Annotated in this window: 103 protein-coding genes and 4 tRNA genes (1 of these 107 running past the window's edge); 51 read left to right on the top strand and 56 right to left on the bottom strand. The window is 66.8% G+C overall.

The annotated features are described in order from the left end of the window. Positions 1–582, top strand: the 3' portion of a protein-coding gene (locus A5724_RS07555) for a hypothetical protein (protein WP_067798861.1). Its footprint begins 33 nt before the window's first position; only the last 582 of its 615 coding nucleotides appear in the window; the start codon falls outside the window, past its left edge; the stop codon is at positions 580–582. Here A5724_RS07555 and A5724_RS07550 read toward each other — a convergent pair. After that, positions 579–1,907 carry a DUF349 domain-containing protein gene (locus tag A5724_RS07550; RefSeq protein ID WP_067798643.1) on the bottom strand — a complete coding sequence of 443 codons (1,329 nt, stop codon included), beginning with the start codon at positions 1,905–1,907 and terminating at the stop codon, positions 579–581. The two genes, A5724_RS07555 and A5724_RS07550, sit on opposite strands and share 4 nt — an antisense overlap. 159 nt (positions 1,908–2,066) lie before the next feature. Here A5724_RS07550 and A5724_RS07545 point away from each other — a divergent pair, with 159 nt between their 5' ends. From A5724_RS07545 to A5724_RS07515, 7 genes are all read left to right on the top strand, one after another. Further along, positions 2,067–2,936, top strand: coding sequence for a DMT family transporter (locus tag A5724_RS07545; RefSeq protein WP_067798640.1), 870 nt, complete (start codon positions 2,067–2,069; stop codon positions 2,934–2,936). Between the two features lie 16 nt (positions 2,937–2,952). Continuing rightward, positions 2,953–3,630, top strand: a complete 678-nt coding sequence (locus tag A5724_RS07540) for a hypothetical protein (protein WP_067798637.1) — start codon at positions 2,953–2,955, stop codon at positions 3,628–3,630. Beyond that, complete coding sequence (miaA, locus tag A5724_RS07535; RefSeq protein ID WP_067798634.1) at positions 3,627–4,532, top strand: tRNA (adenosine(37)-N6)-dimethylallyltransferase MiaA; 906 nt, start codon at positions 3,627–3,629, stop codon at positions 4,530–4,532. Before A5724_RS07540 ends, miaA begins: the two co-directional genes overlap by 4 nt. Positions 4,533–4,536: 4 nt before the next feature. After that, complete coding sequence (gene dapF / locus A5724_RS07530; RefSeq protein WP_067798631.1) at positions 4,537–5,397, top strand: diaminopimelate epimerase; 861 nt, start codon at positions 4,537–4,539, stop codon at positions 5,395–5,397. 45 nt (positions 5,398–5,442) lie between these two features. Further along, positions 5,443–6,858, top strand: coding sequence for a GTPase HflX (gene hflX / locus A5724_RS07525; protein WP_067798628.1), 1,416 nt, complete (start codon positions 5,443–5,445; stop codon positions 6,856–6,858). Further along, complete coding sequence (locus A5724_RS07520; protein WP_067798625.1) at positions 6,859–8,565, top strand: amidase; 1,707 nt, start codon at positions 6,859–6,861, stop codon at positions 8,563–8,565. A 309-nt stretch (positions 8,566–8,874) separates the two neighbouring features. Continuing rightward, the gene (locus tag A5724_RS07515; RefSeq protein WP_067798622.1) at positions 8,875–9,681 is read left to right on the top strand and encodes a GvpL/GvpF family gas vesicle protein; all 807 of its coding nucleotides are present in this window, start codon (positions 8,875–8,877) and stop codon (positions 9,679–9,681) included. A gap of 61 nt (positions 9,682–9,742) precedes the next feature. Here A5724_RS07515 and A5724_RS07510 read toward each other — a convergent pair whose 3' ends face one another. The 3 genes from A5724_RS07510 to A5724_RS07500 form a co-directional block, all read right to left on the bottom strand. Beyond that, positions 9,743–9,985 carry a general stress protein CsbD gene (locus tag A5724_RS07510; protein ID WP_067798619.1) on the bottom strand — a complete coding sequence of 81 codons (243 nt, stop codon included), beginning with the start codon at positions 9,983–9,985 and terminating at the stop codon, positions 9,743–9,745. An 81-nt stretch (positions 9,986–10,066) separates the two neighbouring features. Continuing rightward, positions 10,067–10,570 carry a hypothetical protein gene (locus A5724_RS07505; protein WP_067798616.1) on the bottom strand — a complete coding sequence of 168 codons (504 nt, stop codon included), beginning with the start codon at positions 10,568–10,570 and terminating at the stop codon, positions 10,067–10,069. Further along, positions 10,567–12,855, bottom strand: coding sequence for a molybdopterin guanine dinucleotide-containing S/N-oxide reductase (locus tag A5724_RS07500; protein WP_067798612.1), 2,289 nt, complete (start codon positions 12,853–12,855; stop codon positions 10,567–10,569). Before A5724_RS07500 ends, A5724_RS07505 begins: the two co-directional genes overlap by 4 nt. 83 nt (positions 12,856–12,938) lie before the next feature. Here A5724_RS07500 and A5724_RS07495 point away from each other — a divergent pair, with 83 nt between their 5' ends. Continuing rightward, complete coding sequence (locus tag A5724_RS07495) at positions 12,939–13,541, top strand: ABATE domain-containing protein (RefSeq protein ID WP_067798609.1); 603 nt, start codon at positions 12,939–12,941, stop codon at positions 13,539–13,541. Here A5724_RS07495 and A5724_RS07490 read toward each other — a convergent pair. Further along, positions 13,538–14,119: a GNAT family N-acetyltransferase gene (locus A5724_RS07490; RefSeq protein WP_067798607.1), complete on the bottom strand. Its 582-nt coding sequence runs from the start codon at positions 14,117–14,119 to the stop codon at positions 13,538–13,540. The genes A5724_RS07495 and A5724_RS07490 overlap by 4 nt on opposite strands. 204 nt (positions 14,120–14,323) lie before the next feature. On the opposite strand from A5724_RS07490, the gene A5724_RS07485 reads away from it, so the two are divergent. Beyond that, the gene (locus A5724_RS07485; RefSeq protein ID WP_067798604.1) at positions 14,324–15,484 is read left to right on the top strand and encodes an acyl-CoA dehydrogenase family protein; all 1,161 of its coding nucleotides are present in this window, start codon (positions 14,324–14,326) and stop codon (positions 15,482–15,484) included. A gap of 179 nt (positions 15,485–15,663) precedes the next feature. Further along, on the top strand, positions 15,664–17,547 hold the full coding sequence (locus tag A5724_RS07480) for an LGFP repeat-containing protein (RefSeq protein ID WP_067798857.1): 1,884 nt from the start codon (positions 15,664–15,666) through the stop codon (positions 17,545–17,547). Between the two features lie 4 nt (positions 17,548–17,551). On the opposite strand, the gene lexA is transcribed toward A5724_RS07480, so the two are convergent. Next, the gene (gene lexA / locus A5724_RS07475; protein ID WP_067798601.1) at positions 17,552–18,256 is read right to left on the bottom strand and encodes a transcriptional repressor LexA; all 705 of its coding nucleotides are present in this window, start codon (positions 18,254–18,256) and stop codon (positions 17,552–17,554) included. A gap of 209 nt (positions 18,257–18,465) precedes the next feature. Between lexA and A5724_RS07470 the strand changes: the two genes are divergently transcribed. Together A5724_RS07470 and nrdR are read left to right on the top strand one after the other, a co-directional pair. Further along, positions 18,466–18,927: a LysM peptidoglycan-binding domain-containing protein gene (locus tag A5724_RS07470; protein WP_067798854.1), complete on the top strand. Its 462-nt coding sequence runs from the start codon at positions 18,466–18,468 to the stop codon at positions 18,925–18,927. A gap of 161 nt (positions 18,928–19,088) precedes the next feature. Then, complete coding sequence (gene nrdR, locus A5724_RS07465; protein WP_067798851.1) at positions 19,089–19,553, top strand: transcriptional regulator NrdR; 465 nt, start codon at positions 19,089–19,091, stop codon at positions 19,551–19,553. A 3-nt stretch (positions 19,554–19,556) separates the two neighbouring features. Here the strand turns inward: nrdR and A5724_RS07460 are convergent, their stop codons facing one another. From A5724_RS07460 to A5724_RS07450, 3 genes are read right to left on the bottom strand one after another with little or no spacing between them, the layout of a single operon-like run. Beyond that, on the bottom strand, positions 19,557–20,243 hold the full coding sequence (locus tag A5724_RS07460) for a PhzF family phenazine biosynthesis protein (RefSeq protein ID WP_067798598.1): 687 nt from the start codon (positions 20,241–20,243) through the stop codon (positions 19,557–19,559). Positions 20,244–20,266: 23 nt separating this feature from the next. Continuing rightward, positions 20,267–21,289, bottom strand: coding sequence for an alpha/beta fold hydrolase (locus A5724_RS07455; protein ID WP_067798595.1), 1,023 nt, complete (start codon positions 21,287–21,289; stop codon positions 20,267–20,269). 32 nt (positions 21,290–21,321) lie between these two features. Beyond that, positions 21,322–22,293, bottom strand: a complete 972-nt coding sequence (locus A5724_RS07450) for a proteasome assembly chaperone family protein (RefSeq protein WP_067798592.1) — start codon at positions 22,291–22,293, stop codon at positions 21,322–21,324. Between the two features lie 215 nt (positions 22,294–22,508). Here A5724_RS07450 and A5724_RS07445 point away from each other — a divergent pair, with 215 nt between their 5' ends. Next, positions 22,509–23,321 carry a serine protease gene (locus A5724_RS07445; RefSeq protein ID WP_067798589.1) on the top strand — a complete coding sequence of 271 codons (813 nt, stop codon included), beginning with the start codon at positions 22,509–22,511 and terminating at the stop codon, positions 23,319–23,321. On the opposite strand, the gene sthA is transcribed toward A5724_RS07445, so the two are convergent. Beyond that, positions 23,318–24,724, bottom strand: coding sequence for a Si-specific NAD(P)(+) transhydrogenase (sthA, locus tag A5724_RS07440; RefSeq protein WP_156752180.1), 1,407 nt, complete (start codon positions 24,722–24,724; stop codon positions 23,318–23,320). The genes A5724_RS07445 and sthA overlap by 4 nt on opposite strands. A gap of 188 nt (positions 24,725–24,912) precedes the next feature. Here sthA and A5724_RS07435 point away from each other — a divergent pair, with 188 nt between their 5' ends. Further along, positions 24,913–25,959 carry a DUF4192 domain-containing protein gene (locus tag A5724_RS07435; RefSeq protein ID WP_067798583.1) on the top strand — a complete coding sequence of 349 codons (1,047 nt, stop codon included), beginning with the start codon at positions 24,913–24,915 and terminating at the stop codon, positions 25,957–25,959. 9 nt (positions 25,960–25,968) lie between these two features. Here A5724_RS07435 and A5724_RS07430 read toward each other — a convergent pair whose 3' ends face one another. From A5724_RS07430 to A5724_RS07420, 3 genes are all read right to left on the bottom strand, one after another. Then, positions 25,969–26,658 carry a metal-dependent transcriptional regulator gene (locus A5724_RS07430; RefSeq protein ID WP_067798580.1) on the bottom strand — a complete coding sequence of 230 codons (690 nt, stop codon included), beginning with the start codon at positions 26,656–26,658 and terminating at the stop codon, positions 25,969–25,971. A 108-nt stretch (positions 26,659–26,766) separates the two neighbouring features. Then, on the bottom strand, positions 26,767–27,726 hold the full coding sequence (sigB, locus tag A5724_RS07425) for a sigma-70 family RNA polymerase sigma factor SigB (protein WP_067798578.1): 960 nt from the start codon (positions 27,724–27,726) through the stop codon (positions 26,767–26,769). Positions 27,727–27,873: 147 nt separating this feature from the next. Beyond that, positions 27,874–28,275, bottom strand: coding sequence for a DUF3099 domain-containing protein (locus A5724_RS07420; RefSeq protein ID WP_067798575.1), 402 nt, complete (start codon positions 28,273–28,275; stop codon positions 27,874–27,876). A gap of 92 nt (positions 28,276–28,367) precedes the next feature. Here A5724_RS07420 and A5724_RS07415 point away from each other — a divergent pair, with 92 nt between their 5' ends. The 5 genes from A5724_RS07415 to A5724_RS07395 all read left to right on the top strand — a co-directional run bounded on the left by A5724_RS07415 (position 28,368) and on the right by A5724_RS07395 (position 40,358). After that, positions 28,368–28,604, top strand: coding sequence for a DUF3039 domain-containing protein (locus A5724_RS07415; RefSeq protein ID WP_041313890.1), 237 nt, complete (start codon positions 28,368–28,370; stop codon positions 28,602–28,604). A gap of 609 nt (positions 28,605–29,213) precedes the next feature. Then, the gene (locus A5724_RS07410) at positions 29,214–35,579 is read left to right on the top strand and encodes a type I polyketide synthase (RefSeq protein ID WP_067798572.1); all 6,366 of its coding nucleotides are present in this window, start codon (positions 29,214–29,216) and stop codon (positions 35,577–35,579) included. Next, positions 35,576–36,907: an aminotransferase class I/II-fold pyridoxal phosphate-dependent enzyme gene (locus tag A5724_RS07405; RefSeq protein ID WP_067798568.1), complete on the top strand. Its 1,332-nt coding sequence runs from the start codon at positions 35,576–35,578 to the stop codon at positions 36,905–36,907. Before A5724_RS07410 ends, A5724_RS07405 begins: the two co-directional genes overlap by 4 nt. After that, positions 36,904–37,545, top strand: a complete 642-nt coding sequence (locus A5724_RS07400) for a GNAT family N-acetyltransferase (RefSeq protein WP_082964912.1) — start codon at positions 36,904–36,906, stop codon at positions 37,543–37,545. The genes A5724_RS07405 and A5724_RS07400 overlap by 4 nt, the downstream gene beginning before the upstream one ends. A 41-nt stretch (positions 37,546–37,586) precedes the next feature. After that, complete coding sequence (locus A5724_RS07395) at positions 37,587–40,358, top strand: RND family transporter (RefSeq protein ID WP_197518582.1); 2,772 nt, start codon at positions 37,587–37,589, stop codon at positions 40,356–40,358. Here A5724_RS07395 and A5724_RS07390 read toward each other — a convergent pair. After that, positions 40,355–41,350: a YihY/virulence factor BrkB family protein gene (locus tag A5724_RS07390; protein ID WP_067798562.1), complete on the bottom strand. Its 996-nt coding sequence runs from the start codon at positions 41,348–41,350 to the stop codon at positions 40,355–40,357. The genes A5724_RS07395 and A5724_RS07390 overlap by 4 nt on opposite strands. A 27-nt stretch (positions 41,351–41,377) precedes the next feature. Beyond that, positions 41,378–41,569 carry a hypothetical protein gene (locus A5724_RS07385; RefSeq protein ID WP_067798560.1) on the bottom strand — a complete coding sequence of 64 codons (192 nt, stop codon included), beginning with the start codon at positions 41,567–41,569 and terminating at the stop codon, positions 41,378–41,380. Between the two features lie 131 nt (positions 41,570–41,700). On the opposite strand from A5724_RS07385, the gene A5724_RS07380 reads away from it, so the two are divergent. Beyond that, positions 41,701–42,060 carry a DUF952 domain-containing protein gene (locus A5724_RS07380; protein ID WP_067798557.1) on the top strand — a complete coding sequence of 120 codons (360 nt, stop codon included), beginning with the start codon at positions 41,701–41,703 and terminating at the stop codon, positions 42,058–42,060. Here the strand turns inward: A5724_RS07380 and A5724_RS07375 are convergent. Next, on the bottom strand, positions 42,057–42,425 hold the full coding sequence (locus tag A5724_RS07375) for a RidA family protein (RefSeq protein ID WP_067798554.1): 369 nt from the start codon (positions 42,423–42,425) through the stop codon (positions 42,057–42,059). The genes A5724_RS07380 and A5724_RS07375 overlap by 4 nt on opposite strands. Before the next feature lie 80 nt (positions 42,426–42,505). On the opposite strand from A5724_RS07375, the gene A5724_RS07370 reads away from it, so the two are divergent. Then, positions 42,506–43,288, top strand: a complete 783-nt coding sequence (locus tag A5724_RS07370; RefSeq protein ID WP_067798551.1) for a hypothetical protein — start codon at positions 42,506–42,508, stop codon at positions 43,286–43,288. Positions 43,289–43,353: 65 nt separating this feature from the next. Continuing rightward, on the top strand, positions 43,354–44,172 hold the full coding sequence (locus A5724_RS07365; RefSeq protein ID WP_067798549.1) for an LLM class F420-dependent oxidoreductase: 819 nt from the start codon (positions 43,354–43,356) through the stop codon (positions 44,170–44,172). Here the strand turns inward: A5724_RS07365 and A5724_RS07360 are convergent, their stop codons facing one another. The 4 genes from A5724_RS07360 to ppgK all read right to left on the bottom strand — a co-directional run bounded on the left by A5724_RS07360 (position 44,173) and on the right by ppgK (position 48,274). Beyond that, the gene (locus A5724_RS07360; protein WP_067798546.1) at positions 44,173–45,249 is read right to left on the bottom strand and encodes a methyltransferase; all 1,077 of its coding nucleotides are present in this window, start codon (positions 45,247–45,249) and stop codon (positions 44,173–44,175) included. It lies immediately after the preceding gene. 71 nt (positions 45,250–45,320) lie between these two features. Then, positions 45,321–45,671, bottom strand: a complete 351-nt coding sequence (locus A5724_RS07355) for a hypothetical protein (RefSeq protein ID WP_067798543.1) — start codon at positions 45,669–45,671, stop codon at positions 45,321–45,323. Between the two features lie 104 nt (positions 45,672–45,775). Continuing rightward, on the bottom strand, positions 45,776–47,281 hold the full coding sequence (locus A5724_RS07350; protein WP_067798845.1) for an RNA polymerase sigma factor: 1,506 nt from the start codon (positions 47,279–47,281) through the stop codon (positions 45,776–45,778). Positions 47,282–47,464: 183 nt separating this feature from the next. After that, a complete protein-coding gene (ppgK, locus tag A5724_RS07345) occupies positions 47,465–48,274 on the bottom strand; it encodes a polyphosphate--glucose phosphotransferase (protein ID WP_067798539.1) in 810 nt (269 codons plus the stop codon). Between the two features lie 54 nt (positions 48,275–48,328). Here ppgK and A5724_RS07340 point away from each other — a divergent pair, with 54 nt between their 5' ends. After that, on the top strand, positions 48,329–49,177 hold the full coding sequence (locus A5724_RS07340) for an inositol monophosphatase family protein (RefSeq protein WP_156752173.1): 849 nt from the start codon (positions 48,329–48,331) through the stop codon (positions 49,175–49,177). A gap of 27 nt (positions 49,178–49,204) precedes the next feature. Here the strand turns inward: A5724_RS07340 and cei are convergent, their stop codons facing one another. Continuing rightward, on the bottom strand, positions 49,205–49,858 hold the full coding sequence (gene cei / locus A5724_RS07335; protein ID WP_067798531.1) for an envelope integrity protein Cei: 654 nt from the start codon (positions 49,856–49,858) through the stop codon (positions 49,205–49,207). 164 nt (positions 49,859–50,022) lie between these two features. On the opposite strand from cei, the gene A5724_RS07330 reads away from it, so the two are divergent. Then, positions 50,023–50,325, top strand: a complete 303-nt coding sequence (locus A5724_RS07330; RefSeq protein WP_024445904.1) for a DUF4193 domain-containing protein — start codon at positions 50,023–50,025, stop codon at positions 50,323–50,325. Positions 50,326–50,332: 7 nt separating this feature from the next. On the opposite strand, the gene A5724_RS07325 is transcribed toward A5724_RS07330, so the two are convergent. Next, positions 50,333–50,809, bottom strand: coding sequence for a DUF3093 domain-containing protein (locus A5724_RS07325; protein ID WP_067798528.1), 477 nt, complete (start codon positions 50,807–50,809; stop codon positions 50,333–50,335). A 25-nt stretch (positions 50,810–50,834) separates the two neighbouring features. Between A5724_RS07325 and dut the strand changes: the two genes are divergently transcribed. Next, a complete protein-coding gene (dut, locus tag A5724_RS07320) occupies positions 50,835–51,299 on the top strand; it encodes a dUTP diphosphatase (protein WP_067798525.1) in 465 nt (154 codons plus the stop codon). Beyond that, a complete protein-coding gene (locus tag A5724_RS07315) occupies positions 51,299–52,066 on the top strand; it encodes a DUF3710 domain-containing protein (protein ID WP_067798521.1) in 768 nt (255 codons plus the stop codon). The genes dut and A5724_RS07315 overlap by 1 nt, the downstream gene beginning before the upstream one ends. Before the next feature lie 10 nt (positions 52,067–52,076). Here A5724_RS07315 and A5724_RS07310 read toward each other — a convergent pair whose 3' ends face one another. Then, entirely contained in the window at positions 52,077–52,778 is a 702-nt protein-coding gene (locus A5724_RS07310) for a hypothetical protein (protein WP_067798517.1), read from the bottom strand. Positions 52,779–52,911: 133 nt separating this feature from the next. Here A5724_RS07310 and A5724_RS07305 point away from each other — a divergent pair, with 133 nt between their 5' ends. Genes A5724_RS07305 through A5724_RS07295 form a run of 3 tightly spaced genes read left to right on the top strand, consistent with a single transcriptional unit; the run spans position 52,912 to position 55,365 of the window. Next, positions 52,912–53,283 carry an OB-fold nucleic acid binding domain-containing protein gene (locus tag A5724_RS07305; protein ID WP_067798842.1) on the top strand — a complete coding sequence of 124 codons (372 nt, stop codon included), beginning with the start codon at positions 52,912–52,914 and terminating at the stop codon, positions 53,281–53,283. Then, complete coding sequence (locus A5724_RS07300) at positions 53,280–53,984, top strand: DUF3159 domain-containing protein (RefSeq protein ID WP_067798514.1); 705 nt, start codon at positions 53,280–53,282, stop codon at positions 53,982–53,984. The genes A5724_RS07305 and A5724_RS07300 overlap by 4 nt, the downstream gene beginning before the upstream one ends. After that, entirely contained in the window at positions 53,965–55,365 is a 1,401-nt protein-coding gene (locus A5724_RS07295; protein WP_067798511.1) for an MFS transporter, read from the top strand. The genes A5724_RS07300 and A5724_RS07295 overlap by 20 nt, the downstream gene beginning before the upstream one ends. Positions 55,366–55,368: 3 nt before the next feature. Here A5724_RS07295 and A5724_RS07290 read toward each other — a convergent pair whose 3' ends face one another. Together A5724_RS07290 and A5724_RS07285 are read right to left on the bottom strand one after the other, a co-directional pair. Then, positions 55,369–56,037: a TrkA family potassium uptake protein gene (locus tag A5724_RS07290; protein ID WP_067798508.1), complete on the bottom strand. Its 669-nt coding sequence runs from the start codon at positions 56,035–56,037 to the stop codon at positions 55,369–55,371. A 34-nt stretch (positions 56,038–56,071) separates the two neighbouring features. Beyond that, positions 56,072–56,746 (bottom strand): TrkA family potassium uptake protein, encoded by a 675-nt coding sequence (locus A5724_RS07285; protein ID WP_067798505.1) that lies wholly within the window; start codon positions 56,744–56,746, stop codon positions 56,072–56,074. Positions 56,747–56,843: 97 nt separating this feature from the next. On the opposite strand from A5724_RS07285, the gene A5724_RS07280 reads away from it, so the two are divergent. From A5724_RS07280 to A5724_RS07265, 4 genes are read left to right on the top strand one after another with little or no spacing between them, the layout of a single operon-like run. Beyond that, a complete protein-coding gene (locus tag A5724_RS07280) occupies positions 56,844–58,838 on the top strand; it encodes an APC family permease (RefSeq protein WP_067798502.1) in 1,995 nt (664 codons plus the stop codon). Continuing rightward, positions 58,835–60,070, top strand: coding sequence for a class I SAM-dependent RNA methyltransferase (locus A5724_RS07275; protein WP_067798499.1), 1,236 nt, complete (start codon positions 58,835–58,837; stop codon positions 60,068–60,070). Before A5724_RS07280 ends, A5724_RS07275 begins: the two co-directional genes overlap by 4 nt. 19 nt (positions 60,071–60,089) lie before the next feature. Then, on the top strand, positions 60,090–62,198 hold the full coding sequence (locus A5724_RS07270) for a catalase (protein ID WP_067798839.1): 2,109 nt from the start codon (positions 60,090–60,092) through the stop codon (positions 62,196–62,198). Positions 62,199–62,202: 4 nt separating this feature from the next. Next, the gene (locus A5724_RS07265; RefSeq protein WP_067798496.1) at positions 62,203–62,682 is read left to right on the top strand and encodes an MSMEG_6728 family protein; all 480 of its coding nucleotides are present in this window, start codon (positions 62,203–62,205) and stop codon (positions 62,680–62,682) included. Between the two features lies 1 nt (position 62,683). On the opposite strand, the gene A5724_RS07260 is transcribed toward A5724_RS07265, so the two are convergent. After that, positions 62,684–62,974: a DUF4242 domain-containing protein gene (locus tag A5724_RS07260; RefSeq protein WP_067798493.1), complete on the bottom strand. Its 291-nt coding sequence runs from the start codon at positions 62,972–62,974 to the stop codon at positions 62,684–62,686. Between the two features lie 161 nt (positions 62,975–63,135). On the opposite strand from A5724_RS07260, the gene A5724_RS07255 reads away from it, so the two are divergent. Next, on the top strand, positions 63,136–65,718 hold the full coding sequence (locus tag A5724_RS07255; protein WP_067798490.1) for a helix-turn-helix transcriptional regulator: 2,583 nt from the start codon (positions 63,136–63,138) through the stop codon (positions 65,716–65,718). On the opposite strand, the gene A5724_RS07250 is transcribed toward A5724_RS07255, so the two are convergent. Genes A5724_RS07250 through A5724_RS07225 form a run of 6 tightly spaced genes read right to left on the bottom strand, consistent with a single transcriptional unit; the run spans position 65,715 to position 71,053 of the window. Then, on the bottom strand, positions 65,715–66,191 hold the full coding sequence (locus tag A5724_RS07250; protein ID WP_067798487.1) for an Lrp/AsnC family transcriptional regulator: 477 nt from the start codon (positions 66,189–66,191) through the stop codon (positions 65,715–65,717). The genes A5724_RS07255 and A5724_RS07250 overlap by 4 nt on opposite strands. Positions 66,192–66,250: 59 nt before the next feature. After that, positions 66,251–66,715, bottom strand: coding sequence for a hypothetical protein (locus A5724_RS07245; RefSeq protein ID WP_067798484.1), 465 nt, complete (start codon positions 66,713–66,715; stop codon positions 66,251–66,253). A 56-nt stretch (positions 66,716–66,771) separates the two neighbouring features. Beyond that, complete coding sequence (locus A5724_RS07240; RefSeq protein ID WP_067798481.1) at positions 66,772–68,064, bottom strand: SLC13 family permease; 1,293 nt, start codon at positions 68,062–68,064, stop codon at positions 66,772–66,774. A gap of 4 nt (positions 68,065–68,068) precedes the next feature. After that, positions 68,069–68,512 carry a CBS domain-containing protein gene (locus tag A5724_RS07235; RefSeq protein ID WP_067798478.1) on the bottom strand — a complete coding sequence of 148 codons (444 nt, stop codon included), beginning with the start codon at positions 68,510–68,512 and terminating at the stop codon, positions 68,069–68,071. A gap of 55 nt (positions 68,513–68,567) precedes the next feature. After that, positions 68,568–70,193 (bottom strand): ABC transporter permease, encoded by a 1,626-nt coding sequence (locus tag A5724_RS07230; RefSeq protein WP_067798475.1) that lies wholly within the window; start codon positions 70,191–70,193, stop codon positions 68,568–68,570. Continuing rightward, complete coding sequence (locus A5724_RS07225) at positions 70,190–71,053, bottom strand: ABC transporter ATP-binding protein (RefSeq protein WP_067798836.1); 864 nt, start codon at positions 71,051–71,053, stop codon at positions 70,190–70,192. The genes A5724_RS07230 and A5724_RS07225 overlap by 4 nt, the downstream gene beginning before the upstream one ends. 303 nt (positions 71,054–71,356) lie before the next feature. On the opposite strand from A5724_RS07225, the gene nhaA reads away from it, so the two are divergent. From nhaA to A5724_RS07210, 3 genes are all read left to right on the top strand, one after another. Then, on the top strand, positions 71,357–72,634 hold the full coding sequence (gene nhaA, locus A5724_RS07220) for a Na+/H+ antiporter NhaA (protein ID WP_067798472.1): 1,278 nt from the start codon (positions 71,357–71,359) through the stop codon (positions 72,632–72,634). A 28-nt stretch (positions 72,635–72,662) separates the two neighbouring features. Continuing rightward, complete coding sequence (dxs, locus tag A5724_RS07215; RefSeq protein WP_067798469.1) at positions 72,663–74,579, top strand: 1-deoxy-D-xylulose-5-phosphate synthase; 1,917 nt, start codon at positions 72,663–72,665, stop codon at positions 74,577–74,579. Positions 74,580–74,648: 69 nt separating this feature from the next. Then, entirely contained in the window at positions 74,649–75,548 is a 900-nt protein-coding gene (locus A5724_RS07210) for an alpha/beta fold hydrolase (protein WP_067798465.1), read from the top strand. Here the strand turns inward: A5724_RS07210 and A5724_RS07205 are convergent. From A5724_RS07205 to A5724_RS07195, 3 genes are read right to left on the bottom strand one after another with little or no spacing between them, the layout of a single operon-like run. Continuing rightward, a complete protein-coding gene (locus A5724_RS07205; protein WP_067798462.1) occupies positions 75,538–77,199 on the bottom strand; it encodes an alkaline phosphatase D family protein in 1,662 nt (553 codons plus the stop codon). The genes A5724_RS07210 and A5724_RS07205 overlap by 11 nt on opposite strands. 38 nt (positions 77,200–77,237) lie before the next feature. Beyond that, positions 77,238–78,497, bottom strand: coding sequence for a ribonuclease D (locus tag A5724_RS07200; protein ID WP_067798459.1), 1,260 nt, complete (start codon positions 78,495–78,497; stop codon positions 77,238–77,240). 2 nt (positions 78,498–78,499) lie between these two features. Then, positions 78,500–79,081: a DUF3000 domain-containing protein gene (locus A5724_RS07195; protein ID WP_067798456.1), complete on the bottom strand. Its 582-nt coding sequence runs from the start codon at positions 79,079–79,081 to the stop codon at positions 78,500–78,502. A 135-nt stretch (positions 79,082–79,216) separates the two neighbouring features. On the opposite strand from A5724_RS07195, the gene hemE reads away from it, so the two are divergent. From hemE to A5724_RS07175, 4 genes are read left to right on the top strand one after another with little or no spacing between them, the layout of a single operon-like run. Next, positions 79,217–80,266: a uroporphyrinogen decarboxylase gene (hemE, locus tag A5724_RS07190; RefSeq protein WP_067798453.1), complete on the top strand. Its 1,050-nt coding sequence runs from the start codon at positions 79,217–79,219 to the stop codon at positions 80,264–80,266. Beyond that, positions 80,263–81,615 carry a protoporphyrinogen oxidase gene (locus A5724_RS07185; protein ID WP_067798450.1) on the top strand — a complete coding sequence of 451 codons (1,353 nt, stop codon included), beginning with the start codon at positions 80,263–80,265 and terminating at the stop codon, positions 81,613–81,615. The genes hemE and A5724_RS07185 overlap by 4 nt, the downstream gene beginning before the upstream one ends. 5 nt (positions 81,616–81,620) lie before the next feature. After that, a complete protein-coding gene (hemQ, locus tag A5724_RS07180; protein ID WP_067798447.1) occupies positions 81,621–82,316 on the top strand; it encodes a hydrogen peroxide-dependent heme synthase in 696 nt (231 codons plus the stop codon). Between the two features lie 23 nt (positions 82,317–82,339). Continuing rightward, a complete protein-coding gene (locus A5724_RS07175) occupies positions 82,340–83,986 on the top strand; it encodes an NAD-dependent malic enzyme (RefSeq protein WP_067798444.1) in 1,647 nt (548 codons plus the stop codon). A gap of 336 nt (positions 83,987–84,322) precedes the next feature. Here A5724_RS07175 and A5724_RS07170 read toward each other — a convergent pair whose 3' ends face one another. Beyond that, positions 84,323–87,253, bottom strand: coding sequence for an RND family transporter (locus tag A5724_RS07170; protein WP_082964917.1), 2,931 nt, complete (start codon positions 87,251–87,253; stop codon positions 84,323–84,325). Positions 87,254–87,399: 146 nt separating this feature from the next. Between A5724_RS07170 and A5724_RS07165 the strand changes: the two genes are divergently transcribed. Further along, positions 87,400–88,143: a class I SAM-dependent methyltransferase gene (locus A5724_RS07165; RefSeq protein WP_067798441.1), complete on the top strand. Its 744-nt coding sequence runs from the start codon at positions 87,400–87,402 to the stop codon at positions 88,141–88,143. A 111-nt stretch (positions 88,144–88,254) separates the two neighbouring features. Here A5724_RS07165 and msrB read toward each other — a convergent pair whose 3' ends face one another. The 4 genes from msrB to A5724_RS07145 are packed head-to-tail and all read right to left on the bottom strand — an operon-like array spanning position 88,255 to position 95,891. After that, entirely contained in the window at positions 88,255–88,668 is a 414-nt protein-coding gene (gene msrB, locus A5724_RS07160; protein ID WP_067798438.1) for a peptide-methionine (R)-S-oxide reductase MsrB, read from the bottom strand. Next, entirely contained in the window at positions 88,665–89,165 is a 501-nt protein-coding gene (locus tag A5724_RS34430) for a hypothetical protein (protein WP_067798435.1), read from the bottom strand. The genes msrB and A5724_RS34430 overlap by 4 nt, the downstream gene beginning before the upstream one ends. Continuing rightward, the gene (locus tag A5724_RS07150; protein WP_232004737.1) at positions 89,116–94,851 is read right to left on the bottom strand and encodes an AAA family ATPase; all 5,736 of its coding nucleotides are present in this window, start codon (positions 94,849–94,851) and stop codon (positions 89,116–89,118) included. Before A5724_RS07150 ends, A5724_RS34430 begins: the two co-directional genes overlap by 50 nt. 2 nt (positions 94,852–94,853) lie before the next feature. Next, on the bottom strand, positions 94,854–95,891 hold the full coding sequence (locus tag A5724_RS07145; protein WP_232004736.1) for an ecdysteroid 22-kinase family protein: 1,038 nt from the start codon (positions 95,889–95,891) through the stop codon (positions 94,854–94,856). 218 nt (positions 95,892–96,109) lie between these two features. On the opposite strand from A5724_RS07145, the gene A5724_RS07140 reads away from it, so the two are divergent. Next, on the top strand, positions 96,110–99,370 hold the full coding sequence (locus A5724_RS07140; protein ID WP_067798426.1) for a LuxR family transcriptional regulator: 3,261 nt from the start codon (positions 96,110–96,112) through the stop codon (positions 99,368–99,370). Here A5724_RS07140 and aftC read toward each other — a convergent pair. From aftC to A5724_RS07125, 3 genes are read right to left on the bottom strand one after another with little or no spacing between them, the layout of a single operon-like run. Continuing rightward, positions 99,367–100,656, bottom strand: coding sequence for an arabinofuranan 3-O-arabinosyltransferase (gene aftC / locus A5724_RS07135; RefSeq protein WP_067798423.1), 1,290 nt, complete (start codon positions 100,654–100,656; stop codon positions 99,367–99,369). The genes A5724_RS07140 and aftC overlap by 4 nt on opposite strands. A gap of 21 nt (positions 100,657–100,677) precedes the next feature. Then, on the bottom strand, positions 100,678–102,243 hold the full coding sequence (locus A5724_RS07130) for an alpha/beta hydrolase (RefSeq protein ID WP_067798421.1): 1,566 nt from the start codon (positions 102,241–102,243) through the stop codon (positions 100,678–100,680). 25 nt (positions 102,244–102,268) lie between these two features. Then, a complete protein-coding gene (locus tag A5724_RS07125; protein ID WP_067798418.1) occupies positions 102,269–103,042 on the bottom strand; it encodes a pyrimidine reductase family protein in 774 nt (257 codons plus the stop codon). 34 nt (positions 103,043–103,076) lie between these two features. Here A5724_RS07125 and zapE point away from each other — a divergent pair, with 34 nt between their 5' ends. Then, a complete protein-coding gene (gene zapE, locus A5724_RS07120; protein ID WP_067798415.1) occupies positions 103,077–104,135 on the top strand; it encodes a cell division protein ZapE in 1,059 nt (352 codons plus the stop codon). On the opposite strand, the gene A5724_RS07115 is transcribed toward zapE, so the two are convergent. Genes A5724_RS07115 through A5724_RS07090 form a run of 6 tightly spaced genes read right to left on the bottom strand, consistent with a single transcriptional unit; the run spans position 104,132 to position 107,529 of the window. Beyond that, on the bottom strand, positions 104,132–104,665 hold the full coding sequence (locus tag A5724_RS07115; RefSeq protein WP_067798412.1) for a GNAT family N-acetyltransferase: 534 nt from the start codon (positions 104,663–104,665) through the stop codon (positions 104,132–104,134). The two genes, zapE and A5724_RS07115, sit on opposite strands and share 4 nt — an antisense overlap. 4 nt (positions 104,666–104,669) lie before the next feature. Beyond that, the gene (locus A5724_RS07110; RefSeq protein ID WP_067798408.1) at positions 104,670–105,197 is read right to left on the bottom strand and encodes a hypothetical protein; all 528 of its coding nucleotides are present in this window, start codon (positions 105,195–105,197) and stop codon (positions 104,670–104,672) included. 46 nt (positions 105,198–105,243) lie between these two features. After that, positions 105,244–105,666, bottom strand: a complete 423-nt coding sequence (locus A5724_RS07105; protein WP_067798405.1) for a PPOX class F420-dependent oxidoreductase — start codon at positions 105,664–105,666, stop codon at positions 105,244–105,246. A 41-nt stretch (positions 105,667–105,707) separates the two neighbouring features. Continuing rightward, a complete protein-coding gene (locus A5724_RS07100) occupies positions 105,708–106,301 on the bottom strand; it encodes a methylated-DNA--[protein]-cysteine S-methyltransferase (protein ID WP_067798402.1) in 594 nt (197 codons plus the stop codon). After that, a complete protein-coding gene (locus A5724_RS07095; protein WP_369830613.1) occupies positions 106,298–106,780 on the bottom strand; it encodes an RNA polymerase sigma factor in 483 nt (160 codons plus the stop codon). The genes A5724_RS07100 and A5724_RS07095 overlap by 4 nt, the downstream gene beginning before the upstream one ends. Positions 106,781–106,815: 35 nt before the next feature. Beyond that, positions 106,816–107,529 carry a Clp protease N-terminal domain-containing protein gene (locus tag A5724_RS07090; protein WP_067798398.1) on the bottom strand — a complete coding sequence of 238 codons (714 nt, stop codon included), beginning with the start codon at positions 107,527–107,529 and terminating at the stop codon, positions 106,816–106,818. 103 nt (positions 107,530–107,632) lie between these two features. Here A5724_RS07090 and A5724_RS07085 point away from each other — a divergent pair, with 103 nt between their 5' ends. After that, positions 107,633–107,989 (top strand): helix-turn-helix domain-containing protein, encoded by a 357-nt coding sequence (locus tag A5724_RS07085; RefSeq protein WP_067798395.1) that lies wholly within the window; start codon positions 107,633–107,635, stop codon positions 107,987–107,989. Positions 107,990–107,995: 6 nt separating this feature from the next. Here A5724_RS07085 and A5724_RS07080 read toward each other — a convergent pair whose 3' ends face one another. Beyond that, on the bottom strand, positions 107,996–108,421 hold the full coding sequence (locus A5724_RS07080; RefSeq protein ID WP_067798392.1) for a hypothetical protein: 426 nt from the start codon (positions 108,419–108,421) through the stop codon (positions 107,996–107,998). Between the two features lie 83 nt (positions 108,422–108,504). Then, positions 108,505–108,885 (bottom strand): hypothetical protein, encoded by a 381-nt coding sequence (locus A5724_RS07075; protein WP_067798389.1) that lies wholly within the window; start codon positions 108,883–108,885, stop codon positions 108,505–108,507. A 182-nt stretch (positions 108,886–109,067) separates the two neighbouring features. Here A5724_RS07075 and A5724_RS34895 point away from each other — a divergent pair, with 182 nt between their 5' ends. Together A5724_RS34895 and A5724_RS07065 are read left to right on the top strand one after the other, a co-directional pair. Then, the gene (locus A5724_RS34895) at positions 109,068–109,193 is read left to right on the top strand and encodes a hypothetical protein (protein ID WP_255397203.1); all 126 of its coding nucleotides are present in this window, start codon (positions 109,068–109,070) and stop codon (positions 109,191–109,193) included. A gap of 1,106 nt (positions 109,194–110,299) precedes the next feature. Beyond that, complete coding sequence (locus A5724_RS07065) at positions 110,300–110,812, top strand: universal stress protein (RefSeq protein ID WP_067798385.1); 513 nt, start codon at positions 110,300–110,302, stop codon at positions 110,810–110,812. A gap of 669 nt (positions 110,813–111,481) precedes the next feature. On the opposite strand, the gene A5724_RS07060 is transcribed toward A5724_RS07065, so the two are convergent. From A5724_RS07060 to A5724_RS07050, 3 genes are all read right to left on the bottom strand, one after another. Further along, positions 111,482–111,556 (bottom strand) — tRNA-Val (locus A5724_RS07060). Between the two features lie 10 nt (positions 111,557–111,566). Continuing rightward, positions 111,567–111,640 (bottom strand) — tRNA-Cys (locus A5724_RS07055). A gap of 26 nt (positions 111,641–111,666) precedes the next feature. Further along, positions 111,667–111,739 (bottom strand) — tRNA-Gly (locus A5724_RS07050). A gap of 123 nt (positions 111,740–111,862) precedes the next feature. On the opposite strand from A5724_RS07050, the gene A5724_RS33640 reads away from it, so the two are divergent. Both A5724_RS33640 and A5724_RS07045 read left to right on the top strand, forming a co-directional pair. After that, on the top strand, positions 111,863–112,030 hold the full coding sequence (locus A5724_RS33640) for a hypothetical protein (protein WP_156752172.1): 168 nt from the start codon (positions 111,863–111,865) through the stop codon (positions 112,028–112,030). A gap of 364 nt (positions 112,031–112,394) precedes the next feature. Further along, a tRNA-Val gene (locus tag A5724_RS07045) sits at positions 112,395–112,469 on the top strand. An 85-nt stretch (positions 112,470–112,554) separates the two neighbouring features. On the opposite strand, the gene A5724_RS34425 is transcribed toward A5724_RS07045, so the two are convergent. Both A5724_RS34425 and A5724_RS34890 read right to left on the bottom strand, forming a co-directional pair. After that, complete coding sequence (locus A5724_RS34425; RefSeq protein ID WP_067798382.1) at positions 112,555–112,941, bottom strand: tyrosine-type recombinase/integrase; 387 nt, start codon at positions 112,939–112,941, stop codon at positions 112,555–112,557. A 233-nt stretch (positions 112,942–113,174) separates the two neighbouring features. Next, complete coding sequence (locus tag A5724_RS34890) at positions 113,175–113,297, bottom strand: hypothetical protein (RefSeq protein WP_255397201.1); 123 nt, start codon at positions 113,295–113,297, stop codon at positions 113,175–113,177. A 168-nt stretch (positions 113,298–113,465) separates the two neighbouring features. Here A5724_RS34890 and A5724_RS07035 point away from each other — a divergent pair, with 168 nt between their 5' ends. Further along, positions 113,466–114,548, top strand: a complete 1,083-nt coding sequence (locus tag A5724_RS07035; RefSeq protein ID WP_067798379.1) for an IS110 family transposase — start codon at positions 113,466–113,468, stop codon at positions 114,546–114,548. Positions 114,549–114,935: the final 387 nt, after the last annotated feature.

The following is a 114,935-nucleotide window of genomic DNA, read 5'->3' as shown; positions in this document are numbered from 1 at the left end:
GACGAGTTCAAGGGTGACCTGGAGGCGGCCGAACGCCGGGTGGCGCGTGAAATCGACCCTGGCGGACGAGCTTTGGCGCTCGCCATCGCCGTGTTCGTGCTGCTGCTGACGTTCATCCTCCCGCACACCGGCAGCGCGAGAGGCTGGGACGTGCTGGTCGGCGACAATGCGGCGATCGCCAACGGCATCGCACTGCCGTCAAGGGTGTTCGTCTGGCTTGCCCTGGTGTTCGGCGTCGGCTTCTCCATGCTGGCGCTGCTCACCCGGCGCTGGGGGTTGGCGTGGATCGCGCTCGCCGGATCGACGGTGGCCTCGTTCACCGGCCTGCTGGCGGTGTGGTCACGGCAGACCGCCCCCGCAGACGGCCCCGGCCCCGGCATCGGCCTGATCATCGCGTGGCTCGCGGTGATCACACTGGCGTTCAACTGGGCACGGGCGGTGTGGGCGCGCACCGCGCTGCAACTCGCGGCCGAGGAGCAGCGCCGTCAGGACGCCGCCAAACGTCAGAACAAGAACTTGATGGACACCATCAACAATGACGACACCGACAACGACACCGACGACGGGCCGCCGAAGACTTAGCCCCGCTTGCCCAACGCCTGGGCCGCCGCGTCAGCCCACTGCCGCCACTGTTCGGCGTTGGCCCGCGCCTCCTCGGCGTCCTTCGTCCGTCCGGCCGCTTGCGCTTTCTCCGCCTGCCGCTCGTATTGCTCTGCGCGGGCACGGAATTGGTCCGCCCTGGCCTGTGCCTCCGGATCGACGCCGCCGGTAGGCGCGTCGCGGACCTTCTTCTCGATGGCACGCAGTCGGCGTTCCAACTCGGCGCCCCGCTCGCGGGGTACCTTGCCGATCGCGTCCCACTTCTCGCCGATGACGCGCAGCGCCGCGCGCGCGGCTTCCAGATCCGAGGTGTCGACCTTCTCGGCCTCGGCCAGCAGCGCCTCCTTGGCTTCGGCGTTCGCGCGCAACTCCGCGTCACGTTCGGAACTCGCCGCGTTGCGGGCCGAGAAGAAGATGTCCTGCGCGGCCTTGAACCGCTGCCACAGCGCGTCGTCGACGTCCTTGGCTGCGCGGCCCGCGGCCTTCCACTCGGTCAACAGGTCGCGGAACGCGGCGCTGGTCGGGCCCCAGTCCGTCGAGCCGGACAGTTCCTCGGCGCGTTCACATAGCACCTCTTTGGCCTGCCGCGCGCCCGCGCGTTCACGGTCCAGTTCGGCGAAATGCGAACCGCGGCGGCGGTTGAACGTCTCGCGCGCCGTCGAATACCGCTTCCACAACGCATCGTCGGTCTTGCGGTCCAGCCCGCTGATGGTCCGCCATTCCTCGAGGATCTCGCGCAACCGGTCGCCCGCGGCCTTCCACTGCGTCGAATTCGCCGCGATGTCCTCCGCCTCGACGGCCAACGCCTCCTTGCGGGCCGTCTGCGCGGCACGGAACTCGTCGCGCTTGGCCCGCTCGGCCTGCGCCGCTTCGTCGGCGTGTTCGACGATCGCGCTCAACCGGGCCGCCAACGCGTCGACGTCACCGAGCACATGGGCCTCCGGCAGCGTCTCGGCGAGCGCCGCCGCGGCGGCCTTGATCTTGCGCGCGTCGCCCGTCCCCGACTCCAACCGGCGCTCCATCAGCGCCACCTCGGTGTGCAGATCGTCGAAGCGACGGCCGAAGTGCTCGAACGCCGCCTCGGGGTCACCGGCCTGCCACGAGCCGATCACCCGTTCACCGGCGGCGGTGATCAGCCAGACGGTGCCGTCGGCGTCGACGCGGCCGAACCGGTGCGGATCGCTCGCCGCGGGCACGGCGACCGTCGGCGTCGGATGCGGCCCCGGGCGGGGCGTCGGCCGCGGCGGTCCTGGCCGGGGTGCGGGTTTGGGGACGGCGGACTGACCGCCCTGCTCGCTGGTCGTCATCTGGCGTTACCTCGACCCTCCGCGCGGGTACCCGCGCACCTGCCGCGCGACGCGGCGCCTGATACTCGACCGCTATTCAAACAGTTCGGAGCGGCACGTGCCCACGGCTTTCGCGATGCTTTTGCCTACGCTCGTGCCAACACGGACGGGAGGCCACCGATGCACAAGGCGGATATCGCCGCCCTGCTCGCCCTCGGCGCCGCGCTCTTCATCGCGATCGGCGACGTCGTCCACCAGCGTTCGGCGCACGAGGTCACCGACGAACCGGTCAGCCACCTCGACCTGTTCCTGCGCCTGCTGCGCGACCGGCAGTGGTGGATGGGCAGCATCGTCGCGGCCGTCGGGTTCGCGCTGCAAGCCGCGGCGCTGGGTTTCGGATCGGTGCTGTTGGTGCAGGCGCTGCTGGTCACCGCGCTGCTGTTCGCGCTGCCGATCAACGCCAGGCTGTCGCAGCGGCGGGTGACGCGCTGGGAGTGGATGTGGGCGGCGCTGTTGGCGATCGCGGTCGCGGTGATCGTGACCGTCGGCAATCCGACCGAAGGCCACTCCAGGGCGTCGCTCGAGACGTGGACGGCCGTGATCGCAGTGCTCGGCCCCGCGCTGGTGCTCTGCGTGGTGGGCGCGCGAATCTGCTCGGGACCGACCAGCGCGGTGCTGCTGGCCGTCGTGTCCGGCGCGCTGTGGGGGGTGTTCGCGGTGCTGACCAAGGGGGTGGTGGACCGCCTCGACCACGGCGTGGGGGTGCTGCTGCGGACCCCGGAGTTGTACGTCTGGGCGCTGGTCGGCATCGCAGGCACGGCGTGGCAGCAGTCGTCGTTCCGTGCCGGCGCGCTGACTGCGTCGCTGCCGACGATGACCGTCGCCGAACCGCTGGTCGGCTCCGTGCTGGGCATCGTGGTGCTCGGCGAGACGCTGCGACCGGGAGAGGCCGGGTGGTTGACGCTGATCGTCGCGGTGGTGGTGATGGTGGTGGCGACGGCCGCGCTGGCCCGCGGCGAGGCGGCCGGTGCCACCAAGCAACCAGTGTGAGCACTACCTTGGTGGCGTGCTGAGCGCCATCGCGATCGTCCCGTCAGCACCCGTATTGGTTCCCGAACTCGGCGCAGGCACCGCCGACGAACTCGCCGACCTGCGTCGGGCGGTGCTGGCCGCCGCGAGGGCGCTGCCGCCGACCTGGATCGCGGTCGGCGCCGACGCCGCCGACACGCTGCTGGGTCCGGACAGCGCGGGCACGTTCGCGGGATACGGCGTCGACCGGCGCGTCGCGCTGTCGCCGGACGCCGGGACCCCGACCGCTCTGCCGTTGTCCGCGTTGATCACCGGCTGGGTCCGCGACCAGGCGGCGCCCGACGCCCGCGCGCAGATGCGGGTCTACGACGCGGGACACGACGTCGACACCGCGCTGGCTCACGGTCGGGCGTTGCGCGCCGAGATCGACGAAAACCCGGACCCGGTCGGGGTTCTCGTCGTCGCCGACGGTGCGCATACGCTCACCCCGCCCGCGCCCGGCGGATACGACCCCGCGTCGGTCGCGGTGCAGGCCGCGCTCGACGACGCGCTCGCCGCCGGCGATGTCGACGCGCTGAGTCGGCTGCCCGACGCGATCGTCGGCCGCGTCGCCTACCAGGTGCTGGCCGGACTGGGGCGCCCCCGGTCAGCCGACGAGCTGTACCGCGGGGCGCCCTACGGCGTCGGATATTTCGTCGGCGTCTGGACACCATGAGGCCGATCGCGGTCATCGGCCCGACCGGAACCGGTAAGTCGGCGCTGGCGCTGGCCGTCGCCGACGAGGTCGGCGGGGAAATCGTGAATGCCGACGCCATGCAGCTCTACCGCGGCATGGACATCGGCACGGCGAAGCTGCCACCGTCGGAGCGCCGCGGCATCCCGCACCATCAGCTCGACGTCCTGGAGATCACCGAGACGGCCACCGTCGCCCGCTACCAGCAGGCCGCGACGGCCGATATCGAGGCCATCGCCGCCCGCGGCGCGGTCCCGGTGATCGTCGGGGGATCGATGATGTACATCCAGTCGCTGCTCGACGCGTGGTCGTTCCCCGCCACCGACGCCGCCGTGCGCGCGAAGTGGGAGGGCCGGCTGGCCGAGATCGGGGTGAGCGCCTTGCACCGGGAACTGGCCCGCGTCGACGCCGACGCTGCGGCCTCGATCCTGCCGACCGACGGACGTCGCATCGTGCGGGCCCTCGAGGTCGTCGAGTTGACGGGGCAGCCGTTCGCTGCGTCCGCGCCGGTGATCGGCGCTCCGCGCTGGGACACTGCGATCATCGGATTGGATTGGGACACAACGATTCTCGATGAACGACTGGCCCAGCGCACCGACAAGATGTTCGCCGACGGGCTGGTCGACGAGGTGCGTGGGCTACTGCAGCGAGGGCTGCGCGACGGGGTGACGGCGGCGCGTGCGCTCGGCTACGCCCAGGTGATCGCCGATCTCGACGCGGGTGGCGACGGCTCGGCGGCCCGCGAGCCGACGTTTTTCGGCACCCGCCGTTACGTCCGGCGTCAGCGCTCCTGGTTCCGCCGCGACCACCGCGTCACCTGGCTGGACGGCGGCGCACCCGACAACGTCGAGCGCACGCTGCGGATCTGGCGGCACGTATCCTGAACTCGTGGAATTCGCCAAAGGCCACGGCACGCAGAACGACTTCGTGCTGCTGCCGGACGCCGACGGCAGGCTGTCGCTGACGCCCGCCGGGGTGGCCGTGCTGTGCGACCGGCGTCAGGGCGTTGGCGCCGACGGGGTGCTGCGGGTGACCAGGGCCGGGGTCGCCGGACTCGACCGACTGCCGGAAGGGGTGGCGGCCGACGACTGGTACATGGACTACCGCAACGCCGACGGGTCGGTTGCGCAGATGTGCGGCAACGGGGTTCGGGTGTTCGCGCACTACCTGCGGGCCAGCGGCCTGGAGAGCCGCGACGAGTTCACCGTCGGCTCCCTCGCGGGTCCTCGTCCGGTGGTGCTGCACCGGTGGGACGACACCACCGCGGACGTCACAGTCGAAATGGGCAAGACCAACCAACTCGGCACCGGGGAGGCCATCGTCGGCGGACGGCCGTTCGCGGGCCTGGCGGTCGACGTGGGCAACCCGCATCTGGCGTGCGTTGATGCGGACCTGACCGTCGACGAACTCGCCGCGCTGGACGTCGCGGCGCCGGTGTCGTTCGACACCGAGCAGTTTCCCGAAGGCGTCAACGTCGAGGTGTCGACCGCCCCACACGGGTCAGCGGTGTCGATGCGGGTACACGAGCGAGGTGTCGGAGAAACCCGCTCGTGCGGCACCGGGACGGTCGCGGCGGCCGTCGCGGCGCTGGCGTACGAGGGTGCCACCACGGGCACGCTGCTGGTGCGGATACCCGGCGGCGAGGTCACCGTCACCGTCACCGACGCCAGCAGCTTCCTGCGTGGCCCGTCGGTGCTGGTGGCGAACGGCGAGGTGGCCGAGGAATGGTGGCGCATTGCGCAGCGTTAATTGGGGTGCACGCGCACAGTCGACCGTGCGAATCTGTAATCACTTATGACCCATCCCGATTCCTCATTCAACGACGCCCCGAGCGCGGGTGAGCTCGCTCTCGAAGACCGCACGGCACTGCGCCGCGTGGCCGGTTTGTCGACCGAACTGGCCGACGTCTCCGAGGTCGAGTACCGGCAGCTGCGGCTGGAACGCGTGGTGCTCGTCGGTGTCTGGACCGAAGGCAGCGCCAAGGACGCCGAAGCCAGCCTCGCCGAACTGGCCGCCCTCGCCGAAACCGCGGGCTCGGAGGTGCTCGAGGGGCTGATCCAGCGCCGCGACAAGCCCGACGCGTCGACCTACATCGGCTCCGGCAAGGCGCAGGAGTTGCGTGAGGTCGTGCTGGCCACCGGCGCCGACACCGTGATCTGCGACGGCGAGCTGAGCCCCGCGCAGCTGACCGCGCTGGAGAAAGCGGTCAAGGTCAAGGTCATCGACCGCACCGCGCTGATCCTCGACATCTTCGCCCAACACGCCACCAGCCGCGAAGGCAAGGCGCAGGTGGCCTACGCGCAGATGGAGTACATGCTGCCCCGGCTGCGCGGGTGGGGTGAATCGATGTCCCGGCAGGCCGGCGGTAGGGCGGGCGGCGCAAGCGGCGGCGTGGGTACGCGCGGTCCCGGTGAGACGAAGATCGAGACCGACCGCCGCCGCATTCGCGAGCGGATGTCCAAGCTGCGCCGCGAGATCAAGGACATGAAGCAGGTCCGCGACACCCAGCGCAGCAAGCGCCGCGCCAGCGACGTGCCGTCGATCGCGATCGTCGGGTACACCAACGCTGGCAAGTCCAGCCTGTTGAACGCGCTGACCGGCGCCGGTGTGCTCGTCGAGAACGCGTTGTTCGCCACACTCGAACCCACTACGCGGCGTGGGGAATTCGCGGACGGGCGGCCGTTTGTGCTGACCGACACGGTCGGGTTCGTGCGGCATCTGCCGACGCAGTTGGTCGAGGCGTTCCGCTCCACGCTGGAGGAAGTCGTCGACGCCGCGCTGCTGGTGCACGTGGTGGACGGTTCCGATGTGAATCCGCTGGCGCAGATCAACGCGGTGCGCCAAGTGGTCAATGAGGTGATAGCCGATCACAACGGCAAGCCGGCGCCAGAACTGTTGGTGGTCAACAAGATCGACGCCGCCGACGGACTCACGCTGGCCCAGCTGCGCAGCGCGCTGCCCGATGCGGTGTTCGTGTCGGCGCGCACCGGCGACGGCCTGGAGCGCCTGCAGCAGAAGATGGCCGGGTTGATCGAACCGACCGACAGGGTGGTCGACGTGACCATCCCGTACGACCGCGGCGACCTGGTCAACAAGGTGCACGCCGACGGCCGTGTGGACGCCACCGAGCACACCGCCGACGGCACCAGAATCAAGGCCCGCGTGCCGATTCCGTTGGCCGCGAGCCTGCAAGAGTTTGCGACGTTCTAGGTGGCGTTCGACGTTGTCGAAGCGTCCATCGCCGAATTGCGCGGCGCACTCGACTCGGGCCGCGTGACCGCCGTCGATCTGCTGGAAAGTTATCTGGACCGCATTGCGGCCTACGACCATGCCGGGATCCGGTTGAACGCCGTTGTCGTGCTGAACCCGCAGGCCCACGCCGATGCCGAGGCCTCCGACCAACGCCGGGCCCACGGCCAAACGCGCGGCCCGCTAGACGGCATTCCCTATACGGCCAAGGACAGTTATCTGGCCCGGGGTCTCACCGCAGCGGCGGGCAGTCCGGCCTTCGCGGACCTGGTGGCACAGAAGGACAGCTTCGTCGTCGAGCGGTTACGCCAGGCCGGCGCCGTGCTGATCGGGCTGACAAACATGCCGCCGATGGCGAACGGCGGCATGCAGCGCGGACTCTACGGACGAGCCGAAAGTCCGTACAACGCCGACTATCTGACCGCTGCCTTCGCGTCGGGTTCCTCCAACGGGTCGGGCACCGCTACGGCGGCGTCGTTGTGCGCGTTCGGCATCGGCGAGGAGACGTGGTCGTCCGGTCGCGCTCCGGCGTCCAACAACGCGTTGTGCGCGTACACGCCGTCGCGTGGCGTCATCTCGGTCCGCGGTGGCTGGCCGCTGGTGCCGACGATGGACGTCGTTGTGCCACATACCAGGACGATGGCCGACATGTTCGAGGTGCTCGACGTGATCGTGGCCGACGATCCGGTGACCCGCGGTGATTTCTGGCGCAGCCAGCCATGGGTGGCGTTGCCCCGGCCCAGCCAGGTGCGGCCTGCGTCGTATCGGCAGTTGACCCCAGCCGGCCTCGAGGGGCGGCGATTCGGTGTGCCGCGCATGTACATCAATGCCGACCCGGACGCCGGGACCGCCGAACGGCCCGGCATCGGCGGGCCGACGGGACAGCGCATCGACACGCGACCGTCGGTGCTGGCGTTGTTCGAAGCGGCGCGACGCGATCTGCAGGCGGCAGGCGCCGACGTCGTGGAGGTCGACTTCCCGGTGGTCAGCAACTACGAAGGCGACAGGCCGGGCGCACCAACGATTTTCACCCGCGGGCTGGTCAGTCCTGGCTATCTGGCCAGGGAATTGCTCGACCTGAGCGCATGGGCGTGGGACGACTTCCTCGACGACAACGGCGACCCGCGGTTGCACCGGTTGGCCGACGTGGACGGCGAGCGGATCTTCCCGCACCCGCAGGGCGCGCTGCCCGACCGCTACACCGGGTTCGACGACGACATCGCGAGCTATCCGGCGCATGTCAAGAACCACCCGGTCGAGTCCTTCCTCGACATCCCGGACCTAGAGGACGGTGTGCGCGGACTCGAGCAGACCCGGCGCCTCGATCTCGAGGAGTGGATGGACGGTCTGGGCCTCGACGCGGTGATCTTCCCCGCGGTCGCCGACGTCGGGCCGGCGAATATGGATGTCGACGAATCGTCGGCCGATCTGGGGTGGCGCAACGGCGTGTGGGTGGCCAACGGAAACCTGGCGATACGACACCTCGGCATCCCGACGGTGACCGTGCCGATGGGCACCATGGCCGATGTCGGCATGCCGGTGGGGCTCACGCTGGCCGGTCGCGGCTACGACGACGTCGCGCTGCTGCGGTTGGCCGCGGCGTTCGAGGCGACCGGAACGCGGCGGACGTCACCGCCTCGAACACCGCCGCTGAATTGTCAGCAGTGACAACTACCGCTGCTCCTGCGTCGACACGATCACGATTTCCCGCGTACATACCCTGCTGCCGAATGCCGGGCAAGTGCTGACGCTCGATGCCGTTGAGGTGGTGGTCGCCGAGAAAACCACCCCGCCGGTGCGAAGTAGCGCAGCGAACCGCTTTGCTGATATTTGCCATGTAAATAGACGGTTCCGTCAGTTAGCAGTTACTTAGTTGCGTTTGCATTGTTGACGCATCCGAAAAAAGTGGTTCTAGCTCGGCCTTTCATGGTTGGCGCGCCTTGCATCTGGGTAGTGATGGAGGGCGAGCGGAGGAGTATGTCAGAGCAATCAAACGTTGCCGAGGTCGACCGGGGAGTGTGGGTGTACGCGATCGGGCGCGCTGACCACGCTGCGGAGCGGGCGGCGAGCCTGTGCGGGGTGGCCGGCGAACAGGTGCGTGCGGTCGTGGCGGGCGACCTGGCCGCCGCCGTCGGGACGGTGGACCTCGAGGAGTTCAGAGGAGCGCGACTGCGGCGCACCTTCGAGGATGCCGACGCGTTCGCCCCCAAGGCGCGAGCGCACAACGCGATCGTCAGCGCCTTTCGCCGCGGCGGGCCGGTGATTCCAGTGCGACTGGGCACCATCTACCGCGACGACCGGCGGGTCAGCCAACTGCTGTTGAACGAGCACGACGACATGGTGGCCGCGCTGCGCCGCGTATCGGGCCGCGACGAACTCGGCGTCAAGGCGTACGCCGATCCGAGAAGCCTGGCGCTGCAGGGGGATCTGATCAATTCGGCAGCGACCGACACACTCTCGCGTGTTCCCCATCTGCTGCGCAGGAGACGGCAACTCGCCGCCCTGCAGGAGGGCTACCAGTTGGCGTCGGCCGAAGCGGATCGGGTACACGCGGTGCTGTTGCGTTGCGCCGTCGACGGAAAGCGCAAACCGCCATCAGAGGAGCACAGCACGAACAAGGGACCTTGGACGTTGCTCAACGGCTCGTATCTGGTGGAAAAAGACGGCATCGGATTGTTCAGGGAAACCCTGACAGCGCTCGAAAGGTCAACCGCCAGAATCAGACTCGAAGTAACCGGGCCGTGGCCACCGTACTCGTTCGCCGACGATCTGGTTGCGATCTGACCAGACACGAAAAGACGCAAGGCACCCCTCCGGTTAGCCTTGCGCCTTTCGCGGTCCGGTGTCAGCGCTGCTCGGCTTCCTGGCGCTTCTCAGCGGTCTTGGCTGCGGCGCGGGCACTTTCAGCCTCGGCCTCCTTCTTGGCGGCGTTGCGCTGCGCGTCGGCCTTGTCCTGCTGCGCCTGACCCTCGCGGTAGAGATCGTCGCGACCCGCGACCGCGCCGAGAACCTCTTTGGCCTTGCCTTTCACACCCTCGACAACGCCCTTGACGGCTTCCTCGGGTCCACTGTTGTTCTTGTCCGACATGGCAGGTTCCTCCCTGTCAATCCGATGGTGCCTGGGGGATTCCCAACCGAAGCGCTTTGCCAAACATCGGCGTGTGTTAGCTCACACGGTGTCGAGCAAATCTTCCGCGGCGGCGGCCAGCACTTTCTGCGCAAGTCGCGCCTTGAGCTCGTCGAGGCGCGTCTCCTGCGCATCGGTGCGGGCCTGATTGCGGGCGAGGTCGATGAACTCGTCGGTGACGTATCCGTCGCGCAGCAGCAGGGTGACGGCGCGGCCACCCACCTCGACTTCGAACACGAAGTCTTCCAGCAGTCGGCCCCGGTCCTCACGCACCAAGTTCCGGTCGATGAGATAGCGGCCGTCGGACACCGCGCGGGTGACTGCCTCAAAACCGTCGCGCGCACCGGGACCCCGAAACGCGGTGCGTACCTTGACCGATCGGCGATCGGGCACAGCGCCGGGGGAGAGCACGGCGAAGGCGCGCTGCAACACCTTGAACGCCATCGCGACGCCGGCGGGGGAGTGCGGTCCGTGGTAGCGAATCATGTCGTCGAACGTGAAAGTCAGTGTCCTGCCACGTTCCTCGACGATGATCGCCTCGGTCATCGATCGACGATCACCGGGGGTTCGTGGGCGCGCACCGGCGGGAGCGGGCCGGTGAACTTCTCCACCTGCACCAGCACGTGCGCACCGGTACAGCCCTGGGCGAGGGCCGATGTGCCGATGTCTTCGGTCAGCACGTTCGGGTTGCCGTGCACGCACATGGCGTCCGGGTCGGCGGGATCTTCTGGATCGAACCACGCCCCGGTCGACAGTTGCACCACGGCGCGGCGCAGCCGATCGTCGGTCACCACGCCGGCGAGGCAGGCGCCGCGATCGTTGAACACCCGCACCACATCCCCGTCGGCCAGGCCACGCTCGCTCGCGTCCGCGGGATGCATCCGAATCGGTTCGCGCCCTTGCACTTTCGAGGCGGTGCTGACCGCACCGATGTCGAGCTGACTGTGCAATCGAGTCGCGGGCTGGTTGGCCAGCAGATGCAGCGGATAGTGGGCTGCCCGGGTCCCGCCGAGCCATTCGGACGGCTCGAACCATGCCGGGTGGCCGGCGCAGTCGTCGTAGCCGAAGGAGTCGATGTCGGCGGAGAAGATCTCGATGCGCCCGCTCGGGGTGGTCAACCGGTGCGTTTCCGGGTCGGCGCGAAAGTCGGCCAACAGCGTCAGACCGTTCTGGGTGGGCAACCGCAGTCGCCCCATTGCCCAGAACTCGTCGAATGTCGGCACCCCGAAATCCAGTCCCGCCGCCCACTTGTCATACATGTGCGCGAGCCACTGCCGAGCGTTGCGGCCCTCGGTGAACTGCTCGCCGAAGCCGAGCGCGTCGGCCAGCGCGGCGAAAGTGGTGTAGTCGTCCCGGGACTGCGCATACGGTTCGACCAGTTTGGGCATCGCCATCAGGACCGGGTCGTTGCGGGACCCGGAGTAGTCGTCGCGTTCGTAGGGGGTGGTTGACGGCACAACGATGTCGGCGTGTTTGGCCATCGCCGTCCAGTACTGCTCGTGCACCACGATGGTGTCGACGCGGCCGAGCGCGCGCCGCAGCCGCGGAATGTTCTGGTGGTGGTGAAACGGGTTGCCGCCCGCCCAGTACACCAACTTGATGTCGGGATAGGTCAGCCTGCGGCCGTTGTAGTCGAACTGTTCACCGGGGCGCAGCAGCATGTCGCTGACCGCCGCGACCGGGATGAACGTCTGCACCGGATTGGGGCCCTGCGGTAAGGAGGGCAGCCTGAAACGCAGTGGCGGTAGGCCAGGTTCGTTCATCGAGCCGTAGCCATGCCCGAAACCGCCTCCCGGAAGGCCGATCTGGCCGAGCATCGCAGCCAGCGTCAGACCCATCCACGGCGCCTGTTCGCCGTGCCGGATCCGTTGCAGTGACCAACTGACGGTGACGATCGTGCGCTGCGCCGCCATCCGTCGCGCCAGCGCCGTCAGATCGTCGGCGGCCAACCCGCAGATCTGCGACGCCCACTGCGGCGACTTCGCGACGCCGTCGTCGAGGCCGAGCAGGTAGCGCTCGAAACGGTCGTAACCCGTGCAGTAGGTGTCCAGGAACTCGCGGTCGGCCAGCGACTCGGTGGCCAGCACGTAGCCGAGCGCGAGCATGACGGCGACATCGGTGCCAGGCACCGGCGCATGCCATTCACAGTCGCCCTCGACGTCATCGCGCAGCGGTGAGAACGAAACGATGCGCCCGCCGCGGTCACGGAACCGACGCAGCGCGTCGCGGGCCGGATGACCGGTGGTGCCGCCGTGATTGGTGCCGGTGTTCTTCAGCGCCAGGCCGCCGAAACAGACCAGCAGATCGGTGTTTTCGACGATCACGTCCCACGCGGTTGAGCGCTTGAACAGGTCGTCGTGGGTGCCGACCACCCGCGGCATGATGACACCGGTCGCGCCGAGGCTGTAGGAGTGTCGCGAAAACGTGTATCCACCAAAGAGTTTGAGGAATCTGTGCACTTGGCTCTGTGCGTGGTGGAAGCGGCCCGCGCTGGCCCAGCCGTAGGAGCTGCCGTAAATCGCCTCGTTGCCGTGGGTGTCGACGACCCGCCGCAATTCACCGGCTAGCAGGTCGGTGAGTTCGTCCCACGAGACGGCGACGAACTCGTCGGCACCGCGACGTGTCGTCGGACCGGGCCCGTGGCGCAGCCAGCCGCGCCGGACCGCAGGCGTGGCGACTCTGGCGCGATGCCGGATGGCGCCGGGTAGGTTGCCGAGCAGTGGGGACGGATCGGTGTCGCCGTCGATTGGGGTGACGGTAGCGATGTCGCCTGCGTCGATCCCCGCGGAAAAGCCGCCCCAGTGAGCAAGGCTCGTCCGGGCATGGGTCATGACGCAAATTCTAGGGCGCGGGCCGCGGTCGGGCTCACTTCAAGGTAACCAGTGAAACCGGTATCGAAGGTTACTGTCGAGATGTGGCTCTCCAACGACTCGTTGCTCCATGGCAGTCCGGTCACTTCGTCGGCGGCCACCTCGCGCTTGACCTGGCGAACACGGTCGTCCATCGCACGGCGCCGGCGGCGGACAACGAACTGCTCAAATCGGTCCGGGACGTGAGTTCCTGGTGCCAATCGGCGGGTCTCATCTCGTCGGCGGATGCGCGCACGCTCAACAGCCACGCCGGCCATGAACTCGTCAGCGCCGTACATCGAGTTCGCGATCACCTGTGGGCGGTCTTCGACGCGGTGTCGGCGGGAAAGCCGCCGCCGGCCGTCGCATTGGGACCGCTGCTGAGACAGGCCGGCCGTGGCGTGAGTTCGGAGCTCGTCTGGTACTCGGACGCCCAGATGTCCAGGGTGGCAGGGCGCTTCGGCGATCCGGCTGCCATTCCGTCGGCGCTGGCGTTGATGGCCATCGACGCGCTGTGCACACTGCCCACTGGCCGCATGCGGTCTTGTCCGCGGTGCGGATGGCTGTTCGTCGACGTCTCCAAGGGCGGACGTCGACGCTGGTGCAGCATGACCACGTGCGGAAACCGGGAAAAAGCGAACCGTCGTCGACACCTCGAACAGGGCTAGCCTGCCCGCAACTGCTTCCGCATGATCGGCCTGTCTGCTCGTGGCCGCGCCACCTCCTGAAAACCCGCGCCGCGAAATGCGCTGGCAATTCCCGTCATTGCGGTATCCGATCCGGCTTGCTTTCCGCGTCGCGGATCGATGGGGTAGCCCTCGATCAGCCGGTAACCGTTCTTCGCCGCATAGGCGCACGCTGCATCCAGCAGTGCTGCCTGCAGGCCGGTGCGGCGATGTGAACGTCGCACGAACACGCACGTGATCGCGCATGCGCCGGCGTCCTCGACCGCGTTCACCACCGGCGAGCGTTCGAGTCGCGGATAGGCCGCGCGCGGTCCCAGCGCGCACCACGCAATCGGGTCGTCTTTGAGATACCCGATCAGGCCGGGTGGGGGAGTCTTCTTCGCCAGTCGCCGCATCGCCCGCCGATTCCCCTCGCCCCTGTGCTCCATGAACGCCGCGATCGTCAGTCGCCAATGCATGCACCAGCAGCCGCGGGAGCCTCCGCTGTCTCCCATTACGGTCGCGAAGTCGTCCCAGGTGTCGGTGGTCAGCTCGCGGACGGTCAGCTTGTCTCGTTTCATGAGGCACGAGTACCCGCTTAAAACAGGTTTACCGGTTACCTGCTGGGAGATAACTGGAACGGACGTTTCTCAGCGACAGTGCGAGTCGACGGCGACAAAACGTCGGTCTCGGCGACGCACAACCGGAGCGGGCCCCGCCCAACCATCCGGTTGGGTGGGGTACGGTGGCCGGTAACAGCCCGTACCAACTCATGGAGGTCCGCCATGGGCAGCGTCGTGAAGTACGACCGCACCCTGTTCGAACCGGAGCACGATCTGTTCCGCGAGTCCTATCGCGCTTTCCTCGACCGGCACGTCGCGCCGCACCACGAGCAGTGGGAGAAGGACAAGATCGTCGACCGCGGCGTCTGGCTGGAGGCGGGTAAGCAGGGCTTCCTCGGCATGGCGGTGCCGGAGGAGTACGGCGGCGGCGGCAATCCGGACTTCCGATACAACGTGATCGTCACCGAGGAGACCGCGGCGGGCCGGTACAGCGGCATCGGTTTCGGCCTGCACAATGACGTCGTCGCGCCGTATCTGCTGCGACTGGCCACCGAGGAGCAGAAGGCGCGCTGGCTGCCCAAGTTCTGCACCGGCGAGATCATCACCGCGATCGCGATGACCGAACCCGGCACCGGAAGCGACCTGCAGGGCATCAAGACCCGCGCGGTCAAGGACGGTGATCACTACATCCTCAACGGCGCAAAGACGTTCATCACAAACGGCATCAACGCCGATCTGGTGATCGTGGTCGCCTGCACCGACCCTGACAAGGGCGCGATGGGGTTCTCGCTGCTCGTCGTCGAGCGCGGCATGGAGGGATTCGAGCGCGGCCGCAAACTCGACAAGATCGGTCTCGACGCGCAGGACACCGCGGAGTTGTCGTTCACCGACGTCAAGGTGCCTGCCGAGAATCTGCTCGGCGAGGAGGGCCAGGGCTTCATCTACCTGATGCAGAACCTGCCGCAGGAACGGATCGGCATCGCGGTGATGGCTGCCACGGCCATGGAGGCGGTGCTCGAGGACACGCTGCAATACACCAAGGAACGCAAGGCTTTCGGTCGCCCAATCGGCAGCCAGCAGAACAGCCGTTTCCTGCTCGCCGAACTCGCGACCGAGGCCACCGTCGTGCGAATCATGGTCGATGAATTCATCAAACTGCACCTCGAGGAAAAACTCACCGCGGAGCAGGCGGCGATGGCGAAGTGGTATTCCACCGAAAAGCAGGTCCATCTCATCGACCGCTGCCTGCAGTTGCACGGTGGCTACGGCTACATGCGTGAATATCCCGTCGCCAAGGCATATCTCGACTCGCGCGTGCAAACAATCTACGGCGGCACGACGGAGATCATGAAAGAGATCATCGGGCGCAGCATGGGCGTTTAGCGGCCCATGCCATGAGCCCAGCATGGGCGTTTAGCGGGACTAAATCGCGGGCATCTACCGCGCGCCAGGTATTTTCTCCTCCAACGTCGGCGATGTTCCTTGGTAATCGACGTCTGCTGACGCAGAGTTGACGGACGCGATGACCAACGAAGGACATCGCGCCGATGGCGGGAGGGTTGATGAAGGGGCTGCGGAGCGCTCGCCGCACAGGGTTGCGCCGGCTGGCCGTCGGGTTGCTCGCCGCCGCCGCGCTCGTCTTGGCGGCACCCAGCGCGTGGGCGACTCCTCAAGACGATGCCGACGCCGCGATCACCGCCGCCTGGCTGGCCGCGGGCGGAGACACCGGCCCCCTGGGGCCGAAGGACGGCGGGGTTTATCCGGCCGGTGACGGCTTCGGCCAGAACTTCCCCGGCGGCAAGATCTTCTTCACCCCCGCCACCGGCGCCCACGTCATGACGGGCGCGATCCTGGACAAGTACATGTCGCTGGGTGGGCCCGCCGACGGCGATCTCGGGTTCCCGACCATCGACGAGGGCGCCGGCAAGGCCGAGGGTAGCCGCAACACCACGTTCAGCGCACCGGACAATCCGGTCATCTTCTGGACGCCTGACACCGGCGCCCGGGTCGTCCGCGGACCGATCAACGCCGCATGGGACAAGCTCGGCGGCTCGGCAGGCCAGCTGGGGGTGCCCAGCGACGACGAGACGTACCGCGGCAATCTGGTGACGCAGAAGTTCACCGGTGGCGAAGTGACCTACGACAGAAAGATGAAGACCTTCACCACGGTGCCGCCCGAGCTGGCTGGCCAGCTCGCCGACCTTCAGATCCCCGACGACCCGACGTCGGCGATCAACGCGGCCCGCCGCGCGGCCGGGGGGCCGCTGGGCCCGCTGGGTGCCGCGCAGGGCGAGCCGTACAAGATCGGCGCCGACGGGCTCGGTCAGAATTTCGCGGGGGGCAAGATCTTCTACAGCCCGGCGACGGGCGCCAACGTCGTCACCGGTCAGGTGCTGGCGAAATACGAAAGCGTCGGCGGACCCCAGGGTGACCTGGGCCTGCCCACCTCCAGCGAGGAGGACGGCGGCCTGCCCAACAGCCGGATCAGCACGTTCTCCGCCAAGGACGAGCCGGTCATCTTCTGGACCCCCGACTACGGTGCCGTCATCGTCCGCGGGCCGATGAATGCCGCATGGCAGAAACTGGGCGGCGCCACGGGCCCGCTGGGTGCCCCCGTGGCCGACCAGACCGGCAGCGGCAACGCGACCACCCAGCGGTTCAGCGGCGGCGTGGTGTCGTGGGATCGCGCCAAGAGATCGTTCAGCACCGAGCCCGCCAACCTGGCCTCGCAGCTTGCCGGGCTGCAAGTGCCGGGCCTGGACGCGCCGCAGGTGCCGCCCGCGAACCCTCAGGCCTCGGACACCAAGGGCAGGAACTGGTTCACGTGGAGTTGGTGGTGGCTGCTGGCCATCATCCCGGTGCTGGTGTTGATCGGTCTGGTGGCCTTCGCGGTCATGCGCAACCGACGCGGGGGGCGCGACGACCACACCTTCGACGCCGAGGCCGACGAGTTCCGCGCGCCGCACGACGACCAGTCCGACGAGCTGTTCAGCGCGCACTACGCTCAGGCCCAGCCCACGCCGGGAAACCCGTGGGAACCCCCGCATGCGCCAAAGCCGGAGTCCGTCGACGAAGCCGACACCACGCGGGAACCGGCGACGACCCCGGAAGCCGTAAAAGCCCTTGCGGCGCAAGAGGATCAAGACGACACCGACGAGGTCGACACCACGCCGACGCAGGTTCCCACGTCGGCCCAACGCGATCCGCTGACCGATACCGGACGGCACGCCCGCATCGAGGTCGATGAGCCGTCGCCCAACGGCACCGCGCTGCACCTGCCGCTCGACGATCCCGGTGAGGCCCCCGACGGCTACCCGATCAAAGCCGACACCCGATCCGGGTTGTACTGGGTGCCGGGCAGCACGCTGTATGACGAGGCGCGGGCCGAAATCTGGTTCGTCAGCGAAGAACTCGCGCGCACCAACGGGTTCGTCCGCGCCAACTAGGCGGCTAGATCTTGCGGATCACCGTGACGACCTTGCCCAGCACGGCCGCATCGTTGCCGGGGATCGGGTCGAACGCCGGGTTGTGCGGCATCAGCCAAACCTGACCGCGGGTGCGCTTGAACGTCTTGACCGTCGCCTCGCCGTCGATCATCGCCGCGACGATGTCGCCGTTGTCGGCCACGTTCTGCTGACGCACGACCACCCAGTCGCCGTCGCAGATGGCCGCATCGACCATCGAATCACCGACCACCTTGAGCAGGAACAGCGACCCCTCGCCGACCAGTTCCCTCGGCAGCGGGAAGACGTCCTCGACGGCCTCCTCAGCCAGGATCGGCCCGCCCGCGGCGATGCGGCCGAGCACCGGCACGAAAGTCGGCTCCGGTAGCGCGTCCGATCCGGCGACATCGGTGGCGACGATCGATGTGACGCCGTCGTCGGCACCCCGCACATCGACGGCCCGTGGCCGATTCGGATCCCGTCGCAGGTAGCCCTTGCGTTCCAGGGTGCGCAGTTGGTGCGCCACCGAGGACGTGGACGTCAGGCCGACGGCATCACCGATCTCCCTGATGCTCGGCGGGTAGCCGCGACTGGTCACCGATGCGCGAATGACCTCGAGAATGGTGCGCTGACGCTCGGTCAGGCCCGTGTCGAGCCCCCGTCGCCCACCTGTGCTTTCCGTGCCGTCCGAAGTGCCCGTTTCGTCACCCATGGCGCCGAATGTAGTCCGTGCCGGACCAAGAATCAAACATGTGTTCGACGCGTGTCGTGGTTCCTGGCAGGTGTAACCGTTGGCCGCTGGATTTGTCGGACCCCTGTCCTATGGTTTGGCAACAGTTCGATCACACGTTCTATCAATCGAACACATGAGCGAGTATGTTCGAACACAAGAGCGAAGGACGCGGAGCGGAAGGCAGGCAGATGACCATCCTCGACACTCGAGAAATTCAGACGGATTCGGTGTACAGGCCGGTAGCGCGGCCCGGTTACCGGGCGGCCGATGCTCGGCGGCGGCCGCGGTCGAACCGGCCTGCCACAGCGCCGATGCGCTACCGCGGCACCGGTGTGATGATGTCGCGGGCGTCGCACCGCAGGCGCCCCATCACGCCGGCGACCACGGTGTTTCTCGCGCTCGTCGCGGCGGGCATCACCGTCTGGCTGGGTCTGGTCGCCCAATTCGGCGGCGTCTCGGGTGCCGATGCGCCGGTACCGGCCCGCCTGGCGGTGATTCAGGTGCAGACGGGGGAGACGCTCCAGCAGGTCGCGCATCGGGTCGCCCCCGACGCGCCGGTCGCCGAAGTGGTGGATCGCATCCGTGAACTCAACAAGTTGGACTCGGTGGCGCTCGACGCCGGCCAAACCCTCATCGCGCCGGTCGCGTGACCGCGGGTGCTACCGGTGAAAGGTTCTGCCGCTCAACGCCTTCGGTAGAGCCCTCGGCGGTGGCGGGCCGAAACGCGGCGGTGCTGGGTCGCGGCGGCGGCACGCAGGTACGCTCGAAGAGGTTCGAGGTAGCTGTTTGTCGTCGCGGCGAAGGAGCGGTGATGCACTGTCCGTTCTGCCGTCATCCCGATTCGCGGGTGGTGGATTCCCGCGAAACCGATGAGGGCCAGGCCATCCGACGGCGCAGGTCGTGTCCGGAGTGCGGTAGGCGATTCACCACCGTGGAGTCCGCGGTGCTGGCGGTCGTCAAGCGCAGCGGCGTCACCGAACCATTCAGCCGTGAGAAGGTTGTCCGCGGTGTGCGGCGCGCATGCCAGGGTCGGCAGGTCGACGACGACGCGCTGAACCTGCTCGCGCAGAAGGTGGAGGATGCGGTCCGGGCCACCGGTTCCCCCGAGGTGCAGAGCCACGAGGTGGGGCTGGCCATCCTCGGTCCGCTGCGCGAACTCGACGAGGTCGCCTATCTGCGGTTCGCCTCGGTGTACCGGTCTTTCGAGTCGGCAGAAGACTTCGAGCGGGAGATCGAGGCGCTGCGGGCGGCGCGCACCATCCCCGCCAAGAGCTGACCGTCAGTCGATCTGCTTGACGCCGTCGTTGACGACGCGGCCCGCGATGCGCACCCAACCCTCAGGGCTCCACTGGGTTTCGATGACCGAGCCGTTGCCCTGCAGGATGTACAGGTCGCGGCTGAGGTAGTCGGTGATCCGCACCGCCGCGGCCCCGGTGGCTTCGTCCTCGGGCACGCCCAGACTCGCGGCGAACATCCGCGACCGGATCGCGCCGCGGTCGCGGTCGATCCACGTCCACAGGTAGTTCTGGATGTCGTCGGGGTAGTCGTCCGGGTCGGCAGCGAACAGTTCGTCGGTCGACTCGAGGTCGTAGATCGCGAACTCCGGGGCCCATTCCGAGCGCGCGCTGACAGCGGTCACGTCGTCCTCGTAGGTGACCTGCACGATCCCGGCGGGCACCCGCAACGTGTGCACCGGCGTGCCGCGATCGCGCAGCCACCATGACGCGCCGACGGTCGGATGCCCTGCGAACGGCAACTCCGTGGTCGGTGTGTAGATGCGGGCGTATGCCGAGGTGGCGCCTTTGCTCGGCACATCGATGAAAATTGTTTCGCTGTAACCTAATTGGGTGGCTATCCGCTGCTGCTCGGTGGGCGGGGCCTGGCTGGCGTCCACGACGCCCAGCGGATTGCCGTAGTTGCCGTCCTGGTCGGTGAAAACGCGCAGCACTGTCACGTCGATGGCCATAGGCCGATGCTACGTGGCGACGATCAGGTGGCGCTGCGCTCGTCGGCGCCCATCGCGTCGAGGACGGCGACCCGGGTGTCGACGGGCCCGGAGAGGGTGTCTTCGCTGATGCCTGCGCGCAGTAGGCCGCGCAGGTAGTCCTGGTCGTACACCGCCGGATCGGTGGAATCGATGAACTTCTCGACGACCTCGACGAAGCGGTCGGGATCGTCATGGAAAGGGAAATGGCCGGAGCCCTCGAAGATCTCCAACTGCGAACCGGGCATCGCGGCATGCGCCATGTGCGCGTGGCTGACCGGGATCACTGAGTCGTGGCTGCCCCAAATGAGTTGCACGGGAACGGATTGAGTCAAATAACATCGGTCGAGCATGGTGACGACCTGACCGCGCCAGTCGACCACTGCGCGCAGTGTGCGCGCAAACGCCGACGAGGCGGTCGGTTCCGGCAGATCGGCCAGAATCCGCAGTACGTCGGGCAGATCCCGGCCAAGGCCGGTGGAGCCCAGCACACCACCGGCGATGCGGCCCGTCGCCTGCAACGCGGGCAGCACCAACGGCAGGCGCAGCAGCGCAAGCGCCTCGCTGGCCATCGGCAGCGACGCGAACCGCAACGCGATGTTGACGTCCTTGGTCACCCCGCCCGCGCCGACAAGAATCAGCCGATCGACCAATTGCGGGAACTGGTAAGCGAATTGCATTGCTACGCCGCCGCCCAGCGAATGGCCGATCACCGTGACGTTGTCGACGTCGAGAACCGACAGCAGGTCGCGCATGCCGTTGGCGTAGGCGGCCACCGAGTAGTCGGCGCGCGGTTTGTCGGACTGGCCGTGACCCAGCAGGTCGGGGGCGATGACGGTGAACCGCTGCGCCAACTTGGTCTGCACCGTGCTCCACGTGGTGGAGTTGTCGCCGATGCCGTGGATCAACAACAGCGCAGGCCCGGAACCGGCCACCCGGAACGCGCGCCGGTATCCGTGGATGGTGCGGAACTGCAATGACGGCGTCAGTTCCCGCACCGAACGCAGGTTCGCCTTACGCGCGGTCATTGCGACAACTTAGCCAACGTTCCTGGAGCTCGCTATTTGGAGTCGTCGTCGTGGCGTTTGTCGGCCTGTTGGGCGAGGAACCGTTCGAACTCGGCGCCGAGTTCGTCGCCGCTGGGCAGATCCTCGTCGCGCGCCAACAGTGACCGGTTCTCCTGGGCGGCGACGAATGCGTCGTATTGGCGCTCCAGTGCCTCCACCACCTGCGCGACTTCGCTGCTGGCCTCGACCTGTTCGTTGATCTTGTCGTGTACCTCGGCGGCGGCCTGTGCCAGGCCTGCCAGCGGGATTTGCAGCGAGGCGCTCCTGGCGACTTCGGCAAGCAGCGCCTCGGCGGCCGTCGGATAGTCCGTCTGCGCCAGATAGTGGGGCACGTGCACGGTGAACCCGACGACCTCGTGTCCGTGCTGGGCCATCCGGAACTCCAGCAGGTTCGACACGCTGCCCGGCACCTGCACCTCGCCGACCCACGGCGTGTGCTCGGAGATGAGCTCCTTGTCGTTGGAGTGCGCGGTCATCGTGATCGGGCGGGTGTGCGGCACGGCCATCGGGATGGTGCCCAGCCCGATCACCCGCCGCACCCCGAGCCGCTCGGCCAGCAGCCGGACGGCGGTGATGAACCGCTCCCAGCGCAGGTCCGGCTCCATCCCTGCGAGCAGCAGGAAGGGTGTCCCGACGCTGTCGCGCAGCGCGTACAGATTGAGTTCGGGCTCCTCGTATGCGGTGAAATGGTCGGTCTTGAACGTCATCAGCGGCCGGCGTGACCGGTAGTCGAGCAGTTCGTCGATGGCGAACGAGGCGACCAACTCGGTGTCGAGGTTGTTCTTCAGGTATTGCACAGCCAGCCGGATCGCATGTCCGGCATCGGAGAAGCCCTCGAGAGCGTGGATCATCACCGGCCCGCTGCCGTCCGGCGACGACAACTGCGGTGCCGGGAATTCCAGCTCGTACATCCCGGTCTGCTCGGGCTGGTAGTGCTGTTCTGGTCGATCGGCGTTCTCAGCCATTGCTCCTCCTGCCCACAAGTGTCGCGCATTTCGCCGCGAATGCGATTGCGGCCCTCGGAACTGTTCGAACACGACCGCACCGATCTGGCATTCCGGCAGGGATGCCCGCGCCGGGCGCGCATCAACCGGCTTGTGCGAAATGTGTGGCGCCCCCAGCGTGCCGCAGATCAGATCACCAGGATGCGCGCGGCCGCCGTCGGGCAAGATCGGTGCTCATGCACTTCTCCGCGGCAGGCCGGGCCACACTGGTGGCGGCGCTGCTGTTGTCCCTTGGCGCGGGATGTGCCGAGCAGCATGCGGTGGTTCCGTCGGTCCCGGCCGCCACCGAACCCGCGGGCGCGGCCGCGCAGGCACCGCCGACGGCGCAACCGGTGCTTCCGGATCCGAGGGTGGGCGCGGTGTTCCTGGGGGCCGGTACGTTGCACACCTGCACCGGCGGCGTGCTCGACTCCGCGGCCGGGGACTTGATCATCACCGCCGCGCACTGCCTGGCCGCAGGCACCGACACCACGTTCGTCGCCGGCCTGAAGGATTCCGCCGCCCCCGAGGACATCTGGCATGTCGACGCGTTCTACCTCGATCCGCGCTGGATGCAGAACCAGGACCCGATGGCCGATTTCGCGATCGCGCGGGTGAGCCGCGATGCGGGCGGGTCGGTGGAGGCGCAGGCCGGTGGCGGCCTGAAGGTAGCGCCGGCGCCGAAGCCGGGCACCGTCGTCAGCGTCAGCGGCTACGGGATGGGTGTCGGCGGCGGCCCGGTCGGTTGCCGCACGCCGACCGTGGCCGACAGGAAAGGGTTTCCGGCGGTCGACTGCGCCGAGTTGGTCGACGGCCTCTCGGGCGCGCCCTGGATCGAGGGCTCCTCGGTCGTTGGCGTGATCGGCGGGCTCAACGGCGGGGGTTGCGCGAACGAAAGCATCTCGTACTCACCGCCTTTCGGCGATGTGGTCAAGCAGTTACTTGTCCGCGCCGAGGCGGGCGGGCCTGCGGATGCCGCGCCGACGGCGTTCGACGACCAATGCGGTTAGCTCTTGAATTGGTTCAGTGCGCGCAGCTTGTTCATCACGTCGAGCGCGGCCACCTTGTACGCCTCCGAGAAGGTCGGGTAGTTGAACACCGCGTCGACCAGGTATTCGACCGTGCCGCCACAGCCCATCACGGCCTGGCCGATGTGCACCATTTCGGTGGCGCTCGTGCCAAAGATGTGCACGCCCAACAACTTCAAGTCCTCGGTGGACACCAGTAGCTTGAGCATGCCGTAGGAGTCGCCGGCGATCTGGCCGCGCGCGAGTTCGCGGTATCGGGACACACCGACCTCGTACGGGATCGCGTCCTTGGTCAGGTCGACCTCGGTGGCGCCGACGTAGGACACCTCAGGAATCGAGTAAATGCCGATCGGCTGCAGTTCGGGCATGCACGCGAACGGCTCGCCGAACGCGTGATAGGCGGCCAGCCGACCCTGATCCATCGATGTGGCGGCCAAAGCGGGGAAGCCGATCACGTCACCGACGGCGTAGATGTGGTCGACCTTGGTCTGGAAGTTGTCGTCGACGAAGATCCTGCCCCGGTTGTCGGCCTCGAGTCCGGCGTTGGCCAGGTCCAGGTGGTCGGTTTGGCCTTGGCGCCCAGCGGAATACATCACGGTTTCGGCCGGGATCTGTTTGCCGCTGGCGAGTGTGGTGACGGTGCCCGCCGCGCCGACGTCGACAGCGGTCACCTCTTCGCCGAACCGGAACGTGACGGCGAGGTCGCGCAGGTGGAACTTCAGCGCCTCCACGATCTCGGGATCGCAGAAGTCCAGCATGCTGTCGCGCTTTTCGACGACGGTGACCTTCGTGCCGAGCGCGGCGAACATCGACGCGTACTCGATGCCGATCACCCCGGCGCCGACCACCACCATCGTGGCGGGCAACGACTTCAGATCGAGGATCCCATCGGAGTCCAGCACCCGCTCCTCGTCGAATTCGACACCGGTCGGACGGGCCGGTTTGGTTCCGGTGGCGATGATGATGTGATCGCCGGTGACGGTGGTGCGCTCACCGCGAGTGGGCTCCTCGACCAGCACCGTGTGCGCATCGACGAACCGGCCGTGGCCCTGGATCAGATCGATGCGGTTGCGCATCAACTGCGAGCGCACGACGTCCTGTTCCTTGCCGATGACGTGCTGGGTGCGGGCCAACAGGTCGGCGGGGGTGATCTTCTCCTTCACCCGGTAGCTCGCGCCGTACAGCTCGCGCTGGCTCATGCCGGTGAGGTAGACGACGGCCTCGCGCAGGGTTTTGGACGGGATGGTCCCGGTGTTGACGCAAACCCCGCCGAGCATCCGTCCGCGTTCTACGACGGCGACCGACTTGCCGAGCTTCGCCGCCGCGATCGCGGCTTTCTGCCCGCCGGGGCCCGAACCGATCACGATGAGGTCGTACTCAACCATGGCACCCATAGCAACAAGGTCTACGCCGCTTGCGTCCCGTTCGCACGCCGACCGGTATCAACTTCCCGTGAATATTTGTCTGTCGCAGCGGCGCACAGGTTATCCCCAGACCCAAGTTCATCCCCAACCTCGGCTCAAACGCGGTCTTCGCCGGCCGTCGTGAGAGAACCGCCTGAGACCTTGTCGCCATGACGACATCGCAATCGCACGACTTTCACCTCAACCGGCCCGGTGTGTTGATCGCGGCCCTACCCGCTGTGCTCGGCTTCGTGCCGGAAAATTCCCTCGTGCTCGTGACGGTCGACCGCGGCGAGATGGGATGCGTTATGCGCGTCGACCTTTCCGAGGATCTGCCGGACGAGCTGACGCACCTCGCCGAGGTCGCCGCGGCGGCCAAACCCGACTCGGCGATCGCGGTGATCATCGACGAAAAGGGCGTGAGCTGCCGGTTGTGCAACGACGGGTACCGCGAGCTGGCCGACGGCCTGGCGAGCGCGCTGGCCGCCGAGGGCATCGACCTGCTGGCGGCCCATGTCGTCGGCCAGGTTGCCGCGGGTGCGCGCTGGCACTGCGCCGACGGCTGCGGCAACACCGGCACCGTCGAAGACCCGTCGTCGTCGCCGCTGGCGGCGGCCGCCGTGCTGGACGGGCGTCGGCTCTACGCCCGGCGGGCCGAACTGCAGGAGGTGATCGCGGTGGCCGACCCCGTCCGGGCGGAAGCGCTCGCCGACGCCATCGAACTCCGGGCATGCGCGTCGGGGGAGCGGCCGGAGGCGGCCGCACGAGCAGACGTCGAGGCGGCCATCGCGGCGGCGGCCGTGGCGAGCGATGCCGGTCTGGGCGACGACGAACTGGTCAGATTGGCGGTGGCGCTGACCGATCTGCGGGTGCGCGACACGCTGTACGCGCTGGCGATCGCCGCGAACGCCGGGCAGGCGGAGGAGTTGTGGGCACTGTTGTCGCGCACCCTGCCGGAGCCCTGGCGGGTCGAGGCTCTCGTGCTGCTGGCGTTCTCGGCTTATGCGCGCGGCGACGGGCCGCTGGCCGGGGTGTCGCTGGAGGCGGCGCTGCGCATCGACCCGGCGCATCGGATGGCGGGCATGCTCGACACCGCCCTGCAGTCGGGATTGCGGCCCGACAAGATCCGCGGTTTGGCGGTCACGGGATACCGGCTCGCAGATCGGTTGGGCGTGCAGTTGCCGCCGATGCGGGCACCCGGCAAGCGCGCCGGATGACGTTACGGGTCAGACCTTTTCGACCTTCACCGCATGCGCCATCTGGTGGGGGAGTTCGACCTGTTCGTGGCCGGGGATCACGATCATCACGCCACCGTGGTCTTTCGCCTCCACGGTCACCCTGGCATTCGGCACCACGCCGGCGTCCTTGAGCCGTGAGATCAACTCCGTGTCGCCCTGGACGTGTTCGGTGAGCTGACGCACGACGACCGCGACGGGCATCCCCGACGGCAGTTCGGTCAGCCGCACCAGATTGATCTGGTCGTTGGCCAAGTCGTCGACGCCGAGTTCGGACAGGCCGGGAATGGGGTTGCCGAACGGCGACGTGGTCGGATTGTTGAGCACCTGCACCAGCCGACGCTCGACGTCCTCGCTCATCACGTGCTCCCAGCGGCAGGCCTCGGCGTGCACGTCCTCCCACGGCAGCCCGATCACGTCGACCAGTAGCCGCTCGGCGAGGCGATGCTTTCGCATGACGGAGATGGCCAGGGCACGGCCTTTGTCGGTCAGCTCCAGGTGCCGGTCACCGGCGACATGCAGCAGCCCGTCGCGCTCCATCCGGGACACCGTCTGGCTGACGGTGGGACCGCTCTGCTCCAGACGCTCCGCGATGCGCGCGCGCAGCGGCACCACACCCTCTTCTTCGAGGTCGTAGATGGTCCGCAGGTACATCTCGGTGGTATCGACAAGATCGTTCATTAGGCAACCCTCCGTCACGCCAGAGTCTACCGGCCAAGCTGGGAAAACTGCGCCGCACACCGCAACGACCCCGCCGGTGGGGGGCCCGGCGGGGTCGTTAGTCGGTAGCTAGCTTGCGTACGAGCGAAGGCGGTCGGCACGTTCGCCGTTGCGCAGCTTGGCCATCACCTCGCGCTCGATCTGGCGGACCCGCTCGCGGGACAGCCCGAACAGCTTGCCGATCTGGTCGAGAGTCCGCGGCTGGCCATCGTCGAGGCCGAAGCGCAGTCGGATCACCTGCTGCTCACGCTCATCGAGGGTCGCCAGCACGTGGCGGATGTCGGTGTGCAGCAACTCCGAGATCACGGCGTTCTCGGCGGACATCGCCTCGGCGTCCTCGATGAAGTCGCCGAGCGGGGCCTCCTCGTCGCTGCCGACCGGCATGTCCAGGCTCACCGGGTCGCGGCTGTGCTCCAGCAGGTCGGCGATCTTCTCCGCCGGGATGCCCGACTCTGCGGCCAGTTCCTCGTCGGTGGCCTCGCGGCCGAGGTTCTGGTGCATCTCGCGCTTGATCCTGGCCAGCTTGTTGACCTGCTCGACGAGATGGACCGGCAACCGGATGGTCCGGCTCTGGTCGGCCATGCCGCGGGTGATCGCCTGACGAATCCACCAGGTGGCGTACGTCGAGAATTTGAATCCCTTGGTGTAGTCGAACTTCTCCATCGCGCGGATCAGACCCAGGTTGCCCTCCTGAATCAAGTCCAGCAACGGCATGCCGCGCCCCGTGTAGCGCTTCGCCAGCGACACCACGAGCCGGAGGTTGGCCTCCAGCAGGTGACGGCGAGCAGCCTCGCCGTCGCGGACGACCGCAGCAAGATCACGTTTGCGGTTCTCGCCCAAGCGCTTCCGCGTGTCGAGCAGATGCTGGGCGTAAAGGCCTGCCTCGATGCGCTTTGCGAGCTCGACCTCGTCGGCCGCGTTGAGCAAGGCCGTTTTGCCAATGCCGTTCAAGTACACGCGCACGAGGTCAGCGGCCGGGCTTTGGGCGTCCAGGTCGGAGTCGACGCGGGTGGTAGTGGCATTTGCCATGACGGCCTCCTGATCGGGTCGATCTGTCATGAGCTACAACGCCCACGTGCCGCTAAGAGTTCCCGCCCGACGCCAGGATCACACCTTCTGATCTGCGGTTTTTCGCACTCGACCTGAGAATGTCCTTAGAAAAGAGACAGAAGCGTCTCAGCTGGGGACATCGCGGGCCGGATCGCCGCCGTCCGGTTGCGGCGCCGGATGCACTCCGCGTTCCAGCGCGGGCCGCTCGGCCGTCGGGAACAGCGGGATGCGGCGCTGCGCGTCGTAGCGGCGCGGCTCCTCGGCCCGTCGGGGAGGTCTGTCGTTGGCGATCAGCACAGCCATCCACGGCAGCGGGATCGACAGCACCAGGATTCCGAGGGAGATGAGGCCGTTGTGCCAAATGCCGTACGCCACCGCGGCGAGGATCAGCGCGGGCACCCGCCAGAACATCAGCGTCAGGTACCTGCGCACCCGCGCGCGGTGTTCCTCCTCATAGGGGATCGCGGCGCGGGTGATCAGGACAGGCCTGCCGTCGTCGTCGAAACTCAGCTCAGGGCCGTGTTTCATACCTCCACTGTTTCATACTCGCCGTCCGGTGTACGTGGCGGATTCCCGACAGGCAGAATAAAGACCGCGGACGTGAGGAGCAGAATAAGACGATGCGAACCCAGACAATCGAGCGCACCGACACCGACGAACGCGTCGACGACGGGACCGACAGCGATACTCCCAAGTACTTCCACTACGTGAAGAAGGACAAGATCGCCGAGAGCGCCGTGATGGGTACCCACGTCGTCGCGCTGTGCGGTGAGGTGTTCCCCGTGACGCGGGCCGCCAAGCCCGGCTCGCCGGTCTGTCCCGAGTGCAAGCGGATCTACGAGAAGCTCAAGAAGTAGCTTCGTCAGCCGGACGACGCCCGGCCGCTATTGGCTTGTCCCCCTGCGGGTTACGCATCTCACCGCAGGCAACCCGTGACAGCCTCCTGCTTGGCATGGCCGGGTCGACGGCGTTCGCCGAAGTTCCAGCAACCTCGCGTCTAGAGACGCCATTCATTCAGCAAACTCATCTCCGCGTATAAATTTCGCGATGGACAACTTTGCTGAAATCACGTGGACGAGCTTCGGCCGCCAATTTGGTGAACGAATACTGCATATCGGCTGTGAACTCCCTGTTCAGCGCGCTGTAGCCGACTGAAGACCGGAACTTGTCTACCAACTTACTTTTGAGTAATGTCGCTCTGGCGGTTGATACGTTGGGCATCAATTCCGATGTCTAGCAAAGGAGTTGTCATCGGATTTGCTCTGCGCTGGTTAGGCGGTTTCGCGCCACAGGCCAGCACATCCCATCCGATGATCCGCCGTGACAGACGACTTTCTGCAGTACAGACCGCAATGAATCATGCCGTGTTGCATTCGGCTGCAGGCTTTTTGGGCCCTACGGCCAGAAAGAATCACGCGAGGACTCGTCGGCGAGGCCTCTAGTTCGACACAGTGAGGCGTTGACACGTGGTAGAAATCGCGATCGTCGGTATCGGATGCCGTTTTCCCGGTGGGACGGCCAGTCCGGAGCAGTTCTGGGAGTTCCTGGTCAACAAGGGCGACGGCGTCGTGCCGATTCCGCGCGACCGTTGGCGCGTCGAGGAGTACTACGACCCCGACCCGGAGGCTCCGGGCCGGATGTACACCAAACACGGTGCCTTCCTCCAGCATTCGCTGTGGGACTTCGATCCTGACTTCTTTGGCATCAGTGCGCGCGAAGCCTCCGTCATGGATCCGCAACAACGGTTACTCCTGGAAGTCGCCTGGGAAGCCTTGGACGATGCCGGTTTAGCAGGTCGTGTGGCGGGCCGCCCGATCGGCGTGTACGTCGGCGGTTTCACCAATGACAGTGTGATGTCACGCGTTTCGGATCAGGCCCGTCCTTTCATCGGTGCGCACACCCCGACGAGTGCGTCGTTCACCCTGCTGTCCAACCGGATCTCGTTCGCACTGGACTTACTCGGACCGAGCATGACGATCGACACCGCGTGCTCGTCGTCGCTGGTGGCGATGCACCAAGCGACGCAGGCGATCGCCCGTGGCGAATGCGAAATGGCACTCGTCGGTGGCGTCAGCGCGATGCTGCAGCCGGAGACCTTCATCTCAATGTGTAAGGGCCGCTTCCTGTCCCGAGACGGGCGCTCGAAGAGCTTCGACGCGTCGGCAGACGGCTACGGTCGCGGTGAAGGCGCGGGCGCGGTGCTGCTCCGTCCTCTCCACGAGGCGCGACGAAGTCGGGACCGCATCTACGCGGTGGTGCGTGGCACCGGGTCGAACCAAGACGGCCGGACCATCGCGATCACCGTGCCCAATCCGGTGTCGCAGGCCAACCTCGCCAAGCGCGTCGCCGACGAAGCCGGAATCGATCCGGCCGCCATCGGCTACGTGGAAGCCCACGGCACCGGGACCGCGGTCGGCGACCCGCTGGAACTCAAGGCGCTCGGGGAGGCGTACGGGAATGTCGGCAACCGCAGTACCGACCTCGTCGTCGGCTCGGTGAAGGCGTCCATCGGCCATACCGAGGCAGCCGCCGGAATCGCAGGCGTGATCAAGGCCGCGCTGACCGTCTACCACCGCACCATCGCCCCGCAAGCCTGGTTGGACAGACTCAACCCCGAGATCCCGTTCGCGGAGTTGCGGCTTCGCGTCCCCACCGAATGCGAACCGTTCCCCGCCGCCTACGACAAAGCGATCGTCGCGGTGAACTCCTTCGGATACGGCGGCACGAATGCGCATGTGATCCTCGAGGAGGCACCGGCCCCGGAGGGCACCGCTCAGCGCGACGTGGAACCGCTGCACCTGTTTCCGGTATCCGGCCGCAACGAATCGGCCGCCCGCGCGGTCGCAGGCGCGCTCGCAGATGTCGTGGCAACCTGCCCGGACGTCGATCTGCTCACCGAGGCGGCGTGGACGCGACGAGCCCACCACATGACCCGTAAGGCGTTCGCCTTCACCGACGGCGACGATCTGCAACAGCAGTTGCGTGAATTCGCCGGCGGGCAGGGCAGGGCAGAGGCCCGCGTCTCGAGTGCGGACTGCCGCCCCGTTTTCGTGTTCAGCGGAATGGGCCCGCAATGGTGGGCGATGGGCCGCGGCTTGCTGTCGGCCGATGGTGTGTTCGCCCGGACAGCACGGGAGATCGACGAGGCATTCCAACCGATCTCGGGCTGGTCCATCGTGGAGGAACTGCGCCGCGACGAGTCGGAGTCCCGGATCACCCAGACCGAGTTCGCGCAACCGGCGAACTTCCTGGTGCAGGTCGGTCTTGCCGCAGAACTGGCCGAGGCCGGAGTTCACCCGAGCGCAGTCGTCGGACACAGCGTCGGTGAAGTCTCCGCGGCCTATGTATCCGGCGCTCTGAGCCTGCGCGACGCGCTCACGGTGAGCTATCACCGGGCGCGCCTGCAAGCGACTACCGAAGGCACCGGCGGCATGCTCGCGGTGGGCCTTTCCGAAGACGCCGTCGCCGAATGGCTGCCCACCGACGGCAGTGTCTCGGTCGCCGCGGTCAACAGCCCGTCGGCCGCCACCCTCGCCGGTCCGCACACCGCCCTGGACAAACTTAACGAAAAACTCGAATCCGCAGGCATATTCGCACGCAAGCTGCGAGTTGGAGTGCCGTATCACTGCCACCTGATGGATCCGATTCTCAGCCAGATCACCACGGAACTGTCGGCGCTGCGCCCCGCCGTGCCGGCATTGCCGCTGTACTCCACGGTCACGTCGAGGCGGGTTGTCGACACGAGCTGGGGTGGAGACTACTGGCGCGACAACGTCCGGCAACCGGTCCGCTTCGCCGACACTGTCAACGCACTGGTCGCCGACGGCCATGCCGTCTTCCTCGAGGTCGGCCCGCACCCCGTGCTGTCCGGGAACATGCGCGAGATCTTCGTCCGGGCAGGCAAAGTCGCCGCCGCGATACCTACCCTGAGCCGCGACAAGGACGACGCCCGCAGCATGATGGACGCGCTGGCAGCCTTGTATGTCGCGGGCGGCCTGGACACCTCGAGGTGCCCCGGCGTCAGCAATGCGGGCGCCACACCCCACGTGGACCTGCCCCGGTATCCGTGGCAGCGGCAGCATCTCTGGGTCGAGCCGGACGGAGTTCGACGCCAGCGCCTCGGCCGTCCAGGGGAGTACCCACTGCTGGGCGCACGCACCACCGCGGCCGTCGACGAATGGCAGTTCGAGTTGTCAGTGGAGCGTCTGCCGTGGCTGAACGACCATGTCGTCGACGGTGTCGTAGTGTTGCCCGGCGCCGCGTACCTCGACGCGGCGCTGAGCGCGGCGGCGGCACGCACCGGGCGGGCGGATTTGGTGCTGGAGGACATCCGGTTTCGGTCGCCGCTGGTCGTCGCCAAACATTCGATACCGGTGGTCCAGTTCACCGTCGAGCCGACCACCCGCCGGTTCACGATCCGGTCCCGCAACGTCGACTCCGACCTGTGGACGGTCAACTGCACCGGGCGGCTGGTGGAAGCACCTCTCGACGGCGTGAAGGTGGACGTCGGCGTGCTGGGTGAGGCCGAATCGGTTGACGGCTCCGACCTTTACAACGCGCTGGCGTTGCGCGGCCTCGCATACGGGCCCGCGTTCCGTTGCATCGTGCGGGCGCGATTCGGCGACGACGCCGTGCGCGCCGACCTCGACCTGTCGACGCTGACGGACCTGGGCCACATCGCACACCCGGCGGCCGTCGACTCCGCCTTGCAATGCGTGGCCGTACTCGCGGCATCCAGCTCAACGGGCGGTGCCGTCATTCCCTCGGCGGTGGGCACCGTCCGCCGCTACGGGCCCATCCCGGACGACGCCGTCGTTTCGGTGCGCAGCCGCAACCGCGATCCGCTGCTGGTCGACATCGTCATCGCAGACCAATCCGGTTCGGTGGCAATGGAATTAGGGTCGGTCGAATTCAAGCCGGTCGCACCGCCCACCCCGGTCACCGACCAGCTGAACAGGCTGTTCTACGAGCCGGTGTGGGAACTGGCTGACGACCGGGACCTTATCGACGCCGCACGAGAATCGGCGCTGGGGACCTCGGTGGTGGTGTGCTTCGGCGACGAGGCGTCGCCGCGGATTCGGGCCCTGGCCACAGAATCCGGCAATGCCACCCTCGTCGTCGTCGACGACCCGACCGATGATGCCGCCACCGGACGCATTCGCGACGCACTCCTGGCGGCCATGTCGACCGCAGGCGCTGACGGGGTCCGCCTGCTCGCGATCGCCTCTGGCGCATGGACGCCGGAGCAGAACACGTTCGGCGCCATCGCTGTTGCGCGCGCCGCCGAGTTCGCCGCGGCGGCTCACAAAACCCTCGACGCTGACTCGGACGATCAGCCCGCAATGTTGCGCGGCGTGATGGTGACCGAGAACGCATTCTGTCTACCGGGCGAAGTCGAGGGCGCCGATGTCGCGGTCGCACCGCTGGTGGGTGCCCGGCGGTCGCTGGCCAACGAGCAACCCAGCCTGCAATGGCGTCTGGTGGACGTCGGAGCTGAGGTCAGCGACGAGCTCATCAGTGCAGAACTGGTCACCACGGGCGTTTTCGCCTCGGACACCGCGGATGAAGTCGCATTGCGCCACGGCGCGCGATGGCTGATCCGGTTGCGCGCGAACCTTTCCGACCACCTCGCCGCACACAACGAAGCGCGCCCGCTCACCGGACCCGACGTGTCCTACGCGGTGGAGACTCCGGCCACCAAGGCGCTGTCCGATCTTGCGCTGCGGGAAACCGACCGTGTCGATCCGGGACCGGGCCAGGTCGAGGTCCGCATGGAGGCGCTGAGCGTCAACTACAAGGACCCGCTCAAGGTGATCGGTGTGCTGACCGAAAAAGAGCTCGCCGGAACATATTTCGGTACGGCACTGGGGCTGGAGGGAGCCGGCACGGTGGTCCGGGTCGGGCCCGGGGTCACCGATGTCGCGGTCGGTGACAAACTCGCCGTCGGAGCGCTCAACATGATGCGCCGCTACCTCACCATCGATGCTGATGCCGGTAACACCTGCAAGGTGCCCAGCACACTCGATGCCGCACACTGCAGTTCGACGCTGCCGCTGTTGAGCGCCGAATACGGTCTGATCGAACTCGCGAAGGTGCAAGCCGGCGAGACCGTGCTCATCCACGGAGCCGCCGGAGGCATGGGCCTGGGTGCGATCCAGGTGGCGAAAACTCTTGGCGCACATGTCATCGCTACGGCCAGCACCGAGGAACGCCGCGCAGCGGCGGTGGCCGCGGGAGCCGACCACGCCATCGGTTCACGCACGGTGAACTTCGTCGACGACGTGATGCAACTGACCGAGGGCCGCGGCGTCGACGTTGTCTACACCTCGGCGCCCGGCGAGATCGGCGCCCAGAACTTCCGGGTGGCTTCGGAATTCGGACGCATCGTCGATATCGGCAAGGCCGACATCTACGGCGGCGGAACACTCGACCTGGCGCCTTTCGACCGCAACCTCTCCTACTTCGCGGTCGATATGGACCGCATGCTCCGATACAAGCCGGCGCTGGTGCGCTCACTCACGCAACGAGTGCTCGATCGGCTGACCGAAGGCGTCTACCACTATCTGCCCTATACGAGCTATCCGGTGAGCAGGATCTCCGAGGCGTTCGAGGCGGCGGCGCGATCGCGCCACATCGGCCGGGTCGTGCTGGACCTGGAAGCCGAGACACATCCGATGGTGCGCCCGCAAATCCCCGCCTTCCGGGTGTCGGCGGCGGCCAGCTATGTGGTGACGGGTGGCTTCGGCGCCTTCGGTCTGGCAACCGCCAAATGGCTTGTCGCCGAGGGCGCGCGCCACCTGGTGCTCCTCGGCCGTCGCGGTCCGACAAGCGATGTCGCGCACAACCATCTCGCCGAGTTCGCCGCGGCAGGCGTCGACGTGATCGTCGAAGCCGTCGACGTCGGCGATTACGACGCGGTTCTCGCGGCGATCACCAGGGCTGATCGGCCGGACGCGCCGCTGCGCGGCATCTTCCACACCGCCGGACTCGTCGACAGCCGTCCGATATTCGAGATCACCCCTGACCGCCTGCAAGACGTTTTCCGTCCCAAGGTCGTCGGCGGCTGGAACCTGCACCGTGCGGTCGAGGCGATCGGCGCGCAACTGGACGCGTTCGTGTTGTACTCCTCGGTCAGTGCTCTCGTCGGAGGAGCCCCTCAGGTTTCGTACTCGGCGGCCAACGCGGCTTTGGATGCCCTGGCGGCCACCCGGCACGCCATGGGACGGCGAGCCATCTCGCTCAGTTGGGGTGCGATGGGCGGCGGCGGGATGGCGGAAGCGTCCGCGGAATCCGTTCGCTACCTGGCGCTGTTGGGCTTCAGCCCGGTCCAGATGGATGTCGCCATGCACTACCTCCGCGAATGCCTGGTGTTGGGTATTCCGCATGCTGCGGTGATGAAGATCGATTGGTCGGAATGGGCCATGGTCAACGGGCCCGGAACGCGCAACCCTCGACTGGTCGAGCACATCGCTGCGGCCACGGCAGGCAAGACCGGCGTGACGGCGCTGCAAGCCGAGATCCTGGCGCTCGCCGAGGAAGATCGGCCCGCCGTGCTGACGCACATTCTCGCCGAACAACTCGCCGAGGTGATGGGGGTGTCCAGCGACGCGATCGACGTGCAGACCGCGCTGCCTGATCTCGGTCTTGACTCGTTGATGGGCGTCGAGTTCGCCGCCCGGATCGCACGCACGCTGGGCGTCGAGTTGTCGGTGCTCGAATTCGGCAGAGCCACCGGCCTTTCAGCGATTGGCGCGCACCTGGCTGCGCGACTGGCCGAGCCGGCGCTGGCCGCCACCGGCTCTGCCGCCGCTGAGGAGGTGGCACGCGTATGACCACCGACCCCCGCGAGGTCGCCCGCGACCTGCTGGCACGTTCGGCAGGCGCACATGCCGCTGCGGCGGCCGTGGTTGCCGCCCGGGTGAAAAACACCCAGACCATTGCGAGGCCGGACACCTCCTTCGTCGACCACCCCGACGTGGTGCGCGTACGCGAGGTGTACGGCCGGCTCGCCGAGATGTACAGTGCGGCGGATCTGACCAACCCGCTGTTCGAACCACATTGCGGCTCCAATGGTTCGACCGTGCAGCAGGCTGGCCGTCGGCTGATCAACTTCAGCAGCTTCAGTTACCTCAACCTCGCCGCGGATTCGCGGGTGCACGCGGCCGCCAAGAAGGCGATCGACGAGTACGGCACCTCGGCGTCGGCCAGTCGCATCGTGTCGGGCGAGGTCGCGTTGTACGACGAACTCGAGACGAGGCTGGCGCGACGCTATGACGTCGACGCGGCGGTGATCACGCCCAGCGGCTATCTCACCAACGCGGCGGTCATCGGCTATCTGCTGGGAGCCAAGGACGTCGCGGTGTGCGACGCTCTCGTCCACAGCAGCGTGGTCTCCGGTACCCGGTGGGCCGGCTGTAAACGATTGACGTTCCGCCACAACGATCCAGATTCTCTGGAGGCGGTCCTGAAGATGTCCCGCGGCAGCTTCTCCAGGGCGCTGGTGATCGTCGAGGGCTGCTACAGCATGGACGGCGACATCGCCCGGTTGCCGGACATCATCGAGGTGGCCCGGAGGCACAACTGTTCCATCATGATCGACGAGGCGCACTCGCTCGGTGTCCTCGGCGAGGGCGGGGGCGGCATCCGCGAGCATTTCAGCCTCCCCGGTGACGCCGTGGACATCTGGATGGGGACGCTGTCGAAAGCACTTGGCAGCGTTGGCGGGTTCGTTGCGGGCAACGCCGAGCTGATGCGCGCGCTGAAGTATGCGGCCCCGGGCGTCAGCCTCTTCGCCACCGGCGCATCCCCGGCCACGATCGGAGCGGCGCTCGAAGCGCTCAACATCCTCGAGTCCGAACCGCAGCGGGTCGGACGTCTGCGACGCAACGGCGAAAAGTTGCGCACGTTGGCCCGATCCAACGGCTTCGACACCGGAACATCCGACGGAACCCCCATTGTTCCGGTTATTTTCGGCGACGTCGCCCGCGCCGGGCTGGCCTCGCTGCGAATGGCTCAGGATGGAGTCAACGTGCCGGTCATCGACGCCCCGTCGGTCCCGGCGGGGCAGGAACGATTGCGCTTCTGCGCCAACGCCGATCACACCGACGAGCAGATCGAGTACGCCGTGAGGACCCTTCGCACGATCGTCGACAGCCTGTGAAGCAACCCCGCGACGACGAGCAACCGACAACGGACGCCACCATCGTGGTGCGCGACGCCGGCTATCGCGATGTCGACGCGATGACCGAAGTGCTGGCCGCGGCTTTCGCCACCGACGACCCCATCGGCGAGTTTCTGTTCCCTGATCCGGGCGTGCGCGTCCGCAGGGAGCCCAAGATGCAGGCCGCCATGATTCGTCACCGGTTCCTGCCGCAGGGCAATGCCCTGGTCGCGCTCATTGGCGACCGCGTCGTTGGCACTCTGCTCTGGGACGGCAGCGAACCCAAACCGCGACCGATCCATGCGGTGCTGGGCGGTATCGCCCTGCTGGGTGCGATGGGCACCCGGGTGTCCGCCGGGATGGCGCTGGACGCGATGTTCGCCAAGTTCGCCCCCGGTCGGCCCCACAACGTGGGCGTGTATTTCGGGTGCGCTCCCGATGTCCAGCGACGCGGCGTCGGCCGCGCGCTTGTGAAAGTCCTTCTTGCCCGGTGCGATAGAGACGGTCGGCCCCTCTACCTGATGTGCAAGGACGGTAACGTCGCCTACTACCGGGCTATCGGCTTCGAGCTGGTCGACCGACCGCGGTTAGGACATGACGGGCCGGTGGTCAATGTGATGGTCCGACCGCCCGAGTGATGGAGTCGCTCGGCCGAATCGTCACACGCCATGCACCCTGGGTGGTGCTGATCTGGCTGGTGGCCACGTGCGCGGCGAACCTCGCCGTACCCCAGATCGAGCAGGTCGTCCGCGAACACGCGAAACCCTTCTTCGCATCGGACAGCCCAGCGGTCAGTGCAGCGGTCCAGATGGGCCGGGACTTCGACGACTCCACCACCAACAACGTCGCCTATGTCGTGCTGGAAAGTTCGTCGCCCACCGGCGACGCCGACCATCAGTACTACAACCATCTGGTCGACTCGCTGCGTGCCGACCGTGCTCACGTCGAATCGGTGATGGATCTGTGGTCGGACCTCTACTCGGCTGCCATCGCTGAGGGAGGGGATCACCGCGCGGTGACCATGCTGGTGCGACTCTCCGGCGACATCGGAGACGCGCAAGCTACCGCAGCCGTTGCCGCCGTGCGGCATACGATTGATCAGGTGCCGCGGCCGGCCGGTCTTCAGGTCCACCTCAGCGGACCCGGCGCCACCGTCGTAGATGAATTCGCCTCCATCGCAAACCGACTTATCACCATCACGATCGTCACGGTGATCGTGATCGCCATACTGCTGCTCGCCGTCTACCGTTCGGTGACGGTGTGCGCCGTGGTGCTCACCACCATCGGGCTGTCTCTGGCCGCCGCGCGTGCCCTGGTGGCAGCGCTGGCCCAGGCCGGTGTTGTCGAGGTTTCGACGTTTTCGGTATCGCTGATGGCGGCGATGGTCCTCGGGGCGGGTACCGACTACACCATCTTCCTCATCGGTCGCTATCACGAACAGCGCCGCCGCGGTGTCGCCGGCGAAGTCGCACTGCAGAATTCGTACGCAAGCACCGCACCGGTGTTGATCGCGTCGGCGTCGACAGTCGCGATCGCACTGTGTTGTCTGGTGTTCACCAAGATCGGATTACTGCGCAGCGCAGGCATTCCCTGCGCGATCGCCGTCGCGGTCACCACCCTTGCCTCATTGACCCTCACGCCGGCCCTGCTGAGAATCGCGGCGTGGCGAGGACTGTGCGAGCCGACGCGATCGCACAGCATGCGACGCTGGCGGCGGCTTGGCACCGCGATAGTGCGTTGGCCTGCACCGATTTTCGTTTCGGCCACCGCGCTGCTGTTGATATGCGCGGTGCCCGCGGTCGGCCTGAGGTTGAGTTACGACGAGCGCGCAGGCCAACCACCATCGTCGGATTCCAACCTCGGATACCAGGCCGCGGACCGTCATTTCCCGGCCAACGGTCTGCTCCCTCAGTATGTGTTGATCGAGACCGATCACGACATGCGCAACCCTGCGGGGCTGATCGCTATCGAAGGCGTCACCCGCCACCTCGTGGCGATACCCGGAGTGCGCGCGGTCCAGTCCGCGAGTAGACCGACCGGAGCGCCCCCTCCCGGCGCTGCGCTCACCGACCAGGCGGGAGTGATCGGTCGTCAGATCAAGGACGGAATGTCTTCGCTGCAAACCGCACTGGACAGCATCGACCGGACCGAGACCATGCTGTCCCAACTCTCCGACGCGCTGCAGCAGCTGAACGCCGAACTGGCGGGCACCGTCGACGGTCTGCAACGGATCAACGCCGGTGCGCAGAACACCAAGAACGGCGCAACCGGATTGCACGGCATCACCGACTCCATCTCAGCGGAGCTCACGCCGCTGCGCGACTTCGTCGGTGCCACACCGGATTGCGCCACCAACACCATCTGCGCACTGGTCGACCGTGTGATCGTTCCGGTGGACGCGGCGGTGACGAGCACCCAACAACTCGAACAGGGCACCACGCAACTCGTCGACGGATCCGACCAGGCGGCCCATGCGCTGGCCGCGGCCACCACTGCGATAGCGACGACACGCGCGAAAATGAGCCAGGCGCGCCAGGTGATCACCGCACTGGGCCTCAACACCGGATCCGCGCTACCCCAATTCAGTCAACTGGCCGACTACCTGACCGCACTCGCCGCGGACTTCGCAGGCAGCCCCGACCGCGGCTTCTACCTTCCCGAAGGTGCGCTGCGCGCCCCCGGCTTCCAACGCGCAGCCAGGCTGCTCTTCTCACCTGACGGCCACGCGACGAGGCTGCTCGTCTTCACCGAAGGCGACGCATGGAGCCAATCGGCCGCAGACCAGGCCGCGCGCATCCGCACCAGCGTTCACGAAGCCACCAAGGAAGGAACCCTCAGCCGCAACGTCGTGCGCATCACCGGGGTCGGCGCCTACACGTCGGATCTGCAAGAGACCCTCGCCAGCGATATGGCGCTGCTCGTGACGGTTGCGCTGGCTCTGATCTTCGTGGTCGCGTTGCTGCTCATCCGCAGCCCGGTCGCGGCCATCACCGTCGTCGCCACCGTCGGGGTGTCCTACCTGTCCGCGCTCGGCGCGACCGTCGCGCTCTGGACGGGTCTGCTCGGACAGCACATTCACTGGGCGGTGCCACCGTTGTCATTCGTCGCGCTCGTCGCGGTCGGCACCGACTACAACCTGCTGATGACCGCCCGGCTCAAGGAAGAAGCTCCCGCGGGTTTGAAGACCGGCATGGTGCGCGCCTTCGCCGGCACGGGCGGCGTGGTCACCACCGCAGGAGTGGTGTTCGCCCTCACCATGCTCGGCTTGCTGGCCAGCGGTGTCAGCAGCATCGCCCAGATCGGTACCGCCGTGGGCATCGGCTTGATCATCGACACCCTGGTGGTTCGCGCTCTGATCTTTCCGGCCCTGGCGCGGCTGCTGGGCCGTTGGTTCTGGTGGCCGCAGCTCCAGCCGCCGATCCAATGGCCCCGAACCGGGCGCGGGAGCTAAGGAGTTTCGTCGGCCGATGAAGCGGTCGTGGCCGCGGGCCGTGCGGGCATGGCGCCGTTGCCGTTGAGCGACTCGGCCTTCTCCTCCAGCCACCACCGGAACCGCTTGGCGTGGGTGACCGGCGCGGGCCACTCCTCCTCGATCGCCGCGTTGAGTTCGGCGCCGAGCATGATCGCGAACCCGAGGAAGAAGGCGAACAACAGGAACGCGATCGGCGTCGCGAGCGCGCCGTAGGTGTAGCCGGTGCTGGTGATCCAGGTCAGGTAGACCCGCAGCCCGAAGGTGGCGATCAGAAACACCACGGCAGCGAGCACCGACCCGATGAGTAGCCGATGCGAGGGCAGCGGCTTGGGCAGCGACACCCGGTAGAGGACGTTCATCGCCAACACCAGGCCCAAAAACATCACGGGGTAGTAGCCGTAGGCCAGCGCGTTGTCCCAGCTGTCAGGGAGGTACTCGGCAACCTTGCGCGGTCCAAGAGCGAGGAACGGGGCAGACACGATCGCGCCGACGAGCATCACCACGTACAGGCCGAGCGCGTAGAACCGCTGGCGCACCGGATGCCGCAGTGCTGTCTGATCATGCGCCTCGGTGATCGAGTCGACGAACGCGGAGATCGCCGACGAGCCCGCCCACAACGAGATGACGAATCCCAGCGACACCACCTCACCGCGCGCACCCTTGACGATGTCGTGCACGGTCGGCGCGATGATCTCGCTGACGACGTTGGGCGAGAAGAACCTGCCCGCGGTGCTGATGAGCTGCTCCTGGATGGTCGGCAGCGTGTCAGGCCCGAACAGCGGCGCAATGTATGCCAGGCTCCCGAGCATTCCCAGCAGCAGGGGAGGCAGGGACAGCGCACACCAGAACGCCGCCTGCGCGGACTCCGAAAAGATCGAGTCGTCCCAGCTCTTCGACAGCGTGCGCCGAACGATGTGACCAATGTGGTGACGTGACGGCGGAACCGGTAGCGGCTGTGACTGGTCGCTCATGACCAGTCCAGCATTGCCTATTCGGTGCTACGGCTCCAGCGGGCTGACTTCGAGGACCGCCGCCAGCTCGACCAGCTTTGCCTCATGCTCGTTGGCGTGGTGCTGGCAGAACAGCAACTCGGCACCTGAGGGAAGCTTTGCGCGTACACGTGCGGCGGCCCCGCAGCGATCGCAGCGGTCAGCCCTGGTGAGTTCGGGACTGGTGAGCGTTGCGTTCATGGCGACCTCCGTAATGCTTCGCGTATATCCACTGTCTCAGACGTTTTCGGTTCCGGCCTTGTTCCCGGATCGTTTACGGGTGTGTCGTGTCTCACGGTTGCGTCGATTTGCAGCGGGTGCAGGCTGGCGGTATGCAAAACGCTCCCGGCGTCCTGGTCCACCTGTGCAGCAACGACGAATGGGAGGCCGGACAGCGGTCAGGCGCGCTGCGTCCGGAGTCGCTGGAAACGGTCGGATTCGTCCATCTGTCGGCGCCTGAGCAGGTGCATCTGCCGGCCAACCGGCTCTACGCCGGTCGCACCGATCTGGTGCTGTTGCGCATCGACGCGGCACGGCTGTCCTCTCCGGTTCGCTGGGAGCCTGGTGTCCCGACCGATCCTGGTGGCATGGTGTTCCCTCATCTGTACGGAGAATTACCCGTTCACGCTGTGATAAACGTCACGCCCTACCTGCCGGACGAGACCGGCACGTTTGGGGCGCTAACGGGTTAGCGGTCCAGGTACGCGTCGGCCTCGATCTCGACCATCAGCTCCGGTGCGATGAGCGCCGACACCTCCACCATGGTGGTGACCGGGCGGATGTCACCGAAGAACTCGGCATGCACCGCGCCGACCTCCCGCCACAGCGCGATGTCGGTGACGTACATCCGGGTGCGGACCACGTCGGTCAGCGAAGCACCGGCTTCCTCTAACGCAATGCCGATGCGGCACAACGCATCTCGCGCCTGAGCGGCGGCGTCCGGACCCGCCCCGGTGGTGCCTGCCACCGCGATGTACGGGCCCGTGCGGACCGCGCGCGAGTAGCCGACGAAAGACTCGTACTCCGTGCCGGAAGCGACCGTGCGGCGCTGCGTCATCCGTTCAAACTAGCGGCGCAGGCCCCCAGTGCAAGAGGTTTACACTTCGGTCGTTGACTGACAACCTAGACTGACTTTTCGTGGGTATCTTGTTGGGCTTCGCCCCCTGGATCGTCTACTGGGTGCTTGTCGGCAACGTCCCCTTCACGACGGCGGTGTTGGTCGCGCTTGCGGTCGCTGTGCTGTCGTTCGTGGTCGGGCGGATCAAGGGAACGCCGGGTCGAACACTCGAAATCGGCGCAGTCGCAACGTTTTTGATACTCACCGCGCTGACTTTCGCGGTGAGTCAGTCGTTCATGGAGCGGTGGATCCAGCCGTTGAGCAACGTCGGGATCTTCCTAGTCGCGTTGATCAGCGCACTGATGGGACGGCCGTTCGTGCGTGAGATTGCCGAAGTGGACCAGCCGAAGGAAGTGGTCGAGAGCGACCTGTTTCGCCGCATCACGTCGCTGCTGACATGGATCTGGATCGCGGCCTTCGCCGGCATGACGGTGTCATCGGCGGTCCCGCCGATCGTGCAGGGCGACGCGACGATCCTCGACACCAAGACGCCGCTGTCTTTCATCTGCTACTGGGTCCTTCCCTTCTCGTTCCTCGGCTTGGCCGCGCTGGCGTCGAAGGTGCTGCCGGAGAGAATGGCGCCGCCACCGGAAGACATCGTGCGCAAGACGACGTTCGTCGCCTTCGCCGAAGCCGAGATCGATCAACTGATGTACCTCGCCACCGAACACGCCAACCGTGAGATCGGCCCGGGCAAGGAGGCCTACGACATCAGGATCGGCAGCAAGGGTGTGCCGTTGGTCGGCGACGAGACCCGCGAGTCGTGGCCGTCGACATACAAGGTGCGCGACAAAAAGCGTTGACACAGGCGCGTCACAGACACGCCGAGTCACGGAATAAACCTCGCGACCGCGTCGTCGCAGGTCGTATGACACGACCGATCCGCATCGCCGCCCAGATCCCGCCCGCCGCCACACCCACCTACGCGGCGTGGCGCGACACGATCCTGCGCGCGGAAGACCTGGGCACCGACGTCATCTTCGGCTACGACCATTTCCTGGTGCCCGCGGTCACCGGTCGAGACAAGGACGGGCGGCCGATCACCGACCCGAACCCGCCTGTGCAGAACAACTTCGAGGCTTGGACCGCGCTGGCGTCCTGGGCGGAGATCACCAGTCGCGCCGAACTGGGCCTGCTCGTCGGCGGCGCCGGCTACCGCAATCCCGACCTGGTCGCCGACATGGCCCGCACCGTCGACCACATCAGCGGCGGTCGCGTGATTCTCGGTCTCGGTGCCGGGTGGTATGAACCGGACTACACCGAATACGGCTACGACTACGGCACGGTGTCGTCGCGACACGAGTTGTTCATCGATGCGCTCGAGCGCATCGAGAACCGGTTGCCGAACCTGATGCCACCGCCGCTGCGCAAGATCCCGGTGCTGATCGGCGGCGGCGGCGAGAAGAAGACGATCCCCGCCGCCGCACGGTTCGCCGACATCTGGCACACCGGCGGCGAATTGGACCTGTTCGTGCGCAAGAACGCCGTCCTCACCGAACAGACGGCGAAGATTGGACGCGACGACGCCGAGATCGAACGCGCCGTGTCGTGGGTCAGCACCGAAGCAGCGGGCGGCTACGCCGATGCCGGCGCGACGATGTTCACCGTGTCCGTATTCGGTTCGCCGGACGGATACGACCTGGCGGAGTTGAAAGCCGCTCTGGCGTGGCGTGATTCGCGCGGCTGATCAGAGGGGAACGGCTTCGACGATCGAGATCGGGTTGCCCGTGGGCACAACGCGGTTCAGCCGGAATCCCGCCCGGGCCAACAGCTTCTCCCATTCGACCTGAGTGCGTTCCCTGCCACCGACGGCGACCAGCATCTCGAGGTCGATCATCAAGCCGAGGTCGGAGGTAGAGCGTTCCGGCAGAACGCTTTCCAGCAGTAGCAGCTTGCCGCTGGCCGGGATTGCGCTGCGGACGTTGGCAAGGATTTTCAGTGCATCGTCGTCGCTCCAGTCGTGCAGGATCGTCTTCATCAGATAGGCGTCGCCGCCGTCGGGCACCGAGTCGAAGAACGACCCGCCGGCCACCTCGCAGCGCGCGGCGACACCCGTCTTGGTGAGCTCCGGACCGGCGCCGTCCACCACGGCGGGCAGGTCGAAGAGCACCCCGCGGGCGGTGGGCGCCTTCGGCAGGATCATCGCGAGCAGCCTGCCGTGCCCACCCCCGACGTCGACGATGCGGCGGAAACCACTGAAGTCGTAGGCCGCGAGCACCGCGTAGATGGCGAATTCGCTGCTCGCCGTCATCGCGTTGTTGAACGCCGACGCGAGATCCGGGTCAGTGTCGACGTATTCGAAGAACGGCATACCGCGCAGCATGTCCACCGACGGCTTGCCGGTCTGCACCGAGTACAGCAGGTTGCCCCAGTCCTCCCAGCGCAGCGGATGGCCGAAGAACAACGCGAAGTCGCGCACCGATCCCGGTGTGCCCGTTCTCAACGCCTTGCCCACCGACGTCAGCTTGAACGTGTTGTCTGCGCGGTGTCGCAGCACGCCGCGTGATGCCAGTGCGCGCATCAACCGGTAGGTCGCATCGGCGTCGCTGCCCACCCGGCGGGCCACTTCGGTCGCCGTCAGCGCACCGTCGGCCAGCTGGTCCGGGATGCCGAGCTTGACCGCGACGTAGATCGCCTGCGCGGCCCAAGCGCCGGTCAGCAACTCCAGAATGTTGATCGCTCCCGGCGCGAGCAGACGACTCAGGCGTTGGGTCGCGGAGCGAACGGCGTTGATGGCGCGGACAACCGGAACGGGTGGAATCATCGGAGGCTTTTCAGGCACTGCGAGACCATACCCTTTCAGCAACCTCACAAGCACATCACGCCCGCGGCGTGTTACTGCTGTTCGAGCCGGTCCATCATCGCGACGGCCGCCTCCATCCGCTCGACGCCCTGGTCCCGGTAGGACACCACGGTGTTGGCTTGGTCCTGGGTCATCGCGGGATTGACCGTCACGCATTCGCGGTCGAAGTCGCGGAAGTGCCCGACGGCCTCCCTCAGCACCGCCGTCACGTCGTCATCGGGGGAGGGCAGTTCCTGCTCCAGCCTGCTCACGCCGTCGGCGAACGACCGGCAGGCGTTCTGGGCGCCGGCGTAGTCGTCGGTTCGCACCGCCCCTTCGAACCAGGCCATCGCATCGTTCATCTTGTCGATGGTCGGCTGCGCCTGATTGCGCCATGCCTTCATCGTGTCGGCGTGCGAGGGGCCGCTGGGTTCCGTCGACGAACAGGCGGTCAACGCGGCCAAAAGAGCGGCGGCCGCAATGACGCGGACAGGTGAAACGCGAATGGCTAGTCCAGGTAGTCGCGCAGCACCTGAGAACGGCTGGGGTGGCGCAACTTTGACATCGTCTTCGACTCGATCTGCCGGATCCGCTCACGGGTGACGCCGTACACCTGACCGATTTCGTCGAGCGTGCGCGGCTGACCGTCGGTGAGGCCGAACCGCAACCGCACCACGCCCGCTTCGCGCTCGGACAGCGTCTCGAGCACCGACTGCAGCTGATCCTGCAGCAGCGTGAAGCTCACCGCGTCGACCGCGACAACCGCCTCGGAGTCCTCGATGAAATCGCCCAGCTGCGAATCGCCTTCGTCGCCGATGGTCTGGTCCAGCGAGATCGGCTCACGCGCGTACTGCTGGATCTCCAGCACCTTCTCCGGCGTGATGTCCATTTCCTTGGCCAGCTCTTCAGGGGTGGGCTCGCGACCCAGATCCTGCAGCAGCTCACGCTGGATGCGGCCGAGCTTGTTGATCACCTCGACCATGTGCACCGGGATGCGGATGGTGCGGGCCTGGTCGGCCATCGCGCGGGTGATCGCCTGCCGGATCCACCAGGTCGCGTAGGTGGAGAACTTGTAACCCTTTGTGTAGTCGAATTTTTCGACCGCACGGATCAGGCCCAGGTTGCCCTCCTGAATGAGGTCCAAAAACGCCATGCCGCGGCCGGTGTAGCGCTTGGCCAGCGACACCACCAAGCGCAGGTTGGCTTCGAGCAGGTGGTTCTTGGCGCGGTCGCCGTCACGGCAGATCCACATCATGTCGCGGCGCTGCGCGGCGGGCAGCTTCTCGCCCTTTTCGGTCAGCTCGGCCATCAGCTGGGTGGCGTACAAGCCCGCTTCGATGCGCTTGGCCAACTCGACTTCTTCCTCGGCGTTTAGCAGCGCGACCTTGCCGATCTGCTTGAGGTACGCGCGCACCGAGTCGGCCGATGCGGTGAGCTCGGCGTCCTTGCGGGCCTGCCGCAGCGCCTCGGACTCCTCTTCGTCCCAGACGAAGTCGCCGGAGGCCTTGTCCTTCTCGCTGGGTTCGGCGATCTCGTCGTCCTCGGCCGGCGCATCGCCCTTGGCGGCGGCGGCGGCGGGCTCGGCCCCTTCTTCCTCGGCGCTGTCGTCGTCGGCGGCGTCCTCGTCGCCAGCTTCGTCGTCGACCTCGAGGTCCTCCAGGTCGAGATCCGCGTCCTCGAGATCCTCGCCGGGCTCGGCCTCGAGGTCGTCGTCGCCCTCGACCTCTTCGGTGAGGTCTTCGTCGACCGTGCCCTCGGGCGAGGTGGCCTTCTTGGCGCGAGTGCGCGGGGCCAGACCGTCGGCCTTCGCCTTGGCAGCCTTGGCGGGTGCCTTAGCGGCCTTCGCGGCAGGAGCCTTCGCGGCCTTGGTGGCCCGCTTCGCGGGCGCAGCGCCGTTGGCGGACTTCGCCGCGTGGCCGGATTCGCGGCTCGCCGCGGTCTTCTTGGCGGGGGCCTTGGTAGCGGTGCGCTTCACCGGCTCATCGGTTGCCGGGCGTGCCTTTGTCGCTGCCACGTACACCCTTTCGATCTTGCAATTTCCAACGGGCACGGTCGTGCACCATCGAAAAGCGTCGGCTATGTCGAATATTGGCGGTTGATCTCGCCGCTATCCGGGATGCGGCCGCCGTGGACCATTGTAACGACAGTGTGAGGTACCGCCGTGTTGAGCGGCAAATTTGGCGCGTCGGTCGGTGCGCTACTTGGCGGTAGAGGTGACGTCGACGTCAGCGGCCATCGCGGCGCCGACGATGCCTGCCGTGTTCTGCAGCGCGGCGGCCACCACGGGCGTCCTGTTCTTCAACAGCGGAATCCACTTGTCGGCCTTGCGGCTGATGCCGCCGCCCGCGATGAACAGATCGGGCCAGATCGCGTTTTCGATGGCAATGAGCACGCTGGTCACCTCTTTTGTCCAGCGCTCGTAGCTCCAGCCCTTCTTTTCCTTTATCGACGACGCCGCGCGGTGTTCGGCCTCTTTGCCGCCGACCTCGATATGACCGAACTCGGTGTTCGGCAGCAGCACACCGTTGTGAATGACCGCGGAGCCGATCCCGGTGCCAAAGGTGAGCAGCACGATCACCCCGGAGTTGTCCCTGCCCGCGCCGAACTTCTCCTCGGCAAGGCCTGCGGCGTCGGCGTCGTTGAGCACTGTCACCTGTTGGCCGTCGAGCGCGGATGCGAACGCTTCCCGGACATTCACCCCGAGCCAGCGCTTGTCGACGTTGGCCGCCGTGCGCACGATGCCGTCGGTGATGACTCCGGGATAGGTGACGCCGAGTCTCTCGGTCCAGCCGAATTCCTTGACCACCGCGGCGACGGTCTTGGCGACCGAGTCCGGTGTCGCCGGTTGCGGCGTCTCCAGCTTGAACCGGTCGCCGATCAACTTCCCGGTGTCCAGGTCGACGATGCCGCCCTTGACCCCGCTTCCGCCGACATCGATGCCGAATCCTCGGCGTTGGGTACCACCGCCGTTGGTGCTGGGGTCGGCGGCTGGCTCGGTCGCGGTCATGAGCGCTCCTCAGGCGGGCAGGTCGGACGCGCAACACACATTAGTAGCTCCGGAATGTGCTGCGATGGACGAGTGACGGAAAATGACACCGATTTCCCTGAGTTGCGCTCGGTCGCGGAGCGATTGGCGGGCGAGGCCGCCGACTTCGTCCGGCGCCGCCGCGTCGAGGTGTTCGGAAATCCTGCGCCCGACGCCGCTGCCACCGTGCGGACCAAGAGCACACCCACCGACCCTGTCACCGTCGTCGACACCGAAACCGAGCGACTGCTGCGCGACCGGTTAGCGGAACTGCGTCCCGGCGAGGACATCCTCGGCGAGGAGGAAGGCGGCGCGACCGGCGTACGGAAGGGCCTGACCTGGGTGCTCGACCCGATCGACGGCACAGTGAACTTCGTCTACGGCCTACCGCAGTACGCGGTGTCGGTGGGTGTGCTGCGCGACGGCGCCCCGATCGCCGGGGCGGTGGCCGATGTTCCCGGCAAGACGCTGTTCTCGGCGGCGCGGGGGCACGGCGCGCGCATGCTGCGCGACGGCGTGACCACCCCGCTGCGGGCGAGCGCCGTCGTGGATCTGTCAATGTCGTTGATAGGCACCGGGTTTTCGTATGCGCCGGACCAACGGGCACGCCAGGCCCAGGTGCTGACCAGGCTGCTGCCCGCGGTGCGCGACGTGCGACGGATGGGCTCGGCCGCGTTGGATCTGTGCATGGTGGGGGCCGGCCAACTCGACGGCTACTACGAGGACGGCGTGCACTTGTGGGACTGGGCGGCGGGCGCGCTGGTCGCGGCAGAGGCGGGCGCGGTCATGCGGCTACCCGCCGCGGACGGCTCGAGCGGCTTCATCGCCGCGGCCGCGCCCGGTATCGCCGACGCGCTGATGGACGCCCTCGGTGATCCGTTCTGACGCGAATCGCGTTGCGCCCCAACGAATTCAGCAGGCAGCCGAGTGGATCTTCTTCAACAGCGCAGGGTCGGCGGCCTGGGTGGCGTCGGGGCGCAGGCTGGCCAGCACCGCGTCGATGTCGTCGCTGTGGGTCAGCTCGGTGAACTCGGTGCCGATGGCCAGGTCGACGGTGTTGTCGGTGCGCTGATCCTGGAACAGCTCGGTGCACGGAGCCACCAGCCACACCGCTGCGGCGGCGGCGCGCCCCGCCGGGCCGAACCGGATCTGCCCCTGGCATTCCAGCCGCGCTTTGACGTACACGGTGTCGTTGGCCGCGGCCGGCTCGGCGAAGCCGAGGTCGCGGAGTTCACCCGCCACCTCGGCGGCCTGGCCGCCCTGGCCGCTGGCGTTGAGCACGCGGATCTTGGCGTCGGCCAGCTTGGCGGGCGTCACATCGGTCATATCGGCGCGCGTCACCTGCTCACCGAGCTGCGGCGCGGGAGCCGACGGATCCGCGGGCGGCGGCGGATTGCAGACGGTGGCTTCCCGGATGTCCGGCGGTCGGCTCAGCGCCATCACCCAGACCAACAGCGTCACCACCGCGAGGGCGACGAACAACAAGATCCCCGGCAGGTAATTACGTCGGCGGAACGGCCGACCGCGTTTGTCGAACGCGGTGCCTTCGGTGATTTGCGCGACCACGCCTGCACTCTAAGGCCACAGACACGGGGCCCTTCCTGCGGTGAGATCTACACTGTGACATAAATCACACTGGAACGGGTATCAGAACGGGCACGAATCGTTTGGGGAATGCGTTCGACGCTGGTACAAAGCTCTGCTGCAAGGTCTGACGGAGGGGACAAGACATGGCTACCGATTACGACGCCCCGCGGCGCACTGAGACCGACGACGTTTCCGAGGATTCGCTCGAGGAACTGAAGGCGCGGCGTAACGAGGCCCAGTCCGCGGTCGTGGACGTCGACGAGTCCGAATCCGCCGAATCCTTCGAGCTGCCGGGCGCTGATCTGTCCGGCGAGGAATTGTCTGTGCGGGTGATCCCGAAGCAGGCCGACGAGTTCACCTGCTCGAGCTGCTTTCTGGTGCATCACCGCAGCAGGCTGGCTAGCGAGAAGAACGGCGTGATGATCTGTACCGACTGCGCGGCCTGAGCGGACCTCAAGGTCGCAGCGCGGCCAGCACGCGGTCGGGACGACGGCAGCTCACCAACCAGTACGGCGTCGGATCGTCGGGATCGTCGAGGACAAGAAGAACCATCGGGCCCACCCATGCCCGGTGCACCACATATGCGGCCGGGTCCAGCTGTCGACCCAGCGCTGCCGACTTGGCGGTCTTCGGCACTTCGGCCGACCGCGTGATCACGCTGACGGGCAGGTGCGCGCCGCCGGCCCACAACTCCGTCTCGCCGTCGGTGCTGACGACCTTGACCTCGATCCTGCCGAACCACAGCAGCACGACGGCGGCGACGGGCAGCAAAACGGCGAACGGCACCCAGTTGGGCAGCGATTGCACGCCCTGATTGACCTCGAGCGCGATCAACGCCGCGAGACCGAAGCCGGGCGGCCACCACCACCAGGGCACGCGCAACCGTTCGCGGTAGCGCACAGTTTGCGCCGTGGCGCGCGTGTCGGACACGCGGCCAAGAGTAATCTCTGACGTCGTGTTCACCTCTCTGGCGGTCGTGCGCCTTGATCGCGATCTGCCGATGCCCAGCCGAGCCCACGACGGCGACGCGGGCATCGACCTGTTCAGCGCGCTCGACGTCGAACTCGCGCCCGGTCAGCGGGCGCTGGTGCCGACCGGCATCGCCGTCGCCATCCCGCACGGCATGGTCGGGCTCGTTCATCCGCGCTCGGGTTTGGCTGCGCGCGTTGGGCTTTCGATCGTCAACAGCCCCGGCACCATCGACGCGGGCTACCGCGGTGAGATCAAGGTCTCGTTGATCAACCTGGACCCCGAAACACCGATCGTGGTGAACCGGGGTGACCGGATCGCCCAACTGTTGGTGCAGCGAGTCGAGTTGCCCGAACTGGTCGAGGTGACGTCATTCGACGAGGCCGGACTGGCCGACACATCCCGTGGCGACGGTGGCCACGGTTCCTCCGGCGGACATGCGAGTTTGTGATGGCATTCGGAAAACACAGGAACGACGACGACAGCACTGTTGACCGCGCTGTCGACGAGGACTTGACGGGTGATCCCGTCGACGAGGAACTCGAGGGTCCGTTCGACATCGACGACTTCGACGACGCTGCGACCGCGGCGCAGGGCCGGTTGGATCTGGGCTCCGTGCTGATCCCTATGCCGGAGGCCGGCCAGGTGCAGGTCGAACTCAACGAGGCGGGGGTGCCCAGCGCGGTATGGGTGGTCACGCCCAACGGCCGGTTCACCATCGCCGCCTACGCCGCGCCGAAGTCGGCGGGGCTGTGGCGCGAGGTCGCCACGGAACTGGCCGACTCGCTGCGCAAGGAGGTCGCCCAGGTCAGCATCGAGGACGGGCCGTGGGGCCGCGAGGTGGTCGGCGTATCGAAGGCCGAGCAGAACCAGCAGGCAGGCGTGGTCCGGTTCATCGGAGTCGACGGCTACCGGTGGATGATCCGGTGTGTGGTCAACGGCCCGCAGGACCGCATCGCAGCGCTTGCGGCGGAGGCGCGAAATGCGTTGGCGGACACAGTCGTTCGGCGTGGTGACACGCCGCTGCCGGTCCGCACGCCGCTGCAGGTGCAGTTACCGGACCCGATGGCGGCCCAGTTGCGCGCCGCCGCCGAACAGGCCGCCCAGCAGCAGATGCAGCAGGCCCAGCAGGTTCAGCAGCAGCCGCCGCAGCCCGCGGCGCGGCGCAGCGAACTCGGCTCGGCGATGCAGCAGTTGCGCACCATCACCGGCGGTTGACGCACACAAATCACTCGATATCGGCCAGCGCGGCCACGCATGCCGCGCCCAACACGCCGGGGTCCTCGCCCATCTCGACGAGCGTGACGGTGCGCAGGGCGGCGCGCGGCGCGGCCGCCACCCACTCGAAGCCCACCTCCACCGGGTGGATCGGATCGTCGGTCGCCGACGCCACGCCCATCGGCACGGTGAGCCCCGAGAACTGCCCGCACGTCGGCGCGACATAGCGGGCCGCTTCCTCCATCGCATCCGGCAAAGCGGGCCACTGGTCAACCCAGGACCGGGTCAGCTCGTCGGCCAGCCAGGCCGGGCTCGACGCCCGCATCTGCGTCGTCGCCGACGCCAGGCCGTCGCGCCGCAGCATCTCGGCGGAGTGCCGCGCGGCCAGCGCGGCGGGCGCGGCCTCCGGTTCGCCCGTCCACGCAGGCAGCGCGGCCAGCACCGCAACGGCGTGCCCGGGATGCGCCAGCGCCCACTCCGCTGCCACCGCCGCGCCGATCGACACTCCGCCGACCGCGATGGCGCCGCCACGCGCGGCGTCGTGAAGCGCGTCACGGTAGCCGTCGATGAGCCGGTCCGGTTGCGGCGACGGCGTCACCACCACTGCGCCGACATCGTGCAGAGCGCCGGAAAACGCCCGGTAGACGTAGTCGTCGTCGGATCCGGTGCCCGGCAGCAGCACCGTCGTTACGCCGCGAAGATTGACCGCCATCAGATGATCGTCTCCCGTTCACCACCTCGTCGGCGTGGCGACCCACCCCTACGTGGCATATCGGAACCAAGAGGTCTACCGTGGCGTTGGATTGGGTAGATCCATGGTGGATCTGCAAAAGTCAGGAGAGGCCATGGCTACGGCCGAAGGGTATCTTCGCCGGCTCACCCGTCGATTGACGGAAGACCCGGAGCAACTCGACGTAGAAGAGCTCACCGACGAAGCCGCCAGTACCGGCGCTCAAAAAGCGATCGACTGTCAACGCGGCCAGGAAGTGACAATGGTCGGCACCCTGCGCAGCGTGGAGTGCAACGGCAAAGGCTGCTCGGGCGGCGTCAAAGCCGAACTGTTCGACGGCACGGATTCCGTGATGCTGGTGTGGCTCGGCCAACGGCGCATCCCCGGCATCGAATCCGGTCGTACGCTTCGGGTGCACGGCCGGGTCGGCAAGCTCGACAGCGGCGTCAAGGCGATCTACAACCCCCATTACGAGATTCAGAAGTGAGCGACCCCGGACCTGAACCGGGGAAGCAACCGAAGGCGAACGCAGTCCTCGAACAGATGGGCGGTGTGAGTGGCCTCATCTATTCCTCGTTGCCCGTCGTGGTCTTCGTCCCCGTCTCCACCACCCTCGGGCTGATGCCTGCCATCGGCGCCGCGCTCGGCGTGGCGGCGCTGATCCTGATCTGGCGGCTGATCCGCCGTGAATCCGCCCAGCCTGCGATCTCCGGGTTCGTCGGCGTCGGCATCAGTGCGTTGATCGCGTACATCGTCGGTGCCTCGAAGGGCTACTTCCTGCTCGGCATCTGGATGTCCTTGTTCTGGGCCGTGGTGTTCGGAGTTTCGATCCTGATCCGGCGTCCTGCCGTCGGCTACATCTGGGGCTGGGTGAACTCCCACGACCGCGACTGGCGCGGCCTGCGCAAGGCGGTGCTGGTGTTCGACCTCGCGACCTTCGTCTGGGTGCTGGTGTTCACCTCACGCTTCGTGGTGCAGCAGCACCTCTACGACTCCGACCAGACGGGCTGGCTGGGCGTGGCCCGCATCGCGATGGGGTGGCCTCTCACGGCGGTGGCGGCGCTCGTCACGTACCTGGCCATCCGCGCCGCCCAGCGCGCGCTGCACGCCCACGATGCCCAACAACCCGCGACGACCACCGAGGAACACGGGGACCTGGCGCAACCCGATGCCCACCAGGGCGGATAGCGACAGGCCGCTCATCGCGGTCGCGGTGCTGGCTTCGTTCGTCGCGTTCCTCGACGGTTCGGTGGTGAATCTGGCCCTGCCGGCGATCAGCCGCGAATTCAGCGGCGGTCTTGCGCTGCAGCAGTGGGTGGTCGACGGCTATCTGCTCACCCTCGGCGCGTTGATCCTTGTGGCAGGGGCGATTTCGGATCAGTTCGGCAGGCTCGCGGTGCTGCGGATGGGCATCGTCGTGTTCGGGATGGCGTCGGTGCTGTGCGCGCTCGCGCCCGGCGGGTGGGTGCTGATCGCCGCGCGGTGTCTGCAGGGCGTCGGCGCAGCGTTTCTGGTGCCGAGCTCGCTGGCCATGATCAACGCGCGGTTCTCCGGCGCCGCCCAGGCCCGGGCCATCGGCACGTGGACGGCGTGGACCGGCACCGCGTTCGTGATCGGTCCGCTGCTGGGCGGTCTGCTGGTCGACGCCGTCGGCTGGCGCTGGATCTTCGGGGTCAACATCGTGCCGTTGGCGGCCACGCTGTACCTGACCACCAGACTGACGCGACCCGACTCCGCGGACCGGGCCGCGCGCGTCGATGTGATCGGCGCGCTGCTCAACGCCGTCGGCCTGACCGGAGCCGTGTACGGCCTCATCGAAGGGCAGCGGCTCGGCTTCGCCCATCCTCAGGTGGTTGCGGCCCTGGTGGTCGGGTTGGGATGCCTGGCGGTGTTCCCGTTCTGGGAGCGGCGCTGCCCGCATCCGATGATGCCGCTGCACATCTTCGCCGCACGCAACTTCGCGGTGGGCAACCTCGCGACGGTGTTCCTGTATGCGGCGGTGTCACTCGGCACGTTGATCGTCGCGCTGTTCCTACAGGAGGCCGCGGGCCTGTCGGCCACCCAAGCGGGGCTGGCCACGCTGCCCATCCCGGTGCTGTCGTTCCTGCTGGCCCGCCGGTTCGGCACGCTGGCCGGTGCGCACGGGCCGCGGCTGTTCATGGCGGGCGGTCCGCTGATCGCCGCGGCCGGCTATCTCTGGATGACCACGGCGGGGGAGCCGTTCGACTTCTGGACGCAGATGTTGCCGGGGCTGATGGTGTTCGGTCTCGGATTGTCGATCACGGTGTCGCCGCTGACGGCGGCGATCCTGGCCGCTGTCGACCCGGCACAAAGCGGCATCGGTTCGGCGATCAACAACGCCGTGTCCCGGATCGCCGGGCTGATCGCGATCGCGTTCACGGGCGTAATTCTCGGCGGCACAGTCGATTTCGAAGGTTTCCGGCAGGGCGCCTTGGTGACAGCGGCGCTGTTCGTCGCGGCCGGAGTGGTGTCGGCGATCGGCATCTCCAACGCGCAATGCGACTACGACAAGGTCACCGCCGAAGACGCGGCGTACTTGCACCGCTGAACCTCAACGCGTGGCGCGGGGGTGCAGCAGCAGCTCCTGCAGTGCTTCCTCGACGTCGGTGGTGGCCACGAACAACAGCTCGTCGCCGCCTTCCAGCGGCTCGTCGGACTCGGGAACGATCACCCGAGGGCCGCGCAGGATCGTCACCAGCGCCGCGTCGCGCGGCAGGTCCAGCCGCTTGACCGGCTTCCCGCCCCACGGCGTGTCGTCGGGCAGCGTGATCTCGACGAGGTTGGCCTGGCCCTTGCGGAACTCCATCAACCGCACCAGGTCGCCGACGGCGACGGCCTCCTCGACGAGCGAGGCCAACATGCGCGGCGTGGACACCGCGACGTCGACGCCCCAGTTCTCGTCGAACAGCCACTCGTTGCGCGGATCGTTGGCCCTGGCCACCACACGCGGCACCGCGAACTCGGTCTTGGCCAGCAGGCTGACCACCACGTTGACCTTGTCGTCGCCCGTCGCGGCGATCACCACGTCGAACTCCTCGAGCTTGACCGACTCGAGCAGGCTCAATTCGCACGCGTCGCCAAGACGCCAGTGGGCGGCCGGAATGGCGTCGACGTCGATGTGGTCCGGGTTGCGCTCGAGCAGCGTGACGTCGTGGGTCTCGACCAACTCGCGGGCGATGGATCTGCCGACGGCCCCCGCTCCGGCAATCGCGACCTTCATCGGCGCCGCTCCTCCATGTCTTCGCGGACGCGCTTCATGCCGACTCCACGTCCTCACTCGGCGGCAGCGCCGCGATCGCCAGGGCCTCGGCGATATGCCCGGCGATGGCCGCCATGTACACCTGATCGCCGGCCTGAATGACCGTCTTGGGGTCGGGCAGCAGGCCCGCTCCGAACCGGATCAGGAACGCCACCCTGGCGCCGGTGGCGCTCTCCAGTGCTGTGATCCGGTGTCCCACCCACTCCTCGTGCAGTGCAAGCTCGGTGACGCCGACGTTGCCGGTCGGATCGCGCCATTTCGTGGTTTCGGTCTCCCTGGTCAACACGTTGAGCAACCGGTCGGTGGTCCACGGCACGGTGGCCACCGTCGGGATGCCAAGACGCTCGTAGACGGCCGCGCGCTTGGCGTCGTAGATGCGGGCCACCACACGCTCGACGCCGAACGTCTCGCGGGCCACCCTCGCCGAGATGATGTTGGAGTTGTCGCCCGACGACACCGCAGCGAACGCGCCCGCCTCCTCGATGCCTGCCCGCAGCAGAACGTCGCGGTCGAAGCCCATGCCCAGCACCCGCTCACCCGGAAACTCGGGGGAGAGACGATGAAAGGCGGTGCTGTCGCGATCGATGACAGCCACATCGTGGCCGATCCGGGCCAGGCTGTCCGACAACGACGCGCCAACCCGGCCGCACCCCATGACCACTACCCGCACCTGACAGTCCTTTCCGGCATGTCTGTGGCGAACCCGCGCACGCAGAACGCTACCGCTTTCCGACGGCTGATGGCCGTCGGGCTTACTCTTGGCTCTCGTGTCCAAGCTTTCGACCGCTGCGCGCCGGTTGGTCCTCGGCAGGCCGTTCCGCAGCGACAAGCTCGCCCACACGCTCTTACCCAAGCGCATCGCGCTGCCCGTGTTCGCCTCCGACGCGCTGTCATCGGTCGCCTACGCACCGGAGGAGATCTTTCTGGTGCTCTCCGTCGCCGGGCTGACCGCCTACTCGATGGCCCCGTGGATCGGGCTCGCCGTCGCCGCGGTGATGTTGATCGTCATCGCCAGTTACCGGCAGAACGTGCATGCCTACCCGTCGGGCGGCGGCGATTACGAGGTGGTCACCACCAACCTGGGTCCGACCGCGGGCTTGACGGTGGCCAGCGCGCTGCTGGTGGACTACGTGCTGACGGTCGCGGTCTCGATGTCCTCGGCGATGTCGAACATCGGTTCGGCGATTCCGTTCATCGACCATCACAAGGTGCTCTTCGCTGTCATCGCGATCCTGGTGCTGGCATCGATAAACCTGCGAGGCATCCGGGAATCGGGCACCGCGTTCGCGATCCCCACCTACGCGTTCATGATCGGCATGTACATCATGCTGGCCTGGGGGCTGTTCCAGATTTACATCCTGGGTAATCCGCTGCGCGCCGAATCGGCGGGCTTCGAGGTGCAGTCCGAACACGGCGAGGTGCTCGGGTTCGCGATGATATTCCTTGTCGCGCGGGCGTTCTCGTCGGGCTGTGCGGCGCTGACGGGTGTCGAGGCGATCAGCAACGGTGTGCCCGCATTCCGGAAACCCAAGTCCCGCAACGCCGCCACGACGCTGCTGATGCTCGGCGTCATCGCGGTGTCGCTGTTCATGGGCATCATCATGCTGGCCAAGGAAACCGGTGTGAAGATCGCCGATAGCCCCGAGCAATTGGTCGGTGCCCCGCCCGGATACCACCAGAAGACGCTGATCGCACAGCTCGCCGACGCCGTTTTCCACGACTTCCCGATCGGTCTGTATCTGATCGCAGGCGTCACTGCACTGATCCTGATCCTGGCGGCCAACACCGCGTTCAACGGTTTCCCGGTGCTGGGATCGATTCTGGCCCAGGATCGTTACCTGCCCCGTCAGCTACACACCCGTGGCGACCGGCTGGCGTTCTCCAACGGCATCCTGTTCCTGGCGTTCGCCGCGATCGCGTTCGTCGTCGCGTTCCGCGCCGAGGTGACGGCGCTGATCCAGCTGTACATCGTCGGGGTGTTCGTGTCGTTCACCCTCAGCCAGATCGGCATGGTTCGGCACTGGACCCGGCTGCTGCGCACCGAAACCGACTCCGCCGCGCGCAGCCACATGATGCGGTCGCGGGTGATCAACACCATCGGCTTCATCTGCACCGGCACTGTGCTGATCATCGTGGTGGTGACGAAGTTCGTCGCGGGCGCCTGGATCGCGATCCTGGCGATGGGCGCGCTGTTCGTCATCATGAAGATGATTCACAAGCACTACGACACCGTCTCCCGGGAACTCGAACAGCAAGCCGAGGAACAGGGCGACGACATGGTGCTGCCGAGCCGCAACCACGCCGTCGTGCTGGTGTCCAAGTTGCACCTGCCGACCAAGCGTGCGCTGGCCTACGCCAGGGCCACCCGACCGGACGTGCTGGAGGCCATCACGGTCAGCGTCGACGACGGGGAAACCCGCGAACTGGTGCACCAGTGGGAAGGCAGCGACATCAGTGTGCCGCTGAAGGTGATCGCGTCGCCGTATCGCGAAATCACCCGTCCCGTCCTCGATTACGTGAAGAGGGTCAGCAAGGAGTCGCCGCGCACCGTGGTCACGGTGTTCATCCCGGAATACGTCGTCGGGCACTGGTGGGAGCAGGTGCTGCACAACCAGAGCGCGCTGCGGCTCAAAGGCAGACTGCTGTTCATGCCGAACGTGATGGTGACTTCGGTGCCGTGGCAACTCAGTTCGTCGGAGCGACTCAAGACGCTGCAGCCGCATGCCGCGCCCGGTGATATCCGCAGAGGGTTCCTGGATTGACCGAACATGTCGACGAACCGCCGCCATGGCCGGAGGACCTGACACTGACCATCGGGCCACCGGCCAACGGCGGGAGCTGTGTGGCGCGCCACGACGGCCGGGTGGTCTTCGTGCGCTACGCCTTGCCGGGTGAGACGGTCAAGGTGCGGGTCGTGGGGGACCACGGATCGTATTGGCACGCAGACGTTGTCGAGGTGATCGAGCCGTCGGCCGACCGCATCGACTCGCTATGCCCGATCGCCGGTGTCGACGGTGCCGGCTGCTGCGATCTGGCGTTCGCCGATCCGGAGGCCACCCGCAGGCTCAAAGGCGAGGTCGTTGCCAACCAGCTGGCCCGACTCGGCGGCTATCAATGGCGTGACGAGGACTCCGCCGTCGCCGAACCGGTCGGCACTGGTGAGCCGACCGGCTGGCGCACCCGGGTGCGGCTGGACACCACGGCAGAGGGCCGGGCGGGTTTTCACCGGTATCACAGCTCCGAATTGGTGACCGAACTGAACTGTGCGCAGCTGCCGACGGGGATGCTCGACGGCATCAACGACTGGATGTGGCCGGCAGGCGCCCAACTACACGTGGCGATCGACGACGACGGCGAACGGCACGTCGTCCAGTCGGGGCCGCGGACCGGGCGCAAGACTACGACGCTGGTGGCCGAGGGCCGCTACGAGGCCCCCCAGCGGGTCGGTGAGCGGGTGTGGCGGGTGCCGGTGACGGCGTTCTGGCAGGCGCATCGTGACGCGGCGACCACCTACAGCCGGCTGGTGGCGGACTGGGCGCAACTCGCACCAGGCATGACAGCGTGGGACTTGTATGGCGGCGCAGGCGTTTTCGCCGCGGTGCTGGCGGAAGGTGTCGGCGAGGGCGGCAAGGTCGTCACGGTGGACACCTCGCGCGGCGCGTCGCGGTCGGCGCGCACGGCGATGAGCGACCTCGGCTGGGTGACGGTGCTGACCGACTCGGTGCGCAGAGCCCTGATGTCGCAGATGGCACACAACGCCCGCGCGGATGTCGCGGTGCTGGATCCGCCGCGGTCGGGCGCCGGCCGCGATGTCATCGACCTGCTGGCCGCCGCCGAAGTGCCACGGGTGATCCACATCGGTTGCGAGGCCGCGTCCTTCGCCCGCGATATCGGGCTCTACCGCGGCGCCGGGTACAGCGTGGAGGACCTGCGGGTGTTCGACTCGTTCCCGCTGACCCACCACGTCGAATGCGTCGCGGTTCTGACTCGCTGATTTGGGTACCCGCCCCGACATGGTGGACAACGGGCACAACGCTAAGCAAGAGCAACTCGACGGCGTACGCGTCAGCCGGGAGCAGGGCTACCTGACTACCCAGCAGGGGGTTCGGGTGGACCACACCGACGACTCGCTTACCGTCGGTGAACGCGGCCCCACTCTGCTGGAGGACTTTCACGCCCGCGAGAAAATGACCCATTTCGACCACGAACGCATCCCTGAACGCGTCGTGCATGCCCGCGGAGCGGGTGCGTACGGCTACTTCGAACCGTACGACGACTCGCTCGCCGAGTACACCGTCGCCAGATTCCTGACAACCCCGGGCAAACAAACTCCCGTCTTCGTCAGGTTCTCGACCGTCGCCGGTTCGCGCGGATCGGCCGACACTGTTCGCGACGTGCGTGGCTTCGCGACGAAGTTCTACACCGAGCAGGGCAACTACGATCTCGTCGGTAACAACTTCCCGGTGTTCTTCATCCAGGACGGCATCAAATTCCCCGACTTCGTGCATGCGGTCAAACCCGAGCCGCACAACGAGATCCCACAGGCGCAGTCGGCCCACGACACGCTGTGGGACTTCGTCTCCCTGCAGCCGGAGACGCTGCACACGATCATGTGGCTGATGTCGGACCGGGCCCTGCCGCGCAGCTATCGGATGATGCAGGGGTTCGGGGTGCACACCTTCCGTCTCGTCAACGACAAGGGCGAAGGCACCTTCGTCAAGTTCCATTGGAAGCCGAAACTCGGTGTGCACTCCCTTGTCTGGGACGAATGCCAGAAGGTCGCGGGCAAAGATCCCGACTTCAACCGGCGTGATCTGTGGGAGGCGATCGAGTCCGGTGACTTCCCGGAGTGGGAACTCGGTGTCCAGCTGGTTCCTGAAAGTGACGAGTTCAACTTCGGTTTCGATCTTCTGGACGCGACGAAACTCATTCCCGAAGAACTGGTTCCGGTTCGACCGGTGGGCAAAATGGTGCTCGACCGCAATCCGCAGAATTTCTTTGCAGAAACCGAGCAGGTCGCCTTCCACACCGCGAACGTGGTCCCCGGTATCGACTTCACCAATGACCCCTTGCTGCAATTCCGCAACTTCTCCTATTTGGATACGCAGCTGATCCGGCTCGGCGGCCCGAATTTCGCGCAGTTGCCGGTCAACCGGCCGCTCGCCGACGTCCGCAACAACCAGCAGGACGGCTACGGCCAGCATGCAATACCGCAGGGCAGGAGTAGTTACTTCCCCAACACGCTGGGCGGCGGCTGTCCGGCGCTGGCCGACGAGGGCGTATTCCGCCACTACACCGAGAAGGTCGACGGCCACAAGATCCGCCAGCGCGCCAAGAATTTCACCGACCACTACAGCCAGGCGCGGATGTTCTGGAAGAGCATGTCGGCGGTCGAGGCCAAGCACATCGTCGCCGCGTACGCATTCGAATTGGGCAAGGTCGAGACACCCGAGATCCGCGCCAGGGTGGTCGACCAGCTCAACCTCGTCGACCACGAACTGGCCAGCGGCGTCGCGGCCAAGCTCGGACTGCCCGCACCGGCCGAAGAGCCGGTCGACGACAAGATGCCCGCCTCGCCCGCGCTCTCACAGCTGAACACCGCCACCGACAGCGTCGAAACCCGCAAGGTCGCGGTGCTGGCGGCGGCCGGCGTCGACGCGGAAGGCGTCGAACGGGTAAAGCGGGCACTCGAACAGCGAGGCGCGATGGTGGAGGTCTTGGCTCCGGTTGCGGGCGGGACGTTGGCAGGCGGATCAGGCGGCGAGGTCGCCGTCGACCGCGCCATCACCACCATGTCGTCGGTGCTCTACGACGCGGTAGTAGTGCCGTGTGGTCCGCAGTCGGTGGAAACGCTGTCCGGCGACGGCTACGCAATGCATTTCATCGCCGAGGCTTACAAACACCTCAAGGCCGTCGGCGCTTTCGGTTCCGGTGTGGATCTGCTGCGCAACATCGGCATCGCCGAACAACTGGCCGACGACACCGACATCGTCGTGTCGAACGGCGTCGTGTCGACCGCGGCGGCCGCCGACGACCTCACCGACGAGTTCTGCGACGCGTTCGCAGCAGAACTCGCCAAGCACCGCGCATGGGACCGGGAGACCGACCCGGTGCCTGCCTGACACCATGCAGACTTTCTTGCCGTACGCCGAATTCGCCGCGACGGCAAGGGTGCTGGACAAACGCCGACTCGGCAAGCAACGGGTCGAGACCATTCAGGTCGTCCGCGCGCTGACGGTGGCCGGTTACGGCTGGCGGCATCACCCCGCCGCGGCGATGTGGGCCGGCTACGAAGAGGCGTTGGTAAGCTACGGCCTCGACATCTGCGCGGTGTGGTGCGAACTCGGCAACGCCGACACCTGTGCGACGACGCTGCTCGCCGACCTGACGCGTGGCACCGGCGTCGCGGAGCCGCGCGCTCAGGCCGCACTGGCGGCCGCGGGCGAATTGCCGCCGTGGCTGGGCGATCAGAACTTCCACCGCAGTCACCAATCGGCCCTGCTGCGCAAGGATCCGGCCTATTACCAACCGGTCTTCGGTGACGTGCCCGACGATCTGCCGTATGTGTGGCCGGCATCCGACCGGCCACGACGCATACCGCAGTAGATCAGTGCGTGCTGACCATCCGCTCAGCCGTGTGCGGGCCGAACTCGTTGGCCACTTCGGTGACCGAGTTGGCCGGAAACCCGCCGCGGCGGGCATGCTCGCGGATGGTGTCCTCGTCCTCGGCTTCGTGGACGCAGTAGATCTTGTCGCCGGCCACATAGCTGGTGATCCAGCGATACGGCACGCCCAGCGACGCCACGACGTCGTTGGACTTCGCGGCGATGCCTGCCAACTGCTCTTCGGTCAGCTCGCTGGCCCCGGGGATCTGCCGCTCGATCAGAAAGCGCTTCATTGTTGTCTCCTGTCTTGATCGACGTTCCGCGACCGTGCGCCGCGGATGAAGACAACGTTCGGCCACCTCGGCCGCCCGGGCATGGGGGGAAGTTACCCATCTTTGCGGTGACGGTCATATTCGCTGCTCAGGGCGGCGCTCACCCCGTTAGCATCGGTTTTGTGAAGCTCATCGAGCGCACCGACGAACTCGGCAGGCTGCAAGCCAGGGCCGACTACGCGCGTGCGGGGCGCGGCGGGATGTTGATCGTCAGCGGGGAGTCCGGTGCGGGCAAGACGTCGTTCGTCGAATCGTTCGTCGACGGGTGGATCCGCGATGAACGTCTGTTGTGGGGCGTCTGCGACCCGCTGCCGACGCCGCGCCCCCTCGGCCCGATCCGCGACCTCTCACACGCGCTTGCGCCTGCCAGCAGGGAGCTGCTGGAACACAGCGATGCGCCGTACGATATCTTCGCCGCTCTGCACGACGACTTGTGCACCGCGCCTTCGGTTTTCGTCCTCGACGACCTGCAGTGGGCCGACCAGGGCACCATCGACCTGTTGCGGTTCGTGCTGCGCAGAATCGCACAAAGCCGCTCGCTGGTCATCGGGATCATTCGCGACGACGAGGTCGGCGCCAACCATCGCATGCGCGAACTGCTCGGCGACGTGGCCCGGTCGCCGCGCGCCGAGTCGTTGACCATCCCGCCGCTGTCCCTGCAGGCCGTCGAATCCCTCGTCGGCGAGCGCAGCGTCGATCCGGGATGGCTGCACGACATCACCGGCGGCAACGCGTTCTTCGTGTGCGAGATGCTCGAACACCACGGCGACGACCTGCCGACCACCGTGCGCGACGCGGTGCTCGCGCGCACCTCCGGGCTGGACCCCTCGGCGTGGGATCTGCTGAACTTGCTGACCTGCTCGCCGGGCGTAATTCCGGACTACCTGCTGGTCGATCTGGGCGTGACGTTGCCTGCATCGCGGGCGCTGGCCGAGGCGGGCCTGATCCGCAGGAGTCCGCGCGGAGTCGCCTTTCGTCACGACCTGTGCCGACTCGCGATCCGCAGCGTGATCCCCGCCGGTGCCGAACCGCGACTGCATCGCCGGTTGATCGACGCCTACGAGGCCACCGGTCACGTCGACCCTGCGGTGTTGACCCACCACGCGCTCGGCGCGGGCGACATCGACAGGATCCGGCGATACGCCGGAGAAGCGGGCGCCACGGCGGCGCGTTCGGGCGCCCACAGCCAGTCGACGGAGTTCTTCACGATCGCGCTCGAGCGGGGCGGCGCGTTGCAGCCGCAGTCCGAGGCGGAATTGCTCGAACAGCTTGCGTGGGAGTACTACCTGACCGACCGGCTGGCCGACGCGATCTCCTCATGTCACCGCGCGATGCGGATCCGCCAGGAGTTGGGCCAGCCGGCCGCGGTCAGCGCCAACCACCACTCGCTGGCCGTCTACCAGTGGTACAACGCCGACCGTGGACAAGCGGAAGGCCATGCCAGCCAAGCGATGTCGGTGCTGAACCCCGACGCCGACGACGCCACGCAGCTGGTGCAGCTTGGCCACGCGTTTGCGATGCAGGCGTACCTCGCCGTGCAGGCGACCGAACTGGACCGGGCCAAGGCGTTGGTCGCGCGTGCCCGCGAAGTCGCCGACAAGACCGGCGATACCGACTTGGGGATCCGCGTCCGGCTGATCGACAACTACGCGGTTCTGCTCAACGGCGACGAGACTGGGCGCGACGAGATCATGGCGATTCTCGATTCGGCGCCCACACACATCGACGAGTTGTACTCCGGTGGCTGGAGCAACATCACCTACTTCGACGTCGAGCAGCGCAGGCTCGACGTCGCCGCCGAGCTACTCGACGTCAGCATCCCGCTCATGCATGAACACGACCTCCCGATCTGCCGGGTCTGGCAGATGGGTTCGCGCGCACGGCTTGCGCTGATGGTGGGGGACTGGGACGACGCGGCGGCCGATGCCGCCCGGCTGCTGGAGTTTCCGAGTGCCCCGCTGGCCAGGACGTGGCCGTCGCTGATCCGCGCGGTGGTGGACATGCGCAAGTGCGGGACCGCAGGCCCGTTACTCGACGACGCCTGGACGTTGGCGTGCCGGTTCGCCGAGCCGATCCGGATGTTGCCCGTCGCCGCCGCGATCGTCGAAATGTGCTGGCTCACAGGAGAACCTGACGATCGTATCGCGGGATGTCGCGAGTTACTGATGGGCGGGCCGGTCGCGGGGTTGGAATGGTCGCGCGGTGAGTTGGCGGTCTGGTTGCGACGGTTGGGCGACGACGTCGACGTCGTCGGGGTGGCCGAACCGTATCGGCTGCTGCTGGACGGGGCCTACGAGGCCGCGGCCGACGACTTCCATCGTCGTTCGATGCCGTACGACGCCGCGCTCGCGCTGGTCGACTCCGCCGACGCTGCCCATGCGTCGCGGGCGTTGGACATCCTGGATCGGCTCGGCGCCGACGCGGTGGCTGCCAAGGTGCGCCGGGACCTACGCTCGAAGGGCATTTCGGTGGTGCCCGCCCGTCGGCGCGCGACGACACTGGCCAACCCCGCGGGTCTGACCACGCGCCAGACCGAGGTGTTGCGGTTGCTCGACGACGGCCTGACCAACGCCGAACTCGCGGAGCGCCTGTATCTGTCGGTCAAGACCGTCGACCATCACGTCTCGGCGATCCTGACGAAACTTGACGTCACAAAGCGCCGCGACGCGGTGCGGAAAGCGCGTGAATTGGGCCTGCTGACCTAACGCGTGCCCCAGTTGTATTGCTGCTTCAGCGTTTTCAGGTAGACCAGGGTTTCCGCGAGATAGACGCCGGGTAGCGAGCGGATCTGGGTATTGAGGATGTTCAGCAACTCCGCGTCGTCTTCGCACACCACCTCGACCACCACGTCGAATCTGCCTGCGGTCACCACGACGTAGTCAATTGCGTCGACCTCGGTGAGCTTTTCGGCGACCTGCAGGCTGTCACCGGAGCAGCAGATGCCGATCATCGCCTCGCGTCCGAAGCCGAGTTCCGTCGGGTCGGTGACGGCAACGATCTGCATCACGCCGCCACTCATCAGGCGCTGCACCCGCTGCCGGACCGCGCCCTCGGAGATACCCACCTGCTCGGCGATCGCCGAGTAGGACCGCCGTCCGTTTTGCTGCAGCGCGCTGATGATGGCCTTCGAGATGTGATCGAGCGGTGGCCGGTGGGGCGCATCGCCGATATCAACCATGGCCTCGATTGTGCACGGCCGCCAGGGGTTCGGCGGCCATTCCGCGTCTGCTCGTGTCGCTAGGACGTGGTGAAATGCCGCCGCAGACGTCGGTGCCGGTGGCCGAACAGCGCCCGCAGCCCTGCTGCAACCGCGGGTGTGGCGAACCGAAGCGGTGCCCGAAGCTCAAATGTGATGCGGTCGCGCACAACAGTTTTGGACTCACCGTCGGGCTTCACGAAGCGCTGATGGCGCCACCGACGCATGCTCATCATGGTCGACTGCTCGTCGAAGCCGCGGCCCGGCTGCAGTTCCGCGATGGTCAGCAGGTCGTAGTCGAACGGGACCACGCCGAACAACCGCAGCCAAGCGCGCCCCAACGGTATGCCGACCGGCACGTCGTCGATGGTGAGCCCCCGGATCGCGCGGGGCATCGACATCGTCATCCACGGCCGCACCTCGTCGTTGATGCCCTCGGCGGTGATTACCCGCGCCCACACCTGATCGGCGGGCGCACCAACGACGCTCTGCCGTTCGATGATCATGACCGTCCACGGTAGCCCGCCCGATCGCGTCGCGGTGGTCTACGCATGGAGCGCAATCAGCCGAAGACGAAGTACCGCAGCCAGAGATAGAGCGCCGAGAGCACAATGGACACCACGGTGATCAACAGCCCCTTGCGGGTGAACTCCCAGAAGGAGATCGGATAGTCTGCGCGACGGGCGATTCCAAGCATCACGACGTTGGCGCTGGCCCCGACCGCGGTGAGGTTGCCGCCGAAGTCCGCCCCGAGTGCCAACGCCCACCACAGCGCGTTGGGGTGCGCCATGTCGGGCATGCTCGCCGCCAACTCGCCGACGATCGGCGTCATCGTCGCGGTGAAGGGGATGTTGTCGATCACCCCGGACACCGGCGCGGAGACACCGAGAATCAACATCACCGTCAGCAGCCCGTTTCCGTGCGTGATCTCGGTTGCCGACCGCGCCAGTTCGTCGACGACACCGGTCTTCACCAGCGCGCCGACCATGACGAACAGTCCGACGAAGAACAGCAGCGTCTCCCACTCCACGCCCGCCAGATAGTCGCGTCGGTCCAAGCCCGAGATCAAGATCAGAATGCCGGCTCCCAGCAGCGCGACGATCGACGGCGCGACGTGAAACACCGAATGGCCGATGAACGCGGTGAAGACGAGCGCGAGCACGACGCCGCTCTTGATCAGCAGTCGCGGGTCACGGATGGCTTCCCGTTCCACCAGTGACATCACGTCGGCCGCTCGCGCGGGGTCGACGTCGAACGAACCACGGAACACCATCGGCAGCAGCGCGATGAACGCGACGACGACGATGATGACTATCGGCGTCATGTGGACGAGGAAGTCGTTGAACGTCAGGCCTGCTCGACTGGCGATGATGATGTTCGGCGGGTCGCCCACCAGGGTCGAAGCGCCACCGATGTTCGACGCGAGAACCTCTGCGATCAGGAAGGGCACCGGGTTGATGGCGAGGCGGTCACACACCAACAGGGTGACGGGAGCGATCAACAGGATCGTTGTCACGTTGTCCAACAACGCCGATGCGAACGCCGTGACCAATACCAGCAGGATCATGATCCGCAGCGGCGAACCTTTCGCCCGTTTGGCCGCCCAGATCGCCACGTATTCGAATACACCTGTCTGCCGCAACACGCTGACGATGATCATCATGCCGAAGAGCAAAAAGATGACATCCCAGTCGATTCCGGTCTCGTGCGAATAGAACACGTCCTGGGACTCGACGATGCCGAGAGCCACGATGATGCCGGCGCCGAAAAGCGCGACCAACGTCTTGTTGATGCGGTCGCTGGCAATAAGCGCGTACGCGACCACGAAGACGGTGATCGCGATGACAGTCGTCAATGAACTAGTGCCTCAGCGCCGCTTCGAGCAGTCGTGACGCGGTCACGACCCCGTGCAACTCGCCATCCTTGATCACGGCAACCAGTGGACTCTTGAAACGCGCCATGATCGCGGCGACTTCGATGATCGTGTCATCCGCGTTCGCAGGCGGCACGTCGGTCAGGTGTTCGGGTAGAACATCGCCGACGGTTTTGGAGCCGAGCTTGTCCGCGGCGCGATCGGCCACCGATTCGTTGATCACGCCGGCCAGCGACGGGTCGTCCTGGACGTAGGTGGGCACGATGAACCGCACCACCTGCGAGGCCGGTAGCACGGCAAAGGGGTGCCCGGACTCATCGGTGACCAGAATTCCCGGCAGACGGTGCTCGGCGAGCATGCGTGCGGCTTCCAGCGCATTGGAGTCGACTGTCACCACCGGGAAGTCCTCGGCCATGTCCTCGGCGTGCATATCAGCACCATACGACCGCGGTCAGCGAAATCCTGTTCATCTGTCTTCGTCCTGGTCAGCTCGTCAGGTCCCTGCGCAGGTAGCCCACCAGCCCGACGGCTGCCAACAGTGCGCCAATGGTCAGGAGCGCCGCGGTGGCCGTCCAATCCGGTGCCGTCACCGGTACGGGTGAGAGGTGGGCGAACGGCGATGCGTCCACCACCCAGGCCGGTGCCCGAACGCTCTGCGTGACGACGTCGAGCAGAAAACCCCCGGTGACCGGCAGCACTCCGGTTGCGAGCACCGCCGACGGAAACCACCCGGCCGCTAGTGCAGCGGCGCCAACGCTCAACCATGCGATCGGCGCCGAGTTCAACGCACCGGCCAGGGCGTCACCGAAACTCAGCGGCGCGCCCGTAACTGCCGCTCCGGTCGCCATCATCAGCCCGGCAATTGCATGCAACACGAGCACGCCCGCCGTTGTCATCGTGATCTCGGTGCGCATCAAGCGCGTTCTCGACACCGGCGATGCGAACAGGGGAGTCCATCGACGCGCTCGCTCGTCGGTGATCATGGCGGACAGGCGGACAGCCCCGTACAAGCCGGTCGGGATGGCCAGCAGACCGAACAACGCCGCCGAGAAGCCTTTCGCGGAATCCAGCCCGCCGAACCCTGCCGCGGCCGCCAACTCGGCGAAACGCGGGTTCTTTTCGAAGAACTCGAGGATCGACGCGATCAACGTCCCGCGAAGCAGGAAGTACGCGGTGATGCCGGCCGCCCAGCCGACCGTCAGCCGTATCGCCCGTCGCACGGCGAATCCGCCGACAGAGCCAAGCAGTCGGGTGCGCGGCGCCCGCCTCGTAGTGACCGTCACCAAGCCGCTGCCCACGTCGCGGCGTCCGGCCGCAGCCAGTGCGGCCGCCGCGAATGCGATGGAGAACCCGGCGAGCGTGAACAGCGGTGCCAGCCGGTTGTCCGCATACGGCGCGGCGCGGGCGGTGAGGCCGAACGGCGAAGCCCATGCCGCCCAGGCGAATTGCGTGGTGCTGTCGGCGAGCATCCGGAGCAGTAGGGCGGCGCCCAGCAGGCTGACGGTGACGCCGACCGCAGCGGATCGGGTCGGCATGAGTTGCGCCGCGAAGACACCCGCAGTGCCGAACGTCAGCGTCACACCGAGCACCGCGCTCGCGTAGATGACCGAGCCCGCGGCATCCGTGCCGGCTGCCAGGAGGCTGATTCCGACCGCAGCCCCGATCAGCAGCGCGGCTGCGGCGATCGTGGTGAGGTAATGGGTGACGAGATCGACTGTCCGAATGGGCCCGGCGAGCAGTAGATCGCTGCGCCCGGCGTCCTCTTCGCCGCGGGTGATCCGGATGGCCGCCAACAGAATCCACACACACGCAAGCACGAGGATGGGTGTGGCGGTACGCCACACAGTGAACCCGCCCACGTCATCCAACGCTACGGGGGTACCGAAAAGTATTCGGATCGCAGGGTTGTCAACGAGAGCTCGCAAGCCGGATTCGTCGAGCGAACCTCTGAACGTCGTCTGGTACTGCACGGCGACCGTGGCCGACATCGCCGCGCACACCACGGCGACAATGGCGGCACCGCGCCGGATCTGGCGGATCACAAGTCGGTTGATGGCACGGCCGGTCGTGGTTCGCGCGACGGCAGGAACCGTCGACAACGCGGCGGTCATGATTGTGCCGCCTCGCCGTAGTAGTCGAGGAAGATCTCCTCCAGTGTCGGTTCCCGCACGGCCAGCGCCGTGACGTCGGCGGCCGCCAACGCCCGCAGGGCCGACGCCGGTGGCCCCGACAAGCTGAACCGCAGCCGGTTACCGTCGAGGTATTCGACTGCCGACACGCCATCCGTCGTGTCCAACAACGGCTTTGAGTCACGATACGAAACCTCGACAACCGTGCGGCGCAACCGCCGCAGGTCAGTGATGCTGTCGATCTCGACGACGCGCCCAGCTCTCAAGATAGCGACCCTGTCGCACACTGCTTCCACTTCGGCAAGCTGATGTGAGCTGAGAAATACGGTCTGGCCGCGTTCCCGCGCCTCGCGCACGCACTGCCGAAACTCCCGCTCCATCAAGGGATCCAGCCCGCTGGTCGGCTCGTCGAGCACCAGCAGGGCCGCGCGTGTGGCGAACGCGGCGACCAACGCGACCTTTTGCCGGTTGCCGGTGGAGTACGCCTTTCCTGGTCGGTCGAGGTCCAGATCGAAGCGCTCCACAAGGTGCCGGCGGTAGTCCACATCGATGCTCGGACCGACGTTGCCCAGCAACTCGAGTGTCTCGGCGCCGGTGAGCGTTGGCCACAACGCGACATCGGCGGGCACGTACGCCAGCCGGCCATGGGCCCGCCGGACGTCGCCCGCCGGCACCCCGAACACGCGCGCCTGGCCTGCGTTCGGGCGAAGGAGGCCGAGCAGCACACGAATCGTCGTCGATTTGCCTGCCCCGTTGGGACCGAGGAAGCCGAACACCTCGCCCGCAGTTACGGTCAAGCTGAGGTCGTCGACGGCAACGATGTCACCGAACCGCTTAGTCATGCGGTCGATTTCAATGGCGAAGGCGGGGTTCGCACCAGCCGCCGGATAAGCGTGCACCGGAAACCTTTCACTCGTCGGGTTACAAATTGCCGACCAGGCTTCCCGGCGCACCAAGAGGAAATGTACCGCGGCCACGTTCAGAGCAACAGCGAATTGTTCGGCTGGTAGATTGGACACCGGTGTGCCGGGAAGCCTGGTCGGCAGTGTCCGTAATCCGACCCCGGAGCACATCGTGAAAACGTCTCTTCGAATTCGCCGATTCGCCAGTCCTGCAGCGCTTTTCGCAACCGGCTGATCGATTCGATGTCCAGCCCGATGCGATTGTTGTCCCGCGCCTCCCGGTCGGAGGCGCAGCGCTTCGCCGAGATCTTCCGCAGGGAGACCGTCGGCGGCGTGCTGCTGTTGGCCGCCGCAGGCGCTGCGCTGGTGTGGGCGAACTCACCGTGGTCCGGCGCCTACCGCGCCATGTCGAACTTCGTGATCGGACCAGAGTCGCTGCGCCTGAACCTGTCCATTTCGGCGTGGGCGGCCGACGGATTGCTGGCGATCTTCTTCTTTGTCGTCGGCGTCGAACTCAAGCGCGAGTTCGTCGCAGGCGATCTGCGTGACCCGCGCCGTGCGGCATTACCGATCGCGGCGGCCGTCGGCGGCATGCTGGTGCCTGCCGCGATCTTCATCGGCATCAACCTGGCGGCCGACCGGCCCGAGAACCTCGGGGGGTGGGCGGTGCCGATCGCCACCGACATCGCGTTCGCCCTCGCGGTGCTTGCGGTCTTATCCACCCATCTGCCCACCGCGCTGCGGACGTTCCTGCTGACTCTCGCCGTTGTCGACGATCTGCTCGCGATCACCGTCATCGCCGTCTTTTACACGGATCACTTGGCCGTCGGGCCCCTGGCGGTGGCCGTCATCCCGATTGTTTTGTTCGGGCTCGCGGTGCAGAGGGGGATCAATCACTGGTGGCTGCTGGTTCCGCTGGCCGTGGTGGCCTGGGCCCTGGTCCATGCCAGCGGCGTACACGCGACCGTCGCGGGAGTGGTCCTGGGCTTCACCATCCCGGTGCTCGGCAGAAACAGCAGCGCAGACCGGTTCGAGCATGGGCTGCGGCCGGTCTCCGCGGCCGTCGCCGTGCCGGTGTTCGCGTTCTTCGCCGCGGGGGTGACGGTCGGCGGCTGGTCGGGCCTTGCCGACTCGCTGTCGCATCCGGTCACCGACGGTGTCATCGCGGGCCTGGTGATCGGTAAACCGCTCGGGGTGTTCGGCACGGCGTGGCTGCTGGCCAAGTTCACCCATGCGGCGCTCGACGAAGATCTGGCATGGCGCGACGTGCTCGGCGTGTCGCTGCTGGCGGGCATCGGCTTCACCGTGTCGCTGTTGATCGGTGAGCTCGCCTTCGGCCACGGCACACCCGCGGGCGACGACGTCAAGATCGGGGTGCTGGTGGGGTCCGTCATCGCAGGTGTAGTGGCGTCGGTCGTGTTGTTGAGCCGCAATGCGGCGTACCGGCGCATCGAGGCGATCGAGACGACGGACACCGACCAGGACGGCGTTCCCGACATCTACCAGTCTGGATACGACTGAGCCACTGACCCGTGGCTACACTGGCCTAATGCTTGAACAGATCCGCGGCCCCGCTGATCTGCAGCACCTCTCCCAGTCGCAGTTGAGCGATCTGGCACAGGAAATCCGCGAATTTCTGATCCACAAGGTCGCTGCAACCGGTGGGCATCTCGGCCCGAACCTCGGTGTGGTGGAACTCACCCTCGCCCTGCATCGCGTGTTCGACTCGCCGCACGATCCGATCATCTTCGACACCGGCCATCAGTCCTACGTGCACAAGATGCTGACGGGCCGCAGCCATGACTTCGACTCACTGCGCAAGAAGGGCGGCCTGTCCGGCTACCCGTCGCGCGGCGAGAGCGAGCACGATTGGGTGGAGTCCAGCCACGCCAGCGCGTCGCTCTCCTACGCCGACGGCCTGGCCAAGGCCTTCGAGCTGTCCGGGCACCGCAACCGGCACGTGGTCGCCGTGGTCGGCGACGGTGCGCTGACCGGCGGCATGTGCTGGGAAGCGCTGAACAACATCGCCGCGGCCAGGCGGCCCGTCGTGATCGTCGTCAACGACAACGGCCGCAGCTACGCGCCGACCATCGGCGGTTTCGCCGAGCACCTGGCCGGGCTACGGCTGCAACCCGGTTATGAGAAGGTGCTCGACGAGGGCAAGCGCGCGCTGCGCGGGGTACCGCTCGTCGGTGAGCTCTGCTACCAGTGTCTGCACAGCGTGAAGGCGGGCATCAAGGACGCGCTGTCGCCGCAGGTGATGTTCACCGACCTTGGCCTGAAGTACGTCGGCCCCATCGACGGCCACGACGAGCATGCCGTCGAGACCGCGCTGCGCCAGGCACGCAACTTCAAGGCGCCGGTGATCGTGCACGTGGTCACCCGCAAGGGCATGGGCTATCCGCCCGCGGAAAACGACGAAGCCGACCAGATGCACTCCTGTGGCGTGATCGACCCGGAGACCGGGCTGGCCACCTCGGTGCCCGGGCCCGGGTGGACGTCGGCGTTCTCCGATGCGCTGATCGGCTACGCAAGTCGGCGACGTGACGTGGTGGCGATCACCGCCGCGATGCCGGGGCCGACCGGCCTGACGTCGTTCCGGCAGCGGTTCCCGGACCGGTTCTTCGACGTCGGCATCGCCGAGCAGCACGCGATGACGTCGGCCGCGGGTCTGGCGATGGGCGGTATGCACCCGGTGGTGGCCATCTATTCGACGTTCCTGAACCGGGCCTTCGACCAGGTGATGATGGACGTCGCGCTGCACAGGCTGCCGGTCACCATGGTGCTGGACCGCTCCGGGGTCACCGGACCCGACGGCGCCAGCCACAACGGCATGTGGGACCTGTCGATGCTGGGTATCGTGCCTGGCATGCGGGTCGCCGCGCCACGTGACGGCGCCCGGCTGCGCGAGGAACTCGGCGAGGCGCTGGACGTCGACGACGGCCCCACCGCCATCCGGTTCCCGAAAGGCGATGTCGGCGAAGACATTCCGGCGCTCGAGCGGCGCGATGGCATCGACGTGTTGGCGCTGCCCGCGGACGGAATGTCGGACGACGTGCTGCTGGTCGCGGTCGGCCCGTTCGCGGCAATGGCGTTGGCGGTCGCGGAGCGACTGCGCAACCAGGGCATCGGCGTGACGGTCGTCGACCCGCGATGGATACTGCCGGTGCCGGAGGCGCTCGGCGAGTTGGCGCGCGCGCACAAGCTCGTGGTCACCGTCGAGGACAACGGCGTCGCAGGCGGCGTCGGCTCGGCGGTGTCAGGTGCGCTGCGACGCGCGGAGATCGACGTCCCGTGCCGCGACCTCGGCTTGCCGCAGCAGTTCTTCGACCAGGCGTCGCGCGGTGAGGTGCTGGCCGATGTCGGCCTGACCGACGCCAACATCGCCCGCCGGATCACCGGTTGGGTGGCGGCACTCGGAACCCGCGCCTCAGAGCCCGAACCTTCACTCCGCGAGCAGACGTAACCTCGCCCGAAAACGCGGCGTGTCGGGGACTTTTGCGTCTGCTCGTGACCAGACAGGAGCCTCGCGGATATGGATGCTGAGCTCGAACGCTGGAAAGCCGGTGGACAATACTTCGACTATCTGGGTTTCGACATCTTCTACCGGGTCGAAGGCAGTGGGCCTCACCTGGTGCTGATCCACGGCTATCCGTTCAACACGTGGGACTGGGCGCCGTTGTGGGACCGGCTGACCGCCCGCTTCACGGTCGTCGCGCCGGACATGCTCGGCATGGGATTCTCCGCCAAACCCGTCGCTTATGAGTACTCCGTGCACGACCACGCCGACATGCACGAGGCGCTGTTGGCGCATCTGGGTGTCGGTTCAGCACACATCCTGGCTCACGACCTCGGCGACTCCGTCGGCCAGGAACTTTTGGGCCGCCACCAGTTTCGCGAACAGGTTTACGGCGGGTTGCACATCGAGTCGATCACCTGGCTCAACGGCGGCCTGTTCAACGAGGCGTACACGCCCCGGTTGATGCAGAAGCTGATGTCACGAACTCCGTTGGGCGACATCATGAGTCCGCTGCAGGGCAGCCCGCTGTCGAGGCGGATCATCGAGCCGACGATCAACGAGATGTTCGGCCCGAACACCAAACCGACACGGCGGATGCTCGACCTTTTTCACGAAGTGCTGGAGTACAACGACGGAAAGCGTGTGCTGCACAAGGTCGGCCGGTTCGTCACCGACCGCTACGCGCACCGCAATCGGTGGGTGCGGGCGATGCGGGAGACGGCCGTCGCGATGCGGTTGATCGACGGACCCGTCGACCCGAACTCGGGCAGGCACATGGCGCAGCGCTATCTCGAGGTCATCCCCGATCCCGACGTCGTGATGCTCGACGACGCGATCGGGCACTGGCCGCAGATCGAGGCACCCGATGCGGTGCTAGAACACTTTCTTGCCCACATCGAGCGCGTCACCTCCTAGCGCGAACCGGGCCCACCTGCTCGGCGTCGGGCGCGGTCAGCGGCACCCTGCTGACGGTTTCGAGCGTGCCTGACGCGCTGGGCTGCTCGAAGACGACCTCGACGTCGCGGCCGGAGATCTGCAGCAGCGCGATGGTGTTGCCGAACAGCGGACCGCAGACATCGGTCCACGTGACCGGCAGCGACGACGCTCCTCGACGACGTGCCCACCGCCGCATCACCGGCGCAAGTCGGTGTGACCACCCGATTTTGAACGCCGGTTTGACGTATGGCGGCACCTTGTTGTGCACCGGCGAGCAGACGACCTGATGCACTGTCGCGCCGGGCGCCGCAGCCAACTGCGCGCGGGCGACGTAACTGTGGTGCACGTCGCCGGAGAGCACGGTGACGGTCGCCGGTCCGCCGGGATACGTTGTCACCCGCGCGATCATCTGTGTCAGCCGCACAAACGACTTGAAGAACGCCGCCCAGTGCTCGAAATCGGCTGCCTGCCGGATTGATTCGGCCAACTTGCCGCGCCAGCCGCCCCGGTCGGCGGCGATCTCGTTCACCGTCTCCAAGTCGGACAGCACCGGCGGCAGAAGCCACGGCACCGACGATGCGAGGATCAGATGGTCCAGTTCGTCGAGCCCGTCGGCGGCCTGCGCCTCGAGCCAGCCGAACTCCCGCTCGCCGATCATCATGCGCTCGCCGGAGTCCAGGATCCGCCCGTTGCGGCTGTCCATCATGAGGAACCGGCTGCGACCGAGGTCCCATCGATAGCTGAACCGGACGCCCTTGTTCGCATCGACCTCGGCGTCCGCGCGGTCGGCCAGTTCGACCAGCGCCGGCCAGATGTCACCGTCGATGTCGCGCAGCCGCCGATAGTCCTCGTCGGCTGCGAGTTCGGCGGGGCTGAGGTTGCCGAGGTGCTGGTACACCCAGTACGACGCCAAGCCGGCGCGGATCCGGTCTCGCCACCAGGACTGCTTGTTCATCTCCGCCCGCCACACCGCCGATGTGTTCCAGTCGTCGCGGATGTCGTGATCGTCGAAGATCATCGCGGTGGGCACTGTCGACATGATCCAGCGGATCTCCGGGTCGCCCCACGAATGGCGGTACAGCTGTTCGTACTCGCCGAACGTGACGACCTCTTCGGGCGGGCGTTTCGCGTGTGTGCGCCGGCGGCCCGCGATGTGCCGACGGGCCTCGGGCGTGAGCTCGTCGGCGTACACCTGGTCCCCGAGCAGGATCAGCATGTCCGGCCACTCGTCCATCGGCTGGCCGGCCATCCGGTCGGCGTAGCAGTCGAGCGCGTCGTGGCCGAGTTCCTCGTCGATGTCGGCCATCCCGGTCTTCGGGTATCGGCAGGAGCCGAAGACGGCGCGCAACCGGTGCGCGGAGTCGCCGCCGCGCGTGCGGATCACGCTCGGCGGAAACTGCGAGTCAGGTAGCGGCCACACCTGCTCTCCGTCGATGCTGACCTGGTACGGGGTCGTGGAATTCTCGGCCAGGCCGGTCACCGGGACGAGGGCGTAGTGATGACCTTGGACCTCAAAAGTTCTTGCTGCGCAACCGAGCACCGTCACCGTCGCGGCGTGACCCGTCTGCACCCACACCTGCGCCGTCGTATCGTCGACGTGTCGGAGCACGGGACCGAGAAGCAGCGCCACCGCTTCAGATTAGGCACCTACGCCGCGGGCCGGGCCCGTTACGACTGCTCGCGTTCAGGATTGAGCGCCTTGGCAAGCACCGGGTCGGCGAGTTCACGTTGCCACGGCCTGGCCCCTGCGTCGCGCAGGAAGGCGTCGACCGCCGCGATGGTATCGGCGGCCGGTTGCCAGTCCCAGCACAACCGGCGGATGACCTCGGGGGAGACCAGGTTCTCCGGTGGCACCGAAACCCGTTCTGACAGTTCGTTGAGCGCGGCCCTGGCCGCCTCCAGCCGGGCAGCCGCCTCGGGTTTGCGCCGAGACCAGCGCGACGCGGGCGGCGGGCCGTTGGACGGCTCCTGCGCCTCGGGAGGCTCCGCGGTTCTGGCGCGGGCGAGCGCATCCAGCCACACCTGCGCGCTGCGGCGTTGCCGGGCGCCGCCGAACACCGGCAGTTCGGTCAGCTTCTCGATGGTGTCCGGGTTGACGGTCGCGGCGTTGATGATCGCCGAGTCAGGCAGGATCCGCCCTGGCGCGATGTCGCGGCGGCGGGCGATGTGATCGCGGGTCATCCACAACTCCCGAACGGCAGCCAGCGCCCGCGGATTGCGCACCTTGTGGATGCCCGACGTGCGCCGCCACCGGTCCCGCCGCGTCGGTGACGGTTCGAAGGTGCGCTCGAACTCGAATTCCTGTTCGGCCCAATCTGTTTTGCCTTGTTCGGCCAACACGGCGGCGACCGCGTCGCGCAGGTCGAGCAGCACCTCGACATCGAGCGCGGCGTAATTCAGCCAGTCATGCGGCAGCGGGCGCTTCGACCAGTCGGCCGCGCCGTGGCCCTTCATCAACTGCAGGCCCAGCAGCCGCTGCACCATCGTCGCCAGGTTCACCCGCTCGTAACCGGCCAACCTGCCCGCCAACTCGGTGTCGTACAGCTTCGGCGGCCGCAGGCCGACCTCGGCCAGACACGGCAAATCCTGATCGGCCGCGTGCAGCACCCACTCGTCGGTCGCCAGCACGGCCGCGACCGGGGCCAGCGTCTCGACCGGGTCCCCGCCGTGGTTCACCGGGTCGATCAGCACGGTGCCCGCACCGGCGCGGCGGATCTGCACCAGGTAGGCGCGGTTGGAATACTTAAAGCCCGATGCCCGCTCGGCGTCGACCGCGAAGGGGCCGCGGCCGGACGCCAAAAGATCTGCGGCTCTTGCGATTTCGTCGCGGCTGACCGACAGCGGCGGCACGCCGTCCCGTGGCGCGAGCAGCGGCGTGGCCTCAGCCTCCTGCTCCTGCGCCTCGGCGGCCTGTTCGGGGTCCGCCATCGTCAGGCGCGCGTGCGGGAGCTCAGATCGGTGACACCGGCCGGCGGCAGGCCCGCGGCGTGCTCGAGCACCGCGCAGAACGCCTGCACGTGGGGGCCCAGCTCCAGCGTCGTCGCGGTCCACGAGGCGCGCAGTTCGAGTTGGTGCGCGCGCGGCGGCCCGGAGATGTCGCCGAAGCGCACCGATGTGGTCGCGGTGACCGTGCCGCCCAGCGCGGTGAGGTGCTCGGCCCGCGATTCGAGCGCCTCGACCAACCAGCTCCACGCCACGTCGGGCAGCAGCGGGTCGAGGGCCTCGCTGGGATCGAGGTCGGCCTGGATGTAGGCGACTAGCCGCATGGTGCCGTCCCACGCGTCGGCGCCCTCGGGATCGTGCAACAGGATCAACCGGCCGAACGCGTCACCTTCGGACCGCTCGGGGACGATGGCCGTCTCTGGGTGTCTGACTTCGGCGCCCAACGCGTAGCTGAACGGCGCCAGCCGCTGCGGCGGGCGAATCGGGCCGAGCTCGATTTCCGGCCGCACGGTGGTGGCATTCATCGCCGCCACCGCTTCACGGAACTGAGCCGGTTCGGCGGTGGTCATGCCGTTTGACGCTAGACCATATTGGCTGGTCTGTGCGCAGGCGCGCCGATTTTGTGCCCGAGCTGACCATGGTCTGGGCTGTTGCTGTGCCGACGTGTGAAAGGCCGCTGAACAGGCATGGCAGCATTGAGGCCGATGACGAACCGCCGCACGCTGCCCGAGTCGCCCTATCTGGCCGCAGCCACCGGCCGCAAACCCGGCCGGGTGCCGGTGTGGTTCATGCGGCAGGCAGGCCGCTCGCTGCCCGAGTACCGTGCGCTGCGGGCCAAGAACACCATGATGCAGGCGTGCTTCGATCCCGAGTTGATCACCGAGATCACCATGCAGCCGATCCGTCGGCACGGAGTCGATGCAGCAATCCTTTTCTCCGATATCGTCGTGCCGCTGCGGGCCGCAGGGGTCAAGCTCGACATCGTGCCCGACGTCGGGCCGGTGATCGAACACCCGGTGCGCACCATCGCCGACGTGAAAGCGATCAGCGGGCTTGAGCCGCAACAGGTCGCGCCTGTCGCGCAGGCGGTGTCGCAGTTGCTGACCGAACTGGGCGACGTCCCGCTCATCGGGTTCGCAGGCGCGCCGTTCACGTTGGCCTCTTATCTGGTCGAAGGCGGTCCCAGCAAACACCACGAGCGCACCAAAGCGATGATGCTCGGCGACCCGGGAACCTGGCATGCGCTGATGACGGCGCTGACCGACATCACGATCGCGTTCCTGCAGACCCAGCTTGATGCGGGCGTGGACGCCATCCAGGTGTTCGATTCCTGGGCGGGCACGCTGTCGCTGGCCGATTACCGCAGCTACGTGTTGCCCCACAGCAGCAGGGTGTTCGCCACGCTCGCCGGCGCCGGGGCGCCGATGACGCACTTCGGGGTGGGCACCGCCGAGTTGCTCGGCGCCATGTCGCAGGCCGGCGCAACCGTGGTGGGAGTCGACTGGCGAACGTCGCTGACCGACGCCGCCGCCCGCGTCCGACCCGGCACCGCCCTGCAGGGCAACCTCGACCCCGTCGTGCTGCTCGCGGGGTTCGAGGTGGCCCAGACCGCGGTGCGCGCCGTCGTCGAGGACGGTCGGCGCGCCGTCGACGCCGGTGCCGCCGGGCACGTGTTCAACCTCGGCCACGGCGTACTGCCGGGCACGGACCCGTCGGTCATCACCGATGTCGTCGCGCTGGTGCATTCGCTATGACGACGTCGTATGCCGTTGTCGGAGGCGGGATTTCGGGTCTGGTCGCGGCCTATCGGCTGCGGGTCGCCTGGCCCACCGCGACCATCACCGTGTTCGACCCTGCCGATCGGCTGGGGGGCGTGCTGCGCACCGAACGGATCGGCGGCCAGCCGCTGGACGTCGGAGCCGAGGCGTTCATCGCGCGACGGCCCGAGGTGCCCGCGCTGCTGGCCGAACTCGGCCTGGCAAACCGGCAGATCGGCACCACCGGGGTCCGGCCGCTGATCTACAGCCAGCAAAGGATGCACCCGCTGCCTGCGGCCACCCTGCAGGGCATTCCGTCGCAGCCGCAGGCGCTGGCGGGGCTGGTCGACGACGCCACGATCAGCTGGATGCTCGACGAACCCAACCGGCCGTTTGTCTGGCAGCCAGGTGCCGACCCGTCGGTGGCCGACCTGGTCGGAGATCGATTCGGCGACCAGGTGGTGACCCGGTCGGTGGATCCACTGCTCGCCGGGGTCTACGCGGGGTCGGCGGCCACCATCGGCGTCCGGTCGGCGGTTCCGACGCTGGCCGCGGCCCTGGACCGGGGGGCCAGGAACCTGACCGAGGCCGTGCGCGACGCGCTTCCGCCTGCGTCGGCGGGGTCGGTGTTCGGTGCCGTCGACGGCGGATACGCCGTGCTGGTCGACGAGTTGGTCCGCCGGGCCGGCGTCCAGTGGGCTCAGGTGACCGTGGAGCGGGTCGACCGGGCGCCGGAGGGCTGGGTGTTGGTCGACGACGAGGGTCAGCGCTGGCCCGCCGACGCGGCGGTGCTGGCCGTGCCCGCGCCGCGGCTGCCGCGGCTGATCGAGGGGGTGGCCCCGCGAACGGCGGCCGCCGCGCGCCGCATCGAGGTGGCGTCCACCGCGCTGGTGGCGTTGGGTTTGCCCGGCGGAACCCCGCTACCGGAACAGTCCGGCGTGTTGGTGGCCGACCGGAATCCCCTGCAGGCCAAGGCGATTACGTTGTCGAGCCGCAAATGGGGGCGTCGAGGCAACGTCGAACTGGTCCGACTGTCGTACGGCCGCTTCGGCGACCAGTTGGCCAAGGGCGCTGGCGACGAGGACCTGCTGGCCTGGGCGTCGCGGGATCTGGCGACGGTGTTCGGGGTCAACGTCGAACCCATCGACTGCCATGTGCAGCGCTGGATCGACGCGATGCCCCAGTATGGGCCCGGCCACCAGCACGTGGTGGCCGAACTGCGGGCCGGTCTGCCGCCGACGCTTGCGGTCGCGGGCGGCTATCTGGACGGCATCGGGGTGCCCGCCTGCGTGGCCGCCGCCACACGGGCGGCCGCGTCGCTGGTCACCGCGCGCGTGGCACGATAGACCGTATGGCCAAGCTGGATTTCGACGAGCTGAACGCGACCATCCGCTACCTGATGTTCTCGGTGTTCGCGGCGCAACCGGGGGTCCTCGGTGACGACCGCGGGGGCGTAGTCGACGAGATGACGACCTTCCTCAAACAGCAGGAGGAGCGAGGCGTCGTGGTCCGCGGCCTGTACGACGTCGCGGGCATGCGCGCCGACGCCGATTTCATGCTCTGGACTCACGCCGAGACGGTGGAGGCGCTGCAGGCGACCTATTCGGACTTCCGCCGGACCACCGCGCTGGGCCGGGCCAGCACGGCGGTGTGGAGCAGCGTCGCGCTGCACCGGCCCGCCGAGTTCAACAAGAGCCACATTCCCGCGTTCCTGGCCGGCGAGGAGCCGGGCAACTACGTCTGCGTGTATCCATTCGTTCGGTCCTACGAGTGGTATCTGCTGCCCGACGAGGAGCGCCGCCGCATGCTGGCCGAGCACGGCATGGCCGCCAGGGGCTACAAGGACGTGCGGGCAAACACGGTGCCCGCCTTCGCGCTCGGCGACTACGAGTGGATCCTGGCGTTCGAGGCGCCCGAGCTGTACCGCATCGTGGACCTGATGCGCGATCTGCGGGCCACCGACGCCAGGCGACACACGCGCGAAGAGACCCCGTTCTTCACCGGTCCCCGTGTCGGGGTGGAAGAGTTGGTCAACAAACTCCCATAACTTCTCCGCCGGAAGGACTCCAGTTGTCTGAGGCCAAGACTGGACGAGACTTGCTGTTCGACGCGTTGCAGACCAAAGGAACGGCATTCACCCACGAGGAACGGCGCAAGTACGGCCTGCTGGGGCTGCTGCCGACCGCGGAGAAGACGCTGGAGCAACAGGTCCAGCACTCGTGGAACGAGTTCTCTACTCGCCGTGAGGGTCTCGACAAGCACATTTACCTGCGTGCGTTACAGGACCGCAACGAGACGTTGTTTTACCGCCTGCTGCGGGACAACATCGCCGAGACCATGCCTATCGTGTATACCCCGACCGTCGGTGAAGCGTGTCAGCGCTTCAGCGAAATCTATCGCCGGCCGCGGGGCCTCTTCGTGTCGTATCCGGATCGGGCCGAATTGCGTGAGGTGCTTCGCAATCGGCCGCATCGCGAAGTCGATGTGATCGTGGTGACCGATGGGCAACGCATCCTCGGCCTTGGCGACCAGGGGATCGGCGGAATGGGCATCCCGATCGGGAAGCTGTCGCTGTACACGCTGATCGGCGGAATCGACCCGGCGCGCACGCTTCCGATCGTGCTCGACGTGGGCACCGACAACGTCGAATTGCTGGAAGACCCACAGTATCTCGGGTGGCGGCACCGGCGGATCGGTGACGACGAGTACTACGCGTTCATCGACGAATTCGTCGAGGCGGTGCACGAGGAGCTACCCGATGTGCTACTGCAGTGGGAGGATTTCGCGACGGCGCACGCGCTTCCGATTCTGCAGCGCTACCGCGACAAGTTGCTGACGTTCAACGACGACATCCAAGGCACCGCGGCGGTGACGCTCGGCGCACTGCACGGCGCAGCGAAGGTGGCGGGCCGCCCGGTGTCGCAACAGCAGGTCGTGATGCTGGGAGCGGGTTCGGCGGGCATCGGTGTGCTCGACATGGTGAGGCGTGAGATGGTGGCCCAGGGTTTGTCGGAAGCCGATGCGGCCGAACGGATCTGGGTGGTCGACGTGGTCGGATTACTCACCGACGACCGCGCCGACCTGTCCCCGGAACAACGCAGGTTCGCGAAACCCGCGAACGTCGTGGCAGGCTGGGGTTTGTCCGGCCCAGCGCAACTGGCCGACGTGGTTCACCATGTCGACGTCGGCGTGCTACTCGGGTTATCCACGGCTGCAGGGGCTTTCACCGAAGACATCGTGCGTGAGCTCGCCGCGAAGACTCAGCGGCCAATCATCTTCCCGTTGTCGAACCCCACCAGCCGCGCCGAAGCGCATCCCGCGGAACTGGATGCGTGGACTGACGGGCGCGCGCTGATCGCCACCGGTTCGCCGTTCGCGCCGCTGCACCGCGACGGGGGGGAGCGGCCAATCGCCCAGTGCAACAACGTCTATATCTTCCCGGCGATGGGTCTTGCCGTCACCGCGGCGCAGGCCACCCGGGTGACCGACGAGATGATGCGTGTCGCCGCGGCCGCACTCGGCGACGAATCACCCGCGCTGGTGGATCCGCACCTGCCGCTGCTGCCCGCCTGGGCGGACGTCCCCGCGGTGGCAGTCCGTATCGCGCATGCAGTGGGACTGCAGGCGATCGCCGACGGAGTGGCGCCGCATCGCACCGCCGAACAACTCAACCAGCGTATCGCTGAGGTTCGGTGGATCCCGGAGTATCGCAGCTGAATTTGCTAACGGCGTTGTTGCACAGCGCCTTAGGGCTGCCTGAACGCTGTGAACGGTGCGCGTAGTCGATTCGCATCCCGCCGTCAGGGTGATTCCAGTTTTTCGGTGTTGACTGGATTTACAGGCGACGAGGGGAGCAGACGGCGATGAAGCTGAGATCGGTTCACCAATTGCGGTTGAGTGCCGCGGTGGTTGGTAGCGGCGCCCTGATCGTGCTGGGTGGTGCGGCGGTCATCTACAACCAGGGCGCTGAGGTCACCGCGGCCGGAAACTGGAGCGGCCCGACCACGTCGACACCGCCGTCGAAGCCGGCGATCACGAAGGCGGTGCCCGCCATCACTGGTCCTGCGCCCCTGTACGCGGGGGAGGGGCCGGACTCGAACCCCCAGGCGCCAATCCCGTAGCCCGGGCACGGGCCAACCGCCTCATCCGCGCCGACATCGGCTGGGACCGGACCCGCTGCGGCCACCAGAACCACGGGCCGAGCAACGCCGCAATCGACGGCGTCATGAAGGCGCGGATCACCAGTGTGTCGAACAGCAGGCCCAGGCCGATGGTGGTGCCGATCTGGGCGACGATCACCATCGCGCTCACCGCCATCGACATCATGGTGAAGGCGAAGACCAATCCCGCAGCGGTGACGACTGATCCGCTACCGCCCATGGCGCGGATGATGCCGGTGTTGATCCCGGCAGGAATCTCTTCCTTCATCCGCGCGACCAACAGCAGGTTGTAGTCCGCGCCGACGGCCAGCAGGATGATCACCGCCATCGCCATCACCATGAACTCCAGCTGAATGCCCAACAGGTGCTGCCAGAACAACACCGACAGCCCGAACGAGGCGCCCAGCGACAGCACCACCGTGCCGACGATGACGGCCGCGGCCACGACACCGCGCGTGATGAGCAGCATGATGATGAAGATCAGGGTCAGCGCGGCGACGCCGGCGATCATCAGGTCGTAGCGGTTGCCGTCCTCCATGTCCTTGAATGTCGATGCGGTACCGCCGATGTAGACCTGTGAGCCTTCCAGCGGGGTGCCCTTGATGGCCTCGAACGTGGCGTTCTTGATTGCGTCGATGCGCTTGATGCCGTCGGCCGACAGCGGATCTTCCTCATGGGAGATGATGAACCGGACGGCGTGGCCGTTGGGCGAGATGAAGTTGTCCATGCCGCGCTGAAAATCCTTGTTCTGGAAGATCTCTGGCGGCAAGTAGAACGTATCGTCGTTCAGCGAGTCGTTGAACGCGTCCCCCATCGCGGTCTGGTTCTCGTTCATCTCGTGCTGCTGATCCTGCATGCTGGACTGGCTGGACTGCATGCTCAGCATCATGTCGCGCGCGTTCTTCATGGTTTCGATCGTCGGCGGCATGGTCGCGATCATCTGCGGCATCAGAGCGTCGAGTTTGTTCAAGTCCGGCAGCAGACTCTGGAAGTCGTCGGTCATGGTGTCGACGCCGTCGAGTGCATCGAAGGTCGACCGCAGGGACCAGCAGACCGGGATGTTGAAGCAGTGCGGTTCCCAGTACAGATAGTTACGAATCGGGCGGAAGAAATCATCGAAATCGGATATGTGGTCCCGCAATTCGGCGACATCGACTGCCATCTGGTTGGACTTGCCCACCATGCTGTGTGTTGTCGCGCTCATCTGTTCCATCAGCACGATCATCCGGTCCATCGTGTCGACGGTCTTCTGCATGTCGTTGGCCTGCACCTTCATCAGGGCCATCACGTTGTGCATGTAGTCGCGGTTCATCTCCTGGAAGGTGCCGCTCATGCTCATCTGCGCCGGAATCGTGCTGAACTTGATCGGCTTGCCCTCGGGCCGCGTGATCGCCTGCACCCGGCCGATGCCCGGCACCTTCGTCACGGCTTTGGCGATCCGCTCGATCACCAGGAAGTCCGCCGAGTTGCGTAGGTCGTGATTGGTTTCGACCAGCAGCATTTCGGGGTTCATCCGGGACACCGGGAAGTGCCGTTCCGCCGCTGCGAAGCCCTGGTTGGCGGGCAGGTCGGCCGGCAGGTATTTGCGGTCGTTGTAGCTGGGTTCGTAGCCGGGAAGGGTCAGCAGGCCAATCAGCGCGAGGAAGACGGTCATCGTCAGGATCCAGCCCGGCCATCGGACGATGGCCGCCCCCAACCGACGCCAGAATCGGATTCGCATCGCGCGCTTGGGTTCCAGCAATCCGAACCGGCTCGCGACGGTGATCAGCGCGGGGCCCAGCGTCAACGCCGCGAACACACCGACGACCATGCCGACCGCGAGCGGGACACCCAGCGTCTGGAAGTAGGGCAGTCGGGTGAACGACAGGCAGAACGTCGCGCCTGCGATCGTCATACCCGAACCGAGCACCACATGGGCGGTGCCGTGAAACATCGTGTAGAAGGCCAATTCTCGGTCTTCGCCGACCGTGCGCGCCTCCTGATATCGGCCGATCAGGAAGATCGCATAGTCGGTGGTGGCCGCGATCGCGAGGGTCACCAACAGCTGGGTGGCGAACGTCGACAGCCCTATCAGGTCGTGATAGCCGAGGAACGCCACCACGCCGCGGGTCGCCGACAACCCCAGCATCAGCATCAACAGCACCAGCACGACCGTGAAGATCGAGCGGTAAAAGAACAGCAGCATCGTGATGATGACGACGATCGTCACGATCTCGATGGTGCGGATGCTGCTGTTGCCCGCGCGCTCCTGATCGGCCTGCATCGCGGGGCCGCCGGTGACGAAGACCTTGACGCCAGGGGGTGGGGGCAGGCTCTCGACGAGCTTCTGCACTGCGGCGACCGACTCGTTGCCGAGCGCCTCGCCCATGTTGCCCGCCAGATACACCTGCACGTAGGCGGCCTTGCCGTCCTCGCTCTGGGCGCCTGCCCGCGTCAACGGGTCACCCCAGAAGTCCTGGATGTGCTGCACGTGCTTCTTGTCGGCCCGCAGCTTGGCGATCATCTCGTCGTAGAAGGCGTGCGAGTCAGGGCCGAGAGGCTTGTCGCCCTCGAGCACTATCATGGCCGAGCTGTCGGAGTCGAACTCCTCGAAGACCTTGCCGATCCGCATCATCGCGGCGACCGACGGTGCCTCTTTCGGAGACATCGACACCGACCGCATCTCGCCGACGGTTTCGAGCTGCGGCACGGTCACGTTCAGGAAAACGATCAGCGCGACCCAGCCGACGATGATCGGGACCGCCAACCGGCGGATCCACTTCGCTATGCCGTGTCGCGGTGGCTTGGCCGCGGCGGTTGCGGGGGCGATAGTCGGAGTGCTCAACACCGTCCTCGGGGTGGGTTGGTTTGCGCATAGTCAACCAGATCCGGCGGCATATCAGTTAGCTCCCTTTGGGACCGTTAGAGCCGGTCGGCGGCCGATTTGCACTTTGACCGGCGCGTTGAGTTAGTCGGCCTATCCTCGGCGGCATGACTGCTCCGACAGATCCGAACCGCTTCGACGAGATGTATCGCGACGAACGGACGTCGCACGGCCTACCCGCGGCCACGCCGTGGGACATCGGCGGGCCGCAGCCCGTCGTGCAGCAACTGGTGGCGCTCGGCGCGATCAAGGGTGAGGTGCTCGACCCCGGCACCGGACCCGGCCACCACGCGATTCACTACGCATCGAAGGGGCTGTCGGCCACCGGCATCGACGCATCGCCCGCGGCCATCGAGCGCGCCAGGCAGAACGCCGCCAAGGCGGGCGTCTCGGTCGACTTCCGGGTGGCCGATGCGACGAAGCTCGACGGTCTCGACGGTCGGTTCGACACCGTCGTCGACTGCGCCTTCTATCACGTGTTCAGCGACGCGCCCGAACTGCAGCGGTCCTATGCGCAGGCCTTGCACCGGGTCACCAAGCCCGGCGCGCGGCTGTTCATGTTCGAGTTCGGCGCGCACAACGTCAACGGCTTCAAAATGCCGCGGTCGCTGTCGGAGGACGACTTCCGCCAGGTGTTGCCGCCCGCGGGGTGGGAGATCACCTACCTGGGCCCGACGACCTATCAGGGCAACATCAGCCTGGAAACCTTCGAGATGATGGCGGCGCGCAACCCGGAGGCGGCCTCGCAGATAGCTCCGCTGGTGGAGCGCATCCGCGTCATCGAACCGTGGTTGACCGACGGGCGGATGCACATGCCGTTCTGGGAAGTGCACGCCACCCGCGTCGACTAGCCCGCGGGCCTGTCCAGCTGCCGCGCCCTAGCTGCCCAGCTGCCGCGAACGTTCCTTACCGCTCGAAAATTCGGCAGATTTTCGAGCGGTAAGGAACGTTCGGCCGAAAAACTAGCTGGCGGGTACCAGCCGCAGCGAGATCGAGTTGATGCAATAGCGCTGATCGGTGGGCGTCGGGTAGCCCTCGCCCTCGAAGACGTGACCGAGATGGCTGTGGCAGTTGGCGCACAGCACCTCGACGCGATGCATGCCCAGCGAGTCGTCGGCGCGCAGAATCACCGCGTCCGAGTTGGCCGGGTCGAAAAACGACGGCCAACCGCAGTGCGACTCGAACTTCTCGCTGCTGCGGAACAATTCGGCACCGCAGGCACGGCACTCGTAGACGCCTTCGGTCTTGGTGTCGGTGTATTCACCGGTGAAGGGCCGCTCGGTGCCGGCCTCGCGAAGGATGTGGAACTCCTCAGGCGTCAGCTTCTTGCGCCACTCGTCGTTGGTGAGCTGCAGTTTGGGGGCCGGTGTTGTCATGACTCCACGCTAGCTCGCTCTTCGTCGTCGATGTCGAACTCGCGCTCTGAGGTCATCTGTGAGTTGCGGAACTCGACCACGCTGAGCCGCGTCCACGCATAGGGCTCGCCGTCGTTGCCGACGGCCTCGCGCTCGATGCGGTCGACGCAGCACGCGGGCGATACCCACAACAGGGCTGAGAGCCATGTTCGCGACGAGACGGCTGTCGCCGTCGCGCTGTTCAATGCGACCAGCCACTCGGTCTGGGCCTCACCCGCTTCGGCGAACGCCGCACCCTCGCCCGCGTAGTAGCGACGCTCCAGCTCCCGATAAGCGCCCTGGAAATCGTCGTCGTCGAAGCGACCCTCGTAGCTGAACCGGCCATGTTCGTCGCCCTCGTGCACGACCAGATACGACGTCTCGAAGCCCGATCCGTTCGACCAGCGGGTCCAGCCGAGATGCAGACGCTTACCCCGGACCGCGAGGCTTCGGCCCTCGAACCGGTCGTACTGCTCCAAGATGCGCTCTTTCCTCGGCGTAGGCGAATGCCGCGTCTTCGTCGTCGATGTCGAATTGGCAGGAGAACGCCAATCGGCCGTTGTGGGCCTCGGTCACGAAGATCCGCGTCCAGCTGTACTCTTCACCGTCTTCGCCGACGGCCTCGCGTTCCTGTCTGGACACAAAGCACGTCGGCGATAGCGCGCATACGGCTGAGTTCCACGTCCGAACCGACGCCATCATCTCGTTCAGCTGAGCCAGACTGGCGCACACTTCGGCCACCGAACCATCTGTAAACGCCGAACCAGACCGATTCTCCAGCCACGCGTCCGGGGTTGCGAGTTCCCCGGTCAGCCGGTCGAACTCGCCTCGATTCAAGGCCACCATCCACTCGGTTCTGAAGGCACTCTCGTCGGCGAACGCCGCGCCTTCGCCGACGTAGTAGCGGCGGTCGAGTTCGCGGTAGGCGCCTTCGAAGTCGTCCTCGTCGAAGCGGCCGTCATAGACGAACCGCCCGTCATCCCCGACCTCGCGCACGTGCAGATACGCCGTCTCGTTTCCCGCGTCATCAGCCCACCGGCTCCACAGCAGGGTCAGGCGGTCGCCCCGCACCGCCAGTGTTTTGCGCTCGAACCGGTTGTACTGCGCCACAAGGTGTTCGGCGGCAGTGCGTAACGCGGTCAGGCCGGCGACAGGATCGCCGGTGAGTCGTCGTCGATCGTCGAAGACGAAATCGTCGGCGTAGCACGCGACGATGCCGTCGACGTCAGCGCGAGCGGTCGCCTCGCCGAGAGCATCCGACGCCCGACTGGCCCGGTTGACTACCGCAAGTCGACTCGAGGTCGCGCGCACTCTTTCCTCGGCGTAGGCGAATGCCGCCTCTTCGTCGTCGATGTCGAATGCGCAGGCTGCCGCGATCTGTCCGTCCCGTAGCTCACCGACTTGCAGCCGCGTCCATGCGAATCGCTCGCCGTCGTGCCCGACGGCTTCACGCTCGTCACGGGCGACGCCGATGGTCGTTGACACCCAATGGACAGCCGAGTGCCACGATCGTGTCCATGCCACCATTGTGAAAAGCTCGTCGGCGCTCGCGCGGAGTTCGGTCACCGAGCGGTCGGGAAAGGCCGAGCTTGACCGGTTCTCGACGTGGAAGTCGGCCGCGGTGAGGTCGCCGAACGCTCGGTCGAAATCACGTTGGTTCAGCGCTATCACGTATTCGGCAGATGTCGCGCCGGCCTCGGCGAATGCCGCGCCTTCGCCGGCGTAGTAGCGGCGTTCGAGTTCGCGGTAGGCGCTTTCGAAGTCGTCCTCGTCGAAGCGGCCGTCATAGCTGACGTGGCCGTCGGAGTCGACTTCGCGGACATGCAGATACGACGTCTGGTTGCCCGTGTCGTCGGACCAACGGCTCCAACTCAATTCGAGACATTCGCCGCGCACAGCCAGCACCCGAAACTCGAAGTCGCTGTATTGGTTCAGGACGCGCGAGACGGCCACGCGCATACCGGCGTGGTCTTCCACCGGGTCGCCGGCGATGCGACGCCGATCGTCGTAAACGAACTGATCGGCGTAGATGGCCATCAGCGCATCGATGTCGCGGTCCCGCATCGCCTGCCAGGCAAGGTCGTTGGTTCTGCTGGCTCGATTGGTCACCGACACCCGCGACCTCGACGCTCGGACACGCGCCTCGGCATAGGCGAACGCCGACGACTCGTCGGTGACCTCGAACTCGCACATCGATCCCATGCGGCCCTGGCTGACCTCGATCACTATCAGCCGCGTCCACGCGAATTTCTCAGCGTTTGGCCCGACGGCCTCCCGGTCGACCCGGGTGACGGCGCAGGCAGGCGACAGCCAGCAGATTGCCGACGCCCACATTCGGGCGGAGGTGACCATCTCATCGAGTTGTCCGAAGGCCGCCCGCAGGTCGGTCAGCGACCGGTCCGGAAAGCCGGACATAGTACGGTTTTCCACGCGCATGTCAGGTGTCAGCAGCTCACCGAACACTCGGTCGTAGTCGCCGGCGTTGATGTTCATCATGACTTCGGTTGAGGCGGCCGTTCCTGCCGCGAATTCTGCGCCTTCGCCTGCGGCATAGCGACTTTCGAGTTCACGGTAGGCGCCTTCGAAGTCGTCCTCGTCGAAGCGCCCCCAAAAGTCGACTTGCTCGGGGTTGTCGACCTCGAACACGTTCAATGTCGTCGATTCGTTACCGGCGTCATCGGACATGCGGATCCAGCGCAACTCGAGACGCTCGCCACGGACTGCCAACGTGCGCCACTTGATGTATGGGTAGTGGTCGCGAGCGCGCTCGGCAGCCGCGCGTAACCCTGCTATTCCCTCGATTGGATAACCGCCGAATCGCCCCCGGTCCTCATAGGCGAATTGGTCCGGGAAATCGGCGACGGCGCGGTCGATGTCACCGGTGCGATACGCCTGCCACACCGCATCGATTCTCTCGCTTGCCCGATTCCGCACCGCCAGCCGCGACGCGGCCACCGGTTCGACGCTCGCCGGCGCGGCCGGGTCGACGGGTCGGCTTACCCCCGTGGCGACTTCCTTGGCTGTGTACAGCCGGTCAGCTTCCGCGCGGGCAACGCGGCTGCCCTTGCCATCTCCGGCGGCCTCGAGCACGCGACCCAACGCAAGGCAGGCCTCGGCGTGGTCGAGCACCAGGTCAGTTCCCGCGGCGACGGCCACCGCATCACGCGCCATCACGGCGGCTTCGTCGTATCTGCGCTGGGCGGCGAGGATCTCGGCGCGCGCCGCACGCCAGGCGATCGCGGTCTTCAGGTTGCGGCCCGCGAGGTGCTCGCTTTCCGTGGCGTACCGGTCGGCTTCGTCGACCCGGCCCTGCGCCAGCACCGATCGAGCGAGCAACGCGGCGGCCTGGCCGGCGTCAGCGCCGACGCCGAGCGCGTCCAGACCTTCCAGGGCGGTCCGGAAGTGGGGCTCGGCGGCGACGAAGTCGCCCTGCATCGACTCGATGATGCCGGCGAACAGTTCCGTTTCCATCAACCCGTGCCGCAGGCCGAGGTCCGCGACCACCTGGCGGGCGTCGGCGAGCATCGTGCGCGCTTTGTCCGGCCGACCGCGCAACATCTCCAGCACCGCAAGGCACCGCAACGACGTCGCTTCCAGCGAGGGCGCGGCCGTCGTCATTCGTTGCATCCGGACCACGTCCAGGCACCGACCGCCCGCCTTCGGCACCGGGCTCGGCCCCCACAGTGCCGCGCTTGGCGCGGCACCCAACGCGGCTGTGATCTGTCGATGATCCGCACTTCGCCGCGCCGCGATAAGCGCTTCGAAGAGGTCGACCTCGCAATCGCCGATCCGGCCGAGACGTGCCCGTGCGCCGGCCCGGACGCGATGCGCCTTGGCCAGCCCCGCTGCATCGTTGCGGCGACCGAACTCGTCGATCGCGCTCTGCAGTCGTTCGTCCACCTCCAGCAACCGCTCGGGCTCGGTGTACACGAGAAACTGGCACCGGTAGCAGATTGCCCACGGCGCCAACGCATCTCCGGCAATCTGGTCGAGTTCGTCGACGAGCGGCGCTCCTGCCGCCACGTCACCGGCGGACAGGAAAGCCTCGCAGCCGATGAGTAGCAACTCGGCGTGTACCACCTCGTCGGCGGCCGCCAGTGCTGCACCCTTGGCGGCCTGGGTTCCGGCCGACACCAGTTCGTCACGGTCGAGGGCACGTCTGGACGAAATCGCGTACCGACGGGCGGCGCGCAACGCGAGCTCGCGGCAATGTGCCTGCGGCGATCCGAGTTCGACTCGATACGACTGTGCGGCCTCCAGATGCCGAGCGATCATCTCGTCGGCGTCGAACGCCGCGCTTGGCCCGCCCGCATCCACCCAGTCGGCAAGTCGCTCATGCAGATCCGCGCGGTCCGACTTCAGGAGGCGACGGTAGGCGACGTCCCGGATCAACACGTGGTGGAAGCGCCACACCGGCTCGTCACCGATGTACGACCCGCTCGGCTGCATCAGCTCGAGTAGGCGAAGCCGGTTGAGCGACAACATGACTGCACGCAATCCGCCGGCAAGCGCACCGACAGCGGCGGGGGAGAAGTCGCTGCCGACCACTGACGCGACTTCGAGGATGCGCCGATCGATGGCGTCGAGGCGTTCCAGCCGTGACGCGAGCAGCGCCTGGATCGTCGGCGGAATGGAGATGGCGTCGACATCGATGGTGAGCCGCCACCCGCGGGGCTGTTCGACGAGCACTCCGTCGTGGACGAGCATGCCGATCAGCTCGCGGACAAACAGCGGATTCCCACCGGTCGACGACGGCAGCCGGCCCAGCAGGTCGCTCGGTAGGGCGGTCGTTCCCAGCACCTTGACCGCCAGTTCCGCGGTATCCGCCGCGTCGAGGCCGTCGAGATGCACCGCTTCTGCCACCCACCGACTCGCGGTCACGAGATCGGGTCGCATCTCGCGAAGCTCGGGTCTGGCCAGGGCCAGCACCAGCACGGGCGCCTCCTGCACCCACTCGACGAGATGCTCGATGAAGTCCAGCAGTAGCGCATCGGCCCATTGGATGTCGTCGAAGACCACCAACACCGGCGCGTCAGCTGCCAACACCTCGATGAGCCGGCGCAGCGCCCAGAAATTCTCTTCGACCGAGCCCGCCACACCGGTGGCCAGACCGTTGAGGTCGTGCAGCAGCCGGTCACGCTCGGGAGTGTCTGCGGGAACGTCGCTTTCGAGATCACGGCCGCGCAGCATCTCGATCATCGGGGCGAGCGCGACCGTTCCTTCGACGTCACAGCGCGCCTCGACGACACGGGCGTCGCTTCGAGCCGCAATGAATTCAGCGGCCAATCGGCTTTTGCCGACGCCGGGATCGCCGACAACGGTGACCATTTGCGCCGCGCGTGAGGTGATGGTGTCGTCGAGAACGGGCACCAGGCGCCGCATCTCGTCTGACCGTCCGACGAACGGCACGGTGTCGGACTCCGAGCGGCGGCCGAGCCATCGGTACACCGCCACCGGCGCGGTGCGGCCCTTCACCGGTACCTCGCCGAGCGCTTCGTAGCCGTGCCGGCCGCGGGTCGCCCGCCATGTCTCCTCACCCACCACGACGTGGCCGCGCGGACATCCGGCCTCCAGTCGGGCGCCAACGTTCAGCGCGTCGCCGACCAGATCGGCGTCGCCGGCCCCGACGACGACCTCACCGGTGTTCACCGCGACGCGCAGCGCCAGGTCGACACCGTGGGTGGCGGCTACCCGCTCGGCAAGGTCGACGAAACGCTCCTGCAGGGCGACCGCGGCATCGACGGCGTGGGCGGCGTCGTCGGGTCCGATCTCGGGGACACCCCAGACCGCCATGAACCCGTCGCCGATGTACTTGGTGACACCGGCGCGGTGCCGCCGCGCGGTCGACCGCAGCAGGTCGTGGTAGCGACCGATGACTTCGCGGGCAGTTTCGGCGTCCACTTGCTCCTCGAAACTGGTCGACCCGGCGAGATCGGCGAACATCACGGTCACGGTCTTACGCACCGGACCCGCATCCGGAACATCCTGTGTCACCGCGCTTTCCAGGGGCGCTCCGCAGCCGCGGCAGAACCGGGCGGTCGCGCTGGCCTCCACGCCACATGTCTCGCACACGCGGGCCATTGATGCGCCGCACTCCTCGCAGAACCGGGCGTCCTCCTCATTGGCCGTACCGCATGCCACGCACCGGCGGCGCTGCTCGACCATGATCAGTCCGGCCTCAACGAGAAGCAGTCGTGGTCCTCGATCGCGGTGACGGCGCGGTCGAGCATCGAGCGGAGCAGAATCAATTGGCGGTCGTTGGCGATGTCGATTCGGCCCGCGCCGATCACCGGATAGCTGAAGCACCACGCGGTGGTCAGCCGGTAATCACGACGCAATTGTTCTGCAGAGTAATCGATTCCCTGCTCAGCGAGGCGCTCGGTGTAGCGCTGCAGCAGCTGGTCCTCGCAGCTGCGCCTGGTGTCGGCGGTGAGGCTCTGGCTGAGGAAGTAGCCGACGTCGTAGGCGCCGCGACCTTTCGCGGTGACCTGCCAGTCCAACGCCGTCAGCGGTGGGTCGTCGGCTTCGACGGCGAAGAACAGTTGGTCCAGCCGCAGATCGCCGTGCAGGAAGGTGCGCGGCGGACGTGTCAGCTCGGTCAGCAACCACGGTATCAGCGACGGCATCCGCTCACCGAAATCCCGTGCCGCAGAGGATAGTTCAAATCCCACGCGGTCGAGGAAAACGGGCCATCCCGCCGTGAAGTTGCTGACCGCCACTGCTGGGAACGGTCCGGTGTCGTACGGCGTCAACCAGGACAGCGACTCCAGGCGATCGTTGTGCCACCAGTGCGCGTGGTGTCGGGCGATCGCGTCGATCACGATCTCGGCGTCCGCCGCAGTGCATCCGACGGTCTGGTCGGCGGTCCGAAGCCGCTGCAGGTCTTCGAGCACCAGGACGAAGTCGTGGGTGGCTTCGTCGAAGGCTGCGAAATACGGTCTTGCGGGCGGCAGCGGGTTCGCAACTCCGATCTGTTCGTAGAACCGGACTTCGCGTAGGTAGAAATCGCCGGCTTCGCAGATGTTTCTCCGCGCTCTGGTGTCCAGCGTCGGCAGTTTCACCACAACCGAAGCCGGCACATCCTGGCCGCCGTCCAGGTGCGCGCGGAACAACCGGCCGAGCAGTCCGACGCCGATCGCGATCTGTTCGACCTCGCACGCGTGCACGTCGGCGTGCAACGCGTCACTGAGCCACGCAGGGGTCACGCAAGCGGAATCGACCGGAATAGTCGGCATACGCATCGCCCCCCTTGCGGCGCCACCAAACGAATCAATCGTACGAGATGGGCTCGCTGTCAGGGCGGAGAACAGGCAGCTGGTTATTGCATCAGCAATCACTCACGCAATCGATTTCGCGACTCGTGCCACTCGAGTAGGCCATTTGGCCGATGTTTCGCCGTCGCTGGGGCCTCACGCTGGCTAACATGAGCCAGACCGACTGGAGCGACCTCGGCATGACGGAGCTACTGCCCACAGGCATGGTGACGCTGCTTCTTGCCGACGTCGAGGGGTCCACCCGGCTGTGGCAGAGCCGATCTGAGGAGATGACGGCGGCGGTCACGCGACTGGACGCGGTGCTGGCCGAGGTGGTCGCCTCCCATCACGGCGTCCGCCCCGTCGAGCAAGGCGAGGGTGACAGCTTCGTGCTGGCCTTCGCGCGCGCCAGCGATGCGGTCGGATGTGCCCTGGATCTGCAGTTGGCGCCATTGGCGCCGCTGCGACTGCGGGTCGGGGTGCACACCGGTGAGGTGCAGTTGCGCGACGAGGGCAACTACATGGGCTCGACGATCAACCGCGCTGCGCGCCTGCGGGATCTGGCCCATGGCGGTCAGACGGTGCTCTCCGGGGCGACCTACGAGATGGTGGCGGATCGACTTCCGGATGGGGTGTGGGTGCGCGAACTCGGTTCTCATCCGCTGCGGGACCTGCCCCGTCCCGAACGGGTGGTGCAGTTGTGCCATCCCGATCTGTGCAACGAGTTCGCACCGCTACGAGCTGCGAAACCCACTGCAGCACAGAATCTTCCGGTGCATCTCACCAGGTTTGTCGGGCGCGGCGCCCAGATCGCCGACGTGAGTCGATTACTCGACGAAAACCGACTGGTGACGCTGACCGGTGCGGGCGGCGCGGGTAAGACCCGGTTGGCGATCGAAGTCGCGGGTCAACTTCATGTGCCCGACGGTGTCTGGTACGTCGACCTGTCACCGATCACGCATCCCGAGGTGGTGCCCGTCGCGGTCGCGCGTGCATTGGGCCTACCCGATCAACCGGGTCGCTCGACCGACGACACGCTGATCCGGTTCATCGGTGATCGGCAGTTGTCGATCGTGCTCGACAACTGTGAGCACCTTCTGGACGCCAGCGCCTCGATGATCGGCACCCTCCTCGGCGCGTGCCCTGAACTGAAACTGCTGACCACGAGTCGGGAACCGTTGGGGATCCCAGGGGAAGTGACATTCGTGGTGCCATCACTGTCGCTGGACGACGAGGCGATCGAATTGTTCACTGACCGCGCCAGGCGAGCACAGCCCGAATTCGCCGTCGCCGAACACAATGCCGCGACGTTGGGGGAAATCTGCCGACGCCTCGATGGCATGCCGTTGGCCATCGAACTCGCCGCCGCGCGGGTGCGGGCGCTGACGCTCGACGAAATCCTCGACGGATTGCACGATCGCTTCCGTTTGTTGACCGGCGGGGCCCGTCGATCGGTGCGGCGCCAGCAGACGCTGCACGCGTCGGTGGACTGGTCGCACGCGTTGCTGACGGATACTGAACGGACGCTGTTCCGTCGACTGGCGGTCTTCCTGGGCGGATTCGATCTGGAGGCCGCCCACGCCGTCGCCGGGGATGACGGCGCGCAGCGCTATCAGATACTCGACCAACTCAGCCTACTCGTCGACAAGTCTCTGCTGACGACCGAAAACGCCAGCGGCAGAACGCGATACCGGTTCCTGGAGACCGTGCGCCAATACGCTCTGGAGAAGCTGGGCGAATCGGGGGAGGCCATAACGCTGGGTGACAGGCACCGCGATTACTACACCGCGTTGGCGGCCGGTCTGGACTCGCCGGGTGACGTCGCAGACGCACGGCGGCTGGAACATGTGCAAACCGAGTTCGACAACCTCAGGGGCGCCTTCGCATGGAGTCTGGAGAATGAGGCGAGCGAACCCGCTCTCAGGCTCGCAACGTCGCTGTTGCCGCTGTGGTTTTGCAGGTGGCGTCACCGTGAAGGTCTGGCTTGGCTGGCCGCCGCCCTCGCCGCAAAAACCTCAAAGGACGATCCGGCGCGCGTGCGAGCGCTGGCGTATCAAGGCATGCTGATGTGCTTCACCGGCATCGCCGGAGGCATGCCGATCGTTGACGAGGCGCTTGCGCTGGCACGGCAGATCGGGGAATCCCACGTTCTGATCAGCGCTCTCATCGCGCACGGTGTCGGGTATGCGCAAGACGCTGGGACAGCTAGTGCTGATTTCGGGGAAGCCGCCACTCTCGGTCGCGAACTCGGCGATCAGTGGCGGTTGAGTCAGGTGCTCGGCTGGCAAGTGATGGCAGCTATGGCCGTCGGCGACCACGCTGCGATCGAAGCGGTGGCGCGCGAAGGCAGTGCGCTGGCCGATGCGATAGGCGACGGTTACAACGCACGGATATGCCGGCTGGGTGTGTGCAACGCGCATACGTATCGCGGGGAAGTGAATCAGGCGGTCGAAAAATTGTCCGACGCACTGGCAGAAGCAATGACTGCACGCGATCCGTTCTGCGTGTTGACCGCCCAGCTGAATCGGCTCTTCGCGCTGGCTTGGCGGGGCGACGTGGATGGCGCTCAAAGGGTGCTGGATGTGCTTCTCAGCGAACAGGTTTCACTCGGCGACCTCGTCGACCGGGTGGTGCACTCAGGGATCGGGCTGTTGTGTCAGGCGGCCGGCGATGCCGTCGCCGCGCGCGACGCTTATGCAGTGGCGCTGCAGCGCACGCCGCTGACGCCGCAGACCGTGTCCACCTATGTCGTTGCAGCGCTGCCGTTGGCGGTGCTTGGAGATCTTCCGGCGGCCCGTCGCCTGGCTGACGAAGTGGTAGCGGCGTCGACGGGTATCTCGTTGGTCGCAGCGCTGGCGTCCCGGGCTCGCGTGGCGCTCGCCCAAGCCCAGCCGGAGCATGCCGACCTCGACGCCCGAGAAGCGCTGGCCCTCGGTGCCGAATGCCACGGCTACGTGATGATTCCGGACACCTTCGATTGCCTCGGCTACCTCGCGAGCGATGCCGGCAACCACCCCGAAGCAGCTCGGCTGTTCGGTATGGCCGACGCCGCTCGGCGCCAAACGGGCATCGCCCGATTCAAGATATTCGACGACGAGCACGAGCGTCGATTCGCAGTCGTTCGAGACGCTCTGGGCGACAACGACTTCCAATCAACCTGGGATGAAGGGGCGACGCTGACCATCGAGGAGGCGATCGCCTACGTCGGCCGTGGACGTGGCGAGCGCAAACGGCCGTCAAAGGGTTGGGCATCGCTGACCCCCACCGAACTCAACGTCGTCCGGCTTGCCTGTGACGGCCTCGGCAACAGGGAGATCGCGGCCCGGATGATCGTCTCGCCCCGCACTGTGCAGGCGCATCTGTCGCACGTCTACTCGAAGCTGGGCGTCACCTCACGTGTGCAACTGGCACAGGAGGCCAGCCGGCACTAAACCGGCACCGGCTCCTTCGGCTTCACCCACACCGGGTCGATGCCGTCGTCGAGGCGACCGTCGGCCTTGGCGTCGAGGTAGCGGAAGTAGAGCACGCTGAACACCACGATGAGCATCAGACACCAGCCGTAGGTGAACTTCATGTACTCCAGATACCGCCCGGTCGTCGGCCAGTGACCGAGCAGCCACCGGTCGGCGCTCATGAACCCGTAGATCGCCAGCCACGCAGGCCAATTGCGGATCACCGAATTCGGTAGCACCACCGTCATCAGGAACGGGAACAGCATCATCGAGTAATAGCCCTGGCCCAGCGACAGCACCAGATACGACGTGATCAGCAGCACGCCCGATGACGTCGCCATCCAGAACAGCGGGTCACGGGTGCGGTAGTAGCGGTACAGCAGCCACAGGCTGACCACGGCCAGCGCCAGGAATGCGATGCGCAGCAACAGGATCAGCCACGGCGGCAGGCCGTAGTAGGTGCCGTTGCCGTCGATCGAGCTGTTGAAATAGTCGCGCGTCTTGAAGATGTACCGCAGCGTGCCGGTGACGAAGTTCATCGGGTCGGCGACCAACGGCCACGCGACCGCGTTGAAAATCAGCGGCATCAGGAACGCGGTCACCAGCGCGCGCCACTGCCGGTTCAGCAGCGGCAGTAACAGCAGCGGGCCCAGCAGCGGTTTGACCACCAGCGTCAGCCCGATCGCCACCCCGGCCCACCACTGGTGGTTCACCTTGCCGTCAAGCAGCCACCGGAAGAACAGCACCTCCAGCAGCAGGATGCAGCCGTTGATGTTGCCGAAAACCAGTGTGTTGATCACGCTTTCGGTGCAGAACATCGCGACGAGCAGCGCAGGCAACGCCACCGATGTCCACGAGAACTTGAACAACTGCACCAGCAGGACCGCCGCGATGATGATCGCGATCGTGTTGAACGTAATGAACCAGTAACGCGACGCGTCGACGGGCAGGTAGCCGAAGGGCGCCATGATCAGCGTTCCGCCCGGCGGATACAGGTAGTGCGGGTCGACGTAATCGAAGTGCTCGTTGTAGATGTCCCAGCCCATTTTGAAGTTGACGACCGCGCGGTACACCGGGCCGTAGTCGTCGGTGATGTAGCCGTTGGTGGCCAGCACATAGCTGCGATGGATGATCATCAGGATCGCCAGCGGCCACAGGATGGACCGCAGCACGACTGCGACGCTTGGCGCTGAGGTACGGGGCGCGAACGCTTTCAACAGGCCGGTTCGAATGGAGTCAAGAGCCGCCACCAGCGCACCGTACACCGATCAACCCGCGGGCCCGTGTCAGGCCGGGCAGTAGGTGTCGGTGGGCGGCAGGTTACCGCTATTCAGGTAACCGATCACCGGCGGCAGCGCGCACTCCGAGTAGATGCTGGCGCCGTGCCCGATGCCCTGCCACATCACCCGCTTGCTGGTGGTGCCCGCGTTGATCATCGTCGCGCCGACCGCGGCCACGCCCTCGTTGCCGACGATCGGATCGTTCTGCACGCCTAGCAGCATCACCGGGATCTTGAGGTTCTTCGGGTCCTGCGGTGCCGAACCGCTCGGCCAGTTCATGCACTTGACCAGGCTGAGCGCGCCGACAGCGCCGAACTGCGGATAGAGCTTGGGCCAGGCGACCACCAACTCGCGGGCCCGGTCGGGCGTTGGCCGGTTCAGCGCGTCGCTGCAGCCGTTGACGAACTGGCCGTCGGTCTGGCGCAGGTTCTCGGCGGCCGTGATGAGGTTGGTCATCTGGTTGGTGTTGCCGCTGCGGGCCGCCGCGACGGCGGCGGCCAGGTCGTTGCCCGAGTTGACCCGGTCGCCGCGCGGATAGGCCAACGCCGTCGAAATCGCGGCGGCGACCGCCGCGACCGACGCGCCGCCCGGCCCGCTGCCGTTTCGTGCCGAGTCCAGCAGGGCGTCGATCGCGCCCTTGGGATCCGGCGCCAACGGGCAGTTGGTGGCCAGACACTGCGCGGCCCAGGCGTCCAGCGCGGCCTGTTCACCCTTGATCCGCTGCTCGGTCGCAGCCTCGGCGGCGATGCCCAGCGGCAGCGGCGAGTCCAACACCAGTCGGGCGACCTTGTTCGGATGCGAGCCGGCGTAGGCGAGCGCGACCTGCGCGCCGTTGCCGACACCCAACAGCGCAATGGTCGGCACGTCCCAGGTGCTGCGCAGCCGCTCGATGTCCTCCGCGGCGTGCGAGTTGTCGTACGCGGAGTCGCCCGGCGCGATGGTGTCGGTGCAACTGGTGGTGGCCGTCTGCGTAATCGCGCCAAGGTTGGCGACCGGGTCGTCGCCGGATTGGAACTGCGCCTGGTCGATCATCTCCTGGCGGTCGTAGAGGTCGCGGCAGTCCAGCGCCCCCGACATGCCGGTGCCGCGGCGGTCGACCGCCACGATCGGACGCGACTTGAGCACGTCGGCGCCAGCGCGGTTCAGCCATACCGGTAACTGCGTCGACGACGGCAGGTCCGATCCGGTGGTCATCACCAGCGGCCCGGCGTCCTTGGGCGTCTGCACCGAGGTGGCCCGCACGACGCCGATACTGACGGTCCCGGTCGCGCCGTTGATCGGGTCGAGGTCGGCGTCGTAGCTGGCGCAGTCCAGCTTCACACCAGGAATCGCCTGCACGGCAGCCTCGCTGAAGACGCGCGACGTGCAGTCGCGCCACGACAAGTCGTTCTTCGGCGCCTCGATCGGCGGCGGACCCGACGCCGCCTTCGTGGTCTGAGGCGCCCCCTGAGGATGCGCACCCGCGTCGGTGGCGTAGCGGGGATTGGCGGCAAGCCCTGGTGCGCACGCGGCGACGAAAGCCATGACGGTTGCCAGGCTCATGGCCTGGACGAGGTGACGACGCCGACGCATGCCGACCAGGGTACTGATGGTCGGCTCACCCCCCCTTGACGTAGCGGGTGTAGAGGTAGCCGTCGTCGTCGGTGAGCAGATGGGTGCGACGCATCCTGGTGCGCACCTGCCCCGGACCGGTGGCGATGCGGCGGGCCGCGCCGCCGACGAGGATCGGCGCGATGGTCAAGCACAGCTCGTCGAGCAGACCGTCTTCGATCAGCGAGCCGAGGAACAGCGGGCCGCCCTCGGACAGCACCCGGTACAGCCCGCGCTCGGCGAAGATGTTCAGCACGGTGGCGCCGTCGACGCTGTCGGACTGCGGACCGGACGCGTCGATGACCTCGGCCACCGAGCCGAGTCTGCGCCGGGTGGCGTCGACGGACCGGCGGCTGGTCAGGATCAACGGCGGCACCTCGGTGCGGGTGAAGAACAACGCGGCCGGATCCAGGTCGCCGGATTGGGTGACGACCGCGATCGGCGGGACCTCGGCCTGGCCGCGGCGCTGCCGCTCCTGTCGAGCGGCGACCGAAAGCTGCGCGCCGGAGTAGTTCTCGACCCGCACCGTGGCGGCGCCGACCAGAATCACGTCGGCGGCGTGCCGCATCAGCGCGAAGACCGCGCGGTCCCCGGCGCCGGCGAGGCCACCGGCCTTCCCGTCGTCGGTGGCGCCGCCGTCCAGGCTCGTGATCATGTTGCCGCGCACCCAACAGGACTGCAGACCGTCGGGATAGGCGTAGAAGTCGGCGAGCCGGCGCTCCTCCACCGATTCGGTGGAGCCGAGCACTGTGAGCTGTATCCCGGCAGTGTCGTCAGCCATACGCAGAATTGCAGCACGTCGCTAAGGTGCGAGCATGCACGGGTCCAGCGGGGTGGCACATCTGGTCGATCGGCACCCCAGCGTCACACCCGAGCGTTTGATCGCCCAGTTGATTCCGCCGCCGACGTTCTCCGACGTCAGCTTCGAGACCTACAAACCCGATCCCGCCGAGCCGACGCAGGCGGCAGCCGTGCAGGCCTGCCGGCAGTTCTGCGAGCAGGCCGTCGAGCGGCGGGCCGGCAAGAAGAAACTCTTCGGCAGGCGCGAGGCGCTGCCCGGGGTGGGCATCTACCTCGACGGCGGGTTCGGCGTCGGCAAGACGCATCTGCTGGCGTCGTCGTATTTCGAGCTGCCCGGGCCCAAGGCGTTCGCGACGTTCGGCGAGATGACGCAACTGGCCGGGGTGTTCGGCTTCGTCGAATGCATCGAGCTGCTGGCCGATTACACCGCGGTGTGTATCGACGAGTTCGAGCTCGACGACCCGGGCAACACCACGCTGATCTCGCGGCTGCTGTCGGAGTTGGTGGCGCGCGGGGTGTCCGTCGCTGCGACGTCGAACACGCTGCCCGATCAGCTCGGTGAGGGCCGCTTCGCCGTGCAGGATTTCTTACGTGAAATCCAGGCGTTGGCAAGCATTTTCACGTCGGTGCGGATCGACGGGCCGGATTACCGGCACCGCGACCTACCGCCCGCGCCTGTGCCGCCGAGCGATGCGGAAGTCGCGTCGCGGGCCGCGGCGGTGCCGGGCGCGACGCTCGACGATTTCGACGCGCTGTGCAAGCACCTGGCGACCATGCACCCGTCGCGCTATCTGACCCTGATCGAGGGTGTCACCGCGGTGTTCATCACCGGAGTGCATCCGATCGACGATCAGAACGTCGCGCTGCGGTTGGTGTCGCTGACCGACCGGCTCTACGATGCGGGCACTCCGGTGGTGGCGTCGGGGACCAAGCTGGACACCATCTTCTCCGCGGAGATGCTGGCGGGCGGCTTCCGGAAGAAGTATCTGCGCGCGACGTCGCGCTTGTTGGCGTTGACGGCGGCCGGCCAGACTTCCGGCGAGCAGGGCCCACACCGCCGTCAGGGACGCTAGGGGAGTGGGCGCACCATCACGTAGTCGTTCTCGACGCCGGTGCCCAGCTGAAATGTCTTGGTGCCGTTCACGGTAAACCCGTGCTTGGCGTAGAACCGCTGCGCGCGCCGGTTCAGCTGGTTGACGCCCAGCCACACGCATTTGGCATCGTGTTCGGCCGCGTACTGCACCGCCGCGGTCATCAGCGCCGCGGACACGCCCGCGCCGTGACTGTCAGCCAGCACGTAGATCTTCGACAGCTCGACGGCCGGACGCAGTGTCACCGCTCGCTGCACGTCGTCATCGTCGGGGACGCCGCGAATCAGCATGGCGTAGCCCGCAATTCGGCCCGCGAACCGTGCCACCAGCACCGCCCGATCCGGATCGGCCAGGTACTCCCGGAATCGCGCCTGCGACAAGTTCTCGGCGATGAAGGCCGCGATGTTCTCCTGCGTCGCCTCGGGGGGGCAGGCCAGCGGGAAGGTGGCGGCGGCGACGTCGGCCAACTCAGGCAGGTCGGCCTCGGCGGCCGCGGCGACGTCAATCGACACGGCTCTACGGTAGCGGTGCCCCCGGCTGCCACAGATTCCACTGCGCCAGGTGCGTACCCGTCGACGGGTTGATCAGCACGACGTTGGTCACCAGCGCGCGGTACACCTGCCAGTACACCGCGCCGTCGACCGTCGACCCCGGCGGCGCGTTCGTCAGCGCGTGTTCCAACGCGTCGGGCGCGTCGGTGTGCTTGGGCACATACGCGTCGGCGTACGGGGTGACGCCGTTGAACGAGAACGCGACCGCCATCGCGTACGGGTTGGGCGCCTGGATGGTGTGGATGGTGATCGGCGCCTTCCACGGGCCGCCCTGGTTGATCCACCGCGGCGAACCGGTCGCCACGTAGCCCGGCGGCGGGGGATCGACGGGCAACACGTCATGGACGGTCACGTCGGCCACGATGCCCTTGAACTCGACACGCAGCGTCTCGCCGATGCTGCCGATCGGCGTGCCTTCCGCCGAGGCAGGGGGAGCCGAGAGTCCGACGACGGCCGCCACCAGGGCGACGAGGAGCACGAGGCAGCGGCGCATCAACGCATGATGGCACAAACTGAAACGTGTTACAGCCAGTTGGTCGTCAGGACGCGGCTACCCCGAGGCCGCCGACCTTGTCGATCCGGATGCGGGTGAGCAGACCTTCCGGCGCGTTGGGCGGCGGGAAATGCTCGTCGCTGCCCAGCATCACCTTGGCCAGTTTCTTCAGCAGCGCGGGCGCGCCGCCTTCGACGATGCGCGCCGTCCCGGTGATCGACAGGTAGGGGGTCTGCTGGCCCGGATGTTTGGTGGACAGGATCGTGACGGCCACCCGCGGGTCGCGTCGGACGTTGCGGGTCTTCTGGTACTCGTGCAGGTGCGCGGCGACCAGTTCGTCGCCGTCGGGTGTCGATTCCAGAGCCACCCAGACGACGGTGGCCTGCGGGCTGCCGTCGGGGTTGATCGTGACAAGTGTCGCGTCGGTGCCCTCGCCGATGAGCTCGCGGGCCGCGTCGTTGAGTTTCATGAACCACTTCTACCGTCGCGCCCGCGTATTCATTCCCGCCGTCACGCGGCCTCGAGGTCCAGCAGTGTCGACTTGGCCACCGGTCCGCCGACGTACTGTCCGGTCGACCCGTCCGACCGCACGACGCGGTGGCAGGGGATCACCACCGGTAACGGGTTGTGTGCGCACGCGGTGCCGACGGCACGGACCGCCTTCGGGTTTCCGATCGCGGCGGCCACCGTCGCATAGCTTTCGCGGTGGCCGTAGCCGATCTCGCGCAGGTGTTCGATCACGTTGCGGCGGAAACCGTCTGCCAGCCTCAGGTCGACAGGCACGTCGAAGGCAGTGCGCTGTTTGGCGAAATACTCGTCGATCTGGCGTGCCACGGTGTCCAGCCGTGCCGGCGCGCGCAGCACCCGCGGGCTGATCCGCTCGGCGAGAGCGTGCAGCACTGCGTCGTGCCCTTCGACGTCGTAGGCCACCCGGACCAGTCCGGCGGTGGTGGCCGCCAGCAGCAGTGTGCCGACCGGCGTGTCGAGGGTGCGGTAGGCGACGTCGAGCAGATGGGCGGCGTCGGCGTCGCGTTCGAGTCGCTGGTGCAGCCGGGCCAGCGCGCCGTCGTCGGCGGCCAGGTCGTCAAAAAGGTTGGCGGTCATGCTGTTTCGTCCTCGCGGTAGTACTTCCGGAGTGTCTTGAGTCCGTCGGCGGCGGCTCGGCGCGCGGCGTCGGGGGAGTTGCCGATCAGTTCACCGATTTCGGCGAACGGCAGGCCGGCGATGTGGTGGTAGGCCAGTGCCTGGCGTTGTTTGGTCGGCAGCCGTTCGAGCGCGGCCCACAGGTCGGGGTCGCGCGTCGCGGGATCGGCGTGGGCGGCGGGCCGTTCGGGCAGGGTGTCGGTGGGCATGGGGCGCCGCGAGCGGGCGCGCCCGACGTCGATGGCCCGGCGGTGGGCGATCGTGACCAGCCAGGCCTCGACGTTGGCGTCGGCGGGCAGATCCGGGTACGCCCGCAGCGCCGAAAGGAACGTCTCCGACCAGGCGTCCTCGGCGTCGGTAGGGCCGAGCACGGCCCGGCAGACGCGCAGCACGGTCGCACCGTGCTCGGCCACCACGTCCTCGAACGGTCGCACCCTCACATCATGAAGACGTCGCGACGGTCGCGGACGTGAGATCAGCCTTTCGTCAGCGACTCGAGCGCGGCAACCAGTTCGCGCTCGAAGCGGTCCCGGTCGACGCCGACCCGATGCAGCGTGCCGTCGTCGTCCTCGGCTTCGTACAGCGCCAGCAGAATGTGTTCGGTGCCGACGTAGTTGTGGCCCAACCGAAGTGCTTGGCGGAAGGTCAGTTCCAACGCTTTCTTGGCCTGTCCGTTGAACGGGATCAGGGTGGGCACGTTGTCGGCGCGCGGCGGCAGCGCGATGGCCTTGGTGACGCTGTCGGCGTCGATGCCCTGTCCGGCCAGCAGCTTGGCGGCCAGGCCGTCCGGGTCTGCGAACAGGCCGAGGACCAGATGGTCGGTGCCGATCTCGTTGTTGCCTGCTTCGCCCGCCTTGTTCTGCGCGACGACGATCACGTTGCGGGCGCGGGGCGTGAATCGGCCGAATCCGGCATTCGGGTCGAGTAAGGCGTCCGCCTTGGGCACGAACCGCTTCTGGGCCGCCTGCTTGGTCACACCCATGCACTGGCCGATCTCGGTCCACGAGGCGCCGGACTTGCGGGCTTGGTCGACGAAGTGGCCGATCAGGTGGTCGGCGATGTCGCCGAGGGCGTCGGCGGCGATGACGGCGTCGGTGAGTTGATCGAGCGGTTCGTCGTGGGCCGTCTTGATCGCGGTGATGAGGTCGTCGAGGCGGACGGGGTTGGCGATTTTGACTGGCTCGGTCATGCCGTCAACTCTAGGTTGACGACTGGGATTCGTCAACCTTCGGTTGACGCGGCGGCGGGACGCAGGCGGTTTGGGATGGCGGTCGCCGGGTATCACACGGCTAATGCCGAATTATGTCGAACCCTCTGTTGCGCAGCCCCGCACGCTGCGCCGGGCAATCGCGTTCATCCACGAAAACGCTCACCGGGACATCGGTCTGAGCGACATCGCCGCCGCCATCAACGTCACCCCGCGGTCGGTCCAATACACGTTTCGCCGTCATCTCGGCACGACGCCATTGGAGTATCTGCGCAATGTCCGCCTCGACCGGGCGCACCGGGATCTGCTGGCCGCCGATCCGTCCGTGGACACTGTGATGGCCATCGCCGGGCGGTGGCGGTTCAGCCACGCGGGCCGGTTCAGCATCGCCTATCGCGAGGCGTTCGGGACTCCGCCGAGTCGAACGCTGCGCGGCGCATAACGGGGGTTACCGCGGGAAAAAACCCTCGCGGGTGAAGAAGCCGGGCTGCCAACCTTGGCCGCCGAGGCACAGCAACGGACGGCCGTCGGGAGCCTGGGCCGCGGCTTGTGGCTTCGGGCACGGCGAGCCGACCTCTTGCACGCCGAACAGCTCATAGGTCGTCACCCAGAACCCGGTGGTCACGGGCGGCCATTGGTTCTCGATCCACCGGCATTGCAGGGCCTCGCCGCCGGGGCCGCGCCCGAACGTGAACAACTCCATGTTGTCGCACGGCCCGGCGAGATGGGCGTCGTAGTTCATTCCCGGCACGTCGGTGTCGTAGTGCGTGGGTTTGTCGAAATACAAGTTGTCGCCGTTGTCGGCGAATGCGGTCGGCGCTGCGCTGACAGCGGCACCGGCGATCGCCGCGGCGGCGAGAAGTACACGAATCATGTCCCACCCTCTGGTCGTCCTGACCGGTTGGTCTCCGCGAAGCCTAGCGGTTGCGCCCTGGCCAGTGAACAGTTTCCGGCTGGTCAGCGGATGACGACGTCGAGGGGAATGTCGAACCGCTCGTGGGTGCCGTCGAGTCGGAAGCTGTAGATGTGCCGGCCTCCGCCGGGCTCCATCGGAAGCGCGAACTGGGTGAGCACCATGAATTTCATGGCGCTGGGCAATTGGAAACTCGTCGACCAGGCCGGTGCCCAACGCTGACCCGTCGGGCCCAGCGCGTCGACGTGCAGGGTGTAGTGGCTGCCGATGTCGCGGCGCCCGGTGTCGCACAGCACGACACAATTCGACTGGAAACTGGTCGCGCCTGCGGGGACGGTGGTGCTCGCCCAGAAGCCGCCCTCGACGTTGAGCATGTCATCGACGACCTCGGCCTTGTTCGCGAAGAAGGCTCCCGCTAGCCGCATGTCTGTGGAAATTACCCGAAGTGACAGCAAACAATCGGATGAACTGGATCAGTTGAGTCGTAGGGCGAATGCTGCGCGCAGCAATACCGCGCGGGCCTTCAGTAGAAGGATGAGGACGGCCGCAAGCCCCCCGACCAGTCGGCCATTCACATTGCGGCGCGTCGCGGCCGGGGCCGGTCTTGGTGGCGGTGGGATTCGGCGCCGACCCGTTCAGCGTGACGCCCGAGTTCGCGATCGAACTCGCCGGCGGACTGCTCGTCGCGGCCATCGCGTCCCGCGACGTGGAGACGCACCCGCAGGATGCGTGATGAGCCAGAGCAACTGGCGTTCTGGGGTATGCCGCAGCGGCGCCGTCGACCGGGCCGGCGGTCGCGGCGGGCCCGGTTCGATCGCGCGCTCGACACGATGCTGATCTACCCCGATGTGTCCGCGGGAGCCGGTCCGACGAACGAGCGCTCCGACCCGTCTTTGTGGATTCTGATCGGCGACGACGACTGGAAAGACCCTTTGCTCAACAGCGTCGGAATGGCCGCGTTCGGCTTGTACTGGCGCGCGCTCTCCTGGGCGAAGGACCAGACCCGCGGCCGCGATTTCCTCGCCGCCGAATCCGTGCTCGGCGACTTGGAATCCTGGTTCATCCCGGAGCGGGAAGTGCGCGGCGTGAAAGCGACTCGTGCGGCCAACGATCTGGTCGAAGCGAGGATCTGGGCGCGGGTACAGGGTAGCTGCCGGCATATGCATCTGCGCGATGAGAACAAGCCGAAGACGGTCTACGAGAAACGTTCGAGGGAGACAAGCCACAAGCGTGAACAGCGCGCGCCTCGCCCGGGCGACGATGCTGCCGGCGGGTGGTGGATGCGTTTGCTGGAAAGTGCTTGTCCTAGCGGGACTCCGGGTGGGACAGACGTATGGCTGTGTTCGACCTTGCCACACGCGCACAAGCTGTCACCTGCACATTGTCCCAGCGGGACATACGGGTACGTCTCGAAATCACGACGGCTTGTGTCAGCGATGAGTCTGCACCACGTGACCGCTGCCGTTTTCACGGCGCGACCGTCCAGCCCCGAACAGACAACCCAAGCAGCGAGACACATCCCGGCCCGTCTGTCCTGTTTTCAAACTGCCCGGAGCAGGATATGCGGGCCCTTCGCCGAGCGATCTTGGACATTGACGAGTTCCTGGAAGCGAACCCTAGGTACCGCTGAGGGAAACCGTCGGGGGATGCCGCGTGCTTACGTCGAAGGCTCGCATGGTGTTCACACACTCCCGGGCCGCCCACTTCACTTACCCAAGGGCCGACATAATCGCTACCCGCGTTTCGAGAAACGCAGGACGCGGTATGGAACTGGGGGGTGCTTATTTGCTATCGGCAGAGCGGCTCAATTGACAGGACCGCGGAGGGGGATGCAAGGAAATGAGTGCATATCGGACCCTGGTAGTTGGCACCGACGGCTCGGACACGTCGTTGCGTGCGGTGGATCGCGCAGCCGCGTTCGCGGCGCAAAATAATGCGACGTTGATCATCGCGATGGCGTCCTTGCCCAATGTGGACAAGGGAGGCTGGGGAAGACCAGCCCGTCCGGACCGTGTGATTGATGGTCGCTCCGAGGTCGTCCTCGCGGCCGAGGGCGACTACAAGACGCACGGGATGGCACCTATCTATGCGGCCCTGCTGGAGGCCCGCGACCGGGCCAGGGCGGCTGGGGCGAAGAACATCGAGATGCGACCGATTCCGCTTCCTCATGTCGGTGGTGCAGCGCGGGCCTTGTCCCGCCTCGCCGACGAGGTTAAGGCCGATCTGTTGGTGGTTGGCAACGTGGGATTGGGCACGCGCAGCGAGAAGTGGCTTGGCTCGGTGCCCGGCAACGTCTTGGCCAGGGCCAAAGGCAAGACCGTCGATGTGCTGATCGTCCACACCACCGACTGAGGCACCGTCGACAATCGTTGGCGTCGGGCCACAACCTGTAACTCAGGATGCCTTCGGGGGGTCGTCATGCAGAACGCAGGAGGTAAGCGTCCGCGGCGCGGGCGATCGTCGCCGGCGACCGGCGCGCGCCAGCCTCAGCAGCTAGGTACTCCCCAACCAGGCCGGCCAACCCCGGCGGCAATGGTCGCGGCGCTGGGCCGATCACATTACTTCCAGCACGGTCGGGGCGACGTCGAGCGCCTGGGCTTAAGCCGGAGGGCCGACGCCACGGGGACCGCGACCGGCGCGCTTTACGGCGGCACGACGGCGCAGCGATCGGACCGGATCCGTAGCAGTGCAGGCATCGAGCGACACCGCGGCGGCGATCAGTCGAGGGTCCCCCCACGTGAGGCCGGCAAGCGCACCTCGCAAGCACGGTCGTAAGCACCGTGCTTGTTCTCGTCATGTGGTCATTTGGACCACATGAAAGCCGCGTGGTGAAAGCAGAACAGCCACACTGCCGAAGTCGGCAACGTGGCTGCGAGTGGTGATCCGCGGGCTGTGTCTGGTGGTGGGGTCACTGGGCTAGCTGCCTATCGCGTTGGTTGCTAGCGCCGCAGCCGCCAGTCCATATCTGGCCCATGCGCCCCGGATTTGGGGTCAGAAACTATGTCTGACGTGGGTCGATAGTGGTGCGCGATACTGGGATTGAACCAGTGACCTCTTCCGTGTCAGGGAAGCGCTCTCCCGCTGAGCTAATCGCGCGGGTCCAACGTGGAGGTGGAGACGGGAATCGAACCCGTGTGCACGGCTTTGCAGGCCGTTGCCTCACCACTCGGCCACTCCACCGCTGGGGTTGATGCGACTGCACCTCGAGCGGATGACGGGATTCGAACCCGCGACCCTCACCTTGGCAAGGTGATGCGCTACCAACTGCGCTACATCCGCGCGCCACGAACGACACGTCGCCCGTCGCGAAGCACGACGATAGTCCACCAAAGTGTGGCCGCACAAATCCGTAAACATCTGCGGTCAGAACAGCCGGTACGCCTCACGAGAAATCGAGAACCCGTGGCCGCTCCGGACACCCCGACATGTGGTCCCCGACTCGGCGCTTTCGCACCGCAGCACCCCGGCGGTGATCGACTGCCGTACGGCAGGACCTCGTCCGCTCCGAACGCGGTGTCGCCCGCGCAGACGAACTGCGCCTGCTCGCCCGGCGCCAGCGAGATGCCCTAGCCGTAGTCGAACTCGCAATCCGCGGGCCGGGCGGCGGCGACCAGTCGCGGTCGGTGATGTCGCAGCGGGCCCAGTCCGCGTCGAGCATGCAGCTAACGTCGCCCGACCTTGCGACGAATCCGGTGAGCTCGTGGACTTCGCGGTCGGCCGGCGGCGGGCCGGTCTCGGCGCTGGTCGCCCCGGTTGACGTGGCGCCGGTACCGCATGCGGTTACCACCAGGACGGCAGCTGTGCAGACCAGACGCAGGACCACGGCACGACCGTAACGCGGTGTATGCCCGTCGAGGCGTCCTAAACGAATTCGGGTTGCACGAGCCCGCGTGCTAGTCTTCGACGTCGTTCGACATGTTCGGTCGGGCATCCGGGTCTCGTAGCTCAGCGGGAGAGCGTCCGCCTCACACGCGGAAGGTCACTGGTTCGATCCCAGTCGGGACCACCACAAAAAATCGCAGGTGGAGGGCCTATTTTCAGGCCGTAATCGCATTCTCCGAAGCCACTTGAGGCGTTCTATAGGGCCGAACTTTTCAGAGCTCGTCCGCGTGCTGGTCGTCCAGTGCGTCCAAAGCTGAAGCGACATCATCGAGTTCGTCGTCGTAGAGATCGGCGTAAATGTGCATGGTCACGGTGATCGACGCGTGGCCCATCGCCTTCTGTAGCAGCCGCAGATCGGCACCTGCGCGGCGCGCCAGGGATGCGGAAGTGTGTCGAAGGTCGTGCACCCGCAATGTCGGCCGGCCGATCTCGACGATGGCTTGGCGCCACTTGACCGAGCGTTTCCAGTTCTCCAGCCCGAGCAGAGCACCAAGCGGGGTGGTGATCGCCCGTTTACCCGGCCGTCGTCCGGCGAGCCGGGTCTTGAGGATCGGAATGACGCGTTCGGGGATGGGGATCGCCCGCCGACCTGCGGACAACTTGGGTTGCCCTCGACGAGCTTGCCGCCGACTTGGGTGATGGACCTACGCACGCGGATCCGGCGCGCTTTGAGGTCGACGTACTCCACACCGAGGCCAGTCAGTTCGCCGAATCGCATGCCCGTATGGGCGAGGAGGGTGACCACATCGCCTTGGCAGCCACAGACGAGGGTGACCGAGGCGACTTCCGCGGTGTTCAGGTAGGTGTGTGCGGTCGAGCGCAGCGGTGGAAACTATGTGTGGGCGGCGGGATTTCGGCCGAGGAGCTGACCTTCGTCGGCGGCGTGGTCCAGGTACATCTTCAACACCGACTGGTTCCACCGCAGTGCTCGTGGGCTGAGGCCCGATCGGGCCATCTCGTTGACCCATTTCTGGATCGACTGGTGGTCGATCTTGCCGACCGACTAGACGGTATGGGGGCTGACTCGAGGCCGAAGGCCTCGGGCTGCAATCGGACGTGGGTTGCCTTGGGCGGGTGAAAACTCGCCGGGGTAGAGCCACAGTTGCAGATCAGGAGGCCTCCGGTGAGTTTCAACGGTACGAGTGTCGGGTTGGATGTGCATGCGCTTTCGGTGGTTGCGCATGCTGTCGATGAGGAAACGGGTCAAGTCGAGCGGGCGCGGTTGTGTCCTGATCACGGCGAGATCCTGGGCTGGCTGCGTCAGCGCCGCGGGCCTGTACGGGTGGCCTACGAGGCTGGGCCTACGGGATTCGGTTTGGCCCGCGCCCTGGCTGAAGCTCAGATCGACTGTGTGGTCGCTGCACCGTCGAAGTTGATTCGCCCGAGCGGGGATCGGGTCAAGACCGATGCCCGTGACGCCGCGCACCTGACTCGGTTGTTGCGGTTGGGTGAGGTCACCGCGGTCAGCGTGCCCGAGGCCGACGTAGAGGCGGTGCGCGATCTGGTCCGCGCTCGCGAGGACGCCCGTGCCGATCTGATGCGAGTCCGGCACCGGTTATCGAAATTGCTGCTACGACAGGGCCGGGTGTACTCCGGTGGGCACGCCTGGAATGCGGTGCACGAAACCTGGTTACGTCGACAACGATTCGATGACTCACACACCGCGGCGGCTTTCGATCATCACTTCGATGCGGTGCTTCATGCCACTGCTGCTCGTGATCGTCTCGACGAGCAGATCGCGGCGGTTGCGGCCTCACCGCGGTGGGCTGACCCGGTCAATCGGTTGGGATGTCTACGGGGTATTTCGGCGCTGACCGGGCTGGCGTTAAGCGTCGAGATCGGTGACTGGACCCGGTTCACCGGCTCCTCGATCGGCGCCTACGTCGGCCTTGTCCCCACGGAGTACTCCTCAGGCGCCTGCCGTGTGCAGGGCTCGATCACCAAAGCCGGCAACGCCCACGTCCGGCGGCTGTTGATCGAGGCGGCCTGGCACCACCGGGCCGAGTACCGCAACCCGGGCCCGACGATGCGGGCCCGCTGGGCCAACGTCGACCCGGCACTCAAGGCCCGCGGACATGCCGGAAACCGGCGGCTGCATCAGCAGTGGTGCCGATTCAACGAACGCAACAAGCCCCACGTGGTGGCCAACGTCGCGGTCGCCCGGCAGCTGGCGGGCTGGTGCTGGTCGTTGGCCACCTTGAACTAACCGGCTTGCCCGATGACTTGATCGGAGTCAGCCGGTTGACGGCGAGGTAGGCGAACTGGACCTGCGTTACAGCTATGGGCAACAACAGCATTCACCGAATGTCGATGTGACGCCCGCCTCTAGAGAGCAGCCACCGTTCGCGCCGAACCATCGTCTTGCGGTACCCAACCCGCGCATATCAGTCTGACACCACCGTCGTTGACCAACGACCGCCGCGACACCGACCACCCCCGATCAAACGAAAGCCGCCCCGGCACCAAACCGGGGCGGCTTTCACCTGCCTATTGACAAACACCACCTACATATCAGCTGTACCTAGTCACGACGTTGGTAGCAGTCGGCTGATCGGTGGGAGGCCGCCGAGTGCGCTGTGACGGCGTCGAGTGT

Origin of the sequence: Mycobacterium sp. ACS1612 (assembly GCF_001667505.1) — a bacterium.
GTDB lineage: Bacteria > Actinomycetota > Actinomycetes > Mycobacteriales > Mycobacteriaceae > Mycobacterium.
Note: the sequence above shows the minus strand (reverse complement) of the source record. Positions and strands in the feature narration are given on the sequence as shown.

What these genes read in the sequence shown, in the direction of transcription:
- A5724_RS07550 (WP_067798643.1), bottom strand. Translation starts at nt 1,907, where the DNA reads ATGACGACCAGCGAGCAGGGCGGTCAGTCCGCCGTCCCCAAACCCGCA.
- A5724_RS07545 (WP_067798640.1), top strand. Translation starts at nt 2,067, where the DNA reads ATGCACAAGGCGGATATCGCCGCCCTGCTCGCCCTCGGCGCCGCGCTC.
- miaA (WP_067798634.1), top strand. Translation starts at nt 3,627, where the DNA reads ATGAGGCCGATCGCGGTCATCGGCCCGACCGGAACCGGTAAGTCGGCG.
- hflX (WP_067798628.1), top strand. Translation starts at nt 5,443, where the DNA reads ATGACCCATCCCGATTCCTCATTCAACGACGCCCCGAGCGCGGGTGAG.
- A5724_RS07515 (WP_067798622.1), top strand. Translation starts at nt 8,875, where the DNA reads ATGTCAGAGCAATCAAACGTTGCCGAGGTCGACCGGGGAGTGTGGGTG.
- A5724_RS07510 (WP_067798619.1), bottom strand. Translation starts at nt 9,985, where the DNA reads ATGTCGGACAAGAACAACAGTGGACCCGAGGAAGCCGTCAAGGGCGTT.
- A5724_RS07505 (WP_067798616.1), bottom strand. Translation starts at nt 10,570, where the DNA reads ATGACCGAGGCGATCATCGTCGAGGAACGTGGCAGGACACTGACTTTC.
- A5724_RS07500 (WP_067798612.1), bottom strand. Translation starts at nt 12,855, where the DNA reads ATGACCCATGCCCGGACGAGCCTTGCTCACTGGGGCGGCTTTTCCGCG.
- A5724_RS07490 (WP_067798607.1), bottom strand. Translation starts at nt 14,119, where the DNA reads ATGAAACGAGACAAGCTGACCGTCCGCGAGCTGACCACCGACACCTGG.
- A5724_RS07485 (WP_067798604.1), top strand. Translation starts at nt 14,324, where the DNA reads ATGGGCAGCGTCGTGAAGTACGACCGCACCCTGTTCGAACCGGAGCAC.
- A5724_RS07480 (WP_067798857.1), top strand. Translation starts at nt 15,664, where the DNA reads ATGAAGGGGCTGCGGAGCGCTCGCCGCACAGGGTTGCGCCGGCTGGCC.
- lexA (WP_067798601.1), bottom strand. Translation starts at nt 18,256, where the DNA reads ATGGGTGACGAAACGGGCACTTCGGACGGCACGGAAAGCACAGGTGGG.
- A5724_RS07470 (WP_067798854.1), top strand. Translation starts at nt 18,466, where the DNA reads ATGACCATCCTCGACACTCGAGAAATTCAGACGGATTCGGTGTACAGG.
- nrdR (WP_067798851.1), top strand. Translation starts at nt 19,089, where the DNA reads ATGCACTGTCCGTTCTGCCGTCATCCCGATTCGCGGGTGGTGGATTCC.
- A5724_RS07460 (WP_067798598.1), bottom strand. Translation starts at nt 20,243, where the DNA reads ATGGCCATCGACGTGACAGTGCTGCGCGTTTTCACCGACCAGGACGGC.
- A5724_RS07455 (WP_067798595.1), bottom strand. Translation starts at nt 21,289, where the DNA reads ATGACCGCGCGTAAGGCGAACCTGCGTTCGGTGCGGGAACTGACGCCG.
- A5724_RS07450 (WP_067798592.1), bottom strand. Translation starts at nt 22,293, where the DNA reads ATGGCTGAGAACGCCGATCGACCAGAACAGCACTACCAGCCCGAGCAG.
- A5724_RS07445 (WP_067798589.1), top strand. Translation starts at nt 22,509, where the DNA reads ATGCACTTCTCCGCGGCAGGCCGGGCCACACTGGTGGCGGCGCTGCTG.
- sthA (WP_156752180.1), bottom strand. Translation starts at nt 24,724, where the DNA reads ATGGTTGAGTACGACCTCATCGTGATCGGTTCGGGCCCCGGCGGGCAG.
- A5724_RS07435 (WP_067798583.1), top strand. Translation starts at nt 24,913, where the DNA reads ATGACGACATCGCAATCGCACGACTTTCACCTCAACCGGCCCGGTGTG.
- A5724_RS07430 (WP_067798580.1), bottom strand. Translation starts at nt 26,658, where the DNA reads ATGAACGATCTTGTCGATACCACCGAGATGTACCTGCGGACCATCTAC.
- sigB (WP_067798578.1), bottom strand. Translation starts at nt 27,726, where the DNA reads ATGGCAAATGCCACTACCACCCGCGTCGACTCCGACCTGGACGCCCAA.
- A5724_RS07420 (WP_067798575.1), bottom strand. Translation starts at nt 28,275, where the DNA reads ATGAAACACGGCCCTGAGCTGAGTTTCGACGACGACGGCAGGCCTGTC.
- A5724_RS07415 (WP_041313890.1), top strand. Translation starts at nt 28,368, where the DNA reads ATGCGAACCCAGACAATCGAGCGCACCGACACCGACGAACGCGTCGAC.
- A5724_RS07405 (WP_067798568.1), top strand. Translation starts at nt 35,576, where the DNA reads ATGACCACCGACCCCCGCGAGGTCGCCCGCGACCTGCTGGCACGTTCG.
- A5724_RS07390 (WP_067798562.1), bottom strand. Translation starts at nt 41,350, where the DNA reads ATGAGCGACCAGTCACAGCCGCTACCGGTTCCGCCGTCACGTCACCAC.
- A5724_RS07385 (WP_067798560.1), bottom strand. Translation starts at nt 41,569, where the DNA reads ATGAACGCAACGCTCACCAGTCCCGAACTCACCAGGGCTGACCGCTGC.
- A5724_RS07380 (WP_067798557.1), top strand. Translation starts at nt 41,701, where the DNA reads ATGCAAAACGCTCCCGGCGTCCTGGTCCACCTGTGCAGCAACGACGAA.
- A5724_RS07375 (WP_067798554.1), bottom strand. Translation starts at nt 42,425, where the DNA reads ATGACGCAGCGCCGCACGGTCGCTTCCGGCACGGAGTACGAGTCTTTC.
- A5724_RS07365 (WP_067798549.1), top strand. Translation starts at nt 43,354, where the DNA reads ATGACACGACCGATCCGCATCGCCGCCCAGATCCCGCCCGCCGCCACA.
- A5724_RS07360 (WP_067798546.1), bottom strand. Translation starts at nt 45,249, where the DNA reads ATGATTCCACCCGTTCCGGTTGTCCGCGCCATCAACGCCGTTCGCTCC.
- A5724_RS07355 (WP_067798543.1), bottom strand. Translation starts at nt 45,671, where the DNA reads ATGAAGGCATGGCGCAATCAGGCGCAGCCGACCATCGACAAGATGAAC.
- ppgK (WP_067798539.1), bottom strand. Translation starts at nt 48,274, where the DNA reads ATGACCGCGACCGAGCCAGCCGCCGACCCCAGCACCAACGGCGGTGGT.
- A5724_RS07340 (WP_156752173.1), top strand. Translation starts at nt 48,329, where the DNA reads ATGTGCTGCGATGGACGAGTGACGGAAAATGACACCGATTTCCCTGAG.
- A5724_RS07330 (WP_024445904.1), top strand. Translation starts at nt 50,023, where the DNA reads ATGGCTACCGATTACGACGCCCCGCGGCGCACTGAGACCGACGACGTT.
- A5724_RS07315 (WP_067798521.1), top strand. Translation starts at nt 51,299, where the DNA reads ATGGCATTCGGAAAACACAGGAACGACGACGACAGCACTGTTGACCGC.
- A5724_RS07310 (WP_067798517.1), bottom strand. Translation starts at nt 52,778, where the DNA reads ATGGCGGTCAATCTTCGCGGCGTAACGACGGTGCTGCTGCCGGGCACC.
- A5724_RS07305 (WP_067798842.1), top strand. Translation starts at nt 52,912, where the DNA reads ATGGCTACGGCCGAAGGGTATCTTCGCCGGCTCACCCGTCGATTGACG.
- A5724_RS07295 (WP_067798511.1), top strand. Translation starts at nt 53,965, where the DNA reads ATGCCCACCAGGGCGGATAGCGACAGGCCGCTCATCGCGGTCGCGGTG.
- A5724_RS07290 (WP_067798508.1), bottom strand. Translation starts at nt 56,037, where the DNA reads ATGAAGGTCGCGATTGCCGGAGCGGGGGCCGTCGGCAGATCCATCGCC.
- A5724_RS07270 (WP_067798839.1), top strand. Translation starts at nt 60,090, where the DNA reads ATGGTGGACAACGGGCACAACGCTAAGCAAGAGCAACTCGACGGCGTA.
- A5724_RS07265 (WP_067798496.1), top strand. Translation starts at nt 62,203, where the DNA reads ATGCAGACTTTCTTGCCGTACGCCGAATTCGCCGCGACGGCAAGGGTG.
- A5724_RS07260 (WP_067798493.1), bottom strand. Translation starts at nt 62,974, where the DNA reads ATGAAGCGCTTTCTGATCGAGCGGCAGATCCCCGGGGCCAGCGAGCTG.
- A5724_RS07250 (WP_067798487.1), bottom strand. Translation starts at nt 66,191, where the DNA reads ATGGTTGATATCGGCGATGCGCCCCACCGGCCACCGCTCGATCACATC.
- A5724_RS07245 (WP_067798484.1), bottom strand. Translation starts at nt 66,715, where the DNA reads ATGATCATCGAACGGCAGAGCGTCGTTGGTGCGCCCGCCGATCAGGTG.
- A5724_RS07235 (WP_067798478.1), bottom strand. Translation starts at nt 68,512, where the DNA reads ATGCACGCCGAGGACATGGCCGAGGACTTCCCGGTGGTGACAGTCGAC.
- A5724_RS07230 (WP_067798475.1), bottom strand. Translation starts at nt 70,193, where the DNA reads ATGACCGCCGCGTTGTCGACGGTTCCTGCCGTCGCGCGAACCACGACC.
- A5724_RS07225 (WP_067798836.1), bottom strand. Translation starts at nt 71,053, where the DNA reads ATGACTAAGCGGTTCGGTGACATCGTTGCCGTCGACGACCTCAGCTTG.
- nhaA (WP_067798472.1), top strand. Translation starts at nt 71,357, where the DNA reads ATGTCCAGCCCGATGCGATTGTTGTCCCGCGCCTCCCGGTCGGAGGCG.
- dxs (WP_067798469.1), top strand. Translation starts at nt 72,663, where the DNA reads ATGCTTGAACAGATCCGCGGCCCCGCTGATCTGCAGCACCTCTCCCAG.
- A5724_RS07210 (WP_067798465.1), top strand. Translation starts at nt 74,649, where the DNA reads ATGGATGCTGAGCTCGAACGCTGGAAAGCCGGTGGACAATACTTCGAC.
- A5724_RS07200 (WP_067798459.1), bottom strand. Translation starts at nt 78,497, where the DNA reads ATGGCGGACCCCGAACAGGCCGCCGAGGCGCAGGAGCAGGAGGCTGAG.
- A5724_RS07195 (WP_067798456.1), bottom strand. Translation starts at nt 79,081, where the DNA reads ATGACCACCGCCGAACCGGCTCAGTTCCGTGAAGCGGTGGCGGCGATG.
- hemE (WP_067798453.1), top strand. Translation starts at nt 79,217, where the DNA reads ATGACGAACCGCCGCACGCTGCCCGAGTCGCCCTATCTGGCCGCAGCC.
- A5724_RS07185 (WP_067798450.1), top strand. Translation starts at nt 80,263, where the DNA reads ATGACGACGTCGTATGCCGTTGTCGGAGGCGGGATTTCGGGTCTGGTC.
- hemQ (WP_067798447.1), top strand. Translation starts at nt 81,621, where the DNA reads ATGGCCAAGCTGGATTTCGACGAGCTGAACGCGACCATCCGCTACCTG.
- A5724_RS07165 (WP_067798441.1), top strand. Translation starts at nt 87,400, where the DNA reads ATGACTGCTCCGACAGATCCGAACCGCTTCGACGAGATGTATCGCGAC.
- msrB (WP_067798438.1), bottom strand. Translation starts at nt 88,668, where the DNA reads ATGACAACACCGGCCCCCAAACTGCAGCTCACCAACGACGAGTGGCGC.
- A5724_RS07150 (WP_232004737.1), bottom strand. Translation starts at nt 94,851, where the DNA reads ATGGTCGAGCAGCGCCGCCGGTGCGTGGCATGCGGTACGGCCAATGAG.
- A5724_RS07140 (WP_067798426.1), top strand. Translation starts at nt 96,110, where the DNA reads ATGAGCCAGACCGACTGGAGCGACCTCGGCATGACGGAGCTACTGCCC.
- A5724_RS07130 (WP_067798421.1), bottom strand. Translation starts at nt 102,243, where the DNA reads ATGCGTCGGCGTCGTCACCTCGTCCAGGCCATGAGCCTGGCAACCGTC.
- A5724_RS07125 (WP_067798418.1), bottom strand. Translation starts at nt 103,042, where the DNA reads ATGGCTGACGACACTGCCGGGATACAGCTCACAGTGCTCGGCTCCACC.
- zapE (WP_067798415.1), top strand. Translation starts at nt 103,077, where the DNA reads ATGCACGGGTCCAGCGGGGTGGCACATCTGGTCGATCGGCACCCCAGC.
- A5724_RS07110 (WP_067798408.1), bottom strand. Translation starts at nt 105,197, where the DNA reads ATGCGCCGCTGCCTCGTGCTCCTCGTCGCCCTGGTGGCGGCCGTCGTC.
- A5724_RS07105 (WP_067798405.1), bottom strand. Translation starts at nt 105,666, where the DNA reads ATGAAACTCAACGACGCGGCCCGCGAGCTCATCGGCGAGGGCACCGAC.
- A5724_RS07100 (WP_067798402.1), bottom strand. Translation starts at nt 106,301, where the DNA reads ATGACCGCCAACCTTTTTGACGACCTGGCCGCCGACGACGGCGCGCTG.
- A5724_RS07090 (WP_067798398.1), bottom strand. Translation starts at nt 107,529, where the DNA reads ATGACCGAGCCAGTCAAAATCGCCAACCCCGTCCGCCTCGACGACCTC.
- A5724_RS07085 (WP_067798395.1), top strand. Translation starts at nt 107,633, where the DNA reads ATGCCGAATTATGTCGAACCCTCTGTTGCGCAGCCCCGCACGCTGCGC.
- A5724_RS07080 (WP_067798392.1), bottom strand. Translation starts at nt 108,421, where the DNA reads ATGATTCGTGTACTTCTCGCCGCCGCGGCGATCGCCGGTGCCGCTGTC.
- A5724_RS07075 (WP_067798389.1), bottom strand. Translation starts at nt 108,885, where the DNA reads ATGCGGCTAGCGGGAGCCTTCTTCGCGAACAAGGCCGAGGTCGTCGAT.
- A5724_RS07065 (WP_067798385.1), top strand. Translation starts at nt 110,300, where the DNA reads ATGAGTGCATATCGGACCCTGGTAGTTGGCACCGACGGCTCGGACACG.
- A5724_RS34890 (WP_255397201.1), bottom strand. Translation starts at nt 113,297, where the DNA reads ATGGCCCGATCGGGCCTCAGCCCACGAGCACTGCGGTGGAACCAGTCG.